At 68.8% G+C, this 111,036-nt stretch carries 114 protein-coding genes, 4 tRNA genes and 8 pseudogenes (2 of these 126 only partly in view); 22 read left to right on the forward strand and 104 right to left on the reverse strand.

Annotation, left to right across the window (positions count from 1 at the left end):
• From AC0L5F_RS07060 to AC0L5F_RS07090, 7 genes and pseudogenes are all read right to left on the reverse strand, one after another.
• Positions 1-916: the 5' portion of a DNA-directed RNA polymerase subunit alpha gene (locus AC0L5F_RS07060; RefSeq protein ID WP_473315914.1), read on the reverse strand. It extends 95 nt beyond the left edge of the window; only the first 916 of its 1,011 coding nucleotides appear in the window; the start codon lies at positions 914-916; the stop codon falls past the left edge of the window.
• Between the two features lie 75 nt (positions 917-991).
• Positions 992-1,600 carry a 30S ribosomal protein S4 gene (gene rpsD, locus AC0L5F_RS07065; RefSeq protein WP_473315915.1) on the reverse strand — a complete coding sequence of 203 codons (609 nt, stop codon included), beginning with the start codon at positions 1,598-1,600 and terminating at the stop codon, positions 992-994.
• A 3-nt stretch (positions 1,601-1,603) separates the two neighbouring features.
• Positions 1,604-2,002 (reverse strand): 30S ribosomal protein S11, encoded by a 399-nt coding sequence (gene rpsK / locus AC0L5F_RS07070; protein ID WP_473315916.1) that lies wholly within the window; start codon positions 2,000-2,002, stop codon positions 1,604-1,606.
• Between the two features lie 5 nt (positions 2,003-2,007).
• Entirely contained in the window at positions 2,008-2,376 is a 369-nt protein-coding gene (rpsM, locus tag AC0L5F_RS07075) for a 30S ribosomal protein S13 (RefSeq protein WP_473315917.1), read from the reverse strand.
• 175 nt (positions 2,377-2,551) lie between these two features.
• Positions 2,552-2,668: a 50S ribosomal protein L36 gene (gene rpmJ / locus AC0L5F_RS07080; RefSeq protein ID WP_473315918.1), complete on the reverse strand. Its 117-nt coding sequence runs from the start codon at positions 2,666-2,668 to the stop codon at positions 2,552-2,554.
• Positions 2,669-2,735: 67 nt separating this feature from the next.
• A pseudogene (infA, locus tag AC0L5F_RS07085) lies at positions 2,736-2,958 on the reverse strand (translation initiation factor IF-1).
• 164 nt (positions 2,959-3,122) lie between these two features.
• Positions 3,123-3,557 carry an Lrp/AsnC family transcriptional regulator gene (locus tag AC0L5F_RS07090; protein ID WP_473315919.1) on the reverse strand — a complete coding sequence of 145 codons (435 nt, stop codon included), beginning with the start codon at positions 3,555-3,557 and terminating at the stop codon, positions 3,123-3,125.
• Positions 3,558-3,697: 140 nt separating this feature from the next.
• Between AC0L5F_RS07090 and ddaH the strand changes: the two genes are divergently transcribed.
• Together ddaH and AC0L5F_RS07100 are read left to right on the forward strand one after the other, a co-directional pair.
• The gene (ddaH, locus tag AC0L5F_RS07095) at positions 3,698-4,555 is read left to right on the forward strand and encodes a dimethylargininase (RefSeq protein ID WP_473315920.1); all 858 of its coding nucleotides are present in this window, start codon (positions 3,698-3,700) and stop codon (positions 4,553-4,555) included.
• A gap of 55 nt (positions 4,556-4,610) precedes the next feature.
• Positions 4,611-6,473, forward strand: coding sequence for a CHAP domain-containing protein (locus tag AC0L5F_RS07100; protein ID WP_473315921.1), 1,863 nt, complete (start codon positions 4,611-4,613; stop codon positions 6,471-6,473).
• A 3-nt stretch (positions 6,474-6,476) separates the two neighbouring features.
• Here the strand turns inward: AC0L5F_RS07100 and AC0L5F_RS07105 are convergent, their stop codons facing one another.
• From AC0L5F_RS07105 to AC0L5F_RS07275, 35 genes and pseudogenes are all read right to left on the reverse strand, one after another.
• The gene (locus AC0L5F_RS07105) at positions 6,477-6,818 is read right to left on the reverse strand and encodes a hypothetical protein (protein WP_473315922.1); all 342 of its coding nucleotides are present in this window, start codon (positions 6,816-6,818) and stop codon (positions 6,477-6,479) included.
• Complete coding sequence (gene map, locus AC0L5F_RS07110; RefSeq protein WP_473316163.1) at positions 6,815-7,654, reverse strand: type I methionyl aminopeptidase; 840 nt, start codon at positions 7,652-7,654, stop codon at positions 6,815-6,817. The genes AC0L5F_RS07105 and map overlap by 4 nt, the downstream gene beginning before the upstream one ends.
• Positions 7,655-7,672: 18 nt before the next feature.
• Positions 7,673-8,236: an adenylate kinase gene (locus AC0L5F_RS07115; RefSeq protein WP_473315923.1), complete on the reverse strand. Its 564-nt coding sequence runs from the start codon at positions 8,234-8,236 to the stop codon at positions 7,673-7,675.
• Positions 8,236-9,540: a preprotein translocase subunit SecY gene (gene secY, locus AC0L5F_RS07120; protein ID WP_473315924.1), complete on the reverse strand. Its 1,305-nt coding sequence runs from the start codon at positions 9,538-9,540 to the stop codon at positions 8,236-8,238. The genes AC0L5F_RS07115 and secY overlap by 1 nt, the downstream gene beginning before the upstream one ends.
• A gap of 144 nt (positions 9,541-9,684) precedes the next feature.
• Positions 9,685-10,125 (reverse strand): 50S ribosomal protein L15, encoded by a 441-nt coding sequence (gene rplO / locus AC0L5F_RS07125; RefSeq protein ID WP_473315925.1) that lies wholly within the window; start codon positions 10,123-10,125, stop codon positions 9,685-9,687.
• A 1-nt stretch (position 10,126) separates the two neighbouring features.
• Positions 10,127-10,309, reverse strand: coding sequence for a 50S ribosomal protein L30 (gene rpmD, locus AC0L5F_RS07130; RefSeq protein WP_473315926.1), 183 nt, complete (start codon positions 10,307-10,309; stop codon positions 10,127-10,129).
• Positions 10,306-10,944, reverse strand: coding sequence for a 30S ribosomal protein S5 (rpsE, locus tag AC0L5F_RS07135; protein WP_473315927.1), 639 nt, complete (start codon positions 10,942-10,944; stop codon positions 10,306-10,308). The genes rpmD and rpsE overlap by 4 nt, the downstream gene beginning before the upstream one ends.
• A 34-nt stretch (positions 10,945-10,978) precedes the next feature.
• On the reverse strand, positions 10,979-11,362 hold the full coding sequence (gene rplR / locus AC0L5F_RS07140) for a 50S ribosomal protein L18 (protein WP_473315928.1): 384 nt from the start codon (positions 11,360-11,362) through the stop codon (positions 10,979-10,981).
• A 3-nt stretch (positions 11,363-11,365) separates the two neighbouring features.
• On the reverse strand, positions 11,366-11,908 hold the full coding sequence (rplF, locus tag AC0L5F_RS07145; protein WP_473315929.1) for a 50S ribosomal protein L6: 543 nt from the start codon (positions 11,906-11,908) through the stop codon (positions 11,366-11,368).
• Between the two features lie 9 nt (positions 11,909-11,917).
• Positions 11,918-12,325 carry a 30S ribosomal protein S8 gene (gene rpsH / locus AC0L5F_RS07150; RefSeq protein ID WP_473315930.1) on the reverse strand — a complete coding sequence of 136 codons (408 nt, stop codon included), beginning with the start codon at positions 12,323-12,325 and terminating at the stop codon, positions 11,918-11,920.
• 67 nt (positions 12,326-12,392) lie between these two features.
• Complete coding sequence (locus tag AC0L5F_RS07155) at positions 12,393-12,578, reverse strand: type Z 30S ribosomal protein S14 (protein ID WP_473315931.1); 186 nt, start codon at positions 12,576-12,578, stop codon at positions 12,393-12,395.
• 12 nt (positions 12,579-12,590) lie between these two features.
• Entirely contained in the window at positions 12,591-13,154 is a 564-nt protein-coding gene (gene rplE / locus AC0L5F_RS07160; protein ID WP_473315932.1) for a 50S ribosomal protein L5, read from the reverse strand.
• A 1-nt stretch (position 13,155) separates the two neighbouring features.
• Positions 13,156-13,521 (reverse strand): 50S ribosomal protein L24, encoded by a 366-nt coding sequence (rplX, locus tag AC0L5F_RS07165; protein WP_473315933.1) that lies wholly within the window; start codon positions 13,519-13,521, stop codon positions 13,156-13,158.
• Position 13,522: 1 nt separating this feature from the next.
• Positions 13,523-13,891 carry a 50S ribosomal protein L14 gene (rplN, locus tag AC0L5F_RS07170; protein WP_473315934.1) on the reverse strand — a complete coding sequence of 123 codons (369 nt, stop codon included), beginning with the start codon at positions 13,889-13,891 and terminating at the stop codon, positions 13,523-13,525.
• Between the two features lie 7 nt (positions 13,892-13,898).
• Entirely contained in the window at positions 13,899-14,168 is a 270-nt protein-coding gene (gene rpsQ / locus AC0L5F_RS07175) for a 30S ribosomal protein S17 (protein WP_473316164.1), read from the reverse strand.
• 17 nt (positions 14,169-14,185) lie between these two features.
• A pseudogene (gene rpmC, locus AC0L5F_RS07180) lies at positions 14,186-14,411 on the reverse strand (50S ribosomal protein L29).
• Positions 14,411-14,833, reverse strand: a complete 423-nt coding sequence (rplP, locus tag AC0L5F_RS07185; protein WP_473315935.1) for a 50S ribosomal protein L16 — start codon at positions 14,831-14,833, stop codon at positions 14,411-14,413. The pseudogene rpmC and the gene rplP overlap by 1 nt, the downstream one beginning before the upstream one ends.
• Positions 14,833-15,675: a 30S ribosomal protein S3 gene (gene rpsC / locus AC0L5F_RS07190; RefSeq protein ID WP_473315936.1), complete on the reverse strand. Its 843-nt coding sequence runs from the start codon at positions 15,673-15,675 to the stop codon at positions 14,833-14,835. The genes rplP and rpsC overlap by 1 nt, the downstream gene beginning before the upstream one ends.
• Positions 15,675-16,133, reverse strand: a complete 459-nt coding sequence (gene rplV / locus AC0L5F_RS07195; RefSeq protein WP_473315937.1) for a 50S ribosomal protein L22 — start codon at positions 16,131-16,133, stop codon at positions 15,675-15,677. Before rplV ends, rpsC begins: the two co-directional genes overlap by 1 nt.
• Positions 16,130-16,411 (reverse strand): 30S ribosomal protein S19, encoded by a 282-nt coding sequence (rpsS, locus tag AC0L5F_RS07200; protein WP_473315938.1) that lies wholly within the window; start codon positions 16,409-16,411, stop codon positions 16,130-16,132. Before rpsS ends, rplV begins: the two co-directional genes overlap by 4 nt.
• Before the next feature lie 18 nt (positions 16,412-16,429).
• Positions 16,430-17,257: a 50S ribosomal protein L2 gene (rplB, locus tag AC0L5F_RS07205; protein WP_473315939.1), complete on the reverse strand. Its 828-nt coding sequence runs from the start codon at positions 17,255-17,257 to the stop codon at positions 16,430-16,432.
• Positions 17,258-17,284: 27 nt separating this feature from the next.
• Positions 17,285-17,587, reverse strand: a complete 303-nt coding sequence (rplW, locus tag AC0L5F_RS07210) for a 50S ribosomal protein L23 (protein WP_473315940.1) — start codon at positions 17,585-17,587, stop codon at positions 17,285-17,287.
• Positions 17,584-18,588, reverse strand: a complete 1,005-nt coding sequence (gene rplD, locus AC0L5F_RS07215; protein WP_473316165.1) for a 50S ribosomal protein L4, sunset domain variant — start codon at positions 18,586-18,588, stop codon at positions 17,584-17,586. Before rplD ends, rplW begins: the two co-directional genes overlap by 4 nt.
• Positions 18,585-19,292, reverse strand: coding sequence for a 50S ribosomal protein L3 (gene rplC / locus AC0L5F_RS07220; protein WP_473315941.1), 708 nt, complete (start codon positions 19,290-19,292; stop codon positions 18,585-18,587). The genes rplD and rplC overlap by 4 nt, the downstream gene beginning before the upstream one ends.
• Positions 19,293-19,306: 14 nt before the next feature.
• Positions 19,307-19,615 carry a 30S ribosomal protein S10 gene (gene rpsJ / locus AC0L5F_RS07225; RefSeq protein WP_012923688.1) on the reverse strand — a complete coding sequence of 103 codons (309 nt, stop codon included), beginning with the start codon at positions 19,613-19,615 and terminating at the stop codon, positions 19,307-19,309.
• A 288-nt stretch (positions 19,616-19,903) separates the two neighbouring features.
• Positions 19,904-20,596: a VOC family protein gene (locus tag AC0L5F_RS07230; RefSeq protein ID WP_473315942.1), complete on the reverse strand. Its 693-nt coding sequence runs from the start codon at positions 20,594-20,596 to the stop codon at positions 19,904-19,906.
• A gap of 49 nt (positions 20,597-20,645) precedes the next feature.
• A complete protein-coding gene (locus AC0L5F_RS07235) occupies positions 20,646-21,572 on the reverse strand; it encodes a cation diffusion facilitator family transporter (protein ID WP_473315943.1) in 927 nt (308 codons plus the stop codon).
• 158 nt (positions 21,573-21,730) lie between these two features.
• Positions 21,731-22,924, reverse strand: coding sequence for an elongation factor Tu (gene tuf, locus AC0L5F_RS07240; protein ID WP_473315944.1), 1,194 nt, complete (start codon positions 22,922-22,924; stop codon positions 21,731-21,733).
• A gap of 103 nt (positions 22,925-23,027) precedes the next feature.
• The gene (fusA, locus tag AC0L5F_RS07245) at positions 23,028-25,088 is read right to left on the reverse strand and encodes an elongation factor G (protein ID WP_473315945.1); all 2,061 of its coding nucleotides are present in this window, start codon (positions 25,086-25,088) and stop codon (positions 23,028-23,030) included.
• Between the two features lie 92 nt (positions 25,089-25,180).
• On the reverse strand, positions 25,181-25,651 hold the full coding sequence (gene rpsG / locus AC0L5F_RS07250) for a 30S ribosomal protein S7 (RefSeq protein ID WP_473315946.1): 471 nt from the start codon (positions 25,649-25,651) through the stop codon (positions 25,181-25,183).
• Positions 25,652-25,653: 2 nt separating this feature from the next.
• On the reverse strand, positions 25,654-26,025 hold the full coding sequence (rpsL, locus tag AC0L5F_RS07255; protein WP_473315947.1) for a 30S ribosomal protein S12: 372 nt from the start codon (positions 26,023-26,025) through the stop codon (positions 25,654-25,656).
• Positions 26,026-26,218: 193 nt separating this feature from the next.
• Positions 26,219-26,953, reverse strand: a complete 735-nt coding sequence (locus tag AC0L5F_RS07260; protein ID WP_473315948.1) for a maleylpyruvate isomerase family mycothiol-dependent enzyme — start codon at positions 26,951-26,953, stop codon at positions 26,219-26,221.
• 34 nt (positions 26,954-26,987) lie between these two features.
• Complete coding sequence (locus AC0L5F_RS07265) at positions 26,988-29,870, reverse strand: FAD-binding and (Fe-S)-binding domain-containing protein (RefSeq protein ID WP_473315949.1); 2,883 nt, start codon at positions 29,868-29,870, stop codon at positions 26,988-26,990.
• Positions 29,871-29,880: 10 nt separating this feature from the next.
• On the reverse strand, positions 29,881-30,573 hold the full coding sequence (locus tag AC0L5F_RS07270; protein ID WP_473315950.1) for a GntR family transcriptional regulator: 693 nt from the start codon (positions 30,571-30,573) through the stop codon (positions 29,881-29,883).
• Entirely contained in the window at positions 30,570-31,859 is a 1,290-nt protein-coding gene (locus AC0L5F_RS07275; RefSeq protein ID WP_473315951.1) for a hydroxyacid-oxoacid transhydrogenase, read from the reverse strand. Before AC0L5F_RS07275 ends, AC0L5F_RS07270 begins: the two co-directional genes overlap by 4 nt.
• A gap of 122 nt (positions 31,860-31,981) precedes the next feature.
• Here AC0L5F_RS07275 and AC0L5F_RS07280 point away from each other — a divergent pair, with 122 nt between their 5' ends.
• Positions 31,982-33,109: a hypothetical protein gene (locus AC0L5F_RS07280; RefSeq protein WP_473315952.1), complete on the forward strand. Its 1,128-nt coding sequence runs from the start codon at positions 31,982-31,984 to the stop codon at positions 33,107-33,109.
• Here AC0L5F_RS07280 and AC0L5F_RS07285 read toward each other — a convergent pair.
• Positions 33,106-33,573 carry an NUDIX hydrolase gene (locus tag AC0L5F_RS07285; RefSeq protein ID WP_473315953.1) on the reverse strand — a complete coding sequence of 156 codons (468 nt, stop codon included), beginning with the start codon at positions 33,571-33,573 and terminating at the stop codon, positions 33,106-33,108. The two genes, AC0L5F_RS07280 and AC0L5F_RS07285, sit on opposite strands and share 4 nt — an antisense overlap.
• Before the next feature lie 46 nt (positions 33,574-33,619).
• Between AC0L5F_RS07285 and AC0L5F_RS07290 the strand changes: the two genes are divergently transcribed.
• Positions 33,620-34,702 (forward strand): acyltransferase family protein, encoded by a 1,083-nt coding sequence (locus AC0L5F_RS07290; protein ID WP_473315954.1) that lies wholly within the window; start codon positions 33,620-33,622, stop codon positions 34,700-34,702.
• A 244-nt stretch (positions 34,703-34,946) separates the two neighbouring features.
• Here the strand turns inward: AC0L5F_RS07290 and AC0L5F_RS07295 are convergent, their stop codons facing one another.
• The 22 genes and pseudogenes from AC0L5F_RS07295 to AC0L5F_RS07400 form a co-directional block, all read right to left on the reverse strand.
• Positions 34,947-38,762: a DNA-directed RNA polymerase subunit beta' gene (locus AC0L5F_RS07295; protein ID WP_473315955.1), complete on the reverse strand. Its 3,816-nt coding sequence runs from the start codon at positions 38,760-38,762 to the stop codon at positions 34,947-34,949.
• Between the two features lie 91 nt (positions 38,763-38,853).
• Positions 38,854-42,316: pseudogene (gene rpoB / locus AC0L5F_RS07300) on the reverse strand (DNA-directed RNA polymerase subunit beta).
• A gap of 252 nt (positions 42,317-42,568) precedes the next feature.
• Positions 42,569-43,357 carry a hypothetical protein gene (locus tag AC0L5F_RS07305; protein WP_473315956.1) on the reverse strand — a complete coding sequence of 263 codons (789 nt, stop codon included), beginning with the start codon at positions 43,355-43,357 and terminating at the stop codon, positions 42,569-42,571.
• Entirely contained in the window at positions 43,354-43,980 is a 627-nt protein-coding gene (locus AC0L5F_RS07310; RefSeq protein WP_473315957.1) for a hypothetical protein, read from the reverse strand. Before AC0L5F_RS07310 ends, AC0L5F_RS07305 begins: the two co-directional genes overlap by 4 nt.
• A complete protein-coding gene (locus tag AC0L5F_RS07315; RefSeq protein ID WP_473315958.1) occupies positions 43,977-45,161 on the reverse strand; it encodes an MCE family protein in 1,185 nt (394 codons plus the stop codon). Before AC0L5F_RS07315 ends, AC0L5F_RS07310 begins: the two co-directional genes overlap by 4 nt.
• The gene (locus AC0L5F_RS07320) at positions 45,158-46,624 is read right to left on the reverse strand and encodes an MCE family protein (protein ID WP_473315959.1); all 1,467 of its coding nucleotides are present in this window, start codon (positions 46,622-46,624) and stop codon (positions 45,158-45,160) included. The genes AC0L5F_RS07315 and AC0L5F_RS07320 overlap by 4 nt, the downstream gene beginning before the upstream one ends.
• Position 46,625: 1 nt before the next feature.
• A complete protein-coding gene (locus AC0L5F_RS07325) occupies positions 46,626-47,567 on the reverse strand; it encodes an MCE family protein (protein WP_473315960.1) in 942 nt (313 codons plus the stop codon).
• A gap of 91 nt (positions 47,568-47,658) precedes the next feature.
• Positions 47,659-47,853: pseudogene (locus tag AC0L5F_RS07330) on the reverse strand (MlaD family protein); the annotation flags it as partial.
• On the reverse strand, positions 47,850-48,797 hold the full coding sequence (locus AC0L5F_RS07335; protein WP_473315961.1) for an MCE family protein: 948 nt from the start codon (positions 48,795-48,797) through the stop codon (positions 47,850-47,852). The gene AC0L5F_RS07335 and the pseudogene AC0L5F_RS07330, both read right to left, overlap by 4 nt.
• Positions 48,794-49,861 carry an MCE family protein gene (locus AC0L5F_RS07340; protein WP_473315962.1) on the reverse strand — a complete coding sequence of 356 codons (1,068 nt, stop codon included), beginning with the start codon at positions 49,859-49,861 and terminating at the stop codon, positions 48,794-48,796. Before AC0L5F_RS07340 ends, AC0L5F_RS07335 begins: the two co-directional genes overlap by 4 nt.
• Positions 49,858-51,306 carry an MCE family protein gene (locus AC0L5F_RS07345; RefSeq protein WP_473315963.1) on the reverse strand — a complete coding sequence of 483 codons (1,449 nt, stop codon included), beginning with the start codon at positions 51,304-51,306 and terminating at the stop codon, positions 49,858-49,860. The genes AC0L5F_RS07340 and AC0L5F_RS07345 overlap by 4 nt, the downstream gene beginning before the upstream one ends.
• A gap of 3 nt (positions 51,307-51,309) precedes the next feature.
• Positions 51,310-52,143 (reverse strand): MlaE family ABC transporter permease, encoded by an 834-nt coding sequence (locus AC0L5F_RS07350; protein WP_473315964.1) that lies wholly within the window; start codon positions 52,141-52,143, stop codon positions 51,310-51,312.
• 3 nt (positions 52,144-52,146) lie between these two features.
• Positions 52,147-52,866 (reverse strand): MlaE family ABC transporter permease, encoded by a 720-nt coding sequence (locus tag AC0L5F_RS07355; RefSeq protein WP_473316166.1) that lies wholly within the window; start codon positions 52,864-52,866, stop codon positions 52,147-52,149.
• A 53-nt stretch (positions 52,867-52,919) separates the two neighbouring features.
• Positions 52,920-53,882 (reverse strand): ABC transporter ATP-binding protein, encoded by a 963-nt coding sequence (locus AC0L5F_RS07360; protein ID WP_473315965.1) that lies wholly within the window; start codon positions 53,880-53,882, stop codon positions 52,920-52,922.
• A gap of 258 nt (positions 53,883-54,140) precedes the next feature.
• Positions 54,141-54,533 (reverse strand): 50S ribosomal protein L7/L12, encoded by a 393-nt coding sequence (gene rplL / locus AC0L5F_RS07365; protein ID WP_473315966.1) that lies wholly within the window; start codon positions 54,531-54,533, stop codon positions 54,141-54,143.
• 53 nt (positions 54,534-54,586) lie between these two features.
• Entirely contained in the window at positions 54,587-55,198 is a 612-nt protein-coding gene (gene rplJ, locus AC0L5F_RS07370) for a 50S ribosomal protein L10 (RefSeq protein WP_473315967.1), read from the reverse strand.
• Between the two features lie 217 nt (positions 55,199-55,415).
• Complete coding sequence (locus AC0L5F_RS07375) at positions 55,416-56,204, reverse strand: SCO4651 family lipoprotein (protein WP_473315968.1); 789 nt, start codon at positions 56,202-56,204, stop codon at positions 55,416-55,418.
• A gap of 22 nt (positions 56,205-56,226) precedes the next feature.
• Positions 56,227-56,943, reverse strand: coding sequence for a 50S ribosomal protein L1 (gene rplA, locus AC0L5F_RS07380; protein ID WP_473315969.1), 717 nt, complete (start codon positions 56,941-56,943; stop codon positions 56,227-56,229).
• 116 nt (positions 56,944-57,059) lie between these two features.
• The gene (rplK, locus tag AC0L5F_RS07385) at positions 57,060-57,488 is read right to left on the reverse strand and encodes a 50S ribosomal protein L11 (RefSeq protein ID WP_473315970.1); all 429 of its coding nucleotides are present in this window, start codon (positions 57,486-57,488) and stop codon (positions 57,060-57,062) included.
• Positions 57,489-57,544: 56 nt separating this feature from the next.
• A complete protein-coding gene (gene nusG, locus AC0L5F_RS07390) occupies positions 57,545-58,321 on the reverse strand; it encodes a transcription termination/antitermination protein NusG (protein ID WP_473315971.1) in 777 nt (258 codons plus the stop codon).
• Between the two features lie 54 nt (positions 58,322-58,375).
• Positions 58,376-58,594 (reverse strand): preprotein translocase subunit SecE, encoded by a 219-nt coding sequence (gene secE, locus AC0L5F_RS07395; RefSeq protein WP_473315972.1) that lies wholly within the window; start codon positions 58,592-58,594, stop codon positions 58,376-58,378.
• 100 nt (positions 58,595-58,694) lie between these two features.
• Positions 58,695-58,767: transfer RNA gene (locus AC0L5F_RS07400), tRNA-Trp, on the reverse strand.
• Between the two features lie 123 nt (positions 58,768-58,890).
• Here AC0L5F_RS07400 and AC0L5F_RS07405 point away from each other — a divergent pair.
• From AC0L5F_RS07405 to AC0L5F_RS07415, 3 genes are read left to right on the forward strand one after another with little or no spacing between them, the layout of a single operon-like run.
• Positions 58,891-59,304 carry a VOC family protein gene (locus tag AC0L5F_RS07405; protein ID WP_473315973.1) on the forward strand — a complete coding sequence of 138 codons (414 nt, stop codon included), beginning with the start codon at positions 58,891-58,893 and terminating at the stop codon, positions 59,302-59,304.
• A 30-nt stretch (positions 59,305-59,334) separates the two neighbouring features.
• Positions 59,335-60,366 carry an adenosine deaminase gene (locus tag AC0L5F_RS07410; RefSeq protein ID WP_473315974.1) on the forward strand — a complete coding sequence of 344 codons (1,032 nt, stop codon included), beginning with the start codon at positions 59,335-59,337 and terminating at the stop codon, positions 60,364-60,366.
• 7 nt (positions 60,367-60,373) lie between these two features.
• On the forward strand, positions 60,374-60,685 hold the full coding sequence (locus tag AC0L5F_RS07415; RefSeq protein WP_473315975.1) for a DUF4190 domain-containing protein: 312 nt from the start codon (positions 60,374-60,376) through the stop codon (positions 60,683-60,685).
• Positions 60,686-60,701: 16 nt separating this feature from the next.
• Here AC0L5F_RS07415 and AC0L5F_RS07420 read toward each other — a convergent pair whose 3' ends face one another.
• From AC0L5F_RS07420 to AC0L5F_RS07435, 4 genes are all read right to left on the reverse strand, one after another.
• On the reverse strand, positions 60,702-61,748 hold the full coding sequence (locus AC0L5F_RS07420) for a UDP-N-acetylmuramate dehydrogenase (protein ID WP_473315976.1): 1,047 nt from the start codon (positions 61,746-61,748) through the stop codon (positions 60,702-60,704).
• A 51-nt stretch (positions 61,749-61,799) separates the two neighbouring features.
• Positions 61,800-61,970: a 50S ribosomal protein L33 gene (rpmG, locus tag AC0L5F_RS07425; RefSeq protein ID WP_473315977.1), complete on the reverse strand. Its 171-nt coding sequence runs from the start codon at positions 61,968-61,970 to the stop codon at positions 61,800-61,802.
• Positions 61,971-62,011: 41 nt separating this feature from the next.
• Positions 62,012-62,085, reverse strand: a tRNA-Met gene (locus AC0L5F_RS07430).
• Between the two features lie 44 nt (positions 62,086-62,129).
• Positions 62,130-62,202: transfer RNA gene (locus AC0L5F_RS07435), tRNA-Thr, on the reverse strand.
• A 76-nt stretch (positions 62,203-62,278) separates the two neighbouring features.
• Here AC0L5F_RS07435 and AC0L5F_RS07440 point away from each other — a divergent pair.
• Positions 62,279-62,989 carry a gamma-glutamyl-gamma-aminobutyrate hydrolase family protein gene (locus AC0L5F_RS07440; protein WP_473315978.1) on the forward strand — a complete coding sequence of 237 codons (711 nt, stop codon included), beginning with the start codon at positions 62,279-62,281 and terminating at the stop codon, positions 62,987-62,989.
• A gap of 7 nt (positions 62,990-62,996) precedes the next feature.
• Here AC0L5F_RS07440 and AC0L5F_RS07445 read toward each other — a convergent pair whose 3' ends face one another.
• From AC0L5F_RS07445 to AC0L5F_RS07485, 9 genes and pseudogenes are all read right to left on the reverse strand, one after another.
• Positions 62,997-63,527, reverse strand: a complete 531-nt coding sequence (locus AC0L5F_RS07445) for a MarR family winged helix-turn-helix transcriptional regulator (protein ID WP_473315979.1) — start codon at positions 63,525-63,527, stop codon at positions 62,997-62,999.
• A complete protein-coding gene (locus tag AC0L5F_RS07450) occupies positions 63,524-64,750 on the reverse strand; it encodes an NAD(P)/FAD-dependent oxidoreductase (protein WP_473315980.1) in 1,227 nt (408 codons plus the stop codon). Before AC0L5F_RS07450 ends, AC0L5F_RS07445 begins: the two co-directional genes overlap by 4 nt.
• Position 64,751: 1 nt before the next feature.
• A pseudogene (locus AC0L5F_RS07455) lies at positions 64,752-64,805 on the reverse strand (hypothetical protein); the annotation flags it as partial.
• Between the two features lie 106 nt (positions 64,806-64,911).
• Positions 64,912-64,971, reverse strand: a pseudogene (locus tag AC0L5F_RS07460) (hypothetical protein); the annotation flags it as partial.
• On the reverse strand, positions 64,968-65,825 hold the full coding sequence (locus AC0L5F_RS07465; protein ID WP_473315981.1) for a fumarylacetoacetate hydrolase family protein: 858 nt from the start codon (positions 65,823-65,825) through the stop codon (positions 64,968-64,970). The pseudogene AC0L5F_RS07460 and the gene AC0L5F_RS07465, both read right to left, overlap by 4 nt.
• Entirely contained in the window at positions 65,822-66,781 is a 960-nt protein-coding gene (locus AC0L5F_RS07470) for a 3,4-dihydroxyphenylacetate 2,3-dioxygenase (RefSeq protein ID WP_473315982.1), read from the reverse strand. Before AC0L5F_RS07470 ends, AC0L5F_RS07465 begins: the two co-directional genes overlap by 4 nt.
• The gene (locus AC0L5F_RS07475) at positions 66,774-68,270 is read right to left on the reverse strand and encodes an aldehyde dehydrogenase (RefSeq protein ID WP_473315983.1); all 1,497 of its coding nucleotides are present in this window, start codon (positions 68,268-68,270) and stop codon (positions 66,774-66,776) included. Before AC0L5F_RS07475 ends, AC0L5F_RS07470 begins: the two co-directional genes overlap by 8 nt.
• A gap of 62 nt (positions 68,271-68,332) precedes the next feature.
• Positions 68,333-69,133 carry an acetoacetate decarboxylase family protein gene (locus AC0L5F_RS07480; protein WP_473315984.1) on the reverse strand — a complete coding sequence of 267 codons (801 nt, stop codon included), beginning with the start codon at positions 69,131-69,133 and terminating at the stop codon, positions 68,333-68,335.
• Positions 69,134-69,233: 100 nt separating this feature from the next.
• Positions 69,234-70,619, reverse strand: a complete 1,386-nt coding sequence (locus tag AC0L5F_RS07485; protein ID WP_473315985.1) for a pyridoxal phosphate-dependent decarboxylase family protein — start codon at positions 70,617-70,619, stop codon at positions 69,234-69,236.
• A gap of 125 nt (positions 70,620-70,744) precedes the next feature.
• On the opposite strand from AC0L5F_RS07485, the gene AC0L5F_RS07490 reads away from it, so the two are divergent.
• The 4 genes from AC0L5F_RS07490 to AC0L5F_RS07505 are packed head-to-tail and all read left to right on the forward strand — an operon-like array spanning position 70,745 to position 75,410.
• A complete protein-coding gene (locus tag AC0L5F_RS07490; protein WP_473315986.1) occupies positions 70,745-72,097 on the forward strand; it encodes a glutamine synthetase family protein in 1,353 nt (450 codons plus the stop codon).
• Positions 72,081-73,349: a cytochrome P450 gene (locus AC0L5F_RS07495; RefSeq protein WP_473315987.1), complete on the forward strand. Its 1,269-nt coding sequence runs from the start codon at positions 72,081-72,083 to the stop codon at positions 73,347-73,349. The genes AC0L5F_RS07490 and AC0L5F_RS07495 overlap by 17 nt, the downstream gene beginning before the upstream one ends.
• The gene (locus AC0L5F_RS07500; protein WP_473315988.1) at positions 73,346-74,044 is read left to right on the forward strand and encodes a type 1 glutamine amidotransferase; all 699 of its coding nucleotides are present in this window, start codon (positions 73,346-73,348) and stop codon (positions 74,042-74,044) included. Before AC0L5F_RS07495 ends, AC0L5F_RS07500 begins: the two co-directional genes overlap by 4 nt.
• A gap of 10 nt (positions 74,045-74,054) precedes the next feature.
• Positions 74,055-75,410 carry an NAD-dependent succinate-semialdehyde dehydrogenase gene (locus AC0L5F_RS07505; RefSeq protein ID WP_473315989.1) on the forward strand — a complete coding sequence of 452 codons (1,356 nt, stop codon included), beginning with the start codon at positions 74,055-74,057 and terminating at the stop codon, positions 75,408-75,410.
• Positions 75,411-75,479: 69 nt separating this feature from the next.
• On the opposite strand, the gene AC0L5F_RS07510 is transcribed toward AC0L5F_RS07505, so the two are convergent.
• Positions 75,480-77,015, reverse strand: a complete 1,536-nt coding sequence (locus AC0L5F_RS07510; RefSeq protein ID WP_473315990.1) for an APC family permease — start codon at positions 77,013-77,015, stop codon at positions 75,480-75,482.
• Between the two features lie 96 nt (positions 77,016-77,111).
• Complete coding sequence (locus AC0L5F_RS07515; RefSeq protein WP_473315991.1) at positions 77,112-78,119, reverse strand: quinone-dependent dihydroorotate dehydrogenase; 1,008 nt, start codon at positions 78,117-78,119, stop codon at positions 77,112-77,114.
• A gap of 114 nt (positions 78,120-78,233) precedes the next feature.
• Here AC0L5F_RS07515 and egtB point away from each other — a divergent pair, with 114 nt between their 5' ends.
• The 3 genes and pseudogenes from egtB (at position 78,234) to AC0L5F_RS07530 (ending at position 80,516) form a co-directional block, all read left to right on the forward strand.
• The gene (gene egtB / locus AC0L5F_RS07520) at positions 78,234-79,523 is read left to right on the forward strand and encodes an ergothioneine biosynthesis protein EgtB (protein WP_473315992.1); all 1,290 of its coding nucleotides are present in this window, start codon (positions 78,234-78,236) and stop codon (positions 79,521-79,523) included.
• Positions 79,520-79,666: pseudogene (locus tag AC0L5F_RS07525) on the forward strand (L-histidine N(alpha)-methyltransferase); the annotation flags it as partial. The gene egtB and the pseudogene AC0L5F_RS07525, both read left to right, overlap by 4 nt.
• 67 nt (positions 79,667-79,733) lie before the next feature.
• Entirely contained in the window at positions 79,734-80,516 is a 783-nt protein-coding gene (locus AC0L5F_RS07530) for an L-histidine N(alpha)-methyltransferase (RefSeq protein ID WP_473315993.1), read from the forward strand.
• Here the strand turns inward: AC0L5F_RS07530 and AC0L5F_RS07535 are convergent.
• Together AC0L5F_RS07535 and AC0L5F_RS07540 are read right to left on the reverse strand one after the other, a co-directional pair.
• Entirely contained in the window at positions 80,491-81,192 is a 702-nt protein-coding gene (locus AC0L5F_RS07535; protein WP_473315994.1) for a hypothetical protein, read from the reverse strand. The two genes, AC0L5F_RS07530 and AC0L5F_RS07535, sit on opposite strands and share 26 nt — an antisense overlap.
• Positions 81,193-81,304: 112 nt before the next feature.
• Positions 81,305-81,386: transfer RNA gene (locus AC0L5F_RS07540), tRNA-Tyr, on the reverse strand.
• A 99-nt stretch (positions 81,387-81,485) separates the two neighbouring features.
• On the opposite strand from AC0L5F_RS07540, the gene AC0L5F_RS07545 reads away from it, so the two are divergent.
• The 3 genes from AC0L5F_RS07545 to AC0L5F_RS07555 are packed head-to-tail and all read left to right on the forward strand — an operon-like array spanning position 81,486 to position 83,988.
• Entirely contained in the window at positions 81,486-81,977 is a 492-nt protein-coding gene (locus tag AC0L5F_RS07545) for a YajQ family cyclic di-GMP-binding protein (protein WP_473315995.1), read from the forward strand.
• Entirely contained in the window at positions 81,977-83,116 is a 1,140-nt protein-coding gene (locus tag AC0L5F_RS07550; protein ID WP_473315996.1) for an acyl-CoA dehydrogenase family protein, read from the forward strand. Before AC0L5F_RS07545 ends, AC0L5F_RS07550 begins: the two co-directional genes overlap by 1 nt.
• A 44-nt stretch (positions 83,117-83,160) precedes the next feature.
• Entirely contained in the window at positions 83,161-83,988 is an 828-nt protein-coding gene (locus AC0L5F_RS07555; RefSeq protein ID WP_473315997.1) for an SDR family oxidoreductase, read from the forward strand.
• Here AC0L5F_RS07555 and AC0L5F_RS07560 read toward each other — a convergent pair.
• Both AC0L5F_RS07560 and AC0L5F_RS07565 read right to left on the reverse strand, forming a co-directional pair.
• Positions 83,985-84,572 carry a class I SAM-dependent methyltransferase gene (locus AC0L5F_RS07560; RefSeq protein WP_473315998.1) on the reverse strand — a complete coding sequence of 196 codons (588 nt, stop codon included), beginning with the start codon at positions 84,570-84,572 and terminating at the stop codon, positions 83,985-83,987. The two genes, AC0L5F_RS07555 and AC0L5F_RS07560, sit on opposite strands and share 4 nt — an antisense overlap.
• Before the next feature lie 28 nt (positions 84,573-84,600).
• On the reverse strand, positions 84,601-85,149 hold the full coding sequence (locus tag AC0L5F_RS07565) for a DinB family protein (protein ID WP_473315999.1): 549 nt from the start codon (positions 85,147-85,149) through the stop codon (positions 84,601-84,603).
• Between the two features lie 63 nt (positions 85,150-85,212).
• On the opposite strand from AC0L5F_RS07565, the gene rarD reads away from it, so the two are divergent.
• Positions 85,213-86,157, forward strand: coding sequence for an EamA family transporter RarD (gene rarD, locus AC0L5F_RS07570; RefSeq protein ID WP_473316000.1), 945 nt, complete (start codon positions 85,213-85,215; stop codon positions 86,155-86,157).
• Here rarD and AC0L5F_RS07575 read toward each other — a convergent pair.
• From AC0L5F_RS07575 to AC0L5F_RS07650, 16 genes and pseudogenes are all read right to left on the reverse strand, one after another.
• Positions 86,154-87,143, reverse strand: coding sequence for a polyprenyl synthetase family protein (locus AC0L5F_RS07575; RefSeq protein ID WP_473316001.1), 990 nt, complete (start codon positions 87,141-87,143; stop codon positions 86,154-86,156). The genes rarD and AC0L5F_RS07575 overlap by 4 nt on opposite strands.
• Positions 87,144-87,175: 32 nt before the next feature.
• Positions 87,176-88,798, reverse strand: coding sequence for an NADH-quinone oxidoreductase subunit NuoN (gene nuoN / locus AC0L5F_RS07580; RefSeq protein ID WP_473316002.1), 1,623 nt, complete (start codon positions 88,796-88,798; stop codon positions 87,176-87,178).
• A complete protein-coding gene (locus tag AC0L5F_RS07585) occupies positions 88,798-90,342 on the reverse strand; it encodes an NADH-quinone oxidoreductase subunit M (protein ID WP_473316003.1) in 1,545 nt (514 codons plus the stop codon). The genes nuoN and AC0L5F_RS07585 overlap by 1 nt, the downstream gene beginning before the upstream one ends.
• Positions 90,339-92,213 carry an NADH-quinone oxidoreductase subunit L gene (nuoL, locus tag AC0L5F_RS07590; protein WP_473316004.1) on the reverse strand — a complete coding sequence of 625 codons (1,875 nt, stop codon included), beginning with the start codon at positions 92,211-92,213 and terminating at the stop codon, positions 90,339-90,341. Before nuoL ends, AC0L5F_RS07585 begins: the two co-directional genes overlap by 4 nt.
• A gap of 7 nt (positions 92,214-92,220) precedes the next feature.
• Positions 92,221-92,514, reverse strand: coding sequence for an NADH-quinone oxidoreductase subunit NuoK (gene nuoK / locus AC0L5F_RS07595; RefSeq protein WP_473316005.1), 294 nt, complete (start codon positions 92,512-92,514; stop codon positions 92,221-92,223).
• Entirely contained in the window at positions 92,511-93,290 is a 780-nt protein-coding gene (locus tag AC0L5F_RS07600; protein WP_473316006.1) for an NADH-quinone oxidoreductase subunit J, read from the reverse strand. The genes nuoK and AC0L5F_RS07600 overlap by 4 nt, the downstream gene beginning before the upstream one ends.
• Positions 93,291-93,441: 151 nt before the next feature.
• Positions 93,442-93,993, reverse strand: coding sequence for an NADH-quinone oxidoreductase subunit NuoI (nuoI, locus tag AC0L5F_RS07605; RefSeq protein WP_473316007.1), 552 nt, complete (start codon positions 93,991-93,993; stop codon positions 93,442-93,444).
• Entirely contained in the window at positions 93,990-95,237 is a 1,248-nt protein-coding gene (gene nuoH / locus AC0L5F_RS07610; RefSeq protein WP_473316008.1) for an NADH-quinone oxidoreductase subunit NuoH, read from the reverse strand. The genes nuoI and nuoH overlap by 4 nt, the downstream gene beginning before the upstream one ends.
• 226 nt (positions 95,238-95,463) lie before the next feature.
• A complete protein-coding gene (locus AC0L5F_RS07615) occupies positions 95,464-97,860 on the reverse strand; it encodes an NADH-quinone oxidoreductase subunit G (RefSeq protein ID WP_473316009.1) in 2,397 nt (798 codons plus the stop codon).
• A gap of 163 nt (positions 97,861-98,023) precedes the next feature.
• Positions 98,024-99,335, reverse strand: a pseudogene (gene nuoF, locus AC0L5F_RS07620) (NADH-quinone oxidoreductase subunit NuoF).
• Positions 99,328-100,101: an NADH-quinone oxidoreductase subunit NuoE gene (nuoE, locus tag AC0L5F_RS07625; RefSeq protein ID WP_473316010.1), complete on the reverse strand. Its 774-nt coding sequence runs from the start codon at positions 100,099-100,101 to the stop codon at positions 99,328-99,330. The pseudogene nuoF and the gene nuoE overlap by 8 nt, the downstream one beginning before the upstream one ends.
• A gap of 117 nt (positions 100,102-100,218) precedes the next feature.
• The gene (locus AC0L5F_RS07630; RefSeq protein ID WP_473316011.1) at positions 100,219-101,547 is read right to left on the reverse strand and encodes an NADH-quinone oxidoreductase subunit D; all 1,329 of its coding nucleotides are present in this window, start codon (positions 101,545-101,547) and stop codon (positions 100,219-100,221) included.
• Positions 101,544-102,266 carry an NADH-quinone oxidoreductase subunit C gene (locus AC0L5F_RS07635; RefSeq protein WP_473316012.1) on the reverse strand — a complete coding sequence of 241 codons (723 nt, stop codon included), beginning with the start codon at positions 102,264-102,266 and terminating at the stop codon, positions 101,544-101,546. Before AC0L5F_RS07635 ends, AC0L5F_RS07630 begins: the two co-directional genes overlap by 4 nt.
• Positions 102,263-102,817, reverse strand: a complete 555-nt coding sequence (locus tag AC0L5F_RS07640; protein WP_473316013.1) for a NuoB/complex I 20 kDa subunit family protein — start codon at positions 102,815-102,817, stop codon at positions 102,263-102,265. Before AC0L5F_RS07640 ends, AC0L5F_RS07635 begins: the two co-directional genes overlap by 4 nt.
• 72 nt (positions 102,818-102,889) lie before the next feature.
• Positions 102,890-103,249 (reverse strand): NADH-quinone oxidoreductase subunit A, encoded by a 360-nt coding sequence (locus AC0L5F_RS07645; RefSeq protein ID WP_473316014.1) that lies wholly within the window; start codon positions 103,247-103,249, stop codon positions 102,890-102,892.
• A gap of 112 nt (positions 103,250-103,361) precedes the next feature.
• Positions 103,362-104,552, reverse strand: a complete 1,191-nt coding sequence (locus AC0L5F_RS07650) for an HNH endonuclease signature motif containing protein (protein ID WP_473316015.1) — start codon at positions 104,550-104,552, stop codon at positions 103,362-103,364.
• A gap of 102 nt (positions 104,553-104,654) precedes the next feature.
• Between AC0L5F_RS07650 and AC0L5F_RS07655 the strand changes: the two genes are divergently transcribed.
• Positions 104,655-105,152 (forward strand): hypothetical protein, encoded by a 498-nt coding sequence (locus AC0L5F_RS07655; RefSeq protein ID WP_473316016.1) that lies wholly within the window; start codon positions 104,655-104,657, stop codon positions 105,150-105,152.
• A gap of 58 nt (positions 105,153-105,210) precedes the next feature.
• Here AC0L5F_RS07655 and AC0L5F_RS07660 read toward each other — a convergent pair whose 3' ends face one another.
• Together AC0L5F_RS07660 and AC0L5F_RS07665 are read right to left on the reverse strand one after the other, a co-directional pair.
• Complete coding sequence (locus AC0L5F_RS07660; protein ID WP_473316017.1) at positions 105,211-106,518, reverse strand: ferredoxin reductase family protein; 1,308 nt, start codon at positions 106,516-106,518, stop codon at positions 105,211-105,213.
• A gap of 50 nt (positions 106,519-106,568) precedes the next feature.
• On the reverse strand, positions 106,569-107,261 hold the full coding sequence (locus AC0L5F_RS07665; protein ID WP_473316018.1) for a demethylmenaquinone methyltransferase: 693 nt from the start codon (positions 107,259-107,261) through the stop codon (positions 106,569-106,571).
• A gap of 62 nt (positions 107,262-107,323) precedes the next feature.
• On the opposite strand from AC0L5F_RS07665, the gene AC0L5F_RS07670 reads away from it, so the two are divergent.
• Positions 107,324-108,574 carry an isochorismate synthase gene (locus tag AC0L5F_RS07670; RefSeq protein ID WP_473316019.1) on the forward strand — a complete coding sequence of 417 codons (1,251 nt, stop codon included), beginning with the start codon at positions 107,324-107,326 and terminating at the stop codon, positions 108,572-108,574.
• Positions 108,575-109,394: 820 nt separating this feature from the next.
• Here AC0L5F_RS07670 and AC0L5F_RS07675 read toward each other — a convergent pair.
• Positions 109,395-109,745 carry a hypothetical protein gene (locus AC0L5F_RS07675; RefSeq protein ID WP_473316020.1) on the reverse strand — a complete coding sequence of 117 codons (351 nt, stop codon included), beginning with the start codon at positions 109,743-109,745 and terminating at the stop codon, positions 109,395-109,397.
• Positions 109,746-109,825: 80 nt separating this feature from the next.
• Complete coding sequence (locus AC0L5F_RS07680) at positions 109,826-110,638, reverse strand: SGNH/GDSL hydrolase family protein (RefSeq protein ID WP_473316022.1); 813 nt, start codon at positions 110,636-110,638, stop codon at positions 109,826-109,828.
• Positions 110,639-110,706: 68 nt separating this feature from the next.
• Between AC0L5F_RS07680 and AC0L5F_RS07685 the strand changes: the two genes are divergently transcribed.
• On the forward strand, positions 110,707-111,036 hold the 5' portion of the coding sequence (locus AC0L5F_RS07685; RefSeq protein WP_473316023.1) for a Fur family transcriptional regulator. The gene runs 84 nt beyond the window's last position; the window shows 330 of its 414 coding nt (coding positions 1-330); it begins with the start codon at positions 110,707-110,709; its stop codon lies off the right edge, out of view.

A 111,036-nucleotide genomic window follows, 5' to 3' on the forward strand; every position in this document is an offset into this window, starting at 1 on the left:
GGCCCATCTCGGCCAGCTTGGCCTTGACCTCGTCGATCGACTTCGACCCGAAGTTGCGGATGTCCAGCAGATCCTGCTCCGAGCGCGTGATGAGCTCGCCCACGGTGTGGACGCCCTCGCGCTTGAGGCAGTTGTAGGAACGAACCGTGAAGTTCAGGTCCTCGATCGGCAGGGCGAGGTCCGCAGCGAGCTGCTCGTCGACCGGCGACGGGCCGATGTCGATGCCCTCGGCCTCGACGTTGAGCTCGCGCGCCAGGCCGAACAGCTCGACCAGCGTGGAGCCGGCCGACGCGATGGCGTCGCGCGGCAGCATCGACTTCTTGGTCTCGACGTCGACCACGAGGCGGTCGAAGTCGGTGCGCTGCTCGACACGGGTGGCCTCGACCTTGTAGGTGACCTTGAGCACGGGGCTGTAGATCGAGTCGACCGGCATGCGGCCGATCTCTTCGTCACCGGTCTTGTTCTGCACGGCCGAGACGTAGCCGCGGCCACGCTCGACGACGAGCTCGATCTCGAGCGTGCCCTTGTCGTTGAGCGTCGCGACGTGCAGCTCGGGGTTGTGCACCTCGACACCAGCGGGCGGGGTGATGTCGGCAGCCGTGGCGGCGCCGGCACCCTCCTTGCGCAGGTACATCACGACGGGCTCGTCGATGGTCGAGGAGACCACGAGCTCCTTGAGGTTCAAGATGATCTCGGTGACGTCCTCGGTGACTCCGGGGATGGTCGAGAACTCGTGCAGGACACCGTCGACCTTGATCGAGGTGATGGCCGCACCCGGGATCGACGACAGCAGCGTGCGCCGCATCGAGTTGCCGAGGGTGTAGCCGAATCCGGGCTCCAGGGGCTCGATGACGAACCGCGAACGGAACTCGTCGACAACCTCTTCGGACAGGACGGGGCGCTGGGCGATCAGCATGTGTTCTTCCTTTCCGGACCAACCACTATTTGAGGGCCCGGGTCATGGTGCTGCGTGAATGATGGTGCGGGCGGATCAGATCTTGGAGTAGAACTCCACGATCAGCTGCTCCTGGATCGGAACGGTGATCTGCTCGCGGACGGGCTGGCTGTGCACGAGGATGCGACCGCGCTCGGGCGAGACGTCCATCCAGCCGGGCACCGAGTCCTGGTCGTGGGTCTCACGCGCCACGATGAACGGCGTGGTCTCCAGCGACTTGGGCTTGACGTCTATGATGTCGTGCTTGCTGACCTGGAACGACGGGATGTTCGTCTTGACGCCGTTGACCAGGAAGTGTCCGTGGGACACCAGCTGGCGGGCGTGACGACGCGTGCGGGCCAGGCCCGAGCGGTACACCACGTTGTCCAGGCGGCTCTCGAGCGCGATCAGCAGGTTGTCACCGGTCTTGCCGGGACGACGCGAGGCGTGCTCGTAGTACTTGCGGAACTGCTTCTCTAGGACGCCGTAGGTGTAGCGCGCCTTCTGCTTCTCGTGCAGCTGGGTGCGGTACTCCGACTCCTTGATCCGGACACGGCCGTGCTGTCCGGGAGGGTAGGGACGCTTCTCGAAGGCAGCGTCGCCGCCGACGAGGTCGACGCCGAGGCGGCGCGACTTCTTGGTGAGGGGTCCGGTGTAACGAGCCATGGGTCAGAGCCTCCGGTGCTTCGGGGGGCGGCAGCCGTTGTGCGGGCTGGGGGTGACGTCAGAGATGGTGCCGACCTCGAGGCCGACGCCGCTCAGCGAACGGATCGCCGTCTCGCGGCCCGAACCGGGGCCCTTGACGAAGACGTCGACCTTCTTCATGCCGTGGTCCATGGCCTGACGGCCGGCGGCCTCGGCAGCCATGCCGGCGGCGTACGGGGTCGACTTGCGCGAACCCTTGAAGCCGACGGTGCCACCCGACGCCCAGGCGATGACCGCGCCGGACGGATCGGTGATGGTGACGTGCGTGTTGTTGAACGTGCTCTTGATGTGGGCTTCGCCCTGAACGACGTTCTTCTTCTCCTTGCGGCGCACCTTCTTGGCGCCAGCGCTCTTCGGAGGCATCTAGATCACTTCTTCTTTCCGGAGACGGTGCGCTTGGGGCCCTTGCGGGTGCGCGCGTTGGTCTTGGTGCGCTGACCGCGGACGGGCAGGTGGGCCCGGTGACGGCGACCCTGGTAGCTGCCGATCTCCATCTTGCGGCGAATGTCTGCCGTGACCTCGCGACGCAGGTCGCCCTCGGTCTGGTAGTTCGCCTCGATGTGATCACGCAGCGCGACGAGGTCGGTGTCGTCGAGCTCGTGGACGCGCTTGTCCGGGCTGATGCCGGTGGCGGCGAGGGTCTGGAGGGCGCGGGTGCGACCGATCCCGAAAACATAGGTGAGAGCGATCTCAACGCGCTTGTCGCGCGGGAGGTCGACTCCAACGAGGCGTGCCATGGAGGCAGTTCCTTCCGTTCGGCGAGGTGTGGCACCTGAGGCATCCCGACTGCCTCCCGGATCGTCTGCGATCCGGAGTCGGGCCCCGGCCTACGCTCCGGGGGTGACCCGCACCGAGTGCTGCTGGTGCGGGAGCGATCAGATGTTCAGTGGTGCTGGGTGAAGAGGCTCTGCGTCAGCCCTGACGCTGCTTGTGCCGCGGGTTGCTGTTGCAGATCACCATGACGCGGCCGTGGCGACGAATCACCTTGCAGTTGTCACAGATCTTCTTCACGCTCGGGTTGACCTTCATGTACGAAGCTCTCTTTGTGATGAACGCGTGGATGGTGCTGTATGGAATTGTCCGCTCGCAAGCTCACTCACTTGTAGCGATACACGATGCGACCGCGGCTGAGGTCGTACGGCGAGAGCTTCGACCACGACCCGGTCCTCGGGGAGGATCCGGATGTAGTGCTGACGCATCTTGCCGCTGATGTGAGCGAGCACCTTGTGCCCGTTCTGCAGCTCGACGCGGAACATCGCGTTGGGCAGTGCCTCGACTACGGCACCTTCCATCTCGATGACGCCTTCTTTTTTCGCCATGACCTCTTCTTCGGTTGCTTCGCTGGTGCGGTGACTCGGCACACGCCTGACCCGCTTCGATGACGAAGCCCGTGGAGCAGGAGAATGTGGACCGAATCGGCCGACTCATCATTCTAGGCAAACGCCCCGCCATACTCAAATCGTGGCCGGCCTCGCGATGCAGCTCACGGGCGGTCGATGAGCCGGCTCAGCACGATGGCGGTGTTGGTGTGGTCGACGTTGGCCACCTCGACGCGCACCCGCTCCAGCGCCTGCTCGAGGTCGCGGACGTCGCGGGCCACGATGCGCAAGATGGCGTCGGCCTGACCCGAGACCGTGGCGGCCGCGTGCACCTCGGGCACGCGCTGGAACGCCGCCTTGAGCTCGGCCGGGGAGATGGTGCCCTGGCAGTGCACCTCCACGTAGGCCTCCGTGGTCCACCCCATCGCGTCCGGATCGAGCACGGCGGTGAACCCGCTGATCACACCGTCGGAGACGAGTCGGTCCACCCGCCGCTTGACCGCGGGAGCCGACAGCCCCACCTGGTCGCCGATGGCGGCGTAGCTGGCGCGGCCGTCCTCGAGCAACGTGGTGATGATTCGGCGATCGATGTCGTCCATGGCCTCATCGTCGCAAGAATTCGCCGCCAGGTGTCGATCTGCGCAAGAAATCGATGATGGAGTGGCGGTTTCGGCTTCGTGAAATGACGCCTGACCGGCCTACCATCGACTACAGGCCCCAGACCTGCCAGGAGGCACCCTTGACCGTTCTCGACACCCGCGTCCGCACCGCCGGCACCCGCTCGGCCCGCACCCGCCACTACGCCATGTGCGCCCCGGACCACTTCACCGTCGAGTACGCGATCAATCCGTGGATGGACACCTCGGTCCCCGTCAACCGCGCCAGGGCCACGTCGCAGTGGGACGTGCTTCGCCAGACGTACCTGAGCCTGGGCCACCGCGTCGACCTCGTGCCGCCGATGCCGGGTCAGCCCGACATGGTGTTCGCCGCGAACGGCGGCCTGGTCGTGGGCGACCGCGCCTACGGGGCACGGTTCACCTTCGCCGAGCGCGCCGCCGAGGCCGCCGGATTCGCGGACTTCCTGCGGTCCGAGGGTGTCGCGGTGACGGATCCGTCGTTCACCAACGAGGGCGAGGGCGACTTCCTGGCGCTCGGCTCGATGATCCTGGCCGGCACGGGCTTTCGCACCAGCCTCGACGCCCACATCGAGGCGGCGGCCGTGCTCGACCGCCCGGTGGTCTCGCTCGAGCTGGTCGATCCGCGCTTCTACCACCTCGACACCGCCCTCGCCGTCCTCGACGACGGCAACGGCGACGCTGCGGCCGACATCGCCTACTTCCCCGGCGCCTTCAGCCGGCACAGCCGCCGCACCCTGCGCGACCTGTTCCCCGACGCCACGATCGTCAGCGAGGCCGACGCCCTCGTGCTCGGGCTCAACGCGGTCAGCGACGGGCTGCACGTGGTGCTCCCGGCAGCGGCTCGCGACTTCGCCGGCCAGCTGCAGGCCCGCGGCTACGTGCCGGTGCCGGTCGATCTCTCGGAGTTCCTCAAGTCCGGCGGCAGCGTCAAGTGCTGCACCATGGAGCGTCACCGCTGACGAACCATTCGTCACTTTTGCCTCACAAACCACTCCGTTCACGTAACCTGATCGGATGCGTCGCTCTCGAGCGCTCCTTCTCGCGCTGCTCCTCGCCGCCCTGCTGACACCGGTCACCAGGGCCGATGCGGCGTACTCGGTGATCTGCACCGGCTACTCGTCCTGCCAGTCCAAGGGCTACAGCAACTACGGCTACTCGGCGAAGCAGGGCACGAGCTACTGGGCGATGTACACCGGCACGAACTGCACGAACTACGCCGCCTACCGCCTGATCACGACGAACAAGATGTCGACCAAGCGCCCGCAGCCCGGCGTCGGCAACGCACGCGACTGGGGCGTCGCCATGGCATCGGTCACCGACGCACGGCCCGCCGTCGGGTCCATCGCCTGGTGGGGGCGTCCGAGCGGCAAGAACCACGTCGCCTACGTGGAGAAGGTCGTGTCGAGCTCGGAGGTGTGGGTCTCGGAGTCGAACTGGTCCGGCGCCTTCGACTGGCGCAAGATCACCAAGAGCGGCTCGGGCTGGCCTGACGGCTTCATCCACTTCAAGGACCCCCAGAGCGCGGTGACCAGCACGAAGGCTCCGGCGATCGTCGGCAGCACCGCCACGGTCGACACCGCGATCACCTCGACGGCGGGCACGTGGTCCCCGACCACGGCCAAGATCAGCTATCAGTGGAACGCCGACGGCAAGCCCGTCACGGGCGCCACGGCCGCGTCGTTCACGCCCCCGTCCAACCTGGTCGGGACCGCACTGACGCTCTCGGTCACCGCGACCCAGACCGGGCTGAAGTCATCCACCCTGACCACCGCACCCGTACCGGTCCAGCCCGGCACCCTGGCGCCGGGCGCCCCGCCTCAGCTGTCCGGCAGCGGCCGGGTCGACGAACCGTTGACCGCTGTGGCGGCACGCTGGCTGCCCGACGCCAGCACCACCAGCTACCAGTGGAACGTCGACGGCCAGCCCGTCGCCTCCGCCACGTCGTCGACCTTCTCCCCCGCCGCAGCGCACGTGGGCAAGTCGGTGACCGTGACCACCACGGGCGCCCGCCCCGGGTACGCGCCGCGCTCGGTGACCAGCGCGAAGATCACGGTGACGCGCAACGCCTTGACGGCCCGCACCGCCCCGTCCATCGCCTCGACGGCAGCCGTCGGCGCACCGCTGACCGTCCAGCCCGGCACCTGGTCGGCGACCCCGACCTTCGCGTACCAGTGGTTGCTCGACGGCCAGCCGATCCCCGGCGCCGTCTCGTCCACCTACACCCCCACGCGCTACGACCGCGGATCCACGCTCCGGGTGAAGGTCACCGCGACCCGACCGGGATACTCCTCGGCGACCGCTCTGACCGCTCCCAGCGGGGAGGTGGGATCAGGCCGGATCGTCGTCAGCCGCAAGCCGACACTGACCGGGACGCCGCTGGTGGGTTCGACCCTGACCGCCACGACGGGCTCGATCAGCGCACCGTCCGTCGTCACCACGACGGTCCGCTGGTATCGCGACGGCACGATCATCCCGGGTGCGTCGTCGCTGAAGCGCAAGCTCACCACGGACGACCTGAAGCGACGCATCACGGTCAAGGTCATCCGCTCGGCGGCCGGGTACACCACGTCGACCTCCGCCACGACCGTCGTGGGTCCGGTCAAGGTGCGGTCGTCGCTCACCTCGACCGTCCTTCGACGCAGTCGCGGCACGATCACCTTCGCCCTCGCCGTGAAGGCCACCGGGGTCACGGCTCCCGGCGGCACCGTGACGATCAGCTACGGCGACGGCCGGACCACGACCGCGAAGATCCGTTCGGGACGCGCCACCGTGACGCTCACCGGGATCAAGGCCGGCACCAGGACGTACCGCATGTCCTACGGCGGCACGTCGTCGGTCGCGAAGACCTCGCAGACCTCCCGCCACTGGACGCCCTGACTCTCAGGCCGGTGAGTCGACGACGACCTTCCAGACGCCGTCGACCTGCTCCATCTCGAAGTCGCTGTCGCCGGACGTGAAGGTGACGTGCACGACCGCCGACGTGCCGGTCTTCGTCCTGAGCTCGATCGCGTCCGCGTCCAGGCCCCCGACCAGCTGCTGCAGTCCGTCCACCGTGGCGCAGTCCAGCTCGGACGGCGTGACGCTGAGGGTCCGTACCGCCTCGCAGTCGCCGTCGGCTGCTGCTTCGAGAAAGGCCCGCATGCCGTCCTCGGGCGTGGCCGCCGACGACCCGCCGCACGCGGCGACGACGGCCGCGACCAGAGCCACCAGCAGCAGTCTCACGACGGACCGCCGTACGGAACACCCAACTCGGCCAGGCGGGCACGCCCACCGTCCTCCGCGGTGAGCACCCACGCGCCGGTCTCGGTGAGGGTGAAGGTGTGCTCCACGTGGGCCGCACGGCGACCATCCGCGGTGACCATCGTCCAGCCGTCCGCGAGGGTGCGATTGCGCGACGTGCCCAGGCAAACCATCGGTTCGACCGCCAGCACCAGACCCGGCACGAGCCGTGCGGTGCGGCGCCCGGCGGCCACGTTGGGCACCCACGGCGGCTGGTGCATCTGGGTGCCGATCCCGTGCCCGGTAAGACCTTCGGCGATGCCGTAGGAGCCGGCCGCCAGCACCGCGGACTCGATCGCACTGCTGATGTCGCCGATCCGACCGCCCAGGCGAGCCGCGGCGATTCCCGCCCACAGGGCCGACTCGGTGACGTCGATCAGCTCGGTGTCCTCCGGCGAGGGCGTGCCGATGCTGAACGAGATGGCCGCGTCGCCGTGCCAACCGTCGACGACCGCACCGCAGTCGATCGAGACCAGGTCGCCGTCGCGCAGCACCCGGTCCCCCGGGACGCCGTGCACGACCTCGTCGTTGACCGAGGTGCAGATGACGCCGCGAAAGCCCCCCTGGCCGGCCGCGTCGGCTCCGTAGTCCAAGAAGTTCGAGGTCGCCCCGTGTGCGGCGAGAGACTCGCGGGCGATCCGGTCCAGCTCGCGTGTCGAGACGCCGACTGCCGCGTGCTCATGCACCGCCTGCAACGTGGCCGCGACCACCAGGCCGGCGCGGCGCATGACCGCGATCTGGTCGGGTGTCTTCAGCTCGATGCGCTCGCGGAACACGATGCTGCCGGCGACCGCAGGTCAGCCGGGCAGGGCGTCGGCGATGCGGGCTGACACCTCGGCGACCTCGCCGACACCGTCGACCTGCATCAGCAGGCCGCGCTGGCCGTACACGTCCAGCAACGGCGCGGTCTCGGCGGTGTAGACCTCCTGGCGGTGCCGGATGACGTCCTCGGTGTCGTCGGCACGACCGCTGGTCTCCGCGCGCTTGAGCAGGCGCTGGATCAGCTCCTCGGGATCCACGACCAGCTCGACGACACCGTCGAGTCGGGTGCCGAGATCGGCCAGGATCTGGTCGAGCGTGGAGACCTGGTCGAGGGTGCGCGGGTAGCCGTCCAGGATGAAGGCGTCGCGCGCATCGTCCTGGGCCAGCCGGTCGCGCACCATGGCGTTGGTGACCTCGTCGGGCACGTACTCGCCGGCGTCCATGTAGCGCTGTGCCTCGACGCCCAGCTCGGTCTGGTCCTTCACGTTGGCGCGGAAGATGTCGCCCGTGGAGATGTGCGCACCGCCGACCCGCTCCGCGAGCGAGACGGCCTGGGTGCCCTTGCCCGCGCCCGGCGGGCCCATGATCAGCAGTCTCATCAGCGCAGGAATCCTTCGTAGTTGCGCTGCTGCAGCTGGCTCTCGATCTGCTTGACGGTGTCGAGGCCGACGCCGACGATGATCAGCAGCGTGGTGCCACCGAACGGGAAGTTCTGGTTGGCGTTGAGCAACGCCACCGCGATCATCGGGATGAGCGCGATGAAGCCGAGGTAGAGCGCGCCGGGAGCGGTGATGCGGCTCAGCACGTACGCCAGGTAGTCCTGGGTGGGCCGGCCCGCCCGGATGCCCGGGATGAAGCCGCCGTACTTGCGCATGTTGTCGGCGACCTCCTCGGGGTTGAAGGTGATCGACACGTAGAAGTACGTGAAGAACACGATCAGCGCGAAGAAGGTGAGCATGTAGTACGGGTGGTCACCGCGCACGAAGTGGTCGTTGATGAACGGCGTGTAGAACGCGTCCGGATTGAACTGCGCCAGCAGCGCCGGCAGGTACAGCAGGCTCGACGCGAAGATGACCGGGATGATGCCGGCCTGGTTGACCTTGAGCGGGATGTAGGTGGTGGAGCCGCCGAACATGCGACGCCCCACCATGCGCTTGGCGTACTGCACCGGGATGCGGCGCTGCGCCTGCTCGATGAAGATGACGCCGGCGATGACCACCAGGCCGACGGCCACGACCATCAAGAAGGTGGCCCAGCCCTTCTGCTCGCGGATCAGCCACAGCGAGCCGGGGAAGGTGGCGACGACCTGCGTGAAGATCAGGATCGACATGCCGTTGCCGATGCCGCGATCGGTGATCAGCTCGCCCAGCCACATGATGACGGCGGTGCCGGCGACCATCGTGATGATGATCAGCAGGAACGACGGGATGCTGCTGGGGTTGTACAGGAGGTCGAGGTTGCACGAGCCGCCGAACAGGTTGCCGCTGCGTGCCAGCGCGACGATGCCGGTGGCCTGCAGGACCGCCAGGCCCAGCGTCAGGTAGCGGGTGTACTGCGTGATCTTGGTCTGGCCCGCCTGGCCCTCCTTCTTGAGCGCCTCGAGTCGTGGGATGACCACGACGAGCAGCTGCAAGATGATGCTGGCGGTGATGTAGGGCATGATGCCCAGCGCGAACACGGTCAGCTGCAGCAGGGCGCCGCCGGAGAACACGTTGATCAGCGAGAACAGGCTGCTGTTGTCGCCCGACGTCGCCTGGGTGAGGCACTGACGCACGTTGCCGAAGTCGATGCCCGGCGCGGGAGTGGACGACCCGATGCGGAACAGGACGATGACGCCCAGCACGAACAGCAGTTTCCTGCGCAGGTCAGGTGTCCTGAACGCTTGCGCGAAGGCGGTGAGCACCGGGGTTCCTCCCGAAGATGGGGCGAGATGTCTGCTGGCGGTACGGGGTGTCGACGGGTGAACCCGCCGAAGTGACTCTAACAGCCGCGCAGAACGGCGGGCTCCTCGAAACGAGGACCCCGCCGCTGCGTCAGTGCTGCTGGCTCACAGCTCGGTGACCGAGCCGCCAGCCGCTTCGATCTTGGTGCGAGCCGAGTCCGAGAACTTGTCGGCCGTGACCTGGACCTTGACCGAGATGTCTCCCTGGCCGAGGACCTTGACGGGCTGGCCCTTGCGGACCGCCCCGTGGGCCACGAGGGCGTCGACGTCGATGTCGCCGCCCTTCGGGAACAGCGACTCGATGCGGTCGAGGTTCACGACCTGGTACTCGACGCGGAACGGGTTCTTGAACCCCTTCAGCTTCGGCAGGCGCATGTGGATGGGCGTCTGGCCACCCTCGAAGCCCGCGGGCACCTGGTAACGAGCCTTGGTGCCCTTGGTGCCACGACCGGCGGTCTTGCCCTTGGAGCCCTCACCGCGACCCACACGGGTCTTGGCGGTCTTGGCTCCCGGGGCGGGACGCAGATGGTGCAGCTTGAGTGTCATGTCAGTCAACCTCCGTGACGTCCACGAGGTGCGGGATGGCCTCGACCATGCCGCGGATCTCGGGACGATCTTCCTTGACGACGACGTCGCCGATGCGCTTGAGACCCAGCGAGCGCAGGGTGTCACGCTGGTTCTGCTTGCGACCGATCCCGGAACGGGTCTGGGTCACCTGGAGCTTCGTCATCGCGATGCCCCCGCTCCGGCGGTGTCCAGCTCGGCGGCAGCCTCGGCCTTGGCGTCGGCGATGCCCTGGGCGCCGGCCTTGAGCAGAGCCGCCGGGGCGACCTCCTCGACGGTCAGGCCACGACGCTGCGCCACCATCTCGGGCGACTCCAGCATGCGGAGCGCCTCGACCGTGGCGTGGACGATGTTGATCGCGTTCGACGAGCCGAGCGACTTGCTCAGCACGTCGTGGATGCCAGCGGCCTCCAGCACGGCGCGCACCGGACCACCGGCGATGACGCCGGTACCGGGCGAGGCCGGGCGCAGGAACACGACGCCGGCGGCCTTCTCACCCTGCACGGGGTGCGGGATGGTGCCCTGGATGCGGGGAACGCGGAAGAAGGACTTCTTCGCCTCCTCGACACCCTTGGAGATGGCCGTGGGAACTTCCTTGGCCTTGCCGTAGCCGATGCCGACCTGTCCGTCGCCGTCACCGACGATCACCAGGGCGGTGAAGCTGAAGCGACGGCCACCCTTGACGACCTTGGCGACACGGTTGATCGTGACGACCTTCTCGATGTAGTTCGACTTCTCGGCGCCGCGGTCGTTTCCACGTCCGCGTCCGCCGCCGCCTCCGCGGCGCTGCTGCCCGCTCATGCGGCACTCCTTTGGTTAATGGTCTTGGTCATCATCAGAACTCCAGTCCACCCTCGCGAGCACCGTCGGCGACGGCTGCGACGCGACCGGCGTACTTGTTGCCCGCACGGTCGAACACGACGGTGGCGATGCCGGCGGCCTTGGCGCGGTCGGCCACGAGCTCGCCGACCTTCTTGGCCTTGGCGGTCTTGTCGCCGGCGTCGCTGCGCAGGTCGGCCTCCATGGTCGACGCCGAGACCAGCGTGCGGCCCTCGAGATCGTCGACCACCTGGGCGACCATGTGCTTGCTGGACCGCGTCACCACGAGACGGGGACGCTCAGCCGAGCCCTGGATCTTCTTGCGACCACGGATCTGGCGACGCGCACGCGACGCGGTACGACCCTTGGTGCTCTTGTTGTGCCTGATCGAGATAGCCATGGGCTACTTACCAGCCTTTCCGACCTTGCGACGGACGTGCTCGCCGGCGTAGCGCACGCCCTTGCCCTTGTAGGGCTCGGGCTTGCGGATCTTGCGGATGTTGGCGGCAACCTCACCGACGGCCTGCTTGTCGATGCCGATGACCGAGAACTTGGTGGGCGACTCGACCGCGAACGTGACGCCTTCGGGCGCCTCGACCGGGACCGGGTGGCTGAAGCCGAGAGCGAACTCCAGGGCCGTGGGGCCCTTGGCGGCGACGCGGTAGCCGACGCCGACGATCTCGAGCTTCTTCTCATAGCCCTCGGTGACACCGATGACCATGTTGTTGATGAGGGTGCGCGACAGGCCGTGCAGCGCCTTGCTCTTGCGCTCGTCGTTGGGACGCTCGACCGCCAGTGCGCCGTCCTCGTCCTTGCGGACGGTGATCGGCTCGGCGACGGTCAGCGCCAGCTCACCCTTGGGGCCCTTGACGCGAACGTCCTGGCCCTCGATGGTGACCTCGACGCCCGCGGGCACCGTGACGGGGTACTTGCCAATGCGTGACATCAGATCCTCCTACCAGACGTAGGCGAGGACTTCCCCACCCACGCCCTTCTGGTTGGCCTGACGGTCCGTGAGCAGACCCTGGCTGGTCGAGATGATGGCGACGCCGAGCCCGCCGAGCACCTTGGGCAGCGCGGTCGACTTCGCGTAGACGCGAAGACCCGGCTTGCTGATGCGGCGGATGCCGGCGATGGAGCGCTCGCGGTGCGGGCCGTACTTGAGGGTGATGGTCAGCGTCTTGCTGACCTCGCCCTCGGCCGGCTCGGCCACGGCGATCTCGGTGATGTAGCCCTCCTGCTTGAGGATCTCGGCGACGCCGGCCTTGAGCTTGGAGTACGGCATCGACACCGAGTCGTGGTACGCCTGGTTGCCGTTGCGGACACGCGTGAGCATGTCTGCGATCGGATCGGTCATGGTCATTGCTGTGATTCCATTCCTGTCGTGGTTTCCGGGAGCCGGACCTTCGACGGTTGTGATGAAGTGGTGGTCACCAAGAGCTCTTGGTCACGCCGGGCAGCTCTCCGCGGTGCGCCATCTCGCGCAGGCAGATGCGGCACAGGCCGAACTTGCGGTACACGGACTGCGAGCGACCGCACCGCTGGCAGCGCGTGTACCCACGCACTGCGAACTTGGGCTTGCGGGCCGCCTTGATCTTCAGACCAGTCTTCGCCATGTCGGATCTCCCTTACTTCTCGGCGTAGGGGAAGCCGAGCAGCTTGAGCAGCGCGCGTCCCTCGTCGTCGGAGGTGGCCGTGGTGACCACCGTGATGTCCATGCCGCGCGAGCGGTCGATCTTGTCCTGGTCGATCTCGTGGAACATGACCTGCTCGGTCAGACCGAACGTGTAGTTGCCACGTCCGTCGAACTGCTTGGGCGACAGACCACGGAAGTCGCGGATGCGAGGCAGCGCGAGCGTCAGCAGACGGTCGAGGAACTCCCACATGCGATCGCCACGCAGCGTGACGTGGGTGCCGATCGGCATGCCCTCACGCAGCTTGAACTGGGCGATGGACTTGCGAGCCTTGGTGACCTGCGGCTTCTGGCCGGTGATCGCGGTGAGGTCGCGGATGGCGCCCTCGATCAGCTTGCCGTCGCGAGCTGCCTCGCCGACGCCCATGTTGACGACGATCTTGGTCAGGCCGGGAACCTGCATGATGTTCCCGTAGCCGAACTGCTCGTGCAGAGCCGGGAGGATCTCCTCGCGGTACTTGGCCTTCAGACGCGGGATGTCTGTAGCGGTGTCAGCCATGTCAGATCTCCTTTCCGGTGCTCTTGGCGACGCGGACGCTGCGCTTCGCGGCGTAGGTGCTGCCGTCGGGCCGCGACTTGGTGACGTCGTCGCGGCGGAAGGACACCCGGGTGGGCTCCTTGCCGGCCAGCAGCATGACGTTCGAGATGTGGATGGGCGCCTCACTGGTGATGATGCCGCCGGTGCCGGCGCCGCCGGCCTGGGCCGACTTGGTGTGACGCTGGACGCGGTTGACGCCCTCGACCACGACCCGGCCGGCGTCGGCGAAGACGTCGAGGACCGCTCCGGTCACTCCCTTGTCCTTGCCGGCGATGACCTTGACCTGGTCGCCCTTCTTGATGCTGACAGATGCTGCCTTGCGGGCCATGTCAGAGCACCTCCGGTGCGAGAGAAATGATGCGCATGAACTTCTTGTCGCGCAGTTCGCGGCCCACGGGACCGAAGATGCGCGTTCCGCGCGGGTCTCCGTCGGCCTTGAGGATCACGGCTGCGTTCTCGTCGAACTTGATGTACGAGCCATCGGGACGACGGCGCTCCTTGACGGTGCGCACGATGACAGCCTTGACGACCTCCCCCTTCTTGACGTTGCCGCCGGGGATGGCGTCCTTGACGGTGGCGACGATCGTGTCGCCGATGCCGGCGTAGCGCCGACCGGAGCCGCCGAGCACCCGGATGCAGAGGATCTCCTTCGCACCGGTGTTGTCGGCGACCTTGAGTCGCGACTCCTGCTGGATCATCGGTCTCCTACTTCGCCTTCTCGAGGATCTGCACGACGCGCCACCGCTTGGTGGCCGACAGCGGACGCGTCTCCATGATCAGGACACGGTCGCCGACACCGGCGTCGTTGGCCTCGTCGTGGGCCTTGAGCTTGATGTTGCGTCGCAGCACCTTGCCGTAGAGCGCGTGCTTGAAGCGCTCCTCGACGTTGACCACGACGGTCTTCTGCATCTTGTCGCTGACGACAAGGCCCTCGCGGACCTTGCGCGCGCTGCGCTCGGTTGCGCCTTCGGTCACGTTCTCGTCCTTCGTGCTCATGCGTCGGCCCCCTCGATGATGCCGAGCTTCGCGCTCGCGCATCACGGTGTAGATGCGGGCGATGTCCTTGCGGACCGCGCGCAGTCGCGCGGTGTTGTCGAGCTGCCCGGTGGCGTTCTGGAAGCGCAGGTTGAACAGCTCTTCCTTGGCCTCGCGCAGCTTCTCCTCCAGGGAGGTCGCGTCGACGGCGCGCAGCTCTGCGGCGGTGGTGTGTGCAGCCATCAGAAGCCCCCTTCGGTCTCGCGGCTGATGAAGCGAGCCTTCATCGGCAGCTTGTGGATCGCGCGGCGCATGGCCTCGCGAGCGACGTCCTCGTCCACGCCCGAGAGCTCGAACATGACGCGGCCCGGCTTGACGTTGGCGACCCACCACTCCGGCGAGCCCTTGCCCGAACCCATGCGGGTCTCGGCGGGCTTCTTGGTGAGGGGGCGGTCCGGGTAGATGTTGATCCAGACCTTGCCGCCACGCTTGATGTGACGCGTCATGGCGATACGAGCGGACTCGATCTGACGGTTGGTGACGTACGCAGGCGTGAGCGCCTGGATGCCGTACTCGCCGAACGCCAGCTGCGTGCCGCCCTTGGCCGCGCCGCGGCGCGTGGGGTGGTGCTGCTTGCGGTACTTGACCCTACGAGGCATCAGCATCAGCTCTGCCCTCCTTCGGGAGCGGCGGCCGCGGCCACGGGGGCTGCGGCGTTCTCGGTGGCGGGCGCTGCTGACTCGGCGGGAGCCGACTCGGCAGCATCACGGGCGGGACGCTCGGGACGACGCGCGGCGCCGTCACGGCCGCCACGGGCGGGGCGACGGTTGCTGCCGGGGGCAGCAGCGCGCTTGGCGGCCTCGGCCTCGCGCTCAGCGCGGGTGCCGGCGACCTCGCCCTTGTAGATCCAGACCTTGACGCCGATGCGACCGAAGGTCGTCTTGGCCTCGTAGAAGCCGTAGTCGACGTCGGCACGGAGCGTGTGCAGGGGCACACGGCCCTCGCGGTAGAACTCCGAACGGCTCATCTCGGCGCCACCGAGGCGGCCCGAGCACTGGATCCGGATGCCCTGGGCACCCGAACGCATGGTGGTCTGCATCGCCTTGCGCATGGCGCGACGGAACTGCACGCGACCGGAGAGCTGCTCGGCGACGCCCTGGGCGACCAGCTGCGCATCCATCTCGGGGTTCTTGACCTCGAGGATGTTCAGCTGCACCTGCTTGCCGGTGAGCTTCTCGAGGTCGCCGCGGATGCGGTCGGCCTCGGCGCCGCGGCGGCCGATGACGATGCCCGGACGCGCGGTGTGGATGTCGACGCGGACCCGGTCACGGGTGCGCTCGATCTCCACGCGGCTGATGCCGGCGCGATCCATGCCCTTGGTGAGCATGCGACGGATCTTGACGTCCTCGCCCACGTAGCTGGAGTAGAGCTTGTCGGCGTACCAACGGCTCTTGTGGTCGGTGGAGATGCCGAGTCGGAACCCGTGCGGGTTGATCTTCTGTCCCACTATCGGGCCCCGCCCTTCTTCTTGGTGTTCTTGCTGGCTGCGGCGAGTCGCTTGCCCTCGACGACGTCGGCCGGCTGGACGACCACCGTGAGGTGGCTGGTGCGCTTGAGGATGCGGTTGGCCGCACCCTTGGCGCGCGGGCGCCAGCGCTTCATGGTCGGACCCTCGTCCACGTGGACGGTGGTGACGACCAGGCTGCCGCGGTCGAGGTCCTCGGTGGACTCGGCGTTGGCGGCGGCGCTGTCGACCAGCTTGTAGAACTGCTCGGACGCGGCCTGCGGTGCGAACTGCAGGATCGCCAGCGCGGTGTCGACCGACTCGCCACGGATGAGGTCACCGACACGGCGGGCCTTCTGCGGCGTGATGCGCACGAAGCGCGCGACGGCGAAGGCGCCGGGCTCCTCGCCCAGCAGGCGCTCGCGGCGGGCGCTGATGTTCTCGCGGGTGGCTGCACTCATCGACGCTTCGCCTTCCGGTCGTCCTTCTCGTGGCCCTTGAACGTCTTGGTGGGCGCGAACTCGCCGAGCTTGTGCCCGACCATCGAGTCGGTGATGAAGACCGGGACGTGCTTGCGGCCGTCGTGCACGGCGATCGTGTGTCCGATGAAGGACGGCAGGATCATCGAGCGACGCGACCAGGTCTTGATCACGGTGTGGGTGCCGGCGTCGTTCTGGACGTCGACCTTCTTCTCGAGGTGCCCGTCAACGAACGGGCCCTTCTTCAAACTGCGAGGCATGTGTTTACCAATCCCTTATCAGCGGCCGGACTTGCGGCGGCGGACGATCATCTGGTCGCTGGCCTTGCGCTTGCGCGTGCGGCCTTCCGGCTTGCCCCACGGGGAGACGGGGTGACGTCCACCGGACGTCTTGCCCTCACCACCGCCGTGCGGGTGGTCGACCGGGTTCATGGCCACGCCACGCACGGTCGGGCGCTTGCCCTTCCAGCGGTTGCGACCGGCCTTGCCCCAGTTGATGTTGGACTGCTCGGCGTTGCCGACCTCGCCGATGCTGGCGCGGCAGCGAACGTCGACGTAGCGCATCTCGCCGGACGGCAGTCGCAGCTGTGCGCGCGAGCCCTCCTTGGCGACGAGCTGCACACGAGCGCCGGCGGAACGGCCCATCTTGGCGCCGCCACCGGGACGCAGCTCCACGGCGTGCACGACGGTGCCGACCGGGATGTTGCGCAGGGGCAGGTTGTTGCCGATCTTGATGTCCGACCCGACGCCGGCCTCGACAGCCTGGCCCTGACGGATGCCGTCGGGCGCGAGGATGTAGCGCTTCTCGCCGTCTGCGTAGTGCAGCAGCGCGATGCGAGCGGTGCGGTTGGGGTCGTACTCGATGTGCGCGACCTTGGCCGGCACGCCGTCCTTGTCGTAGCGACGGAAGTCGATGATCCGGTACGCGCGCTTGTGTCCACCGCCCTGGTGACGGGTGGTGATGCGTCCCTGGTTGTTGCGGCCACCCTTCTTGGGCAACGGCTCGACCAACGACTTCTCCGGCGTGGTCCGGGTGATCTCGGCGAAGTCCGCCACGCTCGAGCCGCGACGGCCCGGGGTGGTCGGCTTGTACTTGCGAATAGCCATGTCTGCTCAGTCCTCAACTAGTCCGTGTCAGCTCGGGCTCGAGAAGATGTCGATGCTCTGCCCGGGAGCGACGCTGACGATGGCGCGCTTGACGTCCTTGCGCTTGCCCGTGCCGGTGCGCGTACGCCGCGTCTTGCCCTTGCGGGTGAGCGTGTTCACCGAGGTGACCTTGACGCTGAAGATCTTCTCGACCGCGATCTTGATCTCGGTCTTGTTGGCGTCGGGGTGCACGACGAACGTGTACTTGTTGTCCTCGAGCAGGCCGTAGCTCTTCTCGCTGACCACGGGGGCGATCAGCACGTCGCGGTGGTCCTTGTGGATCGTGCTCACTTGTCTCCTCCAGCCTGCGTGAAGCCAGCGGCCTCAGCGGTCTCGGCACTGTCGAACCAGACCTCGGCGACCGTGGCGTCGTACCACTGGCCGTCGGGCAGGTGGTACTTCATCGAGTCCTCGTTGCCCTTGACGTCGAAGCCCTTGGGAGCGTTGCCGCTCTTGAGCGGCGCCTTGGACCCCGGGCCATACGGCTGGGTCTTGGTCGCGCCCTCGACGGCCGGTGCGGCCTCGTCGGCGGGAGCGTCGACGACCGCGGCGGGCTTCTCGGCTGCCGTCTTGGCCGGCGCCTTCTTGGCCGGCGCCTTCTTGGCGGGTGCCTTCTTGGCGGCCGGCTTGGCGTCCGCGGCCGAGACCTCGGTGGCAGCCTTGCTCAGCTTGACCGTGTCGACTCCCTCGGCCGAACGCGCGGCGACGAAGGCGTCGAACGCGGCCTGGGTGAAGATCACGTCGTCGCTGCGCAGCACGTCGTAGGTGTTGAGCTGGTCGAAGGTCAGCGTCTCGATGCCGGCTGCGTTGCGCAGGCTCAGCGTCGTGGCGGTGTCCTCGAACGTGACGACGACCAGCGCGCGGGGGCGCGGCGTCAGCTCGCGGATGGCAGCGATCGCGGCCTTGGTCGACGGCGCGTCGCCACCGACCAGCGAGTCGACCACGTGCAGGCGACCCGAACGCACCCGGTCCGAGAGGGCACCGCGCAGGGCTGCGGCCTTCATCTTCTTGGGGGTGCGCTGGTCGTAGGAGCGCGGCACGGGGCCGTGGACGATGCCACCGCCGTTGTACTGCGGTGCGCGGATCGAGCCCTGGCGGGCGCGACCGGTGCCCTTCTGGCGGTACGGCTTCTTGCCACCGCCGGACACCTCGCCGCGCGACTTGACGCTGTGCGTGCCCTGGCGGGCTGCGGCCAGCTGGGCCACGACGACCTGGTGGATCAACGGGATGTTGGTCTGGGCGTCGAAGATGTCGACCGGCAGGTCGACGTCAACGGTCTTCGTCATCGTCAGGCCCCCTTCATGGCGGCGTTCGAGCTCGGCTTCTTGGCCGAGGTGCGGATGACGACGAGGGCGCCCTTGGGCCCGGGCACGGCGCCCTTGACCAGGATCACGCCCTTCTCGACGTCGACGGCGTGGATCGTGAGGTTCTGCGTGGTGACCGTGTCGGTTCCCATGTGGCCGGCCATGCGCAGACCCTTGAAGACGCGACCCGGGGTGGCGCAGCCACCGATGGAGCCGGGCTTGCGGTGGTTGCGGTGCGCGCCGTGCGAGGCGCCCACACCGTGGAAGCCGTGACGCTTCATGACACCGGCGAAGCCCTTGCCCTTGCTGGTGGCCGTGACGTCGATGACGTCACCGGCGGCGAAGATCTCCGGGGAGATCTCCTGGCCCAGCGTGTAGTCGGCGATCTGCTCGGTGCGGATCTCGACCATGTGGCGGCGCGGCGTGACGCCGGCCTTGGCGAAGTGGCCCGAAGCGGGCTTGTTGACCTTGCGTCCGTCGATCTCGCCGAAGCCGATCTGGACGGCGGAGTAGCCGTCGGTCTCCTGCGTGCGGATCTGGGTGACGACGTTGGTGTCGGCGGCGATGACCGTGACGGGCACGACGAGGTTCTCGTCGTTCCAGACCTGGGTCATGCCGAGCTTGCGACCGAGGAGGCCGCGCGCGGTGACAGTGCTGGAAGATCCGCCAGAGGCGGGTGAACTGCTGCTCATGGTGGCGTCCTTCCTCAGAGCTTGATCTCGATGTCGACGCCCGCCGGAAGGTCGAGTCGCATGAGCGAGTCGACGGTCTTCGGCGTGGGGTCGATGATGTCGATGAGCCGCTTGTGGGTGCGCATCTCGAAGTGCTCGCGGCTGTCCTTGTACTTGTGGGGCGAACGGATCACACAGAACACGTTCTTCTCGGTGGGCAACGGCACCGGGCCCGCGACCTTGGCGCCCGTACGGGTCACCGTGTCGACGATCTTGCGCGCCGAGGAGTCGATGACTTCGTGGTCGTAGGCCTTGAGCCGGATACGGATCTTCTGTCCCGCCATGCTCTGATGTCCTTTTCTTCGCTTGCGTGAGGTCGTACCGGTGGAATCCGGGCCGATCATGGCTCCGGGCCTCCGAATCCCGAGGTCGGGCGTGTCGGAGCGCGGAACACGCGCGTGCGTCACACTTTTCTCGAGTTGGGTGGTTGGACCCGCTGAACGGATCGAGCCCGGTCTCAGGTTCGGCGCCACATGATGGCCAGGCGTGAGTCCTGACCGCAACGCCCCCGCGACCGCGCCGGAGCAACCTGAATATTCTGTCAGACGATCAGGGGGAACACCAAATCGGCCTCAGGCGTGCGTGCGGGTCTGCCACGTCGTGAGGCACACCTGGTTGCCCTGGGGGTCCTGCAGCACCCAGAACTTCGGGGCCTCGGCGTCGCTGACGAGGGTGCCACCGGCCGCGAGCGCCGCGTCGATGCGTGGCTGCACCACCTCCGGCGGCACGCGCAGGTCCAGGTGCCAGCGCTGCGGCACGCGGTCGGCAGGGGGCACGCCCCGGAAGCCGTCCTCGTCGTCGACTCGCTGGAACCACAGCGTGGGAACCTGCCCCACCGGATCGACGAGGTCGTCTGGCCACTGCCCCGCCTCCATGCCGAGGACGGCCGACCAGAACGGCCGGATCGCCTCGATGTCGTCGGTGTCGAGCGCCAGCTCGAGCACGGCGACGCTGTCGGTGTCGGCGGTGACCCCGGCCGATGCAGCGATCTCGGAGATGGCTCGCGCGAGCTCGATGTCACGCGAGGTGATGCCACCGACGTCGTGCGACGAGAGCCTGACCGTGACGGTGGGGTACGTCAGCTCCAGGTCGGGGTGGTGGTTGGCGGCCCCGGCTGCCTCCGCCGTGCGCCGCACCAGCTCCAGCCCGGTCATGAAGTCGCCGGTGCGGAAGCGCGCCATGAGCCGGCCCAGCAGGGGGCGCCAGTCGGCGAGCTCGGCCGCCTCGATGGCGGGGCCGTCCAGGACGGCCTTCGGATCGCTCATGGTGCTCCTCGGGTTACTGGTGCGTGGGCGGGCCAGTGGTGGGTGTGTGTCAGTGGTGGATGTGCGGCTCGGACTGCTCGTGGCCGGCCGGCTCGATCTGGAAGGTCGAGTGCTCCACGTCGAAGTGGTCGGCCAGGCAGTCCTTCAGGCGGTCGAGGACGTCGTGGGCGTCTCCCATCTGCGCGACCGACTCGTCGACGACGACGTGCGCACTCATGACGGGCATCCCCGACGTGATGGTCCAGACGTGCAGGTCGTGGACGTCGAGCACCTCGTCCATCCCGAGGATGTGCGAGCGCAGCTCGACCAGGTCGACGTCGCGGGGCGTGGACTCCAGGAGCACCTCGGCCACCTCACGCAGCAGTGACAGGGCTCGCGGGACGATGAACACCGCGATGGCCAGCGAGGCGATGGCGTCGGCCTGGTCCCAGCCGGTGAAGGCGATGACGCCGGCCGACACGAGCACGGCCACCGATCCGAGCGCGTCGCCCATGACCTCCAGGTACGCGCCCCGCACGTTGAGGCTCTCGGTCGACCCCTGGCGCAGCAGCAGCAGGCCGATGATGTTGGCCACCAGGCCGATCGCACCCACGACGAGGATCGGGGTGGCGGCCAGCTCGACGTCCGAGCCGAAGCGTCTGATCGCGTTCCAGACCACGAAACCTGCCAGCACCAGCAGCAGGAGTCCGTTGAGGCCGGCGGCGAGCACCTCCGTGCGGTGGTACCCGAAGGTGCGGCGTGAGCCGGCGCCTCCCCCACGTTGGGCGACCGTGATGGCAGCCAGTGCCATGGCGAGGCCGAAGGAGTCCCCCAGCATGTGGCCGGCGTCGGCGAGCAGCGCGAGGCTGCCGGTGAGGACCGCGACGACCGCTTCGGCGACCAGCACGGTCACGGCGATCGCCAGCACCATCGCCAGCCGGCCCCGGTGCCGGACACCCGTCCCGTGTCCTGCGGCGGAGCCGTGCGCGTGTGCCATGCCTCGAGGCTACGGACTTCTCGCGACAGTCTCGACCCGCTGTCCAGCACTAGGACGCCACTGAAAATCAGTCCCGGCAGCGAGTGGCCGCGAGACGACGAAGCCCCCACCGCCACGAGGGCGATGGGGGCTTGCGCCAGAGAGCAGGTGGTACTAGCTCACTTGTTGATCTTCGTCACGCGACCGGCGCCGACGGTACGGCCGCCCTCGCGGATGGCGAAGCGCAGGCCCTCCTCCATGGCGATCGGCTGGATCAGCTCGACCGACATCTCGGTGTTGTCGCCGGGCATGACCATCTCGGTGCCCTCGGGCAGCGTGATGACGCCGGTGACGTCCGTGGTGCGGAAGTAGAACTGCGGACGGTAGTTGTTGAAGAACGGCTTGTGACGGCCGCCCTCCTCCTTGGACAGGATGTAGACCTGGCCCTCGAACTCGGTGTGCGGCGTGGTGGAGCCGGGAGCGATGACGACCATGCCGCGCTCCACGTCCTCACGCTTGGTGCCGCGCAGCAGCAGTCCGACGTTCTCGCCGGCCTGGCCCTCGTCGAGGAACTTGCGGAACATCTCGATCGCGGTGACCGTGGTGCTCTGCTTGGCCTCGCGGATGCCGACCAGGTCGACGTTCTCGTTGACCTTGATGACACCGCGCTCGATGCGGCCGGTGATGACCGTGCCGCGACCGGTGATGGTGAAGACGTCCTCGACGGGCATGAGGAACGGCTTCTCGGTCTCGCGCTCGGGCATCGGGATGTAGTCGTCGACCGCAGCCATGAGCTCGATGATCGACTCGCCCCACTTGGCGTCGCCCTGCAGCGCCGGGTGAGCGGCGACCTTGACGACGGGGACGTTGTCGCCGTCGAACTCCTGGTCGGACAGCAGCTCGCGGACCTCGAGCTCGACCAGCTCCAGGATCTCCTCGTCGTCGACCATGTCGCACTTGTTCAGCGCGACGACCATCGCGGGCACGCCGACCTGGCGGGCGAGCAGCACGTGCTCACGCGTCTGGGGCATGGGGCCGTCGGTGGCGGCGACCACGAGGATCGCGCCGTCCATCTGAGCCGCACCGGTGATCATGTTCTTGACGTAGTCGGCGTGGCCGGGGCAGTCGACGTGCGCGTAGTGACGGTTCTCGGTCTGGTACTCGACGTGAGCGATCGAGATCGTGATGCCGCGCTGCTTCTCCTCGGGCGCCTTGTCGATCTGATCGAAGGCCGAGGCCTCGTTCAGGTCGGGGTATGCATCGTGCAGCACCTTGGTGATCGCCGCGGTCAAGGTCGTCTTGCCGTGGTCGATGTGTCCGATGGTGCCGATGTTCATGTGCGGCTTTGTCCGCTCGAACTTCGCCTTGGCCACTGGGGCTCCTCCTGGTTGATGTACTGCTGTGGTGAAAACGTCGGGATGGGACGCCACGAAGCCCCGGTATGGGCCTCGGCCATCCTATGAGATGGTTCCGCGCCTACTCGCCGCGGGCCTTCTTGATGATCTCCTCGGCCACGTTCTTGGGAACCTCGGCGTAGGAGTCGAACTGCATCGAGTATGACGCACGGCCGGAGGTCTTGGACCTCAGGTCGCCGACGTACCCGAACATCTCGGACAGCGGCACGATCGCCTTGATCAGCTTGGCGCCGCCGTAGCCCTCCTCCATGGCCTGGACCTGGCCACGGCGGGAGTTGAGGTCACCGATCACGTCGCCCATGTAGTCCTCGGGCGTGGTGACCTCGACCGCGAACACGGGCTCGAGGATCACCGGATCGGCCTTGCGCGCGGCCTCCTTGAACGCCATGGAGCCGGCGAGCTTGAAGGCGAGCTCGGAGGAGTCGACGTCGTGGTACGCGCCGTCCTCGAGGGTCACCTTCACGTCGACCATGGGGTAGCCGGCCAGCACGCCGAACTGCATGGCGTCCTGGGCTCCGGCGTCGACCGACGGGATGTACTCGCGCGGCACGCGACCGCCGGTGACCTCGTTGGAGAACTCGTAGCCGCCCTCGCCACCGACGACCGGACCCGTGGGTGCGATGCCGATGATGACCTTGGCGAACTGGCCCGAACCACCGGTCTGCTTCTTGTGGGTGTAGCTGTGACCGGTGACGACCTTCTTGATGGTCTCGCGGTAGGCCACCTGCGGCTTGCCGACGTTGGCCTCGACGTTGAACTCGCGCTTCATGCGATCGACGAGGATGTCCAGGTGCAGCTCGCCCATGCCGGCGATGATGGTCTGACCCGTCTCCTCGTCGGTGTGCACCTGGAAGGTCGGGTCCTCCTCGGCGAGACGCTGGATGGCGACGCCGAGCTTCTCCTGGTCGCTCTTGGTCTTGGGCTCGATGGCGACCTGGATGACCGGGGCCGGGAACGTCATGGACTCCAGGACGATCGGCTTGGCCGAGTCGGCCAGCGTCTCACCCGTGGTGGTGTCCTTGAGGCCCATGACGGCCACGATCTGGCCGGCGCCGACCGACGCGATCTCCTCACGCTTGTTGGCGTGCATCTGGTAGATCTTGCCGATCCGCTCCTTGCGACCCTTGGTCACGTTGAGCACCTGCGTGCCGGCCTCGAGGCGACCCGAGTAGACGCGGACGAAGGTCAGCTTGCCCAGGTGCGGGTCGGCTGCGATCTTGAACGCCAGACCGGCGAACGGCTCGTCCTCGGACGGCTTGCGGGTGTCGGTCTTGGTCTCGTCCTTGGCGTCGAGGCCCTGGATCTCACCGACGTCCAGCGGGCTGGGCAGGTAGTCGACGACCGCGTCGAGCAGGGGCTGGACGCCCTTGTTCTTGAACGCGGTGCCGCAGAAGACCGGGTTGAGCTGGGTGGACAGGGTGGCGCGACGGATCGCGGCCTTGAGCACCTCGACCGAGATGTCCTCGCCCTCGAGGAACAGCTCGGCGATCTCGTCGTCGACGTCGGAGAGGGTCTCGAGCAGGCGCTCGCGTCCCTCGGCGGCGGCGTCGGCCATGTCGGCCGGGATCTCCTCGATCTCGTAGTCCTCACCGATCGCGGTCTCGCCGCGCCAGGTCAGCGCACGCATGCCGACGAGGTCGACGACACCGAGGAAGTCGGCCTCGGCGCCGATGGGCAGCTGCATGACCAGCGCGGTGGCGCCGAGGCGCTCGCGGATGGTCTTGACGCAGAAGTCGAAGCTGGCACCGGTGCGGTCGAGCTTGTTGACGAAGCACATGCGCGGGACGCCGTACTTGTCGGCCTGACGCCACACCGTCTCGGACTGCGGCTCGACACCGGCGACGCCGTCGAACACCGCGACCGCGCCGTCGAGGACGCGCAGCGAGCGCTCGACCTCGACGGTGAAGTCGACGTGACCCGGGGTGTCGATGATGTTGATCTGGTGGTTCTTCCACCAGCAGGTGGTGGCAGCGGAGGTGATCGTGATGCCACGCTCCTGCTCCTGCTCCATCCAGTCCATCGTGGCGCCGCCGTCGTGGACCTCACCGATCTTGTAGTTGATGCCGGTGTAGAACAAGATGCGCTCGGTCGTGGTGGTCTTGCCGGCATCGATGTGCGCCATGATGCCGATGTTGCGGACGCGAGTCAGGTCAGTGGTGATATCGGTTGCCACAGTGAGCTACCAGTTCCTTTGAATCGAAGATGGTGCTGGATTCACCAGCGGTAGTGGGCGAACGCCTTGTTGGCTTCGGCCATCTTGTGGGTGTCCTCGCGCTTCTTGACCGCGCCACCGAGGCCGTTGGAGGCATCGAGCAGCTCGTTCATCAGACGCTCGGACATCGTCTTCTCGCGACGATCGCCGGCGTAGCCGACGAGCCAGCGCAGCGCCAGGGTGTTCTGGCGGGCCGGACGGACCTCGACGGGCACCTGGTAGGTGGCGCCACCGACGCGGCGGCTCTTGACCTCGAGGCTGGGCTTGACGTTGTCGAGCGCGCGCTTGAGCGTGATGACCGGATCGGTGCCGGACTTCTCGCGCGAGCCCTCGAGGGCGGCGTAGACGATGCGCTGGGCGACCTGCTTCTTGCCGTCGACCAGGACCTTGTTGATCAGCGAGGTGACCAGCTGGCTGCCGTAGACCGGATCGGTCTCGACAGGACGCTTCGGGGCGGGACCCTTACGAGGCATCTCTACTTCTCCTTCTTCGCGCCGTACTTGGAGCGACCCTGCTTGCGGCCCTTGACGGACTGCGTGTCGAGAGCGCCGCGGACGATCTTGTAGCGGACGCCGGGGAGGTCCTTCACGCGACCACCGCGGACGAGCACGATGGAGTGCTCCTGCAGGTTGTGACCCTCGCCGGGGATGTAGGCCGAGACCTCGGTGCCGCTGGAGAGGCGGACACGAGCGACCTTGCGCAGTGCGGAGTTCGGCTTCTTCGGAGTGGTGGTGTACACACGCGTGCACACGCCGCGCCGCTGGGGCGAGCCCTTGAGAGCCGGGGTGGCCGTCTTGACGACCTTGCGCTGGCGACCCTTGCGGACCAGCTGATTGATGGTGGGCACTACGACATCCTTCTTCTTGACTGTAGGAGAGTCTCGATCTGCGATGCACTCGCCATCGAGTAGCCCGCCTCGAACGCAGGTGAGAGCGACGGGATGTGTGCATCGGTCTGGGCATTCCAGACACAGCGACCAAGACTACCGGCTGACCGACCCCGAGGCAAAACGCGGCCGGACGTGCCACCGGGTCGTGCGGCTAGGAGGTCCGGGGGCCGTCGAACACGGCCCGGGCCTCCGACGAGTCGAAGGTGAGCCGGTCGGCCGGCAGGCGTCCCCACAACGCGAGGTACAGCTCGGTGGTGGTGCCACGCACCGAGGTGTCGGCGTCGGCGTTGCTGTGCAGCTGCACCGGCGGGCCGGCCGGGTCGCTGCCGGGGGCGATGATCCACGAGGCGTACTCGTCGATGGAGTCCAGGCGCACACGCGTCCGGACGTCGGGGCGTTGCCCACGAGCGGTCATGCGGGGGAAGAACACGCTCAGCACCTCGTCGATGCCGTTCGCGGCGACGGCCGGCAGGACGCCCCAGGGCTCGCCGTGCCCCCCCGCCTGGGCAGCGTCGACGGCGTGGATGGTGGTCTCGTGCAGCTGGCGGGTGAGCCAGAAGTCGGCCGTCTCGCGCAGCCGCGCGAAGTTCGGGACGGGCTCGTCGGGATCGACCGCCTGCAGCGCGGTGAGCAGTGCCCCGGCACAGCCGGCGTACCACTCGGCCAGCGGCCCGGTGATCCGCGGAGTGGGCTCGGGCAGTCCGCGCACGCCGCTGAGGACGATCGACGCGGCCCATCGGTGGACGGTTCCCAGGTGCACGACCAGGTCGTTCACGGTCCATCCGGGGCAGCTGACGATCGGCTCGTCGCCGTCGGCGCTGGACGCGAGATCGGTGAATCGGGAGACGGCGTCGCTCAGCAGGGCGAACCGCTCCTGACGCTCCATGACCCCACCCTTCCAGATCCGGTGATGGGCCAGATCAGGTGATCGGCACCGGCGGACCGGCCAGCACCTCGGCCAGGTGATGGGCCCGGACGTCGGCGAGGTCGGTCAGCTGGGTTCGGCAGGAGAACCCGTCGGCGACAACGATCGCCCCGGCCGGTGCGTTACGGACCGCGGGCAGCAGCTGCTGCTCGGCGACCGCGATCGAGACCTCGTAGTGCCCCTTCTCGACGCCGAAGTTGCCTGCGAGCCCACAGCATCCGCCCAGCCGTTCGATCGTCGCGCCGGTGGACTCCAGCACCGCGATGTCGGCGTCGAAGCCCACGACCGACGCCTGGTGGCAGTGCGGCTGCACGACGAGGTGTCGGCCGCTCAGGTCGGGAGCCTGCCACCCCTCCGTGCGCTGCAGCAGCTCGGCGAGGGTGAACACTCCCCCGGCCACGTCGCGGGCCCGAGGGTCCTCCAGCAGCTCGACGGCGTCGGTGCGCAGGACCGCCGTGCAGGACGGCTCGACGCCCACGATCGGCGTGCCGTCCGCCACGTACGGGTGCAACCGGTCGACGGTGCGGCCGAGGATCGATCGGGCGGCATCGAGCTGACCCGTGGTGATCCAGGTCAGGCCGCAGCAGGCGGGTCGGTCCAGGAGCTGTGGCGCGTAGCCCGCCGCCTCGAGCACCTCGATGGTCGCGCGACCGCCGGCAGTGGAGAAGTACTCGGTGAACGAGTCCGCCCAGATCAGGACCGGACCGTTCGGAGCGATCGTGTCCGAGGCGCCCACCCGCGGGTTGCGGCGGTCGGCCCACCGCCCCAGCGCGCCGCGGCGCAGTCCGGTGCGGGCGAAGGTGGGCAGGCTGCGTCGCTGGTCGACGCCCGCCATCGCGCGAGCGACGTGCTTGAGGCCGGGCACCGCCATCATCAGGTTCACCAGGCCGGCGATCGGTCCGGCCAGCCGCGCCCAGAACGGGAGGCGTCCGAGCACGTAGTGGCTGCGGGGGCGCAGGCGACCGCGGTAGGTCTGATGCAGCACCTCGGACTTGTAGGTGGCCATGTCGACACCGGTCGGACAATCGCTCGCGCAGCCCTTGCACGACAGGCACAGGTCGAGCGCCTCGTGCACCTCCGGTGCCCGGAAGCCCCCCGTGACCAGCCGGCCGTCGACCATCTCCTGCAGCACCCGGGCCCGGCCGCGCGTGCTGTCCTTCTCGTCGCGGGTGGCCTGGAAGGACGGGCACATGACCGACGCACCCGTCGGGTTGGCGACGACGCACTTGCCAACACCGGTGCAGCGGTGCACGGCCGCGCCGAAGCTGCCCTGTCCGTCGACGGTGTCGTGGAGCATGCGCAGACCCTTGCGGCTGCCCTGCAGGCCCCAGTCGCGGTGCTGACCCCGCAGGTCGTCGTCGATGGCGTTCGGACGCACCAGCACGCCCGGGTTGAGCAGGTCGTCCGGGTCGAAGACCTGCTTGACCCGGCCGAACAGGTCGATGGCGGCTGCGGAGTACATCAGGGGCAGCAGCTCCGAGCGCGCCCGCCCGTCGCCGTGCTCGCCGGAGAACGACCCTCCGTGCGAGGCGGTGAGTCGGGCAGCCGCGCCGATGAAGTCGCGATACCCCTGTCGGCCCTGCCCGTCGTCGAGCGGGAAGTCGATGCGCACGTGCACGCAGCCGTCGCCGAAGTGTCCGTACGTCTCGCCCTGCAGCCCGTGGTCGGCCATGAGGGAGTCGAAATCGCGCAGGTACGTGCCCAGGGCCTCCGGCGGGACGGCGGCGTCCTCCCAGCCTGACAGTGCCGGGCGGTCCCACATGCGCGATGCGAGTCCGGCACCCTCCTCGCGGATGCGCCACAGGCGGGCCTGCTCGGCCTGCGAGGTCACGTGACGATGGCCGAGCGCCGAGGACGCGGCGGCCACCCGGTCACCGATGGCCGCCAGCTCGGCCGGGTCGTCGCCGGCCAGCTCGACCATGAGGAAGCCGTCGCCGCGCGGGTACTCGGGCACCGCGGCATCGCCCTGCGCCGCGCGGAACACCTCGACCACGCGCGTCCCGAGGCCCTCGCAGGCGACCGGGCCGAACGGGAGCATCGTCGGCACGTCGTCGGCCGCGTCGGCCATCGTCGGGTAGCCCAGCAGCACGAGGTGGATGTGCTCGGCGGTCGGCCGCAGCGTGACCGTGGCCCCCAGCGTGACGCCGAGCGTCCCCTCGGTGCCCGCCATGAACGACGCGACGTCGAACCCACGCTCGGGCAGCAGGTGCTCGAGGCTGTATCCCGACACTTGGCGTCCGAACCGGCCGAACTCGGTGCGCACGGTGGCGAGGTCGCCGGCGACCACCTCGCGCAGGCGCGTGAGGGTCGAGGACGTCACCTCGGCACCCGCGCCGAGCTGGAGCCGCTCCCCCGACGCGAGCACCACGTCCAGCGCCGCCACGTTGTCCGAGGCCCGTCCGTAGCCGAGGGCGCGGTTGCCGCAGGCGTTGTTGCCGATGATGCCGCCGATGGTCGCCCGGGTGTGGGTGGACGGGTCCGGGCCGAATCGCAGGCCGTGCGGAGCCGCGAGCTTCTGCAGGTCGGCGTGTACGGTGCCGGGCTCCACCCGGGCGGTGCGCGCCTCGGGATCGATCGACTGCACCCGGCCGAGGTGGCGACGCAGGTCCATGACGACACCCGTGCCGATGGCGTTGCCGGCGATCGACGTGCCCGACCCGCGTGAGGTCAGCGGCACACCGGTGCGTGCACACGCGTCGACCACGGCGAGCACCTCGTCGACGTCCCGCGGGCGCACGACGACCGTGGGCTCGACCCGGTACAGCGAGGCGTCGGTGCTGTACAGGGCGCGGGCGAGGGTCGAGTCGTCGACGTCCTGCACACCGGCGGCGCGCAGGGCGGCGACGACGTCGTGAGCGATCGCGGTCGAGGTCGTCATGGGTAGCATGCTACTTGGTGTGGGGCGACGCCCACGACCGCAGCACCGCCGGTCCGTCCACCTGGTCGCCCACCTGGCCCAGCAGCAGCGTGGCCGTGTGCTCGAGGTGCTCCCGCATGGCGGTCGCGGCCGCCTGCGGATCGCCGGCGACGACGGCCGCGACGATCGGGGCGTGCTCCTCGGCGACGTCGGCCATCGTGCGGGTGTGGTCGATGGTGGACACGCCGCGCACCGAGATCGAGTCGCGCAGGCGGTCGACCTCCCGCGACAGCCGCACGTTTCCCAGCGCCTCCCCCAGCGCCGCATGGAGCTCTCGGTCGTGACGGGTGAACGCTGCGGCGTCGTCGAGGGCGGCTGCGGCACGCATGGCCTCCAGCGACGCGGTCAGGGCGTCGCCGAGGGCACCGTCCGCGGCCAGTGCGGCACCCGCCGCCGCGGGCACCTCCAGGAGCAGGCGCAGCTCGAAGACGTCCCTCACGTCCTCCGCACGCACACCGCGGACGGTGATGCCGCGATTGCGCTCGATCGTCACCAGTCCCAGGTCGGCCAGCCGCAGCACCGCCTCACGGACCGGGGTCCGGGAGACGCCCAGCTCGTCGGACAGGCGGTACACGGAGTGGTGACTGCCGGGGGCGAGGGCTCCGGTGAGGATCCGTTCGCGCAGGCGGGTGAAGACGTCGTCGGTCGTCGAACGCCCCGTCACCACAGCTCGATCGACTGCTCGAGGATGGTGGCGACATCGTCCTCGCGGACCTCCCGGGGCGCCGTGGCCAGCAGCCGCTGCTGCATCATCGTGCCCTCGACGAGCCCGTCGATGTCCGAGCGGTCGAAACCGACCTCCGCTAGTCCCGACGGAATGCCGACGTCACGCATGACCTCGGCCAGCACCGTGGGCAGGAACTCGGCCATGTCGTCGGGTCGGTCCGCTCCGGGCGCGAGCAGCTCGGCGGCTCGCACGTGCCGGTCGGGGGCGGCGTCGAAGGTGAAGCGGAAGGCGGCCGGCGCACTGAGCGACACGGCCATGCCGTGCGGCACCATCGCGTGGTCGGCCTCGTAGCCCTCGGGACGGAAGTCGCGCACGCGACCGGCGATCGGATAGGCGTTGGCGTGGGGGATGTGCACGCCGGCGTTGCCGAACCCGAGTCCGGCGAAGGTCGCGGCCATCGCCATCTGGGTGCGCGCCTCCAGGTCGTCACCGTGCTGCACGGCGGCGCGGAAGGAGGCCGCCATCAGGCTGAGCGCCTTCTCCGACCACATGTCAGCGATCGGGTTGGCGCCGCAGTAGGGCACGCGCTGGTCGGCCCGCTTGTGCTCGTACGAGGTGAACGGCCGCGCGGTGTAGCTCTCCAGGGCGTGGCACAGGATGTCCAGCCCGGACGCCGCGGTGACCCCCGCCGGCTGGGTCAGGGTCAGCTCCGGATCCACCACGGCGAGCGTGGGACGCAGGCGCGCGTGCGAGATGCCGGTCTTGACGTGCTGGCTGACCACGTCGAGCACGCAGATGGTGGTGCTCTCGCTGCCGGTGCCCGTGGTGGTCGGCACGGCGACGAGCGGCAGCAGCGGCTTCGCCGGCGCCCGGCCGCCACCGACCGGCGCGTTGACGTAGTCCATCAGCTCGCCGTCATTGGTCGTCAGCAGGTTGACCGCCTTGGCGGTGTCGATGCTGCTGCCGCCGCCGATGGCCACGATCGCGTCGAACGGGCCCTCCGAGCGCCCGAACGCGATGGCCTCCTCCAGACTCGCGTCGGTGGGCTCGACCCGCGACCGGTCGAACACGACCGCCTGGAGCCCGGCGTCCTGCAGGCTCTGCGCGACCTCGGCGGGAGCCCCGGTGGCGGCGACGCCGGGGTCGGTGACGAGCAGCACCCGGCGTGCGCCGAGCTGCTGCAGGTCGTGAGCCAGCTCGAAGCGTGCTCCGATGCCGAACTTGAGGCCTGGCGCCCCGTAGGTGAAGACGGTCTCCGGCTGCGCGGGGGTGAACGAGCTCACGGTCGGCCTTTCTGTCGCGGTGTCCTTGGCACCCTACGCAACCCGCAGCGTCGCCGGCCCGTCCCGAGCCGAACCCGGAGCCCTAGGCTGGGGAACCTAGGCTGTGTCCTGAAGGAGACCGCATGACGACGTCGTACCGCCTGGCCGCAGCAGCGGCCGTTCTCGCCCTCACCTCCGCCTGCCAGAGCAGCGCCGGCGATGCGGGCACTGCGCCTGCGACGGCCACGGCCAGCCCGACCCCCAGCGATCCGGACGTCTCGGACTTCGAGTCCGGCCCGAGCAGCCCGCTCGGGTACGGGCTGCAGGTACCGGACGGCGCCACCCAGCTCGGACCGCTCACCCGGATCCGCAGCGAGGAGCTGCTCGCCGCCTACGCACCGGACCTGCAGGCCGGCATGGCGCAGAAGGCGGCCAACGAGCGCGTCAAGCTCGCCGAGAAGCGGGCGGAGGATCCGTCGGCCACCGCCCCCACGCCGACACCGGACGACCGGCCCAGCGACGACACCTTCAAGGTGCTCGACGAGCAGCCACGGCCCGACACGATCATCTCGGTGATGCGCATCGACGACAAGCCGACGCTCGTCGTCCGCAGGATGCTGGCCCAGCTGGCGGCCATGATGCCCGACGCCGGTGTGCCCAGCGGGCTGACGCCCTGGTGCTCGTCGACCGACAACCGGGTCACCGGGTGCCGTCTCGGTCTCACCGGCACGACCTCGGACAAGCGGCGGGTGCGCGTCATCCTCACGGTCGATCCGGGCAACGTCGCCACCCGCACCGCTGCGCCCTCGGCTCTGCGCCGCCCGGTGATGACCCTGCAGCTCAAGTACATCGGTGACCCCCGAGCCGGTCAGGCGAAGCGGGCGTCCACCAACCTCGGCGACGTGGCGCGGGTGTCCAACGAGGACCCGTCCGGCCTGATCTGGCCGAGCATGGATCTGGACGCGCCCCCGGGCACGCCGCTGGCCGACGGCTTCGTCGCTCCTGCGAGCTCGACGATCCTGATCAGCGGCTTCGAACCGTCCTTCGTCGAGCTGACCACCGACAAGGCGGCGACCGCCGACAACCTGGCTGAGCAGTGGGTGGCCGACCGCGCGGACGAGGTCACCAAGGACGTGGCGGTCGAGCTGAACGAGGTTGGGACCACCTACAGCGGCAGCAAGGACGGCACCTTCTACCGCGCCACGTACGTGCTGTCCGCACGCGGCAACTACGTGCTGCTGATGGTCTACCCGCCCGGTTACACGTACTAGTCGCCCTGCTCGAACAGGTGTCGGCGCTGGAGGCAGTGCGTCACCATCGAGAGCACGGGAAGATCGGCGATCTCGTGCACCGGCACCCACGCGGCGCGGTCGGTGCTGCCCCCGACGTCGAGCACCTCCAGCGGGGCGTGCGGATCGACCGTCACGGCGTACAGCAGGTGGACACCGTGGTAGTCCTCGTACCCGTCGTCCCGGCCGACGTCGACGACGTGCACGTCGTGCACGTCCACGAGATGCGCCTGCGTGGCGGTCAGCCCGGTCTCCTCGTGCAGCTCGCGGCGGACGGCGTCGTGGGGAGACTCTCCGTGATCGACGCCGCCGCCGGGCAGGGTCCAGGACCCGGGCGGATAGCCCACCGGCGAGATGCGGGTCAGGAGCATCCGGTCGACGCCGCCGACCACGGCGAAGGCGACCGCGTAGGCGCCCAGGCGCTGGGTGCGGTGTGCGTCGTGCATCGCTTCCTTTCCGGTCGACGGGAGCCGACCCATAGAATCGCAGACGATGAGCGCCCTCGAACCACTGCCGGTCGTCACGTCCGCTCCGAAGGAGCGCGTGGCGTATCTCGACAACGCCCGCTACTGGGTCATGCTGCTCGTCGTCATCGGCCACTCGCTGACGCAGTTCGTGGCCATGGACTCCGCCCGCGCGGTCTACGTGTGGATCTACTCGTTCCACATGCCGTTCTTCATCCTCATCTCCGGCTACACGGCCCGGCGGTACATGGGTGATGCGCGTCAGGTGCGGCGCATCATCAGCACGCTGGTCGTCCCCTACCTGCTGGTCGAGACCTCGCTGCAGCTGCTGATGCGGCACTACACCGGCAAGCCCGACCCGCTGGCGCTGCTGTCACCGCAGTGGCTGGGCTGGTTCCTCGCGGCGTTGTTCGTGTGGCGCCTCACCACGCCGATCTGGCGTGCACTGAAGTACCCCATCACCACCTCGATCGTGATCTCGCTGCTGGTCGGTCTCATCGAGGTCCCCAACGTGCTCGCCCTGCCCAAGATCCTCGGGTTCCTGCCGTTCTACGTGGTCGGCCTGCACATGACCCGCGAACGATTCCTGATGCTGTCTCGGACGCCGGTCCGGGTGGCATCGGCCATCGTCCTCGGCGTCACCTTCGTGGTCTGCTACCTGTACTCGCGCCACTGGACCATCGACTGGTTGCTGTACAAGGCGCGCTACGACGAGTCGCCGCTGAACGCCACGTCGTGGGCCGGCATCACCCAGCGTGCCGAGCTGCTGGTCATCGGCTTCGTCCTCACCTTCGCCGCACTGGCGCTGGTGCCGCGACGCCGCTCGTGGACCACGAGCTTCGGTGAGCGCACCTTCTACTGCTACCTGCTGCACGGATTCGTCATCTTGATCCTCAACCAGCAGTTCGGTGTGTTCGACCGCCTCGAGGGCTACGGCGCGCTGGCCGTGCTCGGCACCATCGTCGCCGCCACGGCGCTCGCCAACGTCCTGATGCTGCCGGTGGTCAAGCGGATCTTCCAGCCGCTCTTCGAACCGAAGCTCACCTGGTTCTTTCGCGAGATCCCGAGCGAGCGGAGCGAGCGAGCGGTCGAGCGCGCCAGCGGAGCGTGAGCGTCCCGCGGCGCAGCCGCCCGCCGGCGAGGCGTGGTGAGGTCGCGTGCTCGCTCGAGCCCCCCGGGTGCACCCGCCTCGGTCGCTCGTTCCTCGCTCCCTCACGTTCGTCGCTGGCGCTCCTCACTGGCGAGCAGGTGACTCCTCAGCGGACCTCCGTGACTCGTCAGCATTCCTGCGTGACTCGTCAGCGGACGACGAAGGCCCCCACCGTGCGGTGGGGGCCTTCGTCGTGCGGTTCAGATCAGCTGTTCTCGAACGAGAAGTCGCTGTCGTCGAGCATCACCGGGGCGGACTCGCCGCCGAAGCCGTAGTCGTAGTCGCCGTAGCCGGTGACGGCGTAGGCGGCCTGACGGGCCTCTTCGGTGGGCTCCACCTTGATGTTGCGGTACCGATCCAGGCCGGTGCCGGCCGGGATCAGCTTGCCGATGATGATGTTCTCCTTCAGGCCGCGCAGCGAGTCGGACTTGCCGTGGATCGCCGCGTCGGTGAGGACACGGGTCGTCTCCTGGAAGGAGGCGGCCGACAGCCACGACTCGACGGCCAGCGAGGCCTTCGTGATGCCCATCAGGACCGGGCGGCCGGAGGCGGGAGTGCCGCCCTCGGCCACGACGCGGCGGTTCTCCTCCTCGAAGACCGAACGGTCGACCAGGTCGCCCGGGATGAGCTGGGCTGCGCCCTGCTCGATCACGGTGACGCGACGCAGCATCTGACGCACGATGATCTCGATGTGCTTGTCGTGGATGGCCACACCCTGCGAGCGGTAGACCTCCTGGACCTCGTCCACGAGGTGCTCCTGCGCTCGACGGACACCCAGGATGCGCAGGACCTCCTGCGGGTTGGGCGTGCCGTGCGTGAGCTGCTGGCCGACCTCGACGTGGTCACCGTCGGAGATCAGCAGCCGCGCACGCTTGGTGACCGGGTACTCGAACGGCTCGCTGCCGTCGTCGGGGGTGACGACGAGCTTGCGCGACTTGTCCGAGTCGTCGATCGCGACGCGACCGGCGGCCTCGGTGATCGGCGCCTGACCCTTGGGGTTGCGGGCCTCGAACAGCTCGACCACGCGCGGCAGACCGTGCGTGATGTCGTCGCCGGCCACACCACCGGTGTGGAAGGTACGCATCGTCAGCTGGGTGCCGGGCTCACCGATCGACTGGGCGGCGATGGTGCCGACCGCCTCGCCGATGTCGACGAGCTTGCCGGTGGCCAGCGAACGGCCGTAGCACTTGGCGCACGTGCCGGCCTTGGCCTCGCACGTGAGGACCGTGCGCACCTTGACCTCCGTGACACCGGCCGCGATGAGCTGCTCGATCTCGACGTCGCCGAGGTCACCGCCGGCGGGCACCAGCACGGTGCCCTTGTCGTCGGTGATGTCGACGGCAGCAGCGCGGGCGTAGGCCGAGGTCTCGACGTTCTCGTCGGCGACGGCCTTGCCCTCGTCGTTCACGACCGCGATGAGCTTGGGCAGGCCACGCTCGGTGCCACAGTCCTCCTCGCGGATGATGACGTCCTGGCTGACGTCGACGAGTCGACGCGTCAGGTAGCCGGAGTCGGCGGTGCGCAGTGCCGTGTCGGCCAGGCCCTTGCGGGCACCGTGGGTGGCGATGAAGTACTCGACCACCGACAGGCCCTCGCGGAAGTTGGCCTTGATCGGACGCGGGATGATCTCACCCTTGGGGTTGGCCACCAGGCCTCGCATGCCGGCGATCTGACGCACCTGCATCATGTTGCCGCGAGCACCGGAGTGGACCATCATCCAGATCGGGTTGTCCTCGTCGAAGCCCTTCTCCATCTCGGCTGCGACCTCGGCCGTGGCCTGGGTCCAGATCTCGATCAGCTCCTGACGACGCTCGTCCTCGGTGATCAGACCGCGGTCGAACTGCGTCTGCACCTTGGCGGCCTGGGTCTCGTAGCCACCCAGGATCTCCTGCTTGCGCGGCGGCGTGACGACGTCCTCGATCGACACGGTGACACCGGAGCGCGTGCCCCAGTGGAAGCCGGTGTCCTTGAGGTTGTCCAGCGCGTTGGCCACGTCGACCTTGGAGTAGCGCTCGGCCAGGTCGTTGACGATCACGCCCAGCTGCGACTTGCCGATCTGGTGGTTCACGTACGGGTAGTCGACCGGCAGCGCCTCGTTGAAGATGGCGCGACCCAGCGTGGTCTCGTGCGTGGTGCCGTCGATGCGCACCTTGATGTGGCTCTGCAGCGTGATCTCGTGACGCTCGAAGGCCATGGTGGCCTCCGAGACCGACGTGAACGCGCGGCCCTCGCCGACGTGACCCTCACGCTCGAGCGTCAGGAAGTACAGACCGATGATCATGTCCTGGGTGGGCATGGTGACCGGTCGGCCGTCCGACGGCTTGAGGATGTTGTTGGTCGAGAGCATCAGCACGCGGGCCTCGGCCTGCGCCTCGGCGCTCAGCGGCAGGTGCACGGCCATCTGGTCACCGTCGAAGTCGGCGTTGAACGCCGAGCACACGAGCGGGTGGATCTGGATGGCCTTGCCCTCGATGAGCTGCGGCTCGAACGCCTGGATGCCCAGACGGTGCAGGGTGGGTGCGCGGTTGAGCAGCACGGGGTGCTCGGTGATGACCTCTTCGAGGACGTCCCACACGACCGGTCGTGAACGCTCGACCATGCGCTTGGCGCTCTTGATGTTCTGCGCGTGGTTGAGGTCGACCAGCCGCTTCATGACGAACGGCTTGAACAGCTCGAGCGCCATCTGCTTGGGCAGACCGCACTGGTGCAGCTTCAGCTGCGGGCCGACGACGATGACCGAGCGGCCCGAGTAGTCGACGCGCTTGCCGAGCAGGTTCTGACGGAACCGGCCCTGCTTGCCCTTGAGCATGTCCGAGATCGACTTGAGCGGGCGGTTGCCCGGCCCGGTGACCGGACGACCACGACGGCCGTTGTCGAACAGCGAGTCGACGGCCTCCTGCAGCATCCGCTTCTCGTTGTTGACGATGATCTCGGGGGCACCGAGGTCGAGCAGTCGCTTGAGGCGGTTGTTGCGGTTGATGACGCGGCGGTACAGGTCGTTGAGGTCCGAGGTGGCGAAGCGGCCACCGTCGAGCTGGACCATGGGACGCAGCTCCGGCGGGATCACCGGGACGGCGTCGAGGACCATGCCCTCGGGCGCGTTCTGGCTGCCCAGGAACGCCGAGACGACCTTGAGACGCTTGAGCGCGCGGGTCTTCTTCTGTCCCTTGCCGGTGGCGATGATCTCGCGCAGCGACTCGGCCTCGGCCTCGAGGTCGAAGTCCTGGAGGCGCTTCTGGATCGCCGCAGCGCCCATGTGGCCCTCGAAGTACTTGCCGAAGCGGTAGGTCATGTCGCGGTAGAGCAGCTCGTCACCCTCCAGGTCCTGGACCTTGAGGTTCTTGAAGCGGTCCCAGACCTGGTCGAGACGGTTGATCTCGCGGTCGGCGCGATCGCGGATCTGCTTGGCCTCGCGCTCGGCGCCGTCCTTGACCTTGCGCTTGGCGTCGGCCTTGGCGCCCTCGTCCTCGAGTGCCTTGAGGTCGTCCTCGAGCTTCTTCATGCGGTCGTTGACCGCGTTGTCGCGACGCTCCTCGAGCTGCTTGCGCTCCAGGCCGATCTTGTCCTCGAGGCTCGACAGGTCCTGGTGGCGAGCGTCCTCGTCGACCCGCGTGATCATGTACGCGGCGAAGTAGATGACCTTCTCGAGGTCCTTCGGCGCGAGATCCAGCAGGTAGCCGAGGCGGCTCGGCACACCCTTGAAGTACCAGATGTGCGTGACCGGCGCGGCGAGCTCGATGTGGCCCATGCGCTCGCGGCGCACCTTGGAGCGCGTGACCTCGACGCCACAGCGCTCGCACACGATGCCCTTGAAGCGCACCCGCTTGTACTTGCCGCAGTAGCACTCCCAGTCCCGGGTGGGACCGAAGATCTTCTCGCAGAAGAGACCGTCGCGCTCGGGCTTGAGCGTGCGGTAGTTGATCGTCTCGGGCTTCTTGACCTCGCCGAAGGACCATCCTCGGATGTCGTCAGCGGTCGCAAGGCCGATCTTGATGCGATCGAAGTAGTTCACGTCCAGCACAGTGAGCTTCTTTCCTGGTTAATCGAAATATTCGTGTTCTAGATACCCGCGATGGGTGGAAGTCGAGCGTCAGGCCGCGTGGGCCGGACGATCAGACCTCTTCGACGCTCGACGGCTCGCGACGCGACAGGTCGATGCCGAGCTCCTCGGCCGCCCGGAAGACGTCCTCCTCGGCGTCGCGCATGTCGAACGCGGATCCGTCACTGGACAGCACCTCGACGTTGAGGCACAGCGACTGCATCTCCTTGACCAGCACCTTGAACGACTCAGGGATGCCGGGCTCGGGCACGTTCTCGCCCTTGACGATCGCCTCGTAGACCTTGACGCGGCCGGAGATGTCGTCGGACTTGATCGTGAGCAGCTCCTGCAGCGCGTACGCGGCGCCGTAGGCCTCCAGTGCCCAGACCTCCATCTCACCGAAGCGCTGGCCACCGAACTGGGCCTTACCGCCGAGCGGCTGCTGGGTGATCATCGAGTACGGACCCGTGGAGCGGGCGTGGATCTTGTCGTCGACCAGGTGGTGCAGCTTGAGCAGGTACATGTAGCCCACGCTCACCGGGTCCGGGAACGGCTCGCCGGAGCGACCGTCCATCAGACGCGCCTTGCCGTCGCGGCCCACCATGCGGTTGCCGTCACGGTTGGGCAGGGTGGCTGCGAGCAGGCCCTGGATCTCGTCCTCGCGGGCGCCGTCGAACACCGGGGTGGCGACGTTGCTGTCGGCCGGCGCACGGTCCGCGCCGATGGCGCGCAGGCGATCGGCCCACTCGTCCTTGAGGTCGCTGATGTCCCAACCGGTCTTGGCGACCCACCCGAGGTGGGTCTCCAGCACCTGGCCGACGTTCATGCGGCCCGGGATGCCCAGCGGGTTCAGGACGATGTCGACCGGGGTGCCGTCCTCCAGGAACGGCATGTCCTCGACCGGCAGGATCTTGGAGATGACGCCCTTGTTGCCGTGACGGCCGGCGAGCTTGTCACCGTTGGAGATCTTGCGCTTCTGGGCCACGTACACGCGGACCAGCTGGTTGACGCCCGGGCTGAGCTCGTCGCCCTCCTCGGCGTCGAACACGCGGACGCCGATGACGGTGCCCTGCTCGCCGTGGGGAACCTTCAGCGACGTGTCGCGCACCTCGCGCGCCTTCTCGCCGAAGATGGCGCGCAGCAGGCGCTCCTCGGGGGTGAGCTCGGTCTCGCCCTTGGGCGTGACCTTGCCGACCAGGATGTCGCCGTTGCCGACCTCGGCACCGATGCGGATGATGCCGCGCTCGTCGAGGTCGGCCAGCATCTCGTCGGAGACGTTCGGGATGTCCCGGGTGATCTCCTCCGGTCCCAGCTTGGTGTCACGCGCGTCGACCTCGTGCTCCTCGATGTGGATCGAGGTGAGCACGTCGTCCTGCACGACACGCTGGCTGAGGATGATGGCGTCCTCGTAGTTGTGTCCCTGCCAGGGCATGAAGGCGACCAGCAGGTTGGTGCCGAGGGCCATCTCGCCCTCGTCGGTGCACGGTCCGTCGGCCAGCGGCGTGCCGACCTCGACCCGGTCACCGGTGGCGACCAGCGGGCGCTGGTTGGTGCAGGTGCCCTGGTTGGAGCGCTGGAACTTGGCCAGACGGTAGGTGAAGTCGGCACCGTCGTCCTGCGTGATCTCGATCAGGTCGGCCGAGACCTCCTTGACCACGCCGGCGGCCTTGGCCACCGTGACGTCACCGGCATCGACGGCGGCACGGAACTCCATGCCGGTGCCGACGAGCGGAGCGTCGTTGCGGATCAGCGGGACGGCCTGACGCTGCATGTTCGAGCCCATGAGGGCGCGGTTGGCGTCGTCGTGCTCCAGGAACGGGATCAGGGCCGTGGCCACCGACACCATCTGGCGCGGCGAGACGTCCATGTAGTCGACCTGCGGAGCGGCGAGCAGCTCGGCCTCGCCACCGCGCTGGCGCACCAGCACCATCTCGTCGGCGAACCGGTTCTCGTCGGTCAGCGGCGAGTTGGCCTGCGCGATGATGAAGCGGTCCTCATCGGTCGCGGTGAGGTAGTCGATCTGGTCGGTGACGACGCCGTCGACGACCTTGCGGTACGGGGTCTCGACGAAGCCGAAGGAGTTGATGCGACCGTACGACGCCAGCGAGCCGATCAGGCCGATGTTCGGGCCCTCGGGGGTCTCGATGGGGCACATGCGGCCGTAGTGCGACGGGTGGACGTCGCGAACCTCGTAGCCGGCGCGCTCACGCGACAGACCACCCGGTCCGAGGGCCGACAGACGACGCTTGTGCGTCAGGCCCGCGAGCGGGTTGTTCTGGTCCATGAACTGGCTCAGCTGCGACGTTCCGAAGAACTCCTTGAGCGCCGCGACCACGGGGCGGATGTTGATCAGCGTCTGCGGCGTGATGGCCTCGACGTCCTGCGTGGTCATGCGCTCGCGGACGACGCGCTCCATGCGCGCCAGGCCGGTGCGGAGCTGGTTCTGGATCAGCTCGCCGACGGTGCGCATGCGGCGGTTGCCGAAGTGGTCGATGTCGTCAGCCTCGACGACGGTGGCCCCGGCCGGGGTCTGCAGCTCGGCCTCGCCGGCGTGCAGCGCCACGACGTACTTGATCGTCGCGACGATGTCGTCGATGGTCAGCGTCTGCTGGTCGAAGGCCTCGGTGGCACCGAGCTTCTTGTTGATCTTGTGGCGACCGACCTTGGCGGTGTCGTAGCGCTTGGGGTTGAAGTAGTAGTTCTCCAACAGCGTGCGCGCGGCCTCCGTCGACGGCGGTTCGCCCGGACGCAGCTTGCGGTAGATGTCGAGCAGCGCCTCGTCCTGCGTCTGCGGGGTGTCCTTCTCCAGCGTCAGCTGGATGGACTCGTACTGGCCGAACTCCTCGAGGATCTGCGCCTCAGACCAGCCGAGCGCCTTGAGCAGCACGGTGACGCTCTGCTTGCGCTTGCGGTCCAGACGGACGCCGACGAGATCGCGCTTGTCGATCTCGAACTCGAGCCAGGCGCCACGCGACGGGATGACGCGAGCGGTGTAGATGTCCTTGTCCGACGTCTTGTCGGCGGTGCGCTCGAAGTACACGCCCGGGGAGCGGACGAGCTGCGACACGACGACGCGCTCGGTGCCGTTGATGATGAAGGTGCCCTTGTCGGTCATCAGCGGGAAGTCGCCCATGAACACGGTCTGGCTCTTGATCTCGCCGGTCTCGTTGTTCATGAACTCGGCCGTGACGAACAACGGGGCCGCGTACGTGACGTCGCGGTCCTTGCAGTCCTCGACGGTGTACTTGGGCGGCTCGAAACGGTGATCGCGGAACGACAGGCTCATCGTCTCGGAGAAGTCCTCGATCGGGGAGATCTCCTCGAAGATCTCCTCGAGGCCCGAGCGGGTGGAGACGTCGGTGCGGCCCTCGGCGAGCGACTGCTCGACCCGGGCCTTCCACGAGTCGTCGCCGATGAGCCAGGCGAAGCTTCTCGGTCTGCAGAGCGAGCAGCTCTGGGACCTCGAGGGGCTCTGAAATCTTGGCGAAGGAGATACGGCGGGGCTGAACAGTTGCGGTTGAACGCGAGGCGGCCAAGAGGGGTCCTTCCAAAGGCTCACAGCCTGGTGGCGTCAGGCTGCGCTGTGTGCTGGAGTGTGGTGCTTGCACGGTGCGGCGCACTGATGGCACGCCAAACGCCCCCGGTCAAGGGGAGGAGGGCATGACAAGACGAGCGCGAAAGTTCAGTGTAACCCGCTCGCCACACCGAAGCAAGGGCGGGTCTTGACAAATCCCCCTCCGTAAGGGAGGGTATTTTGCCTTTTCCTGCGGTTGCAGGCGCAATCGCCCTCACAGGGCGCGGATGTCGTTGACCTTCCAGTCGCCGTCGCGCTTGACCATGTCCACCACGATGCGGTTGCCGAACACCGTCGACGTGCCGTCGTCGGCGAGGCGTCGGTCCTGGTCGACGAACACCAGGACCGAGGCCTTGGAGGCCGAGCACTCGTCGCCGCACGGCAGGGCTGCTGCGTTGCGGGTGAGGGCCGAGACGTTGACCTTGCGGTCCGGTGCGATGTCGGCCAGGGCGGGCGCGATGGCGGCGAACTTCTTGGCGTAGGCCGGCGTCATCAGGGCCTCGGACTCCTTGGTGTGCTCGTCCAGGGTGTCGTAGGTGAAGGAGAAGATCGTCTCGGTGGCGCTGCTGGCCGCGGCCACGGCCTTGGCGCGCGAGTCCTCGAACGACCCTCCCCCGAACACGTGGAGCAGTCCGGCGACCGTCAGCGCGGTGCCGAGGGCGAGCACGATCGCCGCGACGACCATCGGCACACGTCCGCCACTCGCCGGAGCCTCGGCGGACTCGACAGCCGTGGTCCGCGGCGCCGGTCGGGCGACCTGCGGACGTGCCGGCGCCGGGCGGGCCGGGGCGGCAGCCACGGCACTCTGCGGCGTCGCGGGCGCCTTCTTGACCGGTGCCTTCTTGGCTGGTGCCGTGGCGGGCGCCTTCTTGGCTGCTGGAGCCTTCTTGGCGGGCGCCTTCTTGGCGGGCGCCTTCGTGCCTGGGGCCGCCTTCTTGGCGGCCGGAGCGGTCGTCTCTCCGGCGATGCGACGGCGAGGCGGGGGCGGGGTGCGATCGCTCATGAGCCGTCTCCTGTCGTCGGGGTGGGGCCCGTCGGGGTGGGTCCGGTCGGTGTGGGCGTCGACGATCCGTCGGCAGGATCGTCACCCACCGGCTGCGGGGCGACCGACTGGAACTGCGACACGCGCCACTCGCCGGAGACCTTCTGCACGTTCACCGTCCAGCGGAACTGGCGCAGCACCGCGTTCGCGTTGTCGGTGTTGGTGACCTTGGCGTCGACCACCACGAGCACGACGGCTGAGTCGGAGTCCATGCTCTCCACGGCCACCTCGCGCACGACCGCGCCGCCGCTCTTTTGCTTCTTGTCCTTGATCGCCTCGAACAGTGCCGTGGTGATCTTGACGAACTCGGCGTCGTAGTCAGCCGTCAGCAGGCCCTTGACCCGCGCCTGGTAGTCCTTCGGGTCGGCGACGTCGTAGGTGTTGTACGCCGTCGCGAAGTCCTTGACCCGCGAGACCAGCTCCTTGGACTCGGCGCTGTCCGACGCAGCGCCTCCCCGCGTGGGCACCACGAACAGGACGGCGCCCACCACGGCCAGCACGAGTCCCAGCACGCCGATCGCCTTGACGCGACCCGACACGGAGGGTCGAGCGTCGGCGGGCGGGGTCTCGGAGGTCTCGGTCACCGGTTGACCGGGTCGAGCAGCAGCCACGCGAGGGCGTCCTTTCCGGAGGCGGCCGGGGCCGTCCGGTTCAGCTCGGTCTTGGACGGTTGGCGCGCGATGTCGTTGGGATTGGCCGTGCAGTCGATGCCGACGACGCTCGGGAACTGCACGTCGGTGATGTCGGCGGTGTTGCGACGCTCACGGTACCCCTCGGTGCAAGGCGGCTTCGTCAGCCCGTCCAGCACGAGACCGAACTCGGCGTCGTACTCTCCCGGGTCGACCTCGCTCGGCGACAGCACGCTGTAGGAGCCCTCGATGAGGTACGGGTAGAGGGTGAAGATCGCGCGCAGGCCGAGCACGTTCTTCTTCAGCGGCTTGCCTGCCGTGACCAGGTTGTTGATCGAGACCGTCAGGTCGTCGGCGTTCTCCGAGACCAGCTGGTCGAGGTTCTTGGCGCTGACCGTGCCCTGGTCGAGCAGCCGGCGCAGGTCGGGGTCGGCGTCGACCAGCGAGTCGGACACGAGCGCCAGGTTCTTCGAGAACGTGGCGAGCTGACCCTGCTTGTCGATCTGGGTCTGGAGCACCAGGTCGGAGTCCTGGATCAGCGACCGGGTGACGTCGATGTTGTCCTCGGCGGTGGTGATGAACTTGTTGGAGGTGTCGAGGATGGTGCTCAGGTCGTCGCCGGTGCCCTCGAAGGCCTGGCCCAGCTCGGAGACCACGGTGCGCAGGTTGTCGGTGTCGACGGACTTGACCAGGCTGTTGAGGTCGACCAGCAAGGTGGTCGTGTCGAGCGGGATCTGCGTGTTGGCCAGACCGATCTTCGAGCCGTTGGCGAGGTAGGGCGCCTTGTTGGTGCGCGGCGACAGGTCGACGAACTGCTCACCGATGGCCGACTTGTTGGCGACCTTGGCCGTGACGTCGGCCGGGATCTTCGGCGCGCTGTTCTCGATGTCGAGGGTCGCGCGCACGCCGTCGGGCGTGAAGGTCAGCTTGCCGACCCGGCCGACCTCGATGCCGCGGTAGGTCACCTGGGCGCCGGCGAAGATGCCGCCGGAGTCGCTGAACTGCGCCGACACCTCGTAGGTGCGGTCGACGAAGAGACGATCGATCTGGGCGTAGCGCCCACCCACGAACGCGCCGCCGATGACGGTGACGATCGCGAAGATCACCAGCTGGATTCGGGTCAGGTTCGAGATCACGGCGTCACCACGGGCTGGAGGAGGACGGCGGCCAGGTCGGCCGATCCGTCGGACGAGGCCGGAGCCGTCCGGCACGAGCCGAAGATCCCGCACAACAGGCCCCCACGGCCGGTGAGACCGCCGCCCGTGGCACCGGTGCCGGGCGTGGCCGCGCTGGACGGGGCGCCCGGGGTGGGCGTGCTCGTGCCGCTGCCGGGCGACGCCAGCGGGTTGGGCAGGCCCGGGAGGACGATGCGGTCCAACGCCCGCTGCAGGTCAGCCAGCCCGGGGATGTCGGAGCCGCCGGGGACCGTCGGTGCAGCGCCGGCCGCACCGCTCGGGGCGGTGGCAGGAGCCGATCCGCTCAGGTCCTCCAGGTTGAGGCCGAGCAACGACAGGAGACCCTGCAGCTGGGTGGCGTCGACGTCGAGACGGATCGACAGGTTGGTGAAGTCGCCGACGCAGAAGCCCGTGTTGTCCGGGTTGCCGGCCGGGTTGGCACAGCTGCCCAGCGCCGGAAGCTTGCCCGAACGCGGCGTTCCGTCGGCCTTCGCGCCCGAGCCGACCGTGCCGTCGGTGAAGGGGTAGCTGAGCAGCGCCTGGAAGTCGTAGGCGAAGTCGTCGACCGATGCCGACAGGTTCGTGAGGGTGGGCACGAGCAGCTTCAGGTCGGCGACGGTGTCGGCCTTCGACTGCCGGATCACACCCGTGGCGACGTCGCCGAGCTTGTTCAGCGCCTGCAGCAGCTTGACCAGGTCGTCGCGCTGGCCGTTGACCACGCGCAAGGCGTCCGGCAGGTCATCGAGGGCGCCGGTGATGGCGTCACGCTGGTTGTTGGTGGCGATGGCCAGCCGGTTGACCTTCTCCAAGGAGGTGAGCAGGGCTTCCTTGTTGTCGTCGAGCTGCCCGAGGAACTTCGTGGTGTTGTCGATGAGCTCCTTGATCTCGGGCTCGTTGCCGCCGAGGGTCTGGTTGAGCTCGCGCACGATCGTGTTGGTGCGCTCGAGCCCGCCGCCGTTGAACAGCAGCGATGCGGCGCTCAGCACCTCCTCGATCTCCGGATTGCGGCCCGAGCGGTCGAGCGGGATTTTGTCGCCGTTGCCGAGGCGACCGGTGGCACCGGTGCTCGGCGGGGACAGCGACACGAACTTCTCGCCCAGCAGGCTCGTCTGGCGGATCGTGGCCAGAGCGTTGTCGGGCAGCTTGGCGTCCCGGTTGATCTGCATCGTCACCTTGGCCGTCCAGCCGTCCAGCTGGATCTTGGTGACCTTGCCGACCGGAAGGTCGTTGACCCGCACGCCGCTCTGCGGCACGAGGTCGAGCACGTCACGGAACTCCGCGGTGATCGTGTACGGGTCGGAGCCGAGGTCGGCGCCGCCCGGAAGCGGGATGCTGTACGGCGAGAAGCCGCACCCGCCCAGTGCCACGGCGCTCGCAGCGGCGACGGCAGCGATCTTGAGGCGGCGAGTCCAGGAGGTCGTCATGTCAGTTCACCGCCAGCATGTCGGCCACGGACCCCGAGGAGGCTGCCGCGGATCGTCCGAGACCGGGCAGGCTCGGCAGTCCGGGAACCGAGGGTGCTGCCGGAGCCGCCGCGCCGGACGACGTCCCCGGGATCGGCAGGTTGGGCAGCTTGTCGAGCAGGTCCTTCAGGGTGGAGCAGACGCCGTCGACCGGGACGGCCTCGCCCAGCAGGGAGCACAGCAGCTGGACCGGCACCTTGGGGCCACTGGCCAGCAGCTGCTTGAGCACCGCGGCGAGATCGGCCCGGGTGTCCAGGGTGCCCGACACCGGGTTGTAGGCCAGCGCCACGTTGCCGAGCGCGGTGGGAGCAGCCACCGTGATCTTCTCCAGCTCGTCGGTGCGGTTGGCCAGCACCTGGCTGAGGGTGCGCAGGTTCTTGACGTTCTGGCGCAGCTCGCCGCGGTTGTCCTTGACCAGCTTGTTGACGTCGACCAGCGCAAGGCTCAGCTGCTCCAGCGTCTTCTTCAGGTCCTGTCGCTCGCCCTCGAGGACGGTGGAGACGCGTGCCGTGCTGTCGTTGAACGCCCGCACGGTGGAGTCGTTCTTGTTCAGCAGCTGCACGAAGTCACGGACCTGCTGCAGGCTGCCGAACAGCTCGTCGCGGTTGTCGGACAGCGTGGTGCTCAGCTTGCCGAAGTTGCGGATCGTCTGGTTCAGTTGGGCGCCCTGGCCGTCGAGCTGGGTGGCCGAGTCGTTGATGAGCCGACTCAGCGCGCCGTCCTTGTTGGCGCCTTCGGGGCCGAGCGCCACCGACAGGTCGTCGAGCGACTTGTAGATGGTGTCGAGCTCCACGGGGACGGCCGTGCGGCTGACCGGCAGGAACGCGTTGTCCTTGAGGACTGCTCCCCCGCTGTACGCGGGAGCCAGCTGCACGAAGCGGTCGCCGACGATCGACGGCGACACCACCACGACCTTGACGTCGCTGGGCAGCTTGACGTCGCCCTCGTAGGAGAAGCTTGACCCGCACCACGTTGCCGCGCGGCGTGAGCTTCTCGACCCGGCCGACCGGCACCCCGAGGATCTTGACGTCCGAGCCCTTGTACAGCGAGTTGGTCTGCGGGAAGTCGACGGTCAGGTAGTTCTTGCCGTCGCGGTTGCCCAGGGCGAGCAGCAGCGCACCGACCAGCAGCAGTGCCACCACGGCGGCGAGGATCTTGGACAGACCAGCCATGCGATCGAAGACGCTCATGAGCCCTGCACCCCCAGGTAGGTGTCGAACCACGGGCCGGTGCCGAGCGCGTTCGCGAAGACGTTGGTGAAGTCGGGGAACTCGCGCAGGGCCTCGTCCAGGCTCTCCTTGTTGCGCACCAGCAGGTCGGTGACGGTGTCGAGCTTCTGCAGCGCCGGCTTCAGGTCGGCGCGTGTGTCCTTGACCAGGGCACGCAGCTCGGTGGAGATCCGCTGCGTGGCGATGAGCAGCTGGTGGATGGAGTCGCGACGGTCGCTGATCGCCTGGAACAGGACGTCGGAGTCGCGGAACAGGGTGACCAGCTCGTCGTTCTTGGAGTTGATCGCCGTGGAGACCTTCTTGAGGCTGACCAGGAGCGTGTTGATCTGCTCGTCACGGTCGGCCAGGTTGCGTGACAGGTTCGACACTCCCTTGATGGCTCCGCGGAACTCCTCCGGCGTGGCCGCCGCGACGTCGGACAACGTGTTGAGGGCCTCGGCCAGCTGGTTGGTGTCGATGGCGCCCGTGGTCTCGCTGAGCTGGCTGAACGCGTCGACGACGTTGTAGGGGGCGTCGGTGCGCGCCAGCGGGATCGTGCCGCCCTTGGGCAGCAGCTTCGTGCCGACCGGCTGCAGCGCCAGGAACTCCGCACCGAGCAGGGTGCGGACGCGGATGTCGGCCGTGGTCATGTCGCCCAGCTCGGTGCCCTTGTCGATCTTGAAGGTGACGACGGCCTTGTCGCCCTTGAGCTCGATGCCGGTGACCTTGCCGACGGACACGCCGGCGACACGCGCCTCGTTGCCGTCCTTGAGCCCGCCGATCTCGCTGAACTCGGCGTGGTAGACGTCGCCGCTGCCGATGATCGGCAGACGATCGGCTCGGAACGAGGCGAGCATCAGTGCGGCGATGATCGCCAGTCCGATGAATCCGATGATCGCGGGGTTGCGTTCGCGGAAGGGCTTCACAGGTCACACCTCGCTCCGCCCAGAGCCTGTTGCGGCAGGGACAGCGGGTTGTCGGCACTCAGGCCCAGGGCGGACAGGTCCAGGTTGGCGGTCAGGCTGCAGAGGTAGAAGTTGAACTCCGAGCCGCTGGAAGCGGCGTTGCCGAACTTCTGCAGCTTCTTGGGGAAGACCTGGATGGAGTCCGAGATCAGCTTGAGGTTCTGCTTCTTGCTCAGACCGCCGGCGAAGGCGTTGAGCTGCTTGATGTCCTCGGTCAGCGCCGGTCGTCCCTGGACGAGCAGGTCGGAGGTCTCGTTGCTCAGGTCGGAGATGGAGTCGATCGAGTCGAGGATCGCGTTGCGGTCGGTCTTCAGACCCGTGACGAACTCCTGCAGCGTGCCGATGGTGTCGGTCAGCTCGGCGTCGCGATCGCCGATGGTCTGCAGGACCGTGGACAGGTTGGTGATGACGTCACCGATCAGCTGGTCGCGGTCGGCCAGGGTGTTGGTGAGCGACGACGTGCGGGCCAGCAGGTCCTCGACGTTGCCGCTCTCACCCTGCAGCGTCTGCACGATCTCGAAGGCGAACGTGTTGATGTCGGTGGGCGACAGGGCCTGGAACACGGGCTTGAAGCCGTTGAGCAGGACGTTGAGGTCCAGCGCCTCCTGCGTGTGGTCCTCGCCGATGACCGCACCGGGCCGCAGCCGCGCCGCGGCGCCGTCGCTGCCCTGCGTCAGTGCGAGGTACCGGTTGCCGACCAGGTTGCGGAACTTGATCGTGACGTCGGTGTTCTTGGTCAACGGGGTGCTCGAGTCGACCGTGAAGGTCAGCATGGCCTTGTCGCGGTCGACGATCTGGACCTTCTGGACCGCTCCGACCGCCACTCCGGCGATGCGGACGTCGTCGCCCTTGGCCACGCCGGTGACGTCGCTGAACACGGCCTTGTACTCGGTGCGATCCGCGAATGATCCGTTGCCGAGGACGAGGGCCAGGATGAACGTGGCCCCGCCGGTGACGACCATGAAGCCGAGCAGCTTGAGCAGGGCGGCCAGCGACTCGCCGTCGAGGTAGCGCGAGAGCCTCATCGCAATGTCACCGCCGTCCCACGAAGAACCGGACCCATCATCAGCGATGCGACGTCGGGGACGTCGTCGGGTGCCATGCCGGCGCTCGCACCGAACAACACGTTCAGCGCCGCACGCTCGGCGGGGGTGTCGATGCCACCCATGCTGGGCTGCACCATCGAGGTCAACCCGTCGGAGGCGACCGCGGAGCGGTTGAAGTCCGACGGCTTGCCGAACTTGTTGTGGGCGCTGTCGACGTTGACGAGCTTGTACACCTCGGGCGGGACGGAGAACACGTTCTCCTGCGAGGAGTACTTCTGCTGGCCCGCGGCGCTGCCGACGATCTCGTTGAGGTCGAGGCATCCGGGCGTCGCAGCGTTGTCGGCGGTGATCTCGGCGCTGGCCGACTTGCCGTTGCGGGGCTGGGCCGCCGGCCCCTTCGAGGCGTCGTCGAACTTCTTCTGCGTGACCTTGAGATTCTCGCTGGCCTCGTACGCCGTGGGCTGCGCGATGATGCGAGCGTCGATGTGCAGCTGCCCGCCGCGGAAGGCGCTGTCGAGGCGTGGGATCAGCTCGCGCATGCCGCCGAGGAAGCACGGGAAGGTGGGCGCGTAGTCGCCGAGCACCTGCAGGGTCGGGCGGCTGTCGGCAGCCAGCTGGACGAGGTTGTCGCCGTTGGCCCGGGTGAAGGCCGTGAGGGTGTTGGACAGCTGGGTCCCCTCGTCCAGGAAGGCGGTCAGCTGGGCCCGCTTGGCGACCAACGTGTTGCCGGTGACGACGGTGTTGCGCAGCAGGCGCCCGAGCTCGGGCATCGCCGCGGCGTAGCCGTCGGAGACCGTGCCGAGCTTGATCAGGTCGGAGACCAGCTGGGGAACGTCGGGGTTGGTCTCCGCGAGGTAGCGGTTGGCCGTCACGAGCGTCTCGCCCAGCTGCTTGCCGCGGCCGTCGAGCGCGTCGGACACCGCGGTGAGCGTGTAGGACAGGTTCGCCGGGTCGACGGCGGTCAGCAGCGGCTGCAGGTCGTTGAGCAGCGTCTCGACCTCGATCGGAACGGTCGCGCGATCGATGACGGCGCCGGCCTTCAGGGACTCACCCGTGGACGTCGCAGGCGGGATGAGCGCGATGTACTTCTCGCCGAACAGGGTCTTGGGAACGATCTGGGCCGTCACGCCGGCCGGCACGTCCTTGAGCAGCGAGGGCTTCATGGCCAGGTTCAGCTTCACGCCGTCGCCGTCGGGGACGATCGAGCGGACCTCACCGACGATGACGCCGCGCAGCTTGACGTCGGCGTTCTGCGGCAGGTTGACGCCGGCGGTGCTGGTGCGGATGGTGACCGGCTCGAAGGACACGAACTGCTTGTCGAAGAACGCGTAGGTGAGCCAGACGAAGAACAGCACCAACGCGATGAACAACGCACCGAGGGTCCGGATCGACCAGGTGCGTTCGAGCACAGGGGTACGGGGCACGCGTCAACCCGCCAATCTGACGGTCACGTTGGTGCCCCAGATCGCCATGGAGGCGAGCAGGTCGACCACGTTGATGGCGACGATCGAGGTGCGCACGGCCAGACCCACGGCCACGCCGACACCGGCGGGGCCGCCGCTCGCGTAGTAGCCGTAGTAGCAGTGGATGAGGATGACCACGACGGCGAAGATCAGCACCTTCGCGAACGACCACAACACGTCCGAGGGTGGTAGGAACGTCGTGAAGTAGTGGTCGTAGGTACCCGGACTCTGCCCGTTGATGCGGGTGATGGTGAGGCGGGTGGCGAAGTACGACGACAACAGGCCCACGATGTACAGCGGCACGACCGCGATGAGGCCGGCGATCACGCGCGTGGTGACCAGGAACGGGAGTGACGGGACGGCCATGACCTCGAGGGCGTCGATCTCCTCGCTGATCCGCATGGCGCCGAGCTGGGCGGTGAACCCGCACCCGACCGTGGCTGCCAACGCGATGCCGGCCACGATCGGCGCGATCTCGCGGGTGTTGAAGTACGCCGAGACGAATCCGGTGAGGGCCGCCGTGCCGAGCTGGTCGAGCGCGGCGTAACCCTGGATGCCGACCTCGGTACCGGTGAAGAAGCACATGGCGGTGATGACGCCGACCGTTCCACCGATGACCGCGAGCGAGCCGGAGCCGAGCGCGACCTCGGCGAGGAGACGGACGATCTCCTTGCCGTAGTTCTTCAGGGTGCGCGGCACCGAGCGGAAGACCCGGATGTAGAACAGCATCTGCCGCCCGAGGGTGTCGAGCACACCGAGGGGGGCCTGGGTGGCCGTCGCGAGCCTGGAGTCAGCCATGGGTCACATCCCCTTGGGTGGGACGAGCTGGATGTAGATCGCCGAGATGAAGAAGTTGACGATGAACAACAGCGTGAAGGTGATGACGACCGCCTCGTTGACGGCGTCTCCGACGCCCTTGGGCCCGCCCTTGGCGTTCATGCCCTTGTAGGACGCGACGATGGCCGCGATGAAGCCGAAGATGAGCGCCTTCACCATGCCTTGGTACAGGTCGGGCAGCTGCGCGAGCGCGGTGAACGAGGCGAGGTACGCACCTGGTGTGCCGTCCTGCAGCACCACGTTGAAGACGTAGCCGCCGGCCACGCCGACGACCGTGACCAGGCCGTTGAGGAAGACCGCCACCAGCATGGTGGCGAGGACGCGCGGCACGACGAGGCGCTGGATCGGGTCGATGCCGAGCACCATCATCGCGTCGAGCTCTTCGCGGATGCGCCGCGAGCCGAAGTCGGCGGCGATCGCCGATCCGGCCGCACCGGCGATCAGCAGCGCCGTGGCGATCGGCCCGGCTTCGCGGACGACCGCGAGCACGGCGGCCGATCCGGTGAACGACTGCGCACCGAACTGCTTGATCAGCCCGCCGACCTGCAGCGCGATCACCGCGCCGAACGGGATCGAGACGAAGGCCGTGGGGATGATGGTGACCTTGACGATGAACCAGGACTGGAGCAGGAACTCCTTGAGCTGGAACGGTCGCTTGAACAGCGCGAACAGCACGTCCAGCATGAAGGCGAAGAGATTGCCCGCTACACGTGCCGGGCGAGCGATGTTGGCTGCAGTCACGCAGCACCGCCAGCGGCGACGGTCGGCGTCTCGGACACGAAGGATCCGGCCGGCGGGGTGACGCCGTTGGCGCGGCACCACTCGCCGGGCTCACGCTGACCACGACGCGGCCGGCCGTCGGAGGGCTCGAGCTGCAGCGCGACAGGCGGGAGCGGCGGCATGGCGATGCCCTTCTCGCTGGCGAGCTCGTCGGCGTCCTTCTCCTCGGACATGCCGATCGGACCGACCATCTGGGCGTTGAGGAACTGCGCCACGACGGGCTCCTGCGACGTCAGCAGCATCTCGCGCGGACCGAACATGGCCAGGTGCTTGTGGTAGAGCAGACCGATGTTGTCGGGCACCGTGCGTGCGGTGTTGATGTCGTGGGTGACGATCAGGAAGGTGGCGTCGATCTGCGCGTTGAGGTCGATGAAGAGCTGGTTGATGTACGAGGTGCGCACCGGGTCGAGACCGGAGTCGGGCTCGTCGATCAGCAGGATCTCGGGATCGAGGACGAGAGCACGGGCGAGGCCGGCGCGCTTGCGCATGCCGCCGGAGATCTCACCGGGGAGCTTGTTCTCCGCACCGGACAGACCGACGAGCTCCATCTTGTCCATGACGATGTTGCGGATCTCGGACTCGGACTTCTTGGTGTGCTCACGCAGCGGGAAGGCCACGTTGTCGTACAGGTCCATGGAGCCGAACATCGCGCCGTCCTGGAACAGGACGCCGAACAGCTTGCGGACCTCGTACAGGTCCTTCTCGGAGCAGTTGGCGATGTCGACGCCCTCGATGAAGACGTGACCCTCGTTGGGCTTGAGCAGACCGATGAGCGTCTTGAGGAACACCGACTTGCCGGTACCGGACGGGCCCAGCATGACCGAGATCTCGCCCGCGGGGAGGGTCAGCGAGACGTCGTTCCAGATCAGCGAGCTGCCGAACTTCTTCGTCAGTCCCTCGACCACGACTTCAACACCCACGGTGAGCCCCTCCTGCTTGCTGCGGTCATGCCGGCCATCGACGCGCCGGCATCCATAGTGGCCCGGTGTGACCCGAGGCACAAACCTCAACGAACCCGATCCGCCAAGGTTACGAACACGGGCACCTCAGGTGACCGTCGAGTAACCATGACACATTCGATGTAACGTACCTCACCCGACCGGCCGATGCCGGGCGAAATGACGAGAGGCGTCCATCCCCCGGGGGGATGGACGCCTCTCGCAGGATTCAGTGACGAATCACTTCACGCTGACGCTGGCGCCGGCGGCCTCGAGGGCCTCCTTCGCCTTGTCGGCGTTCTCCTTGTTGACCTTCTCGACGACCGGCTTCGGAGCGCCCTCGACGAGGTCCTTGGCCTCCTTGAGGCCCAGGCCGGTGAGGGTGCGGACCTCCTTGATGACCTGGATCTTCTTGTCGCCGGCGGCCTCGAGGATGACGTCGAACTCATCCTGCTCGGCAGCGGAGTCGCCACCGGCGGCAGCGCCACCGGCAGCAGGCGCGGCGGCAGCGGCCACGGGGGCGGCTGCGGTCACGTCGAACGTGTCCTCGAACTCCTTCACGAACTCGGAGAGCTCGATGAGGGTCATTTCCTTGAATGCGTCCAGCAGGTCGCTGGTGCTGAGCTTCGCCATGGTGGCGTCCTTCCTGTGGTGAGGCCCCGAGGGGGCCCCGATCGAATCGGGCTTCAGCCCTCGGTGGGTGCCTCGACTGAGTCGTCTGCCGCGGCAGGCGCCTCGATCTCGGTCTCGGTGGATGCCTCGGCAGCGGGTGCCGCCTCGGCGGTTTCGGGTGTCTTCGCCTGCAGGGCCCCGAAGACTCGGGCGGCCTGCGACAGCGGGGCGTTGAACAGCGACGCCGCGTTCGACAGGCTGGCCTTCATGCCACCAGCGAGCTTGGCGAGGAGGACCTCGCGCGACTCGAGGTCGGCCAGCTTGCTGATCTCCTCCGGACTCAGGACGGCACCGTCGAGGTAGCCACCCTTGATGACGAGGGGGGAGTTCGCCTTCGCGAAGTCACGCAGACCCTTGGCCGCCTCGACGACATCACCGGTGATGAAGGCGATGGCGGTCGGACCCGTCAGGAGCGCGTCGTCGATGTCGACTCCGGCATCCTTGGCGGCGATCTTGGTCAGCGTGTTCTTGGCGACGGCATAGCTGACGTTCTCACCGAGGGAGCGCCGCAGGTCCTGCAGCTGCTTGACGGTGAGACCGCGGTACTCGGTGAGTACGGCGCCATGGGAGTCACGGAAGCTGTCCGCGAGTTCGGCAACTGCTGCTGCCTTGTCCTGGCGTGCCATGGGTCTCCTTTCACGTGCGTGGTGATGGTCACCGATCGCCGCACCTGACATGAGAAACGTCCCGCGCACAGGGCACGGGACGCGAGAAGCATCTGACGCAACCTGCGCGGGCCGCCCTCTCGGGCACTTCGAGCCACTCGCGAGAGCGGCCGACCAGCGGTCTTCGGCGTGTCGAGTCTAGGGCAGCACTGCCCCGCTGCAAAATCCAGCGGATCGGTCAGCTGGCAGCGGCACCGAGCTTGCTCAGGTCGAGGTCGGTGATCTGACCGGCGGACGGCGTCTCGACGGTGACGTCCTCGCCCCACTTGCTGAAGTCGAGGGTCACCGCGGAGCCCTTCAGGTCGATCACCATGCGACGCGGCAGGTTGTCCGGCCCGACGTAGAACGTGTAGTCGAAGGTCTGCGGCAGCTGGCCCGCGACCTCGCCGTCCGCCTTCGGGAGCTTGGAGGTGTCCACGGTGACCGTGTACGGCTGCGCCTCGACCCCGTCGATGGACTTCGGCGACCCGGCCTTCTCGAACCCGCTGATCGCCTTCTTGAACGACTCGATCTGCGCCGCGACGTCGGCCTGCGCGGCCAGGTCGCCGAACTGCGCCACGAGCGGGTTGCTCGTGTCGGTCAGGTCGATCTTGGCGAACTTGCCCTGCGTCAGGGCGCCGAACTTGACGTACAGGACCTGGTCGATCAGGCGCAGGTCCGCGTCCATCCCGAGCACCTTGACGGTCAACGACATCTGGCTGTCCGCAGGCGTCGAGCCGAGCTTCTGGTCGCCTTCTGCCGACAGCTCCTGGCCCCCGACGTTCCCGCTCATCGACAGGTGCGCGGAGCCGGCCTTGTCGATCGCCGACGAGATCTCGTCGGCGAAGGTGTCCTGGGTCAGAGCCGCCGCAGCGACGGCGTCCGACGAGGACGACCCGTCAGCCGACTCCTTGTCGCCGCAGCCGGCCAGCAGCCCCAGCGACAGGACGCTGGCGGCCAGGAGCGGAACGATCCGTGAGATGCGCATGCACCGAGGATACGTGGTGGTGTCAGGCCTCGTCGGGAGCCGAGTAGTTGCGCACGCGGCTGGGATCGACCGGGACACCCGGACCGTTGGTGGTGGAGACCACGATCTTGCTGACGTAGCGGCCCTTCGAGCTGGCCGGCTTCAGACGCAGGACCTCGTCGTACGCGGCGCCGTAGTTCTCGGCGAGCTGCTCGGCGCTGAACGAGGCCTTGCCGATCACGAAGTGCAGGTTGGCGTGACGGTCGACGCGGAACTCGATCTTGCCGCCCTTGATGTCGCCGACGGCCTTGGCGACGTCGGTGGTGACGGTGCCGGTCTTCGGGTTCGGCATCAGGTTGCGCGGGCCGAGCACGCGGCCCAGGCGGCCGACCTTGCCCATCATGTCGGGCGTGGCGACGACGGCGTCGAAGTCCAGCCAGCCCTCGCTGACCTTCTCGACCATGTCGTCGGAACCGACGAAGTCGGCGCCGGCCTCACGGGCGGCATCGGCGTTGGCGCCGGTGGCGAACACCAGCACGCGAGCGGTCTTGCCCGTGCCGTGCGGCAGGTTGACCGTGCCGCGGACCATCTGGTCGGCCTTGCGCGGGTCGACACCCAGACGCATGGAGACGTCGACGGTCGAGTCGTACTTGGTGCTGCCGGACTCCTTGGCCAACGTGGTGGCCTGGAGCGGGGTGTACAGGTTGTCCTTGTCGATCTTCTCGGCGACCGCGCGGTACGCCTTGGAGTGCTGTGCCATCTCTGGTTCTGCTTTCTGTTGATGTGACCAGTCGTGGTGAGTCGGGCCCAGCTGGCCCTGCCACTAGTGGTGCGTGATGAGGTCTTGCTAGTCGGTGCTGAACTGACTGACAGAGATCAGTCGGTCGTGACGCCCATGGAGCGCGCCGTGCCCTCGACGATCTTCATCGCCTGATCGATGTCGTTGGCGTTGAGGTCGGGCATCTTGGTGGTGGCGATCTCGCGGATCTGGTCCTTGGAGATCTTGCCGACCTTGTCGGTGTGCGGCACCGACGAGCCCTTCTTCAGGCCGGCGGCCTTCTTGATCAGCTCGGCCGCGGGCGGCGTCTTCGTGATGAAGTCGAACGTGCGGTCCTCGTAGATCGTGATCTCGACGGGGACGACGTTGCCGCGCATGGACTCCGTGGCGGAGTTGTACGCCTTGCAGAACTCCATGATGTTGACGCCGTGCGGGCCGAGCGCGGTGCCGACCGGGGGCGCGGGGTTGGCCGAACCGGCCTGCAGCTGGACCTTGACGATCGCAGCGACCTTCTTCTTGGGAGGCATGGTGGTGGTGTCCTTGTTTCTCAGTGGTGGGTGATGCGTGGGGTGACCGGGGGCGGTCAGACCTTCTGGATCTGGGTGAAGCTCAGCTCGACCGGCGTCTCGCGGCCGAAGATCTCGACCAACGCCTTGACGCGCTGGGCGTCGACGTTCATCTCGGTGATCGTGGCGTGCAACGTGGCGAACGGACCGTCGACCACCATGACCGAGTCGCTGACCGCGAAGTCGGTGAACTCGACCTTGGTGGATGCTGCCGTCTGCTGCTGGTCCGTGGAGTCGGCGGCGACCGCGATCTCGGCCTCGACGGCCGGAGCGAGCATCGACTCGACCTCCGCGAGGCTGAGCGGGACCGGCTGGTGCGAGTTGCCGACGAAGCCGGTGACCGACGGGGTGTGGCGCACGACGCCCCACGACTCGTCGGTCAGGTCCATGCGGACCAGCACGTAGCCGGGGAGCACGGTGCGCTTGACCAGCTTGCGCTGACCGTTCTTGATCTCGGCGACCTCTTCGGTCGGGACGACGACCTCGAAGATGAAGTCCTCGGCGTTCAGCGAGGTGACCCGGTTCTCCAGGTTCGACTTCACCCGCTTCTCCATGCCGGAGTAGGTGTGCACGACGTACCAGTCGCCGAACTGGCTGTAGAGCCGGTCGCGGAACTCCTGCAGCGCGTCGGCGACGGGCTCCTCCGCGGTCTCGTCGGCGACCTCGGCCTCGTCGGCGGTCTCGTCGGCAGGCGCATCGCTCGCCACGTCCTCGACCGGCACGTCCTCGACCGGGGCGTCCTCGGTGGGAGCGTCCTCGGTCAGATCGGTCTCATCGGTGGTGACGTCAGGCACGTCGACATCCTCTTCTGGGTTCATGGTGTGGGGCTTCGGGGTGGGCTCGGCAGATCAGGCGAAGATCCAGAACATCGCCTTGGCCAGACCGAAGTCGAGGCCGGCGACGATCGCCATCATGATCAGCACGAACACCAGCACCACGAAGAAGTAGTTGACGACCTGCGGGCGGGTCGGCCAGTGCACCTTGCGCAGCTCGGCGATCACCTGGCGGTAGAACGTGATGGGCGACGTGCGGCCGCGCCTGCTGGCCAGCTCTTGACTGTCGGTCACCGTTCTCCTTCGTCGTGCTGTCGTCGTGCGAGTCCTTCGCACGGCACTGAGCTTGTTGGTCCGTGCTTCGCACGGCACTGTGCTCTTGGTCCGTGCTTCGCACGGCACGAGGGACTTGAACCCCCAACCTTCGGTTTTGGAGACCGATGCTCTACCAGTTGAGCTAGTGCCGTCCGCGGCCCCCGAGCCGATCCGTCGCGCCCGTACGAGGGCATGACGAACTAGCCTGAGTTTCGCCGGTCCGTCAAGTGTACGGGGTCCTGCGCGCCCGAGTCGAACTGAGGCAGACTCCCCCGATGGACACCTCCACACCTGACCCTTCGGCACCGCTGCCGGGCACCCTCGACCTCGGCGCGTTCTCCGTGTCGCTCGCCGTGTCCGACCTCGATGCGTCGGCCACCTTCTACGCCGCGCTCGGCTTCGTCGAGACCGGCGGGGACCGCGAGCACCACTACCTGATCCTCAAGAACGGCGAGACGACACTCGGACTGTTCCAGGGGATGTTCGACAGCAACATCTTGACGTTCAACCCCGGTCTCGACAATCGCATGCAGCAGGTCGCGGACTTCACCGACGTGCGCCGAGTGCACGCGGCACTGACCCGAGCCGGCCTCGACGCCACGCTCAACGCCGAGGCGGAGACCGGGCCGGCCCACGTCACCGTCACCGACCCCGACGGCAACAGCATCCTCATCGACCAGTTCTTCTGACCCGACGACCCGGCTGACAAGATGGCCGCCATGGGTCACCGCACGATCGCGACGCTGCCGAAGGCCCACCTTCATCTGCACTTCACCGGTTCCATGCGACACGGCACACTCCTGGACCTCGCCGCCCGGGACGGCATCCGGCTGCCCGCGTCGCTCGTCGAGGACTGGCCGCCGCAGCTGGTCGCCACCGACGAGAAGGGCTGGTTCCGGTTCCAGCGTCTCTACGACGTGGCCCGCTCCGTGCTGCGCACCGAGGACGACATCCGCCGACTGGTCCGCGAGGCCGCCGAGGACGACGTCGCAGATGGGGCCGTGTGGACCGAGATCCAGGTCGACCCGTCCGGCTACGCGGCCACCTTCGGCGGCATCACCGCCTTCACCGACCTGGTCATCGACGCGGTCCGCGACGCCACGAACGCAACCGGCCTCGGCATGGGCCTGGTCGTGGCGGCCAACCGCACCCGACATCCACTCGACGCCCGGACCCTGGCCCGGCTCGCCGCCCAGTACGCCGGCCGAGGAGTGCTCGGCTTCGGGCTGTCCAACGACGAGCGCCGCGGGACGACCGAGGACTTCGGACCCGCGTTCGCCATCGCCGAGCGGGCCGGCCTGCGCCTCGTGCCGCACGCCGGGGAGCTGCTCGGCCCGTCCAACGTCACGACCGCCCTGGACCACCTGCACGCCGACCGCCTCGGGCACGGCGTTCGCTCGGCCGAGGACCCGCGGGTGCTCGAGCGCCTGGCGTCGGAGGGCGTCGCTCTCGAGGTCTGCCCGGTCTCCAACGTGTCGCTCGGCGTCTACTCCACCCTCGAGGAGGTCCCGGTCCGCACGCTGATGGATGCCGGCATCGACGTCGCGCTCGGGGCCGACGACCCGCTGCTGTTCGGCACCCGCCTCGGCGGCCAGTACGCACTGCTGCGGGCCGCCCAGGACTTCGACGACACCGACCTCGCCGAGCTCGCCCGCATGTCCCTGAGGGCCTCGGCCGCGCCCACCGACCTCGTTCAGTCCGGGCTCGCCGAGATCGAGACCTGGCTCGCCCCGACCGACCGAACGGCATGATGAGGCCATGACCCATCCGCCCTACCTGCGGCTCCCGAACCATCCGCGCTCGACCGTGGCCCTGATCCTCGGGATCCTCTCGGTGTGCAGCGTGGTCGTGGGCGTCACCGCCGTGCTCGGACCCATCGCCTGGTACCTCGGCGCCAAGGCCGTGCGCGACATCGATCGCGAGCCCGGGCGGTGGGGCGGTCGCAGCGAGGCACGGGCCGGCATGGTCATGGGGATCGTCGGCACGGCCCTGCTCGTGGTCGCGCTGCTGCTGCTGGCCGCGCTGGTCGGCGGCGTCGCGATCATGAACACCTACGACACCGGGTACTAGCGGCGTCGCACGCCCGTCACAGGTGACACCCGACCAGCACCGGCTCGTTGACCAGGGTGATGCCGTGGGCCTGCTCGACCCCCGCACGCACCTCGCGCGCCAGGTCCAGCAGCTCGGCGGTGGTGGCGCCACCGCGGTTGGTCAGGGCGAGGACGTGCTTGGTCGAGAGCCCGGCGCGACCACGGGTGTGACCCTTGGCGAATCCCGCGTGGTCGATCAGCCACGCGGCACTCGTCTTGACCGTGCCGTCCGGCTGGGGGAAGCGCGGCGCGTCGGACGGCAGCGCGTCGGCCTGCTCCGGCGTCACCAGCGGGTTGGTGAAGAACGAGCCGGCGCTCCAGGTGTCGTGGTCGTCAGGGTCGAGCACCATGCCCTTGCCACGCCGCAGGCCCAGCACGGCGGCGCGGACGTCGGCCATGGGTGCGCGGTCGCCGACCTCGCGACCGAGCGTCCTGGCCAGCTCGGCGTAGGCGATCGGCGCGCCGAGGTCGCCCAGCGGAAGCTGCAGCGTGACGGTCAGCACCACGAAGCGATCCGGCTCGGCCTTGAAGCGGCTGTGCCGGTAGGCGAAGGCGCAGTCCGCCGCGGCGAGCGTGCGAATGGTGCCGTCCGACCGGTCCAGCACCCGCACCGAGGCGATGACGTCGGCGACCTCCTGACCGTAGGCGCCGACGTTCTGGATCGGCGTCGCACCCACCGAGCCGGGGATCCCGGACAGCGCCTCGATCCCCACCCAGTCGTTCTCGACCGAGTGCGCCACGAAGCCGTCCCACGGTTCGCCGGCGGCGACGGTGACCGTGGCGCCACTGCACGCATCGGCCTCGACCGCGATGCCGCGCGTGGCCACCTGCACGACGAGGCCGTCGAAGCCGTCGTCGGCCACGACCAGGTTGCTGCCGCCGGCCACCAGCAGCAGCGGTTGACCAGCGGCGTCGGCCCCACGCACCGCCTCGACCAGCTCGTGCTCCGTGCCGGCGGTCACCGAGGACCGGGCGGGACCACCCAGGCGCAGGGTCGTCAGGTCGGCAAGGTCCACGACGACGACGCTAGCAGTGCCGGACATGACGAAACCCCTCCAGGACCACGTCCGGAGGGGCCGTCGAGCAGTCGAGGGTCAGCGCGTCTCGCGGTGCACCCGGTGCGTCTTGCAGCGGGGGCAGAACTTGTTGATGTCGAGACGATCGGGGTCGTTGCGACGGTTCTTCTTGGTGATGTAGTTGCGTTCCTTGCACTCGGTGCAGGCCAAGGTGATCTTGGGGCGAACGTCAGAGCTCTTGCTGGCCACGGGGTGCCTCTTCTTGATCGGTGGTGCGGTGTCTGTCTGTGTAGCGGAGGCGGGGCTCGAACCCGCGACCTCACGATTATGAGTCGTGCGCTCTGACCAACTGAGCTACCCCGCCGCTGCGCCTGTGTGAGGGTTGACGAGGTTTCCCTCGTCTCCCAGAGCCCCTTTACGGAATCGAACCGTAGACCTTTTCCTTACCATGGAAACGCTCTGCCGACTGAGCTAAAGGGGCAAGCCGACAGCCCAAGATACACGGGTGGAGCAGAGAACCCGAAATCGGGGCGGCACCTGATATTGTTTGGGACCAAATGAACCCTGCTGTGCACCGCCGCCGACCGCTGATCGCGATCCCGGCTCGGTTCTCCGAGTCGGCATCTGCCCTGCGCTACCGCGCCGAGGTGCTACCCCGCACCCTGGTCGCCGCCGTGCACGCCGCCGGCGGTGAGCCGCTGGCCGTGCATCCGTCCGATCCGGACGAGGTCGGCGAGCGACTCGCCTTCGCCGACGGCATCGTCCTGCCCGGTGGCGGCGACCTCGACGCGAGCTCGACCGGCCAGGCCGCTCATCCCACCCTGTACGACGTCGACGTCGAGCAGGACCTGTTCGACCTCGCCGTGGCACGACACGCCCTCGCCACCGGCACTCCCCTGCTGGCGATCTGTCGCGGGCTCCAGGTCGTCAACGTGGCACGCGGTGGCGACCTCGTGCAGGACATGTCGGAGACCACCGGAAACCATCGCGACCTGGTGCACACGATCCACGTCGACGCCGGCACCCTGCTGGACGCCACCATCGGCGCCGAGGTGGAGGTGTCCTGCTTCCACCACCAGAGCCTGGGGCGGCTCGGCGAGGCGATGACGCCCGTCGCACGCGCCGCTGACGGCACGACCGAGGCCGTCGAGCTGCTCGACGCGGCCGGCTGGTTCCTGGGCCTGCAGTGGCATCCCGAGGACACCGCGGCCACCGATGCCGCACAGGCAGCCCTCTTCGCGGCCCTGGTCGACGCCGCGCGAGGGTGACCGACGACTACGCGTCGCGCTGGGCGGCGCGGCGATCGGTGGTACCGGACTCGAGGTGCTCGATGATGCGGTGCAGCGAGCCGCCGAGCGCGTCGACCTCGGCCCGTCCGAGGGACTCGGTGACGAACTTCTCCTCGGCGTTGAACGAGGGGAACAGCTGCTTCATCAGCCGTTGGCCCTCGTCGGTGAGCGACAGCAACGTGCGTCGTCGGTCGTGCGCGGGCACCTGCTTGACCACCAGGCCCCGGTTGATCAGGGTCTGCGCGACGCCGGTGAGCGTCCCCTTGGTGATGCCCGCCTCCGCGGCGACGTGACGTGTCTCGATCTCGTCCCAGATCCACACGACCCACAGGACGACGAACGCGGTCCAGGTGAGGTCCACCTTGCGCAGCACCGACTGCTCCAGGTGGTTGCGGATCGCCGAGGCGGCACGGTACAGGTTCGAGACAGCCGCCATCGCGGCGAAGTCGATCGGCAGGTCGTCGATCTTGGAGGCGACTGCGTCCTCGGTCTGCTGCAGCGTGTGGAAGCCCGTCATGCACCGATCCTGCCCGACGCGTCAGGCCCCTGTGCGATCAGGTCGCGGTAGTGCTTGAGGCGCCCGGCGAGGCCGACCATCACCACGCCCACGAGCGCGTCGGCGCCCTGATCGTCGACACGGTGGTACCCGACCACCACCTCGCCGTCGAGATCACCCTCGAGCACCTCGGCGCGCTCGCCGACCCCGACCGAGCCGAAGGACTGGATGCGCAGGTCGTACTGATCGCTCCAGAACGACGGGATCGGCGCGAAGGGCGTGTCGTCCACCGCCTCGCCGGTGAGGTGACGGCCGAGGGTGCCCCCGGCCCGTCGCGCGCTGTCGGTCGCCATCGTCCAGTGCTCGACGCGACGCGGCACGTCGTCGAGCAGCAGGTTCGGGAAGCGCGCGACGTCACCGCAGGCCACGACGTCGGGACGACCCTCCACGCGCATCGCGTTGTCGCACAGCAGCCCGTCGCGCAGGTCCAGTCCGTTGCCCTCCAGCCACTCGACCTCGGGGATGCACCCGACCGCCTCGACCACGAGGTCGGCATCGAGCATGGTGCCGTCGGCCAGCTCGACCGACGTGACCCGATCGGTGCCGCCGAAGCCGACCGGCACCGTGCCGAGGTGGAATCGCACACCCTCGGCCTCGTGCCGACGCTGCAGCGCCGCGCCGAGCTCGTGGCGCAACGGACGCTGCATGGGCACGTCCTCGGGGGCGACGACGTCGACCTCGACACCGAGCCGCCGGGCGGTGGCCGCGACCTCGCAACCGATGAAGCCGGCACCGACGATGACCAGGCGCCTCCCGCCGAGCAACGCCTCGCGCAACGCTGCCGCGTCCTCGATCGTGCGGATGACGTGACGGCCGTTCTCGGGTCCCTGCAGGTCCAGTCGGCGCGGGCGCAGGCCGGTGGCGACGACCAGACCGTCCCACCCGATCTGCTCTCCTGACGCGAGGGTGACGGTGCGCGCCGTCAGGTCGGCGGCGACCACCCGGGTGTCGAGGCGCCACACCGCGTCGGCGGCAGCGCGCGGGACGCGGAACTCCAGCTTGGCCTCGTCCAGACCGCCCTTGAGCGCGTCCTTGGACAGCGGCGGGCGGTTGTACGGCATGCGCGGCTCCTCGCCGAGCACCAGCACCTCGCCGGCGTACCCGGCCTTGGCGACGGCCTCGGCGGCGCGCAGCCCGCCCATGGAGGCGCCGACCACGACCACACGACCAGCGGCGCCGGACACGTCAGTCCTCGATCTCGATCGCCTGCAGCGGGCAGACGTCGGCCGCCTCCTCGACGTCGTCGCGCCACTCCTCGTCGAGCTTCTCCGGAGACGTACGTGTCGCCCTCGGTCATCGACCGGAACGCGAGCTTGCCGTCGTCGTCCAGGGAGAACACCTGGGGCGCCGAGAACACGCACTGTCCGTGGTCGGCGCACTGGTTCAGATCGACGATCACCTTCATGACTGCTGCTCCCTCTGCTTCTTGATCAGTTCGCGCTTGGGCCAGTCGCCGCCCTGCGCGGTGGACAGGACCTCGTCGGTCTCGGTGGGCTGGGCTCCGACATCGGTGCGGATGGCCGTGGGCCCGGAGACGATGTGGTTGGTCAGCGTGCCGAGTCCCTCGACCTCGACCTCGACGACGTCGCCGGGGTACACGGTGCGCGAGGTGGCCGGCGTTCCGGACAGCAGCACGTCACCGGGGTTGAGGGTGATCGTGCGAGCGATGTCGGCGACCAGGTAGTGCATGTCCCACTCCATCTCGGCCGTGGTGCTGTCCTGGCGCACCTCGCCGTTGACGAGGGTGCGAATGCGCTTGTCGTGGAAGTCCCAGTCGTCGACGAACCCGGGGCCGAGCGGGCACAGCGTGTCCGAACCCTTGACCCGCAGCATCGAGCCGGCGTCGGTGTCGCGGAAGTCGTGCAGGCCGTAGTCGTTGGCGATCGTGTACCCGGCGATGTGGTCGCCCGCCTCCGCCTGGCTCACGTTGCGGGTGGTCCGACCGATGACGATGGCGATCTCGCCCTCGTAGTTGAGCCACTTGCAGCCCTCGGGGCGCACGACGGCTCCGCGATGGGCGTTGAGCGCCGACGTCGGCTTCTGGAAGTACGTCGGGGCGCTCGGCAACGTCGTGCCGAACTCGTCGACCCGGCTGCGGTAGTTCAGGTGCACCGCGATGACCTTGGTCGGCACCACGGGGGGCAGGTGGATCGCGTCCGCGACCAGCACGCTGCGGCCGTCGCCGGCCACGAGGGTGTCGCCGTCGCGGACGACGTCGACGACGTTGCCGTCGAGGAGGATGCGGCGGTGCTCGGTCATCGGACGGGTTCTCCTTGCATCGGCGACGACGGCGTGGCGGTGAAGCCGTCCTGACTGGTGTCGGTCTGCCGGGCCGGCGGGAAACCGGCGTCGGGCCGATCGAACCACACGTGCACCTGACCGGTCCCGACGGAGTTCTCGTACTCGCTGAACTGCCGTCCCGGCGCCGTGCAGTCCTGCTCGCCGAGGGCGCCGATCATCATCAGGTAGTGGCCGAACCGGGCCTCGGGCTTGAACCGGTAGAACTCCGGCATCGTGTCCAGGACGCGCGCGTGGTCGCCCGCAGCGAACCACTCGAGCCGCTCCAGGTCGGCGGCGTACGCCTCCGGGGTGAAGATGTGGCTGGGATCGGCGGCCTCGTGGTCGCGGATCTGGCGCAGCGGCCAGAACGTGTGGCTCAAGGCGCCCGAGGCGATCAGCAGCACCTTGCGGTCCGTGGCGGCGATGCCGCGGGCCAGAGCGCGGCCGAGGCGCAGGTTGTCCTCGGTGTCCGCGGTCTGGCAGACCCCGATCGAGATCCACCGCTTGTCCGGGAGCCCCTGACCGAGGAACTCCCACAGGTTCGTGGTGGCGTAGAAGATCGGCAGGGTGTCGTCCTCGATCGGGGTGATCCACGTGCCCTGGCCGGGCGCCTCGGCGGCGATGGCGTGCGCCAGCTCGGGGTCGCCGAGGAAGTCGTACGGCCGCGAGGCCATGCCGCGCGGCAGCTCCTCGGAGGTGAACAGGCCGGCGCGTCGTTCCTGGGCGGTCACGACGAACTCGACCGTGGTGGCCCAGTGCGAGTCGAGCACGACGACGGTGTCGTAGTCGAGCGTGTCGAACACCTCGCGTCGCAGGTCGTGCAGGCCACTGACCAGGGTGGAGTCGACCCCACCGTTGAGCTCCTTGCGCACCGCCTCGGGCAGCACGATGGTCGGGACGTGCGCGAGCAGGCCCGCGCCGACGATCTCACCCATGGTCAGCTCCATCCGTTCGTGTCCAGCCGTCCGGCGACGTGACGGTGTTCTTGACGTCGCAGAAGAAGTCGAACGACCAGGTGCCGCCCTCGCGCCCGACGCCGGACATCCGGGACCCGCCGAACGGTGCCCGCAGGTCGCGCACGAAGAAGCAGTTGACCCAGATCGTGCCCGCCACGAGCTGGGCGGCGACCCGGTCGGCCTTCTCACGATCTCCGGTGAAGAGCATGGCCGCGAGACCGAACTCGGAGTCGTTGGCCTGACGCACGGCGTCGTCCTCGCCGTCGAAGGTGTGCAGCACGAGAACCGGCCCGAAGACCTCCTGCGTCGAGATCTCCGACGCGGGGTCGACGCCGGTGAACAGCGTCGGCCGGTAGTACGGACCCCCGAACTGGTCCATGAGCTCGGTATTGCGCTCACCGCCGATGACGGCCGTGGCACCTGCGGCGCGGGCCCGCTGCACGAAGCCGTCGACCTTCTCCAGGTGGGCCGCGTGGATCGAGGGCCCGATGTCGGTGTCGTCGTCACGCGGGTCGCCCTGGCGCAGGGCGCTCGCCTTCTCGACGAACTTCTCGACGAAGGCGTCGCGGATCGACTCCTCGACCAGGAGCCGGGTGCCGGACAGGCACACCTGGCCTGCGTTGTCGTACTGCTCGACCGCGTTCTCGACCGCGAGGTCGAGGTCCGCGTCGGCGAACACGACGAAGGGCGACTTGCCGCCGAGCTCGAACGAGACCGGCGTGAGGTTGGCGGCGGCCGCAGCGGCGATCGACTTCGCGGTGGGGACCGAACCCGTGAACGAGATGCGCGCGACCCCCGGATCGGCCACCAGGGCCGCACCGACCTCCTGCCCGAGGCCCTGCACGACGTTGAGCACACCGTCCGGCAGGCCCGCCGCGGCGGCGATGTCGGCCAGCAGCGACGCGGTCAGCGGCGAGAACTCCGACGGCTTGAGCACGACCGTGTTGCCGGCGGCGAGCGCGGGCGCGACCTTCCAGGTGGCCAGCATCAACGGGGCGTTCCACGGCGAGATCAGCACGCAGACACCGGCCGGGTCCCAGCTGACGTGGTTGCGGTGGCCGCGGGTCTCGAAGTCCTCGTGGCCGAGGCCGTCGAGCAGGTAGTCGGCGAAGAACCGGAAGTTGTGGGCCACCCGGGGCATGACGCCGCGCCGGTGCGAGCGGATCAGGGCACCGTTGTCGGTGGTCTCCACGATCGCGAGGTCCTCGATGCGCTGCTCGACACCGTCGGCGATCGCGTGCAGGATCCGGGCCCGCTCGGCCGGGCTCGTCGCAGCCCAGCCGGGGAAGGCCTCGTGCGCGGCCCGGACGGCCTGGGCCGCCTCGTCGGCGCCGCCGCGCGCCACCTGCGCCACCACGGTGCCGTCGATGGGCGACACGTCGTCGAAAGTCTGCGCGGAGGCGACCCGTCGCCCACCGATCCAGTGATCGGTGTCGACCTCGACGCCGGCGATCTCGGTCACGTGCATGCGACTCCCTCGAGTAATCGTTCGGGTCCAAACGTATAACCGGGATCACACCCGGTCAAGGCCTACTGGGTCAGGTCTGCCAGCGAGGTGCCGCCGTCCCACACCACGCCGATCTGGCGGTAGTAGCCGCCGATGATCTCCTCCACCTCGAGCTCGGCCAGCTCCTCGGTGGGCGACTCGTACAGGCGCAGGTCGACGTCACCGGTCCAGGACTGACCACCCTCGAACGAGCTGGCGCCCGACGAGATCAGCTCCACGTAGGCGTCCGGCGACCCGGACTCGATGCCCGGATAGATGCGGTGGTGCGCCATCGGGTGGCCGTTGACGAACCCGTTCGTGTCCGACTTCCCGGTCAGGGTGAGCACCGCGTCGGCGAGCCGGCGGTCGCCAGCGGCCAGCGTCGCGCCGAACACGCCGCCCGGCGCGATCTGCGGTGCCGCCTGCGCGAAGGGGTGCGGACGGGTCTGCCACATCGAGCCGAGCTTCTTGGGGTAGCCCTGGTGCAGCCCCCGGCCGATGGCGAAGTCCTTGTCCACCCAGATGTAGACGCAGCGCGAGAACGTCTGCCCCTCGTAGGAGCAGCGGACGACGACGAACGCCTCCTTGTACTGCGCGCGGATCGGGTCGAGCAGCTCCTCGCGCGAGGAGCCGCACGACTGCCAGTCGGCCCAGATCAGCGCGACGGCGCCGGGATCGTCGTCGGCCAGCGACAACGGAGCAGGCAGCAGGGCCTCCACGTTGGACGGGTCGGTCCGGTACTCCACGGTCAGGAGGTCGCCGGAGTAGTGCCACGGCGGCGAGGGGATGAGCGCGGCCTTGCCGAGCGGCGTGCGGGGGTACAGGAAGCCGTGCTGATCGGTCATGCGTGCTCCTCGGGTGATCGTTCGGGGAGAAGATCGTTTGGACCCTGACGATATGCGCGATGCGCGGTTCGCGCCAGAGCGCGGCGAGCCCGGGGCGCGGTCATCGCGTCGTCTCGTCGAGGATGCGCAGCACCACGTCGGCCGAGGTGTCGGGATTGACGAACACGACCCGCAGCACGGTCCGGCCCGCCCACCGGGTGGGCACGCACAGCATGGTGCCGTCGTGCGCCAGGCGGTCGCACCAGCGCGCGTAGTCGGCCTCGGTCCAGCCGGGTCGGTCGAACATCACGACCGACAGCTCGGGAGCGACCAGGAGGTCGAGGTGGTCGATGGCATCGATGCCGGCGGCCACCTCGCGAGCGGTCGCCAAGGTCTTCTCGATCGCGTCGCGATAGCGGTCGGTGCCGTGCGTGGCGAGTCCGAACCACAGCGGCAGCCCGCGCACGCGCCTGGACAGGTGCAGGGCGAGGTCCGAGGGATTGGGCTGCTCACGGTCGACGTGGTCCAGGTAGCTGGCGCGCTGGGCGAAGGCGTCGCGGGCGTCCGCGGCGTCGCGGTACAGCAGCGCGCAGCAGTCGTACGGGGCGAACAGCCACTTGTGCGGATCGACGATGAAGCTGTCGGCCCGCTCGATGCCGTCGAAGCGCTCCCGCACCGACGGCGCGAGCAGCGCCGCCCCGCCATAGGCGCCGTCCACGTGCATCCACACGTCGTGGTCGGCGCAGGCGTCGGCGACGTCCGCGAGGTCGTCGATGACGCCGGTGTTGGTCGTCCCGGCCGACGTGACGACCGCGAAGGCCGACGGCGTGCGCTCCAGCACCTCACGGAGTGCAGCACCGGTCATGTGTCCGCGCTCGTCGACCGGCACGCGCGCCACGTTGACGTCGAGCACCTCGGCGGCGGTCGCGATCGAGGAGTGCGCTCCGCTCGTGCACACCAGCGTCCACCCACCCTCGGGCTTGGCGCCGCGTCGCCGCCGCGCGCGCGTGCGGGCCGCGAACAGCGCCGAGAGATTGCCCGTGGTGCCGCCGGACACGAAGCACCCGGCGGCGGTGTCAGGCCACTGCAGCAGCCCGGCCAACCACGAGAGCACCTCGTTCTCGGCGTGGATCGCTCCGGCCCCGGCCTCCCAGATTCCGCCGAAGATGTTGGCGCTGCCGGTGACCGCGTCGAACGCGACCGACGAACGGTTGGGAGCAGCCGGGATGTAGGCGAGGTTGAGCTCGTGCCCCTGGGCCCGGGTGGCCGGCTCGAGCACGTCGCTGAAGATGCGCATGGCCTCTGCGGACCCGATGCCGTCGGGCACGACGGTGCGGCCGGCCTCCTCGGCGAGCTCGGAGTCGGGCCGGGCCGTGGTGCGGGGGTCGGACGAACGCGCCATGCGGGCGACCGCCCAGGCCAGGGCCTCGCGGACGCTGCCGGACTCGTCACCCCAGAACTCGTCGGTGCCGCCGAGATCCGTGCCGTGGACGTGTGAGCTGGTCATCGCGTGCTCCTCTGTTCGATCTGGACCCACCCTCCACACCTGGCCCCCTGCCTTGTCAAAGTGTGATCGGGGTCATATCGTAAGGCTCCAAACGATTTGGCTCCAAACGATCAGGCGGAGGACCAGTGGGACACTTCAACACCGATGCTCTCGAAGCGGCGGCGGCCGAGCTCGCCACCCGCGACATCGACGTCGTGCGACTGAGCTACCCGGACCTGATGGGCACCGAACGCGGTCGCGACCTGATGGTGTCCAACATCGCCCGCACGGTCGGTGACGGTGTCGCGTTCTGCCGCACCGTCTACGGCACGACCCCGGGCGGCGACGTCGTCGCCATCGAGGGCGGCCTGGCCGACGGACTGCCCGACGTGGTGGCCTTCCCCGACGTCAGCACCCTCGTCGACGTGCCGTGGGAGCCCGGTGTCGCCCACGTGATCGCCGACGTCTTCAACCCCGACGGGAGCCCGTCCGAGGAGAGCCCCCGCAACGTGCTGCGTCGCGTGCTCGAGAAGTTCTCCGGGCTCGGAATGCGCCCGATCGTGGGGCCGGAGCTGGAGTTCTTCGTCCTGGAGAAGGACGACGCCGCACCCACGGGATGGCGACGCTACGGCGAGGCCCCCGGCAACGTGTACGTCTCGGGGCTGCGCGGCGACCCGGAGAACGTGCTGCTGCGCTCGCTGCGCCAGCTGGCCGGGTACGACCTCGACGTCGTGGCGGCGAACCACGAGTTCGCCAGCGGCCAGTTCGAGATCAACCTGTGGCACTCCGACGCCCTCGGCGCCGCCGACCGCGCCTACCGCTTCAAGGGTGCGGTCAAGGAGCTGGCCCGGCGCGAGGGCAAGCTCGCCACCTTCATGGCCAAGCCGTACAACGACGAGGGCGGGTCGGGCTTCCACCTGCACTTCTCGACCCTCGACGACGACGGCGCCCACCTGTTCGACGACCCCGACGGCGAGGACGGCCTGTCGGCCACGGCCCGGTCGGCGATCGCCGGGGTGCTCGCCCACGCGCCCGCCCTCGCTGCGCTGTCGAACCCGACCATCAACTCCTACAAGCGCTTCGGCCCGGACACCCTGGCTCCGTGGTTGATCGACTGGGGCCTGGACAACCGCAGCGCGATGGTCCGGGTGCCTCCGGAGCGCGGCCGCGCCTCACGCCTGGAGCTGCGCCTCGGCGACGCGACCGCCAACCCCTACCTCGCGATCGCGGGCCTGCTGGCCGCCGCGTACCTCGGCATCCGCGACGAGATGACGCCGCCACCCGGGCTGGAGGGGTACGGCTACGACACCAGCAAGGCCGAGATGCTGCCGGCCGGACTCGCGCAGTCGCTGGACGCCCTCGAGGCCGACACCGAGTTCGCCGAGCTGCTCGGTCCGCGCTTCGTGCAGACGTTCCTCGCCTTCAAGCGCGACGAGCTCGACCGCTTCAACCGCCACGTGACCGACTGGGAGTTCACCGAGTATGCCTACCACCTCTAGCCTCGACCGCCCGGCTCTCGCCGACATCGACCTGGCCGACCTCGGCCTGTTCGAGCGCAACGAGGCGTGGTCCAGCTTCGACCGCCTGCGCGCCGAGGCGCCCGTGCACTGGAACCCGGAGGAGAACGGCTCGGGCTTCTGGTCGATCACCAAGCACGAGGACATCGTGGCGATCGACCGCGATGCCGAGACCTTCACCTCGACCGACTACGTCAACCTCGAGGAGGTCGACGACGACCTGAAGGACCTGCGGCGCTCGATCCTGGAGTCCGACGGGACCCGCCACCGGGCTCTGCGCAAACTGCTGCAGCGCGACTTCGGCGGGCAGACGCTCAAGAAGTTCGAGGACTTCCTGCAGGGCCTGACCGAAGCCACCGTGAACGCCGCGCTCCGACAGGAATCGTTCGACTTCGTCAAGGAGGTCAGCGCCGACTTCCCGATCCAGGTGCTGGCCCAGATGCTCGACGTGCCGGCCGACCGCACCGACCAGCTGATCCACTGGGGCAACCAGATCATCGGCAACACCGACCCCGACTACGCCCAGGTGCTGCTCTCCGACGCCGACAGCGACAAGTACAAGCACCTGCCGTTCCGGTCGCCCGCGTCGCTGGAGGTGTTCGAGTACGGCCGAGAGCTGGCCCAGCAGCGCCGCGGCGGCGATGGCGAGGACCTGGTCAGCAAGCTGGTCAACCGCGTGCCGGTCGACGGCGAGCCACTGACCGCCACCGAGTTCGACAACTACTTCCTGCTGCTGGTCGTGGCCGGCAACGAGACGACCCGGCACACCATCAGCCACTCGATGCTCGCCCTCATGGAGCACCCCGACCAGCTCGAGCTGCTGCAGCGCCAGCCCGAGCTGATCCCGAACGCCGTCGAGGAGTTCCTGCGCTGGGCCAGCCCCGTGTACCACTTCCGCCGCACCGCGACCCGCGACGTCGAGCTGCGCGGCCAGCAGATCAAGGCCGGCGACAAGGTCGTCATGTGGTTCGCCTCGGGCAACCGCGACGAGGACGTGTTCGAGGACCCGTACCGCTTCGACGTCACCCGATCACCCAACGACCACGTGACGTTCGGCAAGGGCAGCCCGCACTTCTGCCTGGGCAACAACCTGGCCCGACTCGAGATCAAGCTGATGTTCCAGGCCCTGATCCCTCGCATCAAGACCGCCGAGTTCACCGGTGACGTCACGCGGGTGCGGAGCAACTTCGTCAACGGGATCAAGAAGTTCCCCGTCACGATCACGCACCGATGAGGGCGCTCGCGGTCCTGCACGACTTCTGCTCGGCACCCGGTCTGGTCGGTGACGCACTGACCGACCTCGGATGGGAGCTCGACACCGTCACGATCGTGCCGTCCGAGAGGTTCGCCGACCCGGGCGTCGACTTCACCTTCCCCGACCACCGACCGTACGACCTCCTGATCCCGTTCGGAGCGCCGTGGAGCGTGTACGACACCGAACGGGTCGGGTCGTGGGTGCAGCCCGAGCTGGACTGGCTGGCGACCGCCACCGAAGACGACACACCCGTCCTGGGCGTGTGCTTCGGCGGCCAGCTGCTGGCGCAGGCGCTCGGGGGCACCGTGGTGCTCGGCGAGGTCCCCGAGGTCGGCTGGCACTCCGTGCACTCCGACCGGCCCGAGATCGTGCCCGAGGGGCCGTGGTTCCAGTGGCACTACGACCGGTTCACCCTGCCGCCCGGTGCCACGCGGGTCGCGCACAATGCCGCGACCGACCAGGCCTTCGTGCACGGACGATCGATGGGGCTGCAGTTCCATCCCGAGCTGACGCCGGCGATCCTCCAGGGCTGGCTCGACATGGGCGGCGACGCGAAGGCGAAGGCGCTCGGGATCGATCCGGCCGATCTCGCCGACGTCACCGACGGTCGCGTGGAGACATCCGCGGCGCGTACCCGTACTTTGGTCGAGGGATATCTCGCCCACGTCTTCTGAGGAGCCTGACATGAGCACGCAGCCCACCTACCAGGTCACCGATCCATCGACCGGCGAGGTCCTCGAGACCTTCGACCACGCCACGGACGCTGACATCGAGAACGCGCTCGCCGCCTCGCACGCCGCCTACCGCGCATGGAAGGACGTGCCCATCACCGAGCGCGCCACGGTCGTGCAGAAGGTGGCCGACCTGTTCCGCGAGCGCGCCGACGAGCTGGGCGCCATCGCCACGCAGGAGATGGGCAAGCCGTTGGCCGAGGCGGTCGGCGAGGCCGACTTCTGCGGCGACATCTTCGAGTACTTCGCGACCGAGGGCCCCGAGCTGGCCGCCGACCAGCCGATCAAGGGCATCTCCGGCGGCACCGCCATCGTGCAGAAGCTGCCGATCGGCCCTCTGCTGGGCATCATGCCGTGGAACTACCCCTTCTACCAGATCGCCCGCTTCGCGGCCCCCAACCTCATGCTGGGCAACACCATCGTGCTCAAGCACGCCGAGTCGGTGCCGCGATCGGCCCTCGCCGTCGCCCAGCTGATGGCCGACGCCGGCCTTCCCGAGGGGGCGTACGTGAACACGTTCGCCACCTTCGACCAGGTCTCCACGATGATCGCCGACCCCCGCATCGCGGGCGTCTCCCTGACGGGCTCGGAGCGCGCCGGCGCGGTCGTCGCGGCCGAGGCGGGCAGGAACCTGAAGAAGTGCGTGCTCGAGCTCGGCGGTTCCGATCCGTACGTGATCCTCGACAGCGACGACGTCGAGGCAGCGGCCGATCTCGCCTGGGAGACGCGCATGAGCAACACCGGCCAGGCCTGCAACTCCAACAAGCGCATGATCGTCATGGACGACATGTTCGACGGGTTCGTCGCTCGTCTGACCGAGAAGGCATCGACCCTGGAGTCGTTCTCGCCGATGTCGTCGCGCGCAGCCGCCGAGAACCTCGCCGAGCAGGTGCAGGACGCCGTCGACAAGGGCGCCACCCTGCACGCCGGGGGCGTCCTGGGCGACGGGCCGGCGGCCTACTACTCCCCCGCCGTGCTCACCGGCATCACCGAGGAGATGCGCGCCTACCGCGAGGAGCTGTTCGGTCCGGTGGCCGTGGTCTACAAGGTGGGGTCGGACGAGGAGGCCCTGGCCCTCGCCAACGACACCGACTACGGACTCGGCGGCGCGGTGTTCAGCACCGACCTCGATCGCGCCCGCAGGATCGCCGATCACCTCGAGGTCGGCATGTCCAACGTCAACACGCCGGCCGGCGAGGGTGCCGACGTCCCGTTCGGCGGGGTCAAGCGGTCCGGCTTCGGCCGCGAGCTGGGCCCTCTCGGCATGGACGAGTTCGTCAACAAGCGCATGTACTACGTGGCCGACTGAGTCCCACCCGACGCACGAGGGCCCCGCGACCGTGGTCGCGGGGCCCTCGTGCCGTTCACGTGACCCGGGTCAGCTGACCAGGTCGGCGATCGCGTCGGCGTTCTCCTCGCGCCGGCGGACGCGTCCGACGACGAGCCCGATGGCGAACACGATGAACGGCGCGAGCACCAGGAACCAGCCGAGCGCGGACAGGCCGAAGGTCTGGGCCGTGGGGTCCACGCCGTCGGCGACGGTGCCGGCGAGCAGGCCGAACCGGGCCGCGACCAGGTAGGCGCCGAGCGCCAGTCCGACGATCGACAACGCAGGCGCGATCATCGTGTTCCAGACCCGCGTGTCCTCGCCGGTGCGGCGGAAGTACACGATCACCGCTGCCGAGACCAGGACCTCGACGAGCACGATCGCGAGCACGGCCACGGCGCTGAACCAGTAGAACAGGTTCAGGACCGGGTCCTTGCCGGTCACGACGAACAGCAGGATCACCACGAGCGTGATGGTCGACGTGACGGCGGCGCCGACGATCGGGGCTCCGCGGCCGTTGACGCGATCGAGTGCTCGCGGCAGGACACCCGCACGTCCCATCGAGAAGAAGTAGCGGGCGGCGCTGTTCTGGAATGCGAGGAGACCTGCGAACAGGCTGGACAGCACCAGCCAGCTCATCAGGGTTCCGAGCCAGCTGCCCACGTACTCGTTGGCCACGGAGAACAGCACGGCTGCCGGGTCGGCCAGCGGCTCGCCACCGACGGTGGAGCGTGTCGCGACCTCGTCGACGATGTTGGTGCTGCCGATCCCGCTGACCACCGCCCAGGAGGTGAGGGCGAACAGGACCGCGATGAGGGTGACGGCCATGTAGGTCGCGACCGGCACCGCACGCTTGGGGTTCTTGGTCTCCTCGGCGTAGATGGCGGTGGCCTCGAAGCCGATGTAGGAGGCGAAGGCGAAGGCAAGCGCGATGCCGGCCGATCCGGCGAACCCGCCCTCGAAGATCTTGGCGGGCGAGAACGAGGATCCGGGGGCGAGACCGTCCGGTCCGCCGCCCTGCACGAGCACGACCACGGCCACCAGCGCCAGCGAGGCGACCTCGGTGAGCATGAGGACACCCAGCACCTTGGCACCGAGGTCGACCTGCAGGATCGACAGTCCCAGCACGATCGCCCAGGCGAGCAGCGCCCAGACCCACCAGCTCAGGTCGAGTCCGATCTTGGCGTCGAACTGGCCGGCCGCCACGGCCCCGAAGAACCCGAAGATCGCCAGCTGGATCGCGAGGTACGCGAGCAGGGAGACGAACGCGGAGCCGACGCCCGGCACGACGCCGAGGCCGCGGCCCACGTAGGCGAAGAAGGCGCCGGTGTTGCTGACGCGCAGGCTCATCGCCGAGTAGCCCACGCTGAAGATCAGCAGGACGGCGCCGACGGCGAGGTAGGCGCCCGGTGCGGCGGCACCGTTGCCGAGGACGATCGCGACCGGGACGGCGCCGGTCATGCCGACGAGCGGAGCGGCGGCGGCCACGACGAAGAAGACGATGCCGGCGATGCCGAGCTTGTTGCCCTTGAGTCCCTCCTCACCGGCGGGACTGGAGCTGGTTGCTGACTGTTGATGGGTGCTCATGTGGCTCAACCTCTTCGCAGGGGGCGACGGTGTGATGGGGACCACACAAACCTATTTGGACCCAAACGACTTGTCGAGCGATTCGGCGAAATTTCCTCAGGTCGCGGCAGCGGCGAGACGCGAGGGCCACGCCGGGCCCTCGTAGATGAAGCCCGTGTAGCCCTGCACCAGGTCGGCGCCGGCGGCCAACCGGGCGCGCACGTCGTCGGGGGTGGTCACTCCTCCGACCCCGATCAGGGCCAGGCGATCGCCGACGCGTTCTCGCAACCGCACGAGCACCTCGGTGGAGCGCTCCCGCAGCACGGGGCCCGACAGCCCGCCCGCCCCGGCTGCCTCGACCGTCGCGCGGTCGGTGCGCAACGAGTCCGGCCGGGCGATCGTGGTGTTGGTGGCGCTGATGCCGTCCAGACCGAGGTCGAGGGCCAGGTCCGCCACCGCGTCGACGTCGACGTCAGCCAGGTCAGGAGCGATCTTGACCACGAGCGGCACGCCACGGCACTCGTCCTTGACCGCCGACAGGATCGGGCCGAGCTGGTCGACCGCCTGCAGGTCCCGCAGACCGGGCGTGTTGGGGCTCGAGACGTTCACGACGAGATAGCTGGCGTGGGGACTGAGCAGGCGTGCGCTCTCGACGTAGTCGGCGACGGCGTGCTCGGCCTCGACGACCTTGGTCTTGCCGATGTTGACCCCGATGACGGCGTCGCGCCCGGCACGAGTGCCCCGGAGCCGGTGCAACCTCGAGGCGACCTCAGCCGCTCCCACGTTGTTGAATCCCATCCGGTTGACCACCGCCCGGTCCTCGACCAGGCGGAACAGCCGCGGGCGCGGGTTGCCCGGCTGCGCCTGGGCCGTGACGGTGCCGATCTCGACGTGCCCGAAGCCCAGAGCGAGCAGTCCGGGGACGGCGCCGGCGTTCTTGTCGAAGCCTGCCGCCAGGCCGAAGGCGTTCGGGAACTCGATCCCCATGACGGTGCGCGGAGCCTGGGTCTTGGCGACGACCGGCCCGACCAGCCGGCCGGCGCGGATGGCGGCGAACCCCAGCTCATGGGCCCGCTCGGGGTCCATGCCACGAAAGACGGTGTCGAAGAAGGCGCGGTAGACCACGGGTCCACCCTAGGGCCGGCCACGGTGAACAGGACGTGAAGAGCTTCCCGCTGGGCGTGCGACTGTCGGTGGGCCTGCCTACGGTGGAGTCAGCTGAGGCGAGGAGACATCCCGATGACTGCGACACCTGCCACCCTGATCGAGCTCTACGACCGGGTCCGGGGGCACACCGAGCAGCTGGCCGCGCCCCTGTCGCCCGAGGACCAGACCGTCCAGTCGATGCCGGACGTCTCCCCCACCAAGTGGCACCGTGCGCACGTCACGTGGTTCTTCGAGACCTTCGTGCTGGCCGACACCGAGAGCTCGTTCAAGCCGTTCCAGGACCAGTACTGGTTCTTGTTCAACAGCTACTACGAGGCCGTCGGCCCGCGGTACTCACGCGCCGAGCGCGGCTACATCACCCGCCCCGGGGCGCACGACGTCGGGCTGTACCGGTCCAACGTCGACTCGCGGGTCCATGACCTGGTCTCCACCCTCGACGAGGGCACGCTCGAGAAGGTCTCGCCCACGATCGAGCTCGGCTTCCACCACGAGCAGCAGCACCAGGAGCTGCTGCTCATGGACATCAAGCACGTCTTGTCGGTCAACCCGCTGCAGCCGGTCTACGGGGGCGCTCCCTCGCCCCGCTCCGAACCGGACCGCATGGGCTGGGTCGACGTCGAGGGCGGACTCGTCGAGATCGGGCACGGCGCGCACGGGAGCGACGGCTTCAGCTTCGACAACGAGCTGCCCCGGCATCGCACCTGGCTGGAGCCCTACCGCGTCGCGGACCGCCTGGTCACCAACGACGAGTGGATGCACTTCATGGCCGACGGCGGCTACGACCGCCCCGAGCTGTGGCTCTCCGACGGCTGGGCCCGGGTGAAGGCCGAGGGCTGGCGGGCCCCGTTCTACTGGACCGATCTCGACGGCGTCTGGCACGAGCACACGTTGCACGGCACCCATCCGGTCGACCCGGGCCTGCCGGCCACCCATCTGAGCCACTACGAGGCCGACGCCTACGCCACGTGGGCCGGCAAGCGCCTGCCGACCGAGGCCGAGTGGGAGCACGCGGTGGTCGCCGACGGCCAGGGCGACGCCGCGACCGCGGGCGGCAACCTGGCCGACACCGAGACCTTTCACGCGCGGGCCGCCGGGCCGCCCACCGGACACCTGCGGCAGGTCTACGGCGACTGCTGGGAGTGGACCTCGTCGTCGTACCTGCCGTACCCCGGCTTCCATCCGCCGGCCGGTGCCATCGGCGAGTACAACGGCAAGTTCATGTCCAACCAGATGGTCCTGCGCGGTGGCTGCGCACTCACCCCGCCCGGCCACGCCCGGCTCACCTATCGCAACTTCTTCCCACCCGGCGCGCGCTGGGCCATGTCCGGGCTGCGGCTCGCCGACGGAGGAGCACCCGCATGACCGCACACCCCCTCAAGCCCACCGTCTCGGTCGTCCTCGACCCGGGATGGGCAGCAGACGGCCTCGTGGCCGACGTGCGCCGCGGCCTCGGCAGCCAGCCACGCACCCTGCCGCCCAAGTGGTTGTACGACGACCGCGGGTCGGACCTGTTCGACCAGATCACCCGCCTGCCCGAGTACTACCCCACCGAGGCCGAGCGAGCCTCTCCTGGTGGCCCACGCCGACGAGATCGTGACGGCCTCCGGCGCCGACACGGTCGTCGAGCTCGGCAGCGGCACCAGCGACAAGACCCGCACTCTGCTCGACGCCTTCTCCGAGCACGGGGCACTGCGCCGGTTCGTGCCGGTCGACGTGTCCGAGGGCACCCTGCGCACCGCGGCCGACGAGCTGTCGCGCCGGTACCCGGGCCTGCAGGTCGAGGCGGTGGTGGGCGACTTCACCCTGCACCTGGGCCACCTGCCCGCCGGCGGCCGCAAGGTCGTGGCGTTCCTCGGCGGCACCATCGGCAACCTGTACGTCGAGGAGCGGGCCGCCTTCCTCGGCGCCCTGGCCGACTCGCTCGAGCCCGGCGACTGCCTGCTGCTGGGCACCGACCTGGTCAAGGCCAGCGACCGGCTGATCGCCGCCTACAACGACTCGCAGGGCGTCACCGCCGCGTTCGTCACCAACTGCCTGCACGTGGTCAACCGCGAGCTCGGCGCCGACTTCGACGTCGACGCGTTCGCGTACGTGCCGCTGTGGGACCCCCACATGGAGCGCATGGACCTGCGCCTACGCGCCGAGATGCCGCAGCGGGTCACCATTCCCGGCGCGGCCGGCGACGGCAGCGACCTCGTCATCGATCTCGCCAGCGGCGAGGAGATCCGGGTCGAGATCTCCACCAAGTTCCGTCCGGACCAGCTGCGCACGGAGCTGGCGGCTGCCGGCTTCGAGCTCGAGCAGCTGTGGAGCGACGCCGACTTCGCGCTCACCCTGGCGCGTCGCTCGGTGTGAGCTGACGCGGGGCGGCGCGCAGCAGCGTTGCCGACGCGAACACCACCAGGGCGATCCCGGAGACCAGCTCGCTGACCCGTTCGGCGTCGTCGCCGTAGGTGAGCGTGGAGGCGCACAGCACCAGCACCAGGCCTCCTGCGGCACACAGGGCGCTCGCCCACAGCGCCGGACCGTGCTGATGCAGCAGGATCGCCGACAGCACGACCACCAGACCGATCATCACCTCGCGCAGCGAGGCTCCCTTCGTCTGCGACTCGAACGGCACCCCGAGGAAGGTGCGGCCCAGCAGCAACCACACGCCGGTGGCCACGAGCCCGACCAGCCCGAGCGCGCCCACGTCCTGCCGCCCGGGCACCAGGCCGGGGCGCGGACGCGTGTCGACCTCGGCCAGGGCACGCGGATCGTGGATCAGCTCGCCCGGCGTGATGCCACGACGGCGCTCACCATCGACGGTCTCCTCGGCCTCGTCCTCTGCGGCGGCGATCGAGCCGTGCACGTCGCGCATCACACCACCGAACAGGGCAGAACCTGCTCCGACCAGCAGCAGGACAGCGCCCACGACCTGCCACGGCGTGGACCCCGCCATGTTGGCGACGCCCACGAGCACCATCGAGGCGACCATCGTGAACACTCCGGCCCAGACCAACCGGGGGCGGACCTTCTGCGTCATCTGCATGACAACTCCTTCGCGTCGAGCTCACTTCCGGTCTACACCCGCAGGCGAAACGAGCACCAGAAGGCCCCGCCGCACGAGGTGCGACGGGGCCTTGTCCGGCTCTTCACCGGGGTGGCAGGTGCAGGATTCGAACCTGCGTAGGCATAACCGGCTGATTTACAGTCAGCTCCCTTTGGCCGCTCGGGCAACCTGCCGGGATGTCGTCCCACCCGCTGTGGGGGAGGCAACGACGAGCCAGCCTAGCGCAGCCTCGTAGGGTGAGAGAAATCAGTTCCCCGTACCCAGGAGCAGCCATGGCCGACTCATCGTTCGACATCGTCAACAAGATCGATCGGCAAGAGGTCGACAACGCCCTGAACCAGGCCGCCAAGGAGATCAGCCAGCGCTACGACTTCAAGGGCACCGGCGCCTCGATCGCCTGGAGCGGCGAGTTCGGCATCGAGATCGAGGCCAACGCCGACGAACGGGCCCTGGCCATCCTCGACGTCTTCAAGGACAAGCTGATCAAGCGCGGCATCTCGCTGAAGACCCTCGAGGAGGGCGAGCCGCGTCAGTCCGGCAAGGAGGTCAAGCTGTCCTCGACCATCACCGAGGGCATCAGCACCGAGCAGGCCAAGAAGGTCTCCAAGCTGATCCGTGACGAGGGCCCCAAGGGCGTCAAGGTGCAGATCCAGGGCGACGAGCTGCGCGTCTCCAGCAAGAAGCGCGACGACCTGCAGGCCGTCATCGCACTGGTCAAGGGCGCCGACCTCGACTTCGCCGTGCAGTTCGTGAACTACCGCTGATGCCTGCCACCCGCCTGATGCCGAGCGAGGAGTCCGAAGACCTCGTCGCCCTCACCCGCGAGATCTGCGCCAAGGAGCTCGCGCCGCGTGTGGACGAGGCCGAGGCGACGGGCACGTTCCCGCGCGAGGTGTTCGCCACGCTCGGGCAGGCGGGTCTGCTGTCGCTGCCCTATCCGGAGGAGCTCGGCGGAGGCGGCCAGCCGTACGAGGTCTACCTGCAGGTGCTCGAGGAGATCGGCTCGGTGTGGGCGTCGGTGGGCGTCGGCACCAGCGTGCACGCCCTCAGCTGCTTCGGGCTGTTCACCGCGGGCACCGACGAGCAGAAGCAGCGCTGGCTGCCCGAGATGCTGTCCGGCGAGCTGCTGGGTGCCTACTGCCTGTCGGAGGCGCACGCGGGATCGGACCCGGCGGCCATGCGCACCAAGGCCGTCCGCGAGGGCGACGAGTACGTGATCAACGGGGCCAAGGCGTGGACCACCCACGGCGGGCAGGCCGACTTCTACAAGGTGATGGCCCGCACCTCCGACGGCTCCGGTGGCATCTCGTGCTTCCTCGTGCCTGCGAAGACGGCCGGCCTGACGGCGGACAACCCCGAGCAGAAGATGGGTCTGATGAGCTCCACCACGGCCACGATGCTGTTCGAGGACGTGCGCATCCCGGCCGACCACCTCCTCGGCGCGGAGGGCCAGGGCCTCTCGATCGCGCTGGCCGGGCTGGACGCCGGCCGCCTCGGCATCGCGGCGGTCGCCACCGGTGTGGCGCAGGGAGCGCTGGACGCCGCCGTCGAGTACGCCAAGCAGCGCGAGACCTTCGGCCGCAAGATCATCGACCACCAGGGCCTCGGGTTCCTGCTGGCCGACATGGCCGCCGCCGTGGAGTCCGCCCGCGCGACCTACCTGGCCGCCGCGCGCCTGAAGGACGCCGGCCGCCCGTTCGGCCGCGAGGCGTCCATCGCCAAGCTGGTCTGCACCGACAACGCCATGCGCGTGTGCACCGACGCCGTGCAGGTGCTCGGCGGTGCCGGCTACACCAAGGACTTCCCGGTCGAGCGCTACATGCGCGAGGTCAAGGTCATGCAGATCTTCGAGGGCACCAACCAGATCCAGCGTCTCGTCATCGCCCGCCACCTCGCCCGCTGACCTCCGGGCCGCGATGGTTGCGCGGTCCAACTACCGTGGGCGTCATGACTGACGCGAAGACCTGGTTCATCACCGGCACCTCCCGTGGCTTCGGCCGCGAGTGGGCGATCGCGGCCCTCGAGCGGGGTGACCGTGTCGCCGCCACGGCCCGCGACACCTCCCGCCTCGACGACCTGGTCGAGCGCTTCGGCGACGCCGTGCTCCCGATCTCCCTCGACGTCACCGACCGCGACGCCGACTTCGCCGCGGTCACGCAGGCGCACGACCACTTCGGCCGCCTGGACGTCGTGGTGAACAACGCCGGCTACGGGCACTTCGGCCTGGTCGAGGAGCTCACCGAGGACGAGGCGCGCAACCAGATGGAGACCAACCTGTTCGGCGCCCTGTGGGTCACCCAGGCCGCGCTGCCGTTCCTGCGCGAGCAGGGGTCGGGACACATCGTGCAGGTCTCCTCGATCGGTGGGATCACGGCGTTCCCGATCGTCGGGATGTACCACGCGTCGAAGTGGGCGCTGGAGGGCTTGTCGCAGTCCCTGGCCCAGGAGGTCGCCGACTTCGGCATCAAGGTCACGCTGATCGAGCCGGCCGGATTCTCCACCGACTGGGCCGGCGACTCCGCCCAGAGGTCCGAGCCGCTCGAGGCGTACGCCGACGTCCGCACCAGGATCGAGCAGCAACGGGCCTCCCGCAACGCCCAGCCCGGCGACCCGAAGGCGTCCGCCGAGGCCATCTTGCGCGTCGTGGACGCCGACGACCCGCCGCTGCGCGTGTTCTTCGGCAGCGCCCCTCTCGGCATCGCCACCGCCGACTACGAGCAGCGCCTCGCGACCTGGAACGACTGGCAGGACGTCGCCGAGGTCGCCCAGGGCTAGTCCGGCACCACGAGGAACGACACGGCGAACGTCGCGTCGGGCCCGAAGGGCACCAGGTCCCACGTGGCGAAGCGCTGCTGCAGCGTGAGGCCCGCCGCCTCGATGTCGTGGTCGAACTGCGCGACCGCGTACTCGCGATCGGTGTGGAAGCCGGTGACGATGCGTCCGCCGGGACACACGTGCGCGGCCACGTGGCGCAGCACCTCGACCTCGGTGCCCGGCGCGACGAACACCAGCACGTTGCCGGCCATCACGGCCACGTTGAACGGCTCCTCGTCGAGCTCCAGCGTGCTCAGGTCGGCCACCTCCCACCTCGGTCCCGGGTGGTCGGTCCGCGCCGCCTCGATCAGCAAGGGATCGACGTCGGCGCCCACGACGACGTGCCCGCGATCGAACAGCGCTCCACCGACCCGTCCAGGCCCGCATCCCGCATCGAGCACCCGGGACCCGGGCGGCACGATCGCGTCGATCAGCCGGGCCTCCCCCGCGAGGTCGGCGCCCTCGGCGGCCATCTGTCGGAAGCGGTCGACGTACCACTCGGAGTGGCCGTCCTTGGTGTCGCTGAACCAGCGGGGAACATTCACCTGCCCCACTGTGCCACCAGCGGCGTGGTCAGCCCATGGTCTTCTGGCCGTCCAGGGCCTCGCGGATGATGTCGGCGTGCCCTGAGTGCTGGGCGGTCTCGGCGACGACGTGGACGAACACGCGACGGGCCGACCGGGTGGCGCCGGGCTCGAACCACGGAGCGGCGGGCAGGGGATGGGCGTGGTCCAGGTCGACGGTGGCGACGAGGTCGTCGGTCCGGGCGGCGACGCGTTCGTACTCGGCGAGCACGCCGGCGAGCGTCTCGTCGGGCAGCAGGGTGAACCCGTCGGCGTAGGCCGCGACCTCCGCAGGCGGGTTGGACCAGTCGACGTTCTCCCAGTCGAGGGCAGGTCCGTCGGCAGGCCCCTCGACGACGAAGTCCGCCCACTGGCTCTCGGTGGCGGCGACGTGCTTGACCAGCCCGCCGAGGGTGAGCTCGCTGACGGTCGTGCGCTGTCGTGCCTGGTCGTCGGTGAGGCCGCGGACGGTGACGCGGAGGAACTCGCGGTGGGCTTGCAGGGACTCCAGCAGGTCGGCGCGCTCCTGCCCGAGCGCGGTGGCATCGGTGTCGGTCATGGGTACGACGCTAGCGGTCGACGCTGACAGATCCGCGCGTCACGACGGGAGTAGTCTCGGTCCGTGAGTGCGCCGACGACCTCCCCCAAGAAGGTGCGCACGTCGTCGCAGAACGGTGTCCTGCTGGGCGTCGGGGCCTACCTGTGCTGGGGATTCTTCCCGCTGTACTGGCCACTGCTCGACCCCGCGTCGCCGTTCGAGGTGCTGGCGCACCGATTCGTGTGGTCGATGGTGTTCGTGCTGGTGGCCATCACCATCATGAAGCGGTGGGACCCGTTCCTCGCCATCGCCCGCGACCGGCGACTCATGGTGCTGCTGACGCTCGCGGCCGTCACGATCGCCTTCAACTGGGGCGGCTTCATCTACGGCGTCACCAGCGGCCACGTGGTCGAGACCTCGCTCGGCTACTTCATCAACCCCCTGGTGACGGTGCTGCTCGGCGTCTTCGTCCTCAAGGAGACCCTGCGTCCCGTCCAGTGGGCGGCCGTCGGCGTCGGCGCGGTCGCCGTGCTGGTCCTCGCGATCGACTACGGCCGCCCGCCGTGGATCGCGCTGCTCGTCGCGTTCTCGTTCGCGACCTACGGGTTCCTCAAGAAGAAGGCCGACCTGCCCTCGTTCGACGGCCTCGGGATGGAGACACTCATCCTGACCCCGGTCGCCGTGGGGTACTTGGTGTTCCTCGGGTTCACCGGCAGTCTCACGTTCGGGCACGCCGGCCCCGCCAACATGGCGCTGCTGGTCGGCACCGGCGCCGTCACCGCCGTTCCACTGCTGCTGTTCAACGGCGCGGCCACGCGCCTGACGCTCACCACGATCGGGCTGCTGCAGTACCTCGGCCCGTTCATCCAATTCATCCTGGGCCTCACGATCTTCGACGAGACCATGACACCGGCCCGCTGGGCCGGCTTCGTGCTGGTCTGGTTGGCCCTGGTCATCTTCACGACCGACGGCCTGATGAACCGCCGCCGCGCCCTGCGGCGGGCTGGCGAGACCGCTCCCGCGGTCTAGCCCAGGCGGGTCACGACGACGTCGCAGACGTCCTCGAGGGCGCTGCGGGCCGGGCCGTCCGGGACGGAGGCGAGCAGGGCCCGGGCCGCGTCGGCCTCGGCCTGGACCAGCGTGCGCGCCTCGTCCATCGCCGGGTGCACCCGCAGCAGCGCGAGCGCCTCGGCCAGCTCGTCGTCGTCGGTGAGCGGGCGCGACAGCAGGTCGAGCAGACGCGCGTCCGAGGAGTCCGTGGACCGTTGGGCGAGCAGGGTGGGCAGCGTGGGCACGCCCTCGCGCAGGTCGGTGCCCGGCGTCTTGCCGGAGTCGTCGGTCTCGCTGGCGATGTCGATGATGTCGTCGGCCAGCTGGAACGCCGATCCGATGCGTTCGCCGAACTCGGTGAGCGCCTGCTCCACCTCGCTGGGCGCGCCGGACATCTTGGCTCCGAACCGCGCCGACGCGGCGATCAACGAACCGGTCTTGTCCGCGACGACACCGAGGTAGTGCTCGAGCGGGGCGTCGCCCTCCTGCGGTCCGAGGGTCTCGCGGATCTGCCCGCGCACGAGGCGCGAGAAGGTCTGCGCCTGGATGCGCACCATCTCCGGGCCGAGGTGCGAGACGAGCTCGGACACCTGGGCGAACAGGAAGTCACCCACGAGGATGGCCAGCGAGTTGTCCCAGCGGGCGTTGGCGCTGGGGGCACCGCGGCGCTTGTCGGCCTCGTCCATGACGTCGTCGTGGTAGAGGGTGGCGAGGTGAGTGAGCTCGACCACGACCGCAGCCGGGATCACCTCGTCGCGCGACGGCTCACCGAACTCGGCCGCGAGCATCGCCACCAGGGGACGGAACCTCTTGCCACCGGCGTTGAGCAGGTGTGCCGCGGCCTCGGTGATGAACGGCTCGGGCGCAACCGTCGCCTCGAGCAGACGCGCCTCGACCTGCTCGACGCCCGCGAGGACGCGTGCCTCGAGGGTGGGGTCGTCGAAGGTGACTCCCAGATTCGACACGTGCAGCTCCTCGGGCGCAATCAGCAGGGGTGTCAGCGCACGAATGCGCCGGCGTGCTGCGCCAGATCGAGCACCGGGCCGGGCACGATGCCCAGCACGACGGTCGCTGCGGCAGCGACCGCAATGACCACCGTAGTCAGTCTGCCGGTGGTCGCGACGGTCGGCCCGTCACCGATGGGGTCGGTGAAGAACATCAGCACGATGACCCGCACGTAGAAGTAGGCGGCGATGGCGCTGATCAGCACGCCGACGATCACCAACGGGTAGTAGCCACCCGACCAGGCGGCGCTGAAGACGCCCCACTTGCCGATGAAGCCGCCGGTGAGCGGGATGCCTGCGAACGACAGCATGAACAACGCGAAGGCGCCCGCCAGCATCGGCGACACCTTGCCCAGGCCCGCCCACTTCGACAGGTGCGTGGTCTCACCACTGCCGTCACGGACCAGCGTGACGATGGCGAAGGCGCCGATCGAGGAGACGCCGTAGATCGCGAGGTAGAACAGCACGCTCGACACCGACGTGATGCGGTCGCTGCCCGCCGGCCCCTCGTAGACGCCGACGAAGCCCACCAGCAGGAAGCCGGCGTGGGCGATCGAGGAGTACGCGAGCATGCGCTTGACGTCGGTCTGCGCGATGGACACGATCGCGCCCAGGAACATCGTGATGATGGCGACGATCCAGATCATCGGTCGCCAGTCCCACGACGCTCCGCCGAAGGCGACGAAGAACACCCGCATCAGGGCCAGGAACGCTGCCGCCTTGGTGCCGGCCGCCATGAAGGCGGTGACGGCAGTCGGAGCGCCCTGGTAGACGTCCGGGGTCCAGGTGTGGAACGGGGCTGCACCGATCTTGAACAGCAGGCCGACCGCGATGAGGGCCATCGAGGCCAGCAGCAGGTTCTCCTCACCGGTGCGCGCCGAGACCGCGGTGGCGATCTCGGAGAGCCGGAAGCTGCCGGAGTACCCGTACGCCAGCGCGACGCCGTACAGGAAGAACACCGAGCTGAAGGCGCCGAGCAGGAAGTACTTGACCGCGGCCTCCTGGCTCAGCAGCCGGCGACGACGCGCCAGACCACACAGCAGGTACAGCGGCAGGCTGAGGACCTCGAGCGCGACGAACATCGTGAGCAGGTCGTTGGCCGACGCGAACAGCATCATGCCGGACAGCGCGAACAACGCGAGCGGGAAGATCTCGGAGTGCTCGACGCGCAGCTTGACGGCCTCGGCCTCGGCCGCCGAACCCGGGGCGTCGGCTGCCCGGCCGGTGAAGCTGCTGAGTCCTCCGTCGAGGCCACGCTCGGCGAACAGCAGCAGGCTCAACAGACCGAAGATCAGCAAGATGCCCCACGCGAAGACGCCGGGTCCGTCGATCGACAGTGCGCCCTCGACGGCCACCTGGCCACGGGCCAGGCGCGTGGAGTCGACGACGTCGAGATCGGTGTAGACCACCACGGTGCTGACCAGCGCCGCGACGACGCCGACGACGGCGACGACCACCTGGACGGTGAAGCGGTTCTTGCGCGGCAGGAACGACTCGACGAGCACCCCGACGATGGCCGTGCCGACCACGATGAACAGCGGGGCGAGCATCGCGTACTGGATCTCGGGAGCAGAGATCGGCGGGCGGTCGACGACCGCGAGACTGGCGAACGTCATCACTCGCCTCCTTCCACGGGCGTGGTGGCATCGATGCTGGTGGCTGTCCTGGGCGGCGGGTCACCGACGCCGACTCGCGAGGCGACGGTGTCGATGGCCGGGTTGATCACGTTCAGCAGCGGCTGCGGGAAGAAGCCGAGGCCGACGATGAGCACCAGCGCCGGCGCCAGGGCGCTGATCTCGCGGGTGGTCAGGTCGGTGACGCCCTCGGTGCCCGGCTGCTGCGGGCCGGTCATGGTGCGCTGGTACATGATCAGGATGTAGAGCGCCGCGAGCACGATGCCGGTGGTGGCGACGGCGGCGGCCGGGATCGACCGCGTGAAGGTGCCGGCGAGCACCATGAACTCCGACACGAAGGGTGCCAGGCCCGGCAGCGAGAGGCTGGACAGGCCGGCGACCAGCAGCACCCCGGACATGATCGGGGCGATCTTCTGCACGCCGCCGAAGTCGCCGATGCTGGCCGATCCACGCCGCGCGATCATCACGCCGGTGACGAGGAACAGCGCAGCCGTCGAGAGGCCGTGGTTGAACATGTAGAGCGTCGAGCCGGCCATCGAGGTGGTGGTGAACGCGAAGATGCCCAGGATGATGAAGCCGAAGTGCGACACCGAGGTGAAGGCGATGAGGCGGCGGATGTCGTCCTGGCCGATCGCCAGCAGGGCGCCGTACACGATGCTGATGACGGCCAGGGTGATGATCACCGGCGAGGCCCAGTCGGCGGCCTCGGGGAAGATCCCGAGGCACCACACGAGCATGCCGAAGGTGCCGATCTTGTCGACGACGCTGACCATCATCACCGAGGTGCTGGGGGTCGACTGGGCGGCGGCGTCGGGCAGCCAGGTGTGCAGCGGCCACAGCGGCGCCTTGATGGCGAACGCGGCCATGAATCCGCAGAACAGCAGGCGCTCGGTGTTCTGGCTCATGTCGATCGACTGCAGGTCGGTGATCAGGTACGACGCCTGTCCCGAACGAGAGCTGACGACGTACAGACCCACGATCGCGGCCAGCATGAGCAGTCCGCCGACCAGGTTGTAGATGAGGAACTTGACCGCGGCGTACGACCGGTTGGGCCCGCCGAACGAGCCCACCAGGAAGTACAGCGGGATCAGCGTGGCCTCGAACAGGACGTAGAACAAGAACGCGTCCATCGAGGCGAAGGCGCCGATGGCCAGGCCCTCGACGGCCAGCATCCACGCCAGGTACGACGACGTGCGGCTGGAGTCGGGCAGCCGGTCGCCCCAGGCGGCCAATACGACCATCGGCGTCAGCACCGTGGTCAGCAGGATGAGCGTGACACCGATCCCGTTGACGCCGAGCGCGAAGTGGGCGCCGAAGGCGGCGATCCACTCGTGGTCGACGGTCAGCTGGTAGCCGCTGCCGTTCAGGTCGTACTGGCCGAGCATCACCAGCGAGAGGGCGAGCGTCACCAAGGAGACGGCGAGGGCCACCACCTTGGCTCGATGGTGGGGAGCCGGGCCGCTGCCGAGCACGGCGAGCAGCAGAGCGCCCACCAGGGGGGTCGCGGCGAGGATCGTGAGGATCATGCGAGGGTCACCGCCAGGAGGGCCAGGACGACGAGCAGGGCGCCGCCGAAGAGGGTGGCCGCGTACGACCGGACGAAACCGGTCTGCGGCTTGCGCAGGAACTGCGAGGTGTCACCGAGCCGGTTGGCGATCCCGGTGACGAGTCCGTCGACGCCCTTGGCGTCGAGCCAGACCAGGAAGCGGGTCAGGTGGCGCGTCGGGCGCACCACGACGGCGTCGTTGAGCTGGTTGCCGTACAGCTCGTGACGACCGGCGCGGGCGAAGAACGACACCTCGGAGTCGGCGGGGGCGTCGACCGCGATCTCGCGGCGGTACAGCCACACCGCGATCGCGACACCCGCGGCGGCCGTGGCCGTGATGATCAGCGTCATCAGCCAGACCGGGATGCCGAGCTGATGGTGCTCCTCGGGTCCGACGACCGGCTCGAGCCACTCGGGGATGAAGTTGCCGATGATCAGCGCGCCGCCGAGCACCGACAACGCGCCGAGCACGATCAGCGGGACGGTCATGACCTTGGGCGACTCGTGCGGGTGCACATCCTGGAGCCAACGCTTGGGCCCGAAGAAGGTCATCATCATCAGACGGGTCATGTAGAACGCCGTGACGCCGGCACCGACCAGGGCGCCGAGGCCCACCCAGAACGAGTCGCCGAACGCCGCTTCGATGATGCGGTCCTTGGAGAAGAAGCCCGCGGTGCCCGGGAAGCCGATGATGGCCAGGTAGCCGAGGCCGAACGTGGCGAAGGTGATGGGCATGGCAGTGCGCAGCGCGCCGTAGTGGCGCATGTCGACGTCGTCGTCCATGCCGTGCATGACCGAGCCGGCCCCGAGGAACATGTTGGCCTTGAAGAAACCGTGCGTGATCAGGTGGAAGATCGCGAACGCGTAGCCCGCCGGCCCCAGTCCTGCGGCCAGCATCATGTAGCCGATCTGGCTCATGGTCGAGCCGGCGAGCGCCTTCTTGATGTCGTCCTTCGCGCAACCGATCCAGGCACCGAACAGCAGCGTGACGAGGCCGACGATGATGACGGCGGTGCGTGCGGCCTCGCTCGCGTCGTAGACGCCCGACGAGCGCACGACGAGGTAGACGCCGGCGGTGACCATGGTGGCGGCGTGGATGAGGGCCGACACCGGGGTGGGGCCCTCCATGGCGTCGAGGAGCCAGCTCTGCAGCGGCACCTGGGCGCTCTTGCCGCAGGCGCCCAGCAGCAGCAGCAGCCCGAGCGCCGTGGCGACCGATCCGCTGGCGTTGGTGATGGAGCCGTTGACCGCCTCGATCGACGACGTGCCGAACTGGGCGAACATCAGCATGATCGCGAGCGCCATGCCGATGTCACCGACGCGGTTGACGACGAACGCCTTCTTGGCGGCCGCGGCGGCGGACGGCTTGTGCTGCCAGAAGCCGATGAGCAGGTACGAGGCGAGGCCGACGCCCTCCCAGCCGAGGAACAGCACCAGGTAGTCCGACGCGAGCACCAGCGTGAGCATGGCCGCGACGAAGATGTTGAGGTACGCGAAGAACCGGCGGCGGCGCTCGTCGTGCGCCATGTAGCCGATCGAGTACACGTGGATGAGCGTGCCGACGCCCGTGATGAGCAGCACGAACAGCCCGGACAGCTGGTCGAAGGTGAACGACATGTCCACGTGGAACCGACCCGCGTCGATCCAGGTGAACAGGTTCGCGGTGTGCGAGCGCTCCTCGGCGTCGCTGCCCAGCAGGTCGGCGAACAAGATGGCGCCGAACACGAACGAGAACGTCGAGGCCAGGGTCGCGATCAGGTGGCCGAAGCCGTCGGACTCCTTGCCCCACACCAGCAGGCCGAGGCCGCTGACGAGCGGGACTGCGATGAGCAGCCATTGCAGATCGAACATGCCGGCCCTAGCTCTTGAGGAGGTTCGCGTCGTCGACCGAGATCGATCGACGGGTGCGGTAGATGGACACGATGATCGCCAGGCCCACGACGACCTCTGCGGCGGCGACGACCATGACGAAGAAGGCCGCGACCTGTCCGTCGAGGTTGCCGACCTGGCGCGAGAAGCTCACGAAGGCGAGGTTGGTGGCGTTGAGCATCAGCTCGATGCACATGAACACCACGATGGCGTTGCGGCGCACGAGCACGCCGACCGCACCGATGGTGAACAGGATCAGCGACAGCGACAGGTACTCGGTCACTTGTCCCCTCCCAGCGAGTCGTCGTCGGCGTCGGCGCCGTCGAGCTGGCGCTGCACGACGTCGATGTCGTCGTCGTAGCCGTCGCGCACCTGGCCGCGGGCCACGATGCTAGGCGAGACCGATCCGTCGACGGCCGAGCCGTCCGGCAGCAGCGCCGGGGTGTCGACGGCGTTGTGGCGAGCGAAGACACCGGGCGTGGGCGGGTTGCCCGGGTGCCGGCCGGTGGTGGCGTAGTCGCGCATGCGCTGGCTGGCGAGGTCGGCCTGCGTCCGCCGCGGGGTGAGCCGCTCGCGGTGCGCGAGCACCATGGCGCCGAGCGCGGCGGTGATCAGCAGCGCGGAGGTGAACTCGAAGGCGAGCACGTACTTGCCGAACAACAGCTCGGCGAGGCCGTACGGGTTGCCGTTGGCGTTGGGTCCGTTGAGCCCGATGACCGCGATCGACACGGTCTGACCGATGGCCAGGACCACGGTGATGCCGAAGACGGCTCCGAGCACGGCGGCGATCCAGCGCTGCCCGCCGATGGTCTCGGTGATCGCCTCGGACGTGTCGACGCCGACCAGCATGAGCACGAACAGGAACAGCATCATGATCGCGCCGGTGTAGACGATGATCTGCACCGCGAACAGGAACGGGGCCTCGAGCGCGGCGTACAGCACCGCGAGGCTGATCATCACCACCGCCAGGCACAGGGCCGCGTGCACCGCCTTGCGCACGAACAACAACCCGAGCGCCGCCACCACCATCAACGGCGCCAGCAACCAGAACGTGATCATGCGGGGACCTCCGCAGCGGAACCTTCGGTCGCCAGGGCGAAGCCCGTGAGCGAAGCGAGGCGACTCACGGCTGCAGGCTCGCGCGAGCCCATCACCTCACGGCGCCTCGCTCCCTCACGGTCGCTGCGCTCCCTGGCGAGCGGCATGGCCATCATGCGTCTCCCCCGCTCGTGGTCTCCACGATCGGGAGCTGCTTGCCGCGGTAGTAGTCGTGGTGGTCGTCGCTGATCATCATGTCGTGCGGCGGCTCGACCATGCCGGGCAGCAGCGGGGCGAGCAGGTCGGACTTCTCGTAGATGAGGTCGGCGCGGTTGTTGTCGGCCAGCTCGTACTCGTTGGTCATCGTCAGCGCGCGCGTGGGGCAGGCCTCGATGCACAGCCCACACAGGATGCAGCGCAGGTAGTTGATCTGGTACACGTTCCCGTACCGCTCACCCGGGCTCATGCGGTGCTCGTCGGTGTTGGACGCACCCTCGACGTAGATGGCGTCGGCCGGGCAGGCCCACGCGCACAGCTCACAGCCGATGCACTTCTCCAGCCCGTCGGGCCAACGGTTCAGCTGGTGCCGGCCGTGGAAGCGCGGCGCCGTCGGCACCTTCTCGAACGGGTACTGCTCGGTGACGGTCTTGCGGAACATGGTGCGGAACGTGACGCCGAATCCGGCGACCGGGTCCCACAACGTCTCCTTGATCGGATTGCTCATGGTGCAGTCCTCTCGTTCGTGGTGTCGGGCAGCACCTGGTCACCCATGGGCGGCACGGGGTAGCCGCCGGCGAAGGCGTCGAACTCGGTGGCCTCGGGCTCGGGTTCTGGTTCTGGCTTCTTCTCGGGCACGAGGAACGTGGCCAGAATCAGCACGCCTGCCACGACGGCGAACCAGACCAGCGTCTGCTGACCGAGCATGTCCTCGCTCTTGAGCTTGCGGATCAGGCCTACGGCGACGATCCAGACCAGCGAGACCGGGATCAGGATCTTCCAGCCGAAGCTCATGAACTGGTCGTAGCGCATGCGGGGCAGGGTGCCGCGCAGCCAGACGAAGAAGAAGATGAAGCCGAGCGTCTTGCCGAAGAACCACAGCACGGGCCACCAGCCCTCGTTGGCGCCGGCCCAGATGCTGCCGATGCCGAACGGGGCGCGCCAGCCGCCGAGGAACAGCGTGGTGGCCAGCGCCGAGACGGTGACCATGTTGACGTACTCGGCCAGGAAGAACAGGGCGAACTTCAGCGAGGAGTACTCGGTGTGGAAGCCGCCGACCAGCTCGCCCTCGGCCTCGGGGAGGTCGAAGGGCGCACGGTTGGTCTCGCCGACCATGGCGATGACGTAGATGACGAACGCCGGGAACAGCGGCAGGAAGAACCACAGGTCGGCCTGCGCGGCGACGATCTCCGAGGTGGACATCGAGCCGGCGTACATGAACACCGACACGAACGACAGGCCCATGGCGACCTCGTAGGAGATCACCTGGGCGCTGGAGCGCAGTCCGCCGAGCAGGGCGTAGATGGAGCCGGACGACCAACCGGCGAGCACGATGCCGTAGACGCCGACGGAGGTGACCGCGAGGACGTACAGCACCGCGACCGGCAGGTCGGTCAGCTGCAGCGGGGTGACGGTGTCGGTGAACGGGATGCGCGCCTCGGGCCCGAACGGGATGACCGCCCAGGCCAGGAACGCCGGGATGGTGGCGAGGATCGGCGCGAGGATGTAGACGACCTTGTCGGCCGCCTTCACGACGATGTCTTCCTTGAGCGCGAGCTTCACGCCGTCGGCGAGGCTCTGCAGCAGGCCGAACGGTCCGTTGACGTTGGGGCCGACGCGGTGCTGCATGCGGGCCACGACGCGTCGCTCGAACCAGATGTTGAACAGCGTGTAGACGACCAGGAACACGAAGATCAGCACGGCCTTGAGGATGACCACCCAGACCGGCTCGTTGCCGAACAGATCACTCATGACAGACCACCGTTCGCCAGTGACGAGCTCTGCGAGGAACGTGAGGGAGCGCCAGCGACCGAGGCGCACCCAAGCCGACCAGCCATGGTTCGCCTCGCTGCGCTCACAGTCGGCCGCACGCGGCCTCCTTGGCGAACGAACCCGCTCGCCAGCGACGAGCTCTGCGAAGAACGCGAGGAAGCGCCCTCGCTTCGCTCACGGTCGCTCCGCTCCCTGGCGAACGTGTTCATGCCGCACCTCCTGCGGGGGCGATGGCGACGTGGCCGCCGTGGGCGACGCCGAGGCTCGAGGCGAGGTTGGCGCCGTTGTTCATCGGCGCCCAGACGACCCCTTCGGGCAGGTCGCCCACCGCTGACGGCAGCGTGACGGTGCCGACGTCGGTCGAGATCGTGACCGGGTCACCCGGGTCGATGTCGAAGGCCTTGAGGGTCGAGGCGCCGGCGAGCAGCACCGCAGGACGCTCGGTGGCGTGGTACTCCTTCTGGCCGTCCTGCCCACGGGCGTCGTCGACCAGCTGGCGCCAGGTGGCCAGCACGACCTGCCGCTTGGGTGCTGCGGTGTCGGCCAACGGGGCCTGGGGAGCTGCGGCACGATCGCCGTCCCACGGTCCGAGCTCGTCGAGCGCGGTACGGGCTGCAGCGACGGTGCGGAAACCGAGCGGGCGGCCCAGCTCCTCGGCGATGCCGGCGAGCACGCGGATGTCGGTCAACGAGTTCGGCTCGTGCAGCACTGCGTCGAAGGACCGCACGCGACCCTCCCAGTTGACGAACGAACCGGGCCTCTCGACCATCGGAGCCACCGGAAGGACGACGTCGGCGGCCTCGGTGACCTCGCTGCGGCGCACCTCGAGGCTGACCAGGAACGGGACCTTCTCCAGTGCCGTGCGTGCCGAGGCGGCGTCAGGAAGATCGTCGATCTCCACACCTCCGACGACCAGCGCCTTGAGACGGCCGGCTGCAGCGGCCTCGACGATGCCGCTGGTGTCACGGCCCGGCTCTGCCGGCAGGGTCTTGACGCCCCAGGCGGCAGCGGCGTCGGCACGCGCTTCGGCGTCGGTGACCGGACGACCGCCCGGCAGCAGTCCGGGCAGGCAGCCGGCGTCGACGGCTCCACGGTCTCCGGCTCGGCGGGGGATCCAGGCCACTCGGGCGCCGGACAGCGACGCCGCCGCCGCGACGGCACTGAAGCCGCCGGGCACCGACGCGAGCCGCTCGCCCACCAGGACGACGCTCTGCGCGTCGAGCTCCAGGGCAGCCACCGCGGCCGCCTCGTGCCCGGGCACGGTCTGGACCAGCTCGCCGGACATCTTGTGCAGGCCGCGGGTGGCGTGGCTGGCGACGGACACGACCCGGACGCCGGACTCCTTGGCGGCGCGGCGCAGCCGCAGGAACACGGTGCCGGCCTCGTCCTCGGGCTCCAGGCCCACGAGCACGACCCGCGAGGCCTGCTCGAGGGCTGCGAACGTGACGCCCAGCGGGCTGCCGGCGACGTGCGAGGCGAGGAACGCGGCCTCCTCGTCGGAGTGAGCCCGCGATCGGAAGTCGATGTCGTGGGTGCCGAGGACGGCACGCGCGAAGGTGGAGTACGCGAAGGCGTCCTCGACGGTGAGGCGACCGCCCGGCAGCACGCCGACCTTGCCCTTGGCGGCGGCGAGACCGCGAGCGGCGACGGCGAGGGCAGCAGGCCACGAGGCCGGCTGCAGCACGCCGTCGTCGTCACGCACCAGCGGCGTGGTCAGACGGTCGTCGGCGGTGGCGTAGGTGAAGCAGAAGCGGTCCTTGTCGGTGATCCACTCCTCGTTGACCTCGGGGTCGTCGCCCGCGAGACGGCGCATGACCTTGCCGCGCCGGTGGTCGACGCGGATCGCCGAGCCGCTGGAGTCGTGCTCGGCGATGGACGGTGTGGACACCAGGTCGAACGGGCGCGAGCGGAAGCGGTAGTCGGCGCTGGTGAGAGCGCCGACCGGGCAGATCTGGATGGTGTTGCCCGAGAAGTACGAGCTGAACGGCTGCTCCTCGTAGATGCCGACCTGCTGGTTGGCCCCGCGCTCGACCAGTGCGATGAACGGGTCACCGGCGATCTGCTCGGAGAAGCGGGTGCAGCGGGCGCACAGCACGCAGCGCTCACGGTCCAGCAGCACCTGCTCGCTGACCTTGATCGGCTTGGGGAAGGTGCGCTTGGTCTCGACGAACCGCGACTCCCCCGCCCCGTGCGTCATCGACTGGTTCTGCAGCGGGCACTCGCCACCCTTGTCGCAGACCGGGCAGTCGAGCGGGTGGTTGATGAGCAGGAACTCCAGGTTGCCGCGCTGGGCCTTCGCGGCCACCTCGGAGGTGACCTGGGTCTGCACGACCATGCCGTCGGCGACCTCGATGGTGCACGAGGCCTGCGGCTTGGGGAACCCGCGGCCGTTGCCGGCGTCAGTGATGTCGACCAGGCACTGGCGGCACGCGCCGACCGGGTCGAGCAGCGGGTGGTCGCAGAAACGTGGGATCTCGACGCCGATGACCTCGGCGGCGCGGATCAGCAAGGTGCCCTTGGGCACGCTGACCTCGACGTCGTCGATCGTCAGCGTGACGAGCTCGACCGGGGTGCCGGTCTCGGGGCGCTCTTGAATGGTCATCGGAATTCTCCGTTCGCCAGGGAGCGAAGCGACCGTGAGGAGCCGAGGAACGAGGCTCCGAGGCGTGGTGACGTGGTGGACTCGGGCGAGCACGTGGCGGTGGGACGCCTCGCTCCGCTCACGGTGCTCGTGCCTCGCACCTGGCGACCGATGTTCGGAATCACTACGCCGACACCTCCTGGGGGAACAGCGTGGACTTGGCCGGCGGGAAGAGCTCGGACGACGGGGTGTGCATGCCGGCCTCGAACTCGTCGCGGAAGTACTGGATCGCCGAGGTGATGGGGCTGGTGGCGCCGTCGCCGAGGGCGCAGAACGAACGGCCGAGGATGTTCTCGCACAGGTCGACGAGCATGTCGATGTCGCCCTCCTGGCCCTTGCCGTCGTTGATGCGCTCGAGCACCTGCACCAGCCAGTAGGTACCTTCGCGGCACGGGGTGCACTTGCCGCAGGACTCGTGCTTGTAGAACTCGGTCCAGCGCAGCACCGCCCGAACGACCGACGTGGTCTGGTCGAAGATCTGCAGCGCGCGGGTGCCGAGCATGGAGCCCGCCTCGCCGACCGACTCGTAGTCGAGCGGCATGTCGAGGTGCTCGGCGGTGAGCAACGGCGTGGAGGAACCGCCGGGCGTCCAGAACTTGAGCTCGCTCCCCTCACGCATGCCGCCGCCGAGCTCGATCAGCTCGCGCAGCGTGATGCCGAGCGGCGCCTCGTACTGTCCGGGCGTCTTGACGTGTCCCGAGAGCGAGTAGATGACGAAGCCGTTGGACTTCTCCGTGCCGAGTCCGGCGAACCACTCGTGGCCCTCGCGCACGATGGCCGGCACCGAGGCGATCGACTCGACGTTGTTGATGACCGTCGGCGAGGCGTACAGGCCGGCGACGGCCGGGAACGGCGGGCGCAGACGAGGCTGGCCTCGGCGCCCCTCGAGCGAGTCCAGCAGGGCCGTCTCCTCGCCGCAGATGTAGGCGCCGGCGCCGGCGTGGATGATGACGTCGATGTCGGCCCCGGTGCCCAGGATGTTCTGGCCCGCGAGACCCGCCTCGTAGACCTCACGGCACGCCGCGCGCAGGCGCCGGATGACGTGCAGCACCTCGCCGCGCACGTAGATGAACGCCTGCTTGGCCCCGATGGCGTGCGCCGAGATCAGCACGCCCTCGATGAGGGTGTGCGGCGTGGCCATCATGAGCGGGATGTCCTTGCAGGTGCCCGGCTCGGACTCGTCGGCGTTGACCACCAGGTAGGTGGGGTTGGGGTTGTCCTTGGGGATGAAGCTTCCACTTCATGCCCGTGGGGAAGCCTGCGCCGCCTCGACCGCGCAGGCCGGACTCCTTGACCATCTCGACGACGTCCTCGGGCTTCATGGCGAGAGCCTTCTCGAGGGCGTCGTAGCCGCCGGTGGCGCGGTAGGCGTCGAGCGTCCACGCGCGGTCGGTGCCCCAGTCGGCGCTCAGGACCGGTGTCAGCGGATCAGTCATCGGAGGAACCTCCACCCTCGACGTCGACGTCGCTCTGCTCGGCGACGGTCTCGCTCTCGGCCCGGCCGGTGTCCGCCTCGGCGGCAGCCTCGGCGGGCGAGTCCGGCGTCTTCGCGCCGCCCGCGGCCGAGCCGCCGGCGGTCCAGCCGTTCTGCTCGGCGATCCGCAGCCCGACCAGCGACGCCGGTCCGGCCGTGGGGCCCTCGTCGACACGTCCGTCCTCGTACCCGGCGACGACCCGTTCGGCCTCGCGCCACGAGGTGATGGTGGCTCCGCGGGTGCTCTGCACGGTCTCGCCAGCGCGCAGCTGGTCGACCAGCTCGACGGCGGACTCGGGGGTCTGGTTGTCGAAGAACTCCCAGTTGACCGTCATGACCGGCGCGTAGTCGCAGGCCGCGTTGCACTCGATGTGCTCGAGCGTCACCTTGCCGTCGTCGGTGGTCTCGTCGTTGCCGACGTCGAGGTGACCCTTGAGCCGCTCGAAGATCAGGTCGCCGCCCATGACGGCGCAGAGCGTGTTGGTGCACACGCCCACGTGGTGCTCGCCCATGGGACGGCGCTTGTACATGGTGTAGAACGTGGCGACGCCGGAGACCTCGGCGGTGCTGATGCCGAGGATGTCAGCGCAGACCTCGACGCCCTCGTTGGTGACGCAGCCCTCGGTGGACTGCACCAGGTGCAGCATCGGCAGCAGCGCCGAGCGCGCCTGCGGGTACCGCCCGGCGAGCTCGCGCATCTCAGCGATGGTCGTGTCAGAAAGCGTCATCGAGGCCCTCCTGGTCGAGCGCAACCATGGGCCGAGCGCAGCGAGGCGAGCGCCCAGGCGAAGCCTGGCAGCGGTGAGGAACGAGCCGCTGATGCGGCGACGAAGGAGCCGTGCGCCTCAACGGTCGACACCCCCCATGACGGGATCGATGCTGGCGATGGCCACGATGACGTCGGAGAGCATCGAGCCCTCGCTCATCACCGAGGTGGCCTGCAGGTTGACGAACGACGGGTCGCGGAAGTGCGCCCGGTAGGGACGGGTTCCGCCGTCGGACACGACGTGGCAGCCGATCTCGCCGCGCGGCGCCTCGATGGCGCCGTAGGCCTGCCCGGGCGGCACCCGGAAGCCCTCGGTGACGATCTTGAAGTGGTGGATCAGCGCCTCCATCGACTCGCCCATGATGTGGCGGATGTGCTCGGCGGAGTTGCCCTGACCGTCGGCGCCAACGCTCAGCTGCGCGGGCCAGGCGATCTTCTTGTCCTCGACCATGACCGGCATGCCCTGCATCTGCGCGAGTCGCTCGGTGGCCTGCTCGACGATCTTGAGCGACTCCCACATCTCATCGAGGCGGATGCGGAACCGGCCGTAGGCGTCGGGCTCGTCGCGGGTGACGACGTCGAAGTCGTACGTGTCATAGCCCCAGTACGGCTGCTTGGTGCGCAGGTCCCAGTCGTAGCCGGTGGAGCGCAGCACGGGGCCGGTCAGGCCGAGGGCCAGGCAGCCGGCGAGGTCGAGGTGGCCGACGTCCTTGAGCCGTCCCTTGAAGATCGGGTTGGCGTTGCACAGCGCCGCGTACTCGGGCAGCCGCTTCTTGAGCAGCTTGACCGCGTCGCGGACCTTCTGCAGCGCGTCGTCGGGCAGGTCCTGCGCCACGCCTCCGGGGCGCAGGAACGCGTGGTTCATGCGCAGACCGGTGATGGTCTCGAACAGGTCGAGGATGATCTCGCGGTCGCGGAACCCGCAGGTCATGACCGTCAGCGCGCCGATCTCCATGCCGCCGGTGGCGACGCAGACCAGGTGCGAGCTGATGCGGTTGAGCTCGAGCAGCAGGACCCGCATGACCTGGGCCTTCTCGGGCGCCTCGATCTCGAGCAGCTTCTCGACGCCCATGACGTAGGCGGCCTCGTTGGAGAACGGTGCCACGTAGTCCATGCGGGTGCAGAAGGTCACGCCCTGGGTCCAGGTGCGGAACTCCATGTTCTTCTCGATGCCGGTGTGCAGGTAGCCGATGCCGGCGCGGGCGTCGCGCACGGTCTCGCCGTCGATCTCCAGCACCAGGCGCAGCACGCCGTGGGTGGAGGGGTGCTGAGGACCCATGTTGATGACGAGGTGATCGCCATCGACGCCTGCGGTGTCGATGGTGTCCCAGTCCTGTCCGGTGACGGTGAAGACCGGGCCCTCGGCGGTATCGGTGGCGCCGGCGTACGGATCTTGTGTCGCGGTCACGAGTAGCTCCTGCGCTGGTCCGGAGGTGCGATGGTGCCGCCCTTGTACTCGACCGGGATGCCACCGAGCGGGTAGTCCTTGCGCTGCGGGTGACCGGGCCAGTCGTCGGGCATGAGGATGCGGGTGAGGGCGGGGTGGCCGTCGAAGATGATGCCGAACATGTCCCATGTCTCGCGCTCGTGCCAGTCGGCCGTGGGGTAGATCGGCACCACGCTGGGGACGTGCGGATCGGACTCGGGCGCGGACACCTCGACGCGGATGCGGCGGTTGTGGGTCATCGAGAGCAGGTGGTACGCGACGTGCAGCTCGCGGCCGGTCTCGTGCGGGAAGTGCACGCCGCTGACGCTGGAGCAGAACTCGAAGCGCAGCGACTGCGCGTTGCGCAGCTGCGTGACGACCTCGAGGAGCGCGTCGCGGCGGATGTGGAAGGTGATCTCGCCGCGGTCGATGACGACCTTCTCGATGGCGCCCTCGGGCGCCAGGGAGGCGAGGTCGTCGGCCACCTGGTCGAACCAGCCGCCGAACGGACGCGACGCGGCGCCGGGCATGACGACCGGTCGGGTCAGTCCGCCGAAGCCGCTGGTGTCGCCGGTGCCGTGGGCGCCGAACGCCCCTTCGCGCACCTCGACGATCTCGAGGTTCTGCTGGCTGTTCTCGGCCTTGACCACGTCGTGCGACTGGTCCTGCCCCGAGTTCGAGTTCAGATCTGCATCGCTCATCGCATGAGACCCTTCATGGCCGAGGTGGGCGTGGCGGTCAGCGCGACCTTCTCCTCCTCGGCGATCTGGGCCAGACGGTTGGAGCCGAGCTTCTCCTGCTGGATTTGGGCGTGCAGCTTCAAGATGGCGTCGATCAGCATCTCAGGGCGCGGCGGGCAGCCGGGCAAGTACATGTCGACCGGCACGACGTGGTCGACGCCCTGCACGATCGCGTAGTTGTTGAACATTCCGCCGGAGCTGGCGCAGACGCCCATGGCTATGACGTACTTGGGTCCGGCCATCTGGTCGTAGATCTGACGCAGGACGGGAGCCATCTTGTTGCTCACGCGACCGGCGACGATCATCAGGTCGGCCTGGCGCGGCGAGGGGCGGAAGACCTCCATGCCGAAGCGCGAGGAGTCGAACCGGGGTGCGCCGAAGGTCATCATCTCGATGGCGCAGCAGGCGAGGCCGAAGGTCGCGGGCCAGAACGACGCCTTGCGCATGTAGCCGGCGAGTCCCTCGACGGTGGACAGCAGAACTCCGCTGGGGAGCTTCTCTTCAATTCCCACGTCGGTCCTCGCTTCGCTCCGGGCCGACGCGGGGCCCGCGACGTGCCATCTCTTGGGGGTCCTTCGCTTCGCTCAGTCCCATTCCAGACCTCCACGGCGCCAGACGTAGGCGTAGGCGATGAACACGGTGAGCATGAAGATGAACATCTCCACCAGGCCGAACCAGCCGAGCGAGTCGAACGCGACGGCGAACGGGTACAGGAAGATGATCTCGATGTCGAAGACGATGAACAGCATCGCGATGATGAAGTAGCGGATCGACACCTTGCCGCCGCCCTCGGGCAACGGGCTGGGCTCGATGCCCGACTCGTAGCGGTCGAGCTTGGCGCGGTTGTACCGCTTGGGGCCGGTCAGGCTACCCGCGATGATGCTGACGACGGCGAAGCCGGCAGCGAGGACGCCCAGCGCGAGGATGGGGGTGTACTCGGTCATCACACATCCCTCCACGTGCGCTTGTGAATACCTTCACAACGTGTCTCGGGACACACCCTACGCCCGAGCGGGGGCGCCTGTAACTTAGGTAACACTAACTCCCAAGGCTGCCTCAGGCGACGTACTCGAGGATCCACCCGAGGTGCGCCTCGACCGGTGAGACAGGGTCTGCGGTGGGGTGGTGCTCAACTCGTTCGGCGGGGGCGGTCTGACCTGATGGCAGTGTCCAGTGGATGACGTCGTGTGACTTCATCTGGTGGTGCCGGCCGCAGAGTGGCCAGAGGTTCGCCCCGACGGTGTGTCCGTGGGGCCAGGGTTGTCGGTGGTCGTATTCGCACCGGTCGGCCGGTTTCGTGCACGTCGGCGCCTGACAGGTGCCGTCGCGGAAGCCGATGGCCTTGCGGAGGATGTCGGGGGCGAAGCGGCCGACGTAGCGGTGCTCGAGGGTGTTGCCACCGCTGTCGGTGAGCAGCCGGTGCCAGAACGGGTTCGCGGTGTCGTGGGTGATCCAGTGGGCGGGGACGATGAACGTCCCATCCGCAGCGACAGCCGGGTCGTCACTAAGACCCACGAGCGTGCTGGCGGGGATGACGACCGCGATGTCGGCACCGATGGCCGCTTCACCGTTGTCGGTGGTCGTGGCCCAGGCGGCGAGCAGGTCGGCCCGCCGTTGGGCGATGGTCCGGTCGTCGTGCTCGAAGGCCTTGGCTTCGCGGTCGAGGCGTTTGTCGATCGCAGCGGCCATGTGGGAGGGCAGGTAGGCCGACAGCCAGGCCATGCCGTCATCGACGTGCTCGACGACCACGCGCCGTTCGGCCCGTTGGGTCTCGGCGCGTTCGACAGCCAGATCGGCTTCGACCCGGGCGACGAATCGTTTCAACCAGGTCTTGAGCTCGATGCTGGTGTGGTCGGCCGCGTAGGCGACGACCCGGTGGTCGAGCCTGCGAACCGATTCGGGTCGTTGGAGCTTGTCGACGGTGGCGGCGATCAGGATCGCCCGCGGCGCGTCCACGACACCATCGGCGAACGCAGCCCACACGGTCGGGGCATGGTCACGCAGGGTCTCGGCGGCACCGAGCTTGCGATGGACCTGGGCCTCGGACAGATTCAGCGCGACCGCGATCTCCAACGGAACAGACCGCAGGCTGGCTTGGCGGTGGAAGTGCTCAGCGATCTGGGTGTACTCGGCGGTCAACCGGTCCGCATAGGACAACATCTCGGCGAACTCGGCATGCTCAGCCACCGCCCGCGCCCGAGCAGCGGCGACCAGCCGAACCTCGGGATCTGCCCGCGATTGCTGCATGTTTCCAACCTAGACACCCCCTCTGACAGTCCCCTCTCGTCGATCAGAGATGTCCACACGTCCTTGGCGTTCGCGGGGGATCCGCGCCCGTAGGATCTGCGTGTGTCCAGGATTCTGCGGTCAGCGGTTGCCGGAGCGATATCCGGGATCATCGTGTGGGGGGTTGGTGCGCTGTCGCGGCAGTTCGTGTTGACCGCGGAGGACATGGACTTCTGGACGTATGGGGTGCTCCTGTCCGTCGTGTCGGGGTTCGAGATCGATCGGGAGCTCTCGAGAAGGCCCGCCGCGACAACGCCGCTCAAGCGGTTCGCCAACAATGTCCTCAATGGAGCCGGCTTCGGAGCGGCACTGTTCGTGATCTTCGACGTGTCGGCCCATCTGTTCGGAAGCAGGAGCGGCCCCCCGACCTTCGGCGAGTGGCTGGGCATCGCTGGGTCTGTCGCAGTAGTGGCAGCCTGGCGCTTGTCATTTCGGACAGACGCTCGGGCAGCTCGTGCACGCGCCGACGTCGAGCGGGAGGCGCGGTCTGTGGAGATCCGTCGACAGGCACGCGCAACCGCTGATGAGCTCGCGCGCCCCAAGCCCGACCCGAACTCCTAGCCCCTCCACGCGTGTTCGAGGTGCGGCTTCGACTGCGCCGAGAGCAACGACATCGCGCTCACCACTCGAACTCCTCGCGGTGGATGGCACGACGAGGGACTCCAGCGGAGGTGAGGTCGGCGACCACGGCGCGGGCCCACTGCTGGGGGCCGCAGACGTAGACGTCGGTGTCGTCGAGGTCGGCGATCAGGTCGGCGGCTCCCTGCTGCTCTCCCTCGGGAAGCCACGCACCGACCGCGGCGCGATGGCCGGCCAGCACGGTGAGCTGCGCGTCGCAGTCCCGGGCGGCCGTGCGCAGGTCGTCGAGCAGCGCCGCACCATCCACCTCGCTCACCCGATGCACCACCGTCACCGGTCCGTCGACCTGACCTCCCCGCAGCATCGACAGCACCGGCGTCACCCCGATCCCTGCCGTCACGAAGGCGACGCGACGTCGACGACGTCGGGCCAGCGTGAACGCGCCGTACGGACCTTCGAACAGCACGCGATCCCCCGGCTTCACCGTGGCCAGCCGGCGATCACTCGTGGCACCCACGGTGATCGACAACCGCTCGTCCGACGGCGCACCGGAGATCGAGTAGGGATGCCCGCGGGTCCACCCGCGACCGCCGAGGAACCGCCAGACGAAGAACTGCCCCGGCGCGGCACCGAGCCGGGCGAGACCGCTCCCGCGCATCGCGATCGTGACCGCTCCTCCCCCGGCGTCGGTGACCGACTCCACGCGCAGATCGGACCGGACCGACCGCCACACCGGCACGAGCACGCGGAACCACACCACGGCGACCAGCCCCACCAGGTACAACCCCCAGAACCACACCGCGCGCCAGCCGGTGCTCACGTCATCGCTGATCAGCTGGTGCGGCAGTGCCGCACCCATGCCGACGTACGCCCACAGGTGCAGCAGGTGCCACGTCTCGTACCGGAGCCGGCGGCGCACGTCGACCAATGACGTGAGCACCACGAGCACGAGCAGCACCGTGCCGATCGTCGCCGGCAGCAGCCAGGGGCCGGTGATGAACAGCCGCTTCAACGCCGCTCCCTGACGGCTGGCGTCGGCAGCGGTCGCCTGCGCGACGAACAGCACCACGTGCAGCACCACGAGCCAGAACGACCAGACGCCTGCCAGGCGGTGCAGCCGGACCAGCAGCTCGCGGCCCCACGCACGCTCCAGCCACGGCAGCCTCGCCAGGAAGATCACCTGCAGCACGAGCAGGTTCGAGGCCCACAACCCCACCACCAGCGCCTCGGACTCGCGCAGCACGACCGGGCGCGAGAACAGGGCGAACAGCTCGTTCCACGAGTGATAGGCCACGACCGTGGTGACAACCAGCGACAGGACCGAGGCGACCGCGACGAATCGCCCCACCGCCCGATCGACTGCCGGCGAGTCGACTGCCGGCGAGGGGCGCACCGGCGTCAGGGCTTGACGGCGTGGTGCAGAGCGACGATGCCGCCGCTGAGGTTCTTCCACGTGGTGGGCCCCCAGCCGGCGGCCTCCATCTGGGCCGCGAGGCCGCGCTGGTCGGGCCAGGCGCGGATCGACTCGGCGAGGTACACGTACGACTCGGGGTTCGACGAGACCCCGCGCGCGATCGGCGGCAGCGCCTTCATCAGGTAGTTGGTGTAGACGGTGCGGAACGGCTTCCACGTGGGAGCGCTGAACTCGCACACCACGATGCGCCCGCCGGGACGGGTGACGCGCAGCATCTCGGCCAGCCCCACCGACGGATCGGCGATGTTGCGCAGCCCGAACGAGATGGTGACGGCGTCGAACGTCTCGTCGCCGAACGGCAGCCGCATGCCGTCGCCCGCGGTGAAGCCCAGCGCCGGCTTGGCCTGCTTGCCCACCTGGAGCATGCCGATCGAGAAGTCGCACGGCACCACCTGGGCGCCGGCGTCGGCGAACGGCTGGCTGGAGGTCCCGGTGCCGGCCGCGAGGTCGAGGATGACCTCTCCGGGCTTGGGCATGATCATCTCGACGACCCGCTTGCGCCACCTGCGGTCCTGGCCCATGGACAGGACGTCGTTGGTCAGGTCGTACTTGGCCGCGACGCCGTCGAACATGCGCGCGACGTCGCGGGGATCCTTGTCCAGGCCAGCTCGGGTCACGTGCGAAGCCTACGGGCCGATCTGTGAGCGCGGTCCTGCGACCGCAGGGATAGGCTCGTCTGGTGAGCAACCCCGTCCTGGCCGACGCCGTCGAACCCCTCGTGGTCCGATCGGCGCCGATCCCGGATCCCGGGGCCCTGCTGTCCCTGCTGCCGCGTGACGACGCCTTCGCGTGGGTGCACCACGGCGACGGCCTGGCCGGCTGGGGCCGGGCCACCGAGCTCGCCTGCTCGGGCAGCGAACGCTTCGACGTCGCCGCAGCCTGGTGGCGCGAGCTGTCGGCCCACGCGGTGGTGCGTGACGACGTCGACCAGCCCGGATCGGGACTCGTGGCGTTCGGGTCGTTCACCTTCACCGACGACGCGCCCGGCAGCGCCCTGGTGGTTCCCGAGGTCGTGGTGGGTCGCCGAGACGGCGTCACCTGGCTGACGGTCATCGGTCACGGCATCTCGGGCCTGCCGGACGTCGCGCCCACCGATGCGCCGGACGAGCCGGTCGGGGCCGCCTTCGCCGACGGCCCGGTCGACAGCCTCACCTGGCAGGACCTCGTCGCCGAGGCCGTGCGCCGCATCAACGCCGACGCGCTCGACAAGGTGGTGCTGGCACGCGACCTGGTGGCGACGCTCGACGAGCCCCTCGACGTGCGCGCACCGCTCGCGCGGCTGGCCGCCGAGTACCCCAGCTGCTGGACGTTCCACGTCGACGGCTTCTTCGGCTCGACGCCCGAGATGCTGGTGCGCCTCGAGCGGGGCCTGGTCACCTCGCGGGTGCTGGCCGGCACGATCCGCCGCACCGGCGACGACACCCACGACCTCGCCCTCGCCGGGTCGCTGGCGCGTTCGAGCAAGGATCTGGAGGAGCACGAGTACGCCGTGCGGTCCGTGGCCGAGGCGCTCGCCCCCCACTGCACGAGCATGAACGTGCCCGAGACGCCCTTCGTGCTGCACCTGCCCAACGTCATGCACCTGGCCACCGACGTCACCGGCGTCATGAAGAACGGTGCGAGCGCGCTGACCCTGGCCGCCTCGCTGCACCCGTCGGCGGCCGTCGGCGGCACCCCCACGCGCGAGGCAGTCGCGCTGATTGCGGAGATCGAGCTGCTCGACCGCGGCCGGTACGCGGGCCCTGTCGGGTGGATCGACGCACGCGGCGACGGCGAGTGGGGCATCGGCCTCCGCTCGGCGCAGATCGAGGACGACGGCGCCACCGTGCGACTGTTCGCCGGGTGCGGCATCGTCGCCGACTCCGTCCCGGCCGACGAGCTGGCCGAGTCCAACGCCAAGTTCATCCCGGTCCGCGACGCCCTCGCCTGAACACAACATCTCACCACGCCTCGGCCGCTCGTTCCTCGCGGCCTCACGGTCGCTCCGCTCCCTGGCGAGCAGGTGGTTCCTGCGCTCTCTGGCGAGCAGAATCCGGTCGCCAGGGAGGCCGCCCGCGGCCGACAGTGAGCGCAGCGAGGCGACCCACCATCCAGGCACGGGCGAGCCCACCACCTCACCACGCCTCGGCCGCTCGACCCTCGCGAACCGGGCCCTAGCGACGAGCCCTGCGAGGAGCGTGAGCGAAGCGAAGGGCACGGTCGCTCCGCTCCCTGGCGAGGCTCACGCAAGCCCAGCACCTCACCACGCCTCGGCCGCTCGTTCCTCGCGACCTCACGGTCGCTGCGCTCCCTGGCGAGCGGGTGGTCGCACCGTTCCCTGGCGAGCAGGTGGTTCCTGCGTTCCCTGGCGAGCAGGAATCCGGTCGCCAAGGAGGCCGCCCGCGGCCGACTGTGAGCGCAGCGAGGCGACCCCACCGTCCAGGCCCGAGCGAGCCCACCAACTCACCACACCTCGGCCGCTCGTCCCTCGCGAACCGGGCCCTAGCGACGAGCCCTGCGAGGAGCGTGAGCGAAGCGAAGGGCACGGTCGCTCCGCTCCCTGGCGAGGCTCACGCAAGCCCAGCACCTCACCACGCCTCGGCCGCTCGTTCCTCGCGACCTCACGGTCGCTGCGCTCCCTGGCGAGCAGGTGGTTCCTGCGCTCCCTGGCGAGCAGAATCCGGTCGCCAAGGAGGCCGCCCGCGGCCGACTGTGAGCGCAGCGAGGCGACCCCACCGTCCAGGCCCGAGCGAGCCCGCCACCCACGTGCGTCAGCGGTAGATCTCGGCTTCGACGGAACGACCGAGGATGCGGGCGGCGAGGAGGCGGTGCAGGCCGTCGAGGTGCCACCAGTCACCTTCTTGTGCGACGTCGGTGACGCGGACCGGCTTGATCTTCTCGCCCGAGTTGATCTGCTCGACGTACCAGTTGATCTTGGCCGCCCCGACCGCCTCCTGCTTGGTGGTGACCACCGTGTGGGGCGAGAGCGTGATCGTCTCGTGCGCCGACTTCAAGGTGGTGCGGTCGCCGATGTCGAGCTTGCCCGCCTGCACGACGGCCAGCCACAACAAGCGACGCGTCGGCACCAGCTTGCCGTCGGTGAGGCGGGTGAACGAGAACATCCGCTCGGCGGAGTCCTCGTCGAGATCCGTCGGCGGCGGTGCCAGCTTGGGACCGAGCTTCGGGAAGCTTCACGACGACCTCAGCGCTGCCCGACCGGCGACTGCACCACCGAGGACGGGTTCATGGAGGCCGGGTTCATCGAGGACGGAACCGGCCAGCGCGGACTGAGCGAGTCGCCCGACGACGTCCCGGTCAGCCGGCGCTTGACCCAGGGCCCGGCGTGCTCGCGCGCCCACGCCAGGTTGGCCTGACGACGCTCCCGGGTGGACAGGGCCGACCGATCGACCAGCGGCAGCGGCTGCAGGTCGTGCCGCACGCCGAGTGCGTCGAGCACGGCCATGGCCATCCGCTGGTGACCGGGGGTGGCCATGTGCATGCGGTCGGCGTCCCACATCCGGTCGTCGCGGTACTCGCGCAGCCGCCAGAAGTCGACCAGCGTCGTGCCGTGACGGTCGGCGACCTCACGCACCAGCTCGTTGTAGACGGCGAAGCGGCCGCGCAGTGCGCCGAACACCGGGTGGCCACCGGGGTCGTAGGCGGTGAACAGCACGACGTGCGCTCCCCCGGCCACCAGCCGGCCGACGGCCGCGTCGTAGTCGGCCACGAGAGCGTCGATGTCGACCCGGGGACGCAGCACGTCGTTGGCGCCGGCGTACAGCGTGACCAGGTCCGGGGCCATCGCCAGGGCGGGGTCGATCTGCTCGGCGAGGATCGGCCGCAGCTTGCGTCCACGGATCGCGAGGTTGGCGTACTCGAAGCCGGGCGTCTCGCGGGCGAGGACGGCGGCCACCCGGTCGGCCCAGCCCCGGACCCCGTTGGGCAGGGCGTCGTCGTGGTCGCCGACGCCCTCGGTGAACGAGTCGCCGAGGGCCACGTAGCGCTTGATCGTCACCCCGACAGGCTAGCCCGCGCAGGCGCACGGGGGCACGCGTGCGTGGCATCGATCGCTAGGATGGCTGCATGTCCCAGCCCCGTGCATTCACCGAGGCAGGGCACCGCGACACCCGGCAACGCCGCGCCCTGCGCGATCAGCTCGACGGCAGCGACGCGTTCATGAGCGCCCAGCAGCTGCACGACGAGCTGCGCTCCAACGGCGAGAAGGTCGGTCTGGCGACGGTCTACCGCACGCTGCAGGCGATGGCCGAGGCCGGCGAGGTCGACGCGGTGCGCATCGACGAGGGCGGGATGCTCTACCGCAAGTGCGGCGCCAAGCACCACCACCACCTGGTGTGCCGCAGCTGTGGCGTCACGGTCGAGCTCGACGGCCCGTCGGTCGAGAGGTGGGCGGCC

The organism is Aeromicrobium sp. 10G20-16 (assembly GCF_055809665.1).

Excerpts from the sequence above, each read along its gene's own strand:
- rpsD (WP_473315915.1), bottom strand. The coding sequence starts at position 1,600 with ATGGCTCGTTACACCGGACCCCTCACCAAGAAGTCGCGCCGCCTCGGC.
- rpsK (WP_473315916.1), bottom strand. The coding sequence starts at position 2,002 with ATGCCTCCGAAGAGCGCTGGCGCCAAGAAGGTGCGCCGCAAGGAGAAG.
- rpsM (WP_473315917.1), bottom strand. The coding sequence starts at position 2,376 with ATGGCACGCCTCGTTGGAGTCGACCTCCCGCGCGACAAGCGCGTTGAG.
- rpmJ (WP_473315918.1), bottom strand. The coding sequence starts at position 2,668 with ATGAAGGTCAACCCGAGCGTGAAGAAGATCTGTGACAACTGCAAGGTG.
- AC0L5F_RS07090 (WP_473315919.1), bottom strand. The coding sequence starts at position 3,557 with ATGGACGACATCGATCGCCGAATCATCACCACGTTGCTCGAGGACGGC.
- AC0L5F_RS07100 (WP_473315921.1), top strand. The coding sequence starts at position 4,611 with ATGCGTCGCTCTCGAGCGCTCCTTCTCGCGCTGCTCCTCGCCGCCCTG.
- AC0L5F_RS07115 (WP_473315923.1), bottom strand. The coding sequence starts at position 8,236 with ATGAGACTGCTGATCATGGGCCCGCCGGGCGCGGGCAAGGGCACCCAG.
- rplO (WP_473315925.1), bottom strand. The coding sequence starts at position 10,125 with ATGACACTCAAGCTGCACCATCTGCGTCCCGCCCCGGGAGCCAAGACC.
- rpmD (WP_473315926.1), bottom strand. The coding sequence starts at position 10,309 with ATGACGAAGCTCCAGGTGACCCAGACCCGTTCCGGGATCGGTCGCAAG.
- rpsE (WP_473315927.1), bottom strand. The coding sequence starts at position 10,944 with ATGAGCGGGCAGCAGCGCCGCGGAGGCGGCGGCGGACGCGGACGTGGA.
- rplR (WP_473315928.1), bottom strand. The coding sequence starts at position 11,362 with ATGGCTATCTCGATCAGGCACAACAAGAGCACCAAGGGTCGTACCGCG.
- rplF (WP_473315929.1), bottom strand. The coding sequence starts at position 11,908 with ATGTCACGCATTGGCAAGTACCCCGTCACGGTGCCCGCGGGCGTCGAG.
- rpsH (WP_473315930.1), bottom strand. The coding sequence starts at position 12,325 with ATGACCATGACCGATCCGATCGCAGACATGCTCACGCGTGTCCGCAAC.
- AC0L5F_RS07155 (WP_473315931.1), bottom strand. The coding sequence starts at position 12,578 with ATGGCGAAGACTGGTCTGAAGATCAAGGCGGCCCGCAAGCCCAAGTTC.
- rplE (WP_473315932.1), bottom strand. The coding sequence starts at position 13,154 with ATGGCTGACACCGCTACAGACATCCCGCGTCTGAAGGCCAAGTACCGC.
- rplX (WP_473315933.1), bottom strand. The coding sequence starts at position 13,521 with ATGGCCCGCAAGGCAGCATCTGTCAGCATCAAGAAGGGCGACCAGGTC.
- rplN (WP_473315934.1), bottom strand. The coding sequence starts at position 13,891 with ATGATCCAGCAGGAGTCGCGACTCAAGGTCGCCGACAACACCGGTGCG.
- rplP (WP_473315935.1), bottom strand. The coding sequence starts at position 14,833 with ATGCTGATGCCTCGTAGGGTCAAGTACCGCAAGCAGCACCACCCCACG.
- rplV (WP_473315937.1), bottom strand. The coding sequence starts at position 16,133 with ATGAGTGCAGCCACCCGCGAGAACATCAGCGCCCGCCGCGAGCGCCTG.
- rpsS (WP_473315938.1), bottom strand. The coding sequence starts at position 16,411 with ATGCCTCGCAGTTTGAAGAAGGGCCCGTTCGTTGACGGGCACCTCGAG.
- rplB (WP_473315939.1), bottom strand. The coding sequence starts at position 17,257 with ATGGCTATTCGCAAGTACAAGCCGACCACCCCGGGCCGTCGCGGCTCG.
- rplC (WP_473315941.1), bottom strand. The coding sequence starts at position 19,292 with ATGAGCAGCAGTTCACCCGCCTCTGGCGGATCTTCCAGCACTGTCACC.
- rpsJ (WP_012923688.1), bottom strand. The coding sequence starts at position 19,615 with ATGGCGGGACAGAAGATCCGTATCCGGCTCAAGGCCTACGACCACGAA.
- AC0L5F_RS07230 (WP_473315942.1), bottom strand. The coding sequence starts at position 20,596 with ATGAGCGATCCGAAGGCCGTCCTGGACGGCCCCGCCATCGAGGCGGCC.
- AC0L5F_RS07235 (WP_473315943.1), bottom strand. The coding sequence starts at position 21,572 with ATGGCACACGCGCACGGCTCCGCCGCAGGACACGGGACGGGTGTCCGG.
- fusA (WP_473315945.1), bottom strand. The coding sequence starts at position 25,088 with ATGGCGCACATCGATGCCGGCAAGACCACCACGACCGAGCGCATCTTG.
- rpsG (WP_473315946.1), bottom strand. The coding sequence starts at position 25,651 with ATGCCTCGTAAGGGTCCCGCCCCGAAGCGTCCTGTCGAGACCGATCCG.
- AC0L5F_RS07260 (WP_473315948.1), bottom strand. The coding sequence starts at position 26,953 with ATGGAGCGTCAGGAGCGGTTCGCCCTGCTGAGCGACGCCGTCTCCCGA.
- AC0L5F_RS07265 (WP_473315949.1), bottom strand. The coding sequence starts at position 29,870 with ATGACGACCTCGACCGCGATCGCTCACGACGTCGTCGCCGCCCTGCGC.
- AC0L5F_RS07280 (WP_473315952.1), top strand. The coding sequence starts at position 31,982 with ATGACGACGTCGTACCGCCTGGCCGCAGCAGCGGCCGTTCTCGCCCTC.
- AC0L5F_RS07285 (WP_473315953.1), bottom strand. The coding sequence starts at position 33,573 with ATGCACGACGCACACCGCACCCAGCGCCTGGGCGCCTACGCGGTCGCC.
- AC0L5F_RS07290 (WP_473315954.1), top strand. The coding sequence starts at position 33,620 with ATGAGCGCCCTCGAACCACTGCCGGTCGTCACGTCCGCTCCGAAGGAG.
- AC0L5F_RS07305 (WP_473315956.1), bottom strand. The coding sequence starts at position 43,357 with ATGAGCGATCGCACCCCGCCCCCGCCTCGCCGTCGCATCGCCGGAGAG.
- AC0L5F_RS07320 (WP_473315959.1), bottom strand. The coding sequence starts at position 46,624 with ATGACGACCTCCTGGACTCGCCGCCTCAAGATCGCTGCCGTCGCCGCT.
- AC0L5F_RS07340 (WP_473315962.1), bottom strand. The coding sequence starts at position 49,861 with ATGAGGCTCTCGCGCTACCTCGACGGCGAGTCGCTGGCCGCCCTGCTC.
- AC0L5F_RS07350 (WP_473315964.1), bottom strand. The coding sequence starts at position 52,143 with ATGGCTGACTCCAGGCTCGCGACGGCCACCCAGGCCCCCCTCGGTGTG.
- AC0L5F_RS07355 (WP_473316166.1), bottom strand. The coding sequence starts at position 52,866 with ATGCTGGACGTGCTGTTCGCGCTGTTCAAGCGACCGTTCCAGCTCAAG.
- rplL (WP_473315966.1), bottom strand. The coding sequence starts at position 54,533 with ATGGCGAAGCTCAGCACCAGCGACCTGCTGGACGCATTCAAGGAAATG.
- rplJ (WP_473315967.1), bottom strand. The coding sequence starts at position 55,198 with ATGGCACGCCAGGACAAGGCAGCAGCAGTTGCCGAACTCGCGGACAGC.
- AC0L5F_RS07375 (WP_473315968.1), bottom strand. The coding sequence starts at position 56,204 with ATGCGCATCTCACGGATCGTTCCGCTCCTGGCCGCCAGCGTCCTGTCG.
- rplA (WP_473315969.1), bottom strand. The coding sequence starts at position 56,943 with ATGGCACAGCACTCCAAGGCGTACCGCGCGGTCGCCGAGAAGATCGAC.
- rplK (WP_473315970.1), bottom strand. The coding sequence starts at position 57,488 with ATGCCTCCCAAGAAGAAGGTCGCTGCGATCGTCAAGGTCCAGCTGCAG.
- AC0L5F_RS07405 (WP_473315973.1), top strand. The coding sequence starts at position 58,891 with ATGGACACCTCCACACCTGACCCTTCGGCACCGCTGCCGGGCACCCTC.
- AC0L5F_RS07410 (WP_473315974.1), top strand. The coding sequence starts at position 59,335 with ATGGGTCACCGCACGATCGCGACGCTGCCGAAGGCCCACCTTCATCTG.
- AC0L5F_RS07415 (WP_473315975.1), top strand. The coding sequence starts at position 60,374 with ATGACCCATCCGCCCTACCTGCGGCTCCCGAACCATCCGCGCTCGACC.
- AC0L5F_RS07420 (WP_473315976.1), bottom strand. The coding sequence starts at position 61,748 with ATGTCCGGCACTGCTAGCGTCGTCGTCGTGGACCTTGCCGACCTGACG.
- AC0L5F_RS07440 (WP_473315978.1), top strand. The coding sequence starts at position 62,279 with ATGAACCCTGCTGTGCACCGCCGCCGACCGCTGATCGCGATCCCGGCT.
- AC0L5F_RS07445 (WP_473315979.1), bottom strand. The coding sequence starts at position 63,527 with ATGACGGGCTTCCACACGCTGCAGCAGACCGAGGACGCAGTCGCCTCC.
- AC0L5F_RS07465 (WP_473315981.1), bottom strand. The coding sequence starts at position 65,825 with ATGACCGAGCACCGCCGCATCCTCCTCGACGGCAACGTCGTCGACGTC.
- AC0L5F_RS07470 (WP_473315982.1), bottom strand. The coding sequence starts at position 66,781 with ATGGGTGAGATCGTCGGCGCGGGCCTGCTCGCGCACGTCCCGACCATC.
- AC0L5F_RS07475 (WP_473315983.1), bottom strand. The coding sequence starts at position 68,270 with ATGCACGTGACCGAGATCGCCGGCGTCGAGGTCGACACCGATCACTGG.
- AC0L5F_RS07480 (WP_473315984.1), bottom strand. The coding sequence starts at position 69,133 with ATGACCGATCAGCACGGCTTCCTGTACCCCCGCACGCCGCTCGGCAAG.
- AC0L5F_RS07485 (WP_473315985.1), bottom strand. The coding sequence starts at position 70,619 with ATGACCAGCTCACACGTCCACGGCACGGATCTCGGCGGCACCGACGAG.
- AC0L5F_RS07495 (WP_473315987.1), top strand. The coding sequence starts at position 72,081 with ATGCCTACCACCTCTAGCCTCGACCGCCCGGCTCTCGCCGACATCGAC.
- AC0L5F_RS07500 (WP_473315988.1), top strand. The coding sequence starts at position 73,346 with ATGAGGGCGCTCGCGGTCCTGCACGACTTCTGCTCGGCACCCGGTCTG.
- AC0L5F_RS07505 (WP_473315989.1), top strand. The coding sequence starts at position 74,055 with ATGAGCACGCAGCCCACCTACCAGGTCACCGATCCATCGACCGGCGAG.
- AC0L5F_RS07510 (WP_473315990.1), bottom strand. The coding sequence starts at position 77,015 with ATGAGCACCCATCAACAGTCAGCAACCAGCTCCAGTCCCGCCGGTGAG.
- egtB (WP_473315992.1), top strand. The coding sequence starts at position 78,234 with ATGACTGCGACACCTGCCACCCTGATCGAGCTCTACGACCGGGTCCGG.
- AC0L5F_RS07535 (WP_473315994.1), bottom strand. The coding sequence starts at position 81,192 with ATGCAGATGACGCAGAAGGTCCGCCCCCGGTTGGTCTGGGCCGGAGTG.
- AC0L5F_RS07545 (WP_473315995.1), top strand. The coding sequence starts at position 81,486 with ATGGCCGACTCATCGTTCGACATCGTCAACAAGATCGATCGGCAAGAG.
- AC0L5F_RS07550 (WP_473315996.1), top strand. The coding sequence starts at position 81,977 with ATGCCTGCCACCCGCCTGATGCCGAGCGAGGAGTCCGAAGACCTCGTC.
- AC0L5F_RS07555 (WP_473315997.1), top strand. The coding sequence starts at position 83,161 with ATGACTGACGCGAAGACCTGGTTCATCACCGGCACCTCCCGTGGCTTC.
- AC0L5F_RS07565 (WP_473315999.1), bottom strand. The coding sequence starts at position 85,149 with ATGACCGACACCGATGCCACCGCGCTCGGGCAGGAGCGCGCCGACCTG.
- nuoN (WP_473316002.1), bottom strand. The coding sequence starts at position 88,798 with ATGACGTTCGCCAGTCTCGCGGTCGTCGACCGCCCGCCGATCTCTGCT.
- AC0L5F_RS07585 (WP_473316003.1), bottom strand. The coding sequence starts at position 90,342 with ATGATCCTCACGATCCTCGCCGCGACCCCCCTGGTGGGCGCTCTGCTG.
- nuoL (WP_473316004.1), bottom strand. The coding sequence starts at position 92,213 with ATGTTCGATCTGCAATGGCTGCTCATCGCAGTCCCGCTCGTCAGCGGC.
- AC0L5F_RS07600 (WP_473316006.1), bottom strand. The coding sequence starts at position 93,290 with ATGATCACGTTCTGGTTGCTGGCGCCGTTGATGGTGGTGGCGGCGCTC.
- nuoI (WP_473316007.1), bottom strand. The coding sequence starts at position 93,993 with ATGAGCAATCCGATCAAGGAGACGTTGTGGGACCCGGTCGCCGGATTC.
- nuoH (WP_473316008.1), bottom strand. The coding sequence starts at position 95,237 with ATGAGTGATCTGTTCGGCAACGAGCCGGTCTGGGTGGTCATCCTCAAG.
- AC0L5F_RS07615 (WP_473316009.1), bottom strand. The coding sequence starts at position 97,860 with ATGACCATTCAAGAGCGCCCCGAGACCGGCACCCCGGTCGAGCTCGTC.
- nuoE (WP_473316010.1), bottom strand. The coding sequence starts at position 100,101 with ATGACGCTTTCTGACACGACCATCGCTGAGATGCGCGAGCTCGCCGGG.
- AC0L5F_RS07635 (WP_473316012.1), bottom strand. The coding sequence starts at position 102,266 with ATGAGCGATGCAGATCTGAACTCGAACTCGGGGCAGGACCAGTCGCAC.
- AC0L5F_RS07645 (WP_473316014.1), bottom strand. The coding sequence starts at position 103,249 with ATGACCGAGTACACCCCCATCCTCGCGCTGGGCGTCCTCGCTGCCGGC.
- AC0L5F_RS07650 (WP_473316015.1), bottom strand. The coding sequence starts at position 104,552 with ATGCAGCAATCGCGGGCAGATCCCGAGGTTCGGCTGGTCGCCGCTGCT.
- AC0L5F_RS07675 (WP_473316020.1), bottom strand. The coding sequence starts at position 109,745 with ATGTTCTCGTTCACCCGCCTCACCGACGGCAAGCTGGTGCCGACGCGT.